Source organism: Actinoplanes sp. NPDC051405, assembly GCF_055586185.1.
Genome location: NZ_JBVJIR010000001.1, coordinates 798,351 through 902,718, shown reverse-complemented (window position 1 = coordinate 902,718; position 104,368 = coordinate 798,351). Strand labels below are relative to the sequence as shown.

96 protein-coding genes, 1 tRNA gene and 1 pseudogene are annotated in these 104,368 nt (G+C 71.5%); 71 read left to right on the top strand and 27 right to left on the bottom strand.

All coding sequences use genetic code 11. The annotated features are described in order from the left end of the window. The first annotated feature begins 486 nt into the window (after window positions 1-486). The 27 genes and pseudogenes from mraZ to ACZ6S4_RS04065 all read left to right on the top strand — a co-directional run bounded on the left by mraZ (window position 487) and on the right by ACZ6S4_RS04065 (window position 32,103). Window positions 487-918, top strand: coding sequence for a division/cell wall cluster transcriptional repressor MraZ (mraZ, locus tag ACZ6S4_RS04195; protein ID WP_212993900.1), 432 nt, complete (start codon window positions 487-489; stop codon window positions 916-918). Between the two features lie 251 nt (window positions 919-1,169). Further along, entirely contained in the window at window positions 1,170-2,228 is a 1,059-nt protein-coding gene (gene rsmH, locus ACZ6S4_RS04190; RefSeq protein WP_465473502.1) for a 16S rRNA (cytosine(1402)-N(4))-methyltransferase RsmH, read from the top strand. A gap of 8 nt (window positions 2,229-2,236) precedes the next feature. Further along, entirely contained in the window at window positions 2,237-2,848 is a 612-nt protein-coding gene (gene ftsL / locus ACZ6S4_RS04185; protein ID WP_433726672.1) for a cell division protein FtsL, read from the top strand. Between the two features lie 564 nt (window positions 2,849-3,412). Further along, window positions 3,413-5,632, top strand: a complete 2,220-nt coding sequence (locus ACZ6S4_RS04180) for a peptidoglycan D,D-transpeptidase FtsI family protein (RefSeq protein ID WP_465473501.1) — start codon at window positions 3,413-3,415, stop codon at window positions 5,630-5,632. A gap of 54 nt (window positions 5,633-5,686) precedes the next feature. Beyond that, window positions 5,687-7,201 carry a UDP-N-acetylmuramoyl-L-alanyl-D-glutamate--2,6-diaminopimelate ligase gene (locus ACZ6S4_RS04175; RefSeq protein WP_465473451.1) on the top strand — a complete coding sequence of 505 codons (1,515 nt, stop codon included), beginning with the start codon at window positions 5,687-5,689 and terminating at the stop codon, window positions 7,199-7,201. After that, window positions 7,198-8,595, top strand: coding sequence for a UDP-N-acetylmuramoyl-tripeptide--D-alanyl-D-alanine ligase (locus ACZ6S4_RS04170; RefSeq protein ID WP_465473450.1), 1,398 nt, complete (start codon window positions 7,198-7,200; stop codon window positions 8,593-8,595). Before ACZ6S4_RS04175 ends, ACZ6S4_RS04170 begins: the two co-directional genes overlap by 4 nt. Further along, window positions 8,592-9,698 (top strand): phospho-N-acetylmuramoyl-pentapeptide-transferase, encoded by a 1,107-nt coding sequence (mraY, locus tag ACZ6S4_RS04165; RefSeq protein ID WP_360548009.1) that lies wholly within the window; start codon window positions 8,592-8,594, stop codon window positions 9,696-9,698. Before ACZ6S4_RS04170 ends, mraY begins: the two co-directional genes overlap by 4 nt. A 64-nt stretch (window positions 9,699-9,762) precedes the next feature. After that, window positions 9,763-11,190 (top strand): FtsW/RodA/SpoVE family cell cycle protein, encoded by a 1,428-nt coding sequence (locus ACZ6S4_RS04160; protein WP_465473449.1) that lies wholly within the window; start codon window positions 9,763-9,765, stop codon window positions 11,188-11,190. Window positions 11,191-11,237: 47 nt separating this feature from the next. Further along, window positions 11,238-12,347, top strand: coding sequence for an undecaprenyldiphospho-muramoylpentapeptide beta-N-acetylglucosaminyltransferase (gene murG / locus ACZ6S4_RS04155; RefSeq protein ID WP_465473448.1), 1,110 nt, complete (start codon window positions 11,238-11,240; stop codon window positions 12,345-12,347). A 28-nt stretch (window positions 12,348-12,375) separates the two neighbouring features. Next, a complete protein-coding gene (gene murC, locus ACZ6S4_RS04150; protein WP_465473447.1) occupies window positions 12,376-13,794 on the top strand; it encodes a UDP-N-acetylmuramate--L-alanine ligase in 1,419 nt (472 codons plus the stop codon). Between the two features lie 17 nt (window positions 13,795-13,811). Then, window positions 13,812-14,582: a cell division protein FtsQ/DivIB gene (locus tag ACZ6S4_RS04145; protein ID WP_465473446.1), complete on the top strand. Its 771-nt coding sequence runs from the start codon at window positions 13,812-13,814 to the stop codon at window positions 14,580-14,582. A 281-nt stretch (window positions 14,583-14,863) separates the two neighbouring features. Further along, on the top strand, window positions 14,864-15,997 hold the full coding sequence (ftsZ, locus tag ACZ6S4_RS04140; protein WP_433726687.1) for a cell division protein FtsZ: 1,134 nt from the start codon (window positions 14,864-14,866) through the stop codon (window positions 15,995-15,997). Between the two features lie 4 nt (window positions 15,998-16,001). Continuing rightward, window positions 16,002-16,721 carry a YggS family pyridoxal phosphate-dependent enzyme gene (locus tag ACZ6S4_RS04135; RefSeq protein WP_465473445.1) on the top strand — a complete coding sequence of 240 codons (720 nt, stop codon included), beginning with the start codon at window positions 16,002-16,004 and terminating at the stop codon, window positions 16,719-16,721. Between the two features lie 221 nt (window positions 16,722-16,942). Then, entirely contained in the window at window positions 16,943-17,632 is a 690-nt protein-coding gene (locus ACZ6S4_RS04130) for a cell division protein SepF (protein ID WP_433726689.1), read from the top strand. Between the two features lie 23 nt (window positions 17,633-17,655). Beyond that, the gene (locus ACZ6S4_RS04125) at window positions 17,656-17,961 is read left to right on the top strand and encodes a YggT family protein (protein ID WP_203762600.1); all 306 of its coding nucleotides are present in this window, start codon (window positions 17,656-17,658) and stop codon (window positions 17,959-17,961) included. 57 nt (window positions 17,962-18,018) lie between these two features. Continuing rightward, on the top strand, window positions 18,019-18,840 hold the full coding sequence (locus ACZ6S4_RS04120; protein WP_212993913.1) for a DivIVA domain-containing protein: 822 nt from the start codon (window positions 18,019-18,021) through the stop codon (window positions 18,838-18,840). Between the two features lie 43 nt (window positions 18,841-18,883). Next, window positions 18,884-19,072 (top strand): annotated as a pseudogene (locus tag ACZ6S4_RS04115) (hypothetical protein); the annotation flags it as partial. Beyond that, the gene (locus tag ACZ6S4_RS04110) at window positions 19,073-19,672 is read left to right on the top strand and encodes a hypothetical protein (RefSeq protein WP_465473500.1); all 600 of its coding nucleotides are present in this window, start codon (window positions 19,073-19,075) and stop codon (window positions 19,670-19,672) included. It abuts the pseudogene before it with no gap. Between the two features lie 880 nt (window positions 19,673-20,552). After that, window positions 20,553-20,921 (top strand): DUF167 domain-containing protein, encoded by a 369-nt coding sequence (locus ACZ6S4_RS04105; protein WP_465473444.1) that lies wholly within the window; start codon window positions 20,553-20,555, stop codon window positions 20,919-20,921. Then, window positions 20,918-22,429, top strand: coding sequence for a potassium/proton antiporter (locus ACZ6S4_RS04100; RefSeq protein ID WP_465473443.1), 1,512 nt, complete (start codon window positions 20,918-20,920; stop codon window positions 22,427-22,429). Before ACZ6S4_RS04105 ends, ACZ6S4_RS04100 begins: the two co-directional genes overlap by 4 nt. A 406-nt stretch (window positions 22,430-22,835) precedes the next feature. After that, a complete protein-coding gene (locus tag ACZ6S4_RS04095) occupies window positions 22,836-23,258 on the top strand; it encodes a TraR/DksA family transcriptional regulator (RefSeq protein WP_360547991.1) in 423 nt (140 codons plus the stop codon). Continuing rightward, on the top strand, window positions 23,255-23,842 hold the full coding sequence (gene lspA, locus ACZ6S4_RS04090; protein ID WP_465473499.1) for a signal peptidase II: 588 nt from the start codon (window positions 23,255-23,257) through the stop codon (window positions 23,840-23,842). The genes ACZ6S4_RS04095 and lspA overlap by 4 nt, the downstream gene beginning before the upstream one ends. Next, complete coding sequence (locus ACZ6S4_RS04085) at window positions 23,839-24,765, top strand: RluA family pseudouridine synthase (protein WP_360547987.1); 927 nt, start codon at window positions 23,839-23,841, stop codon at window positions 24,763-24,765. Before lspA ends, ACZ6S4_RS04085 begins: the two co-directional genes overlap by 4 nt. Before the next feature lie 45 nt (window positions 24,766-24,810). Then, complete coding sequence (locus ACZ6S4_RS04080; protein ID WP_465473442.1) at window positions 24,811-25,818, top strand: hypothetical protein; 1,008 nt, start codon at window positions 24,811-24,813, stop codon at window positions 25,816-25,818. A 213-nt stretch (window positions 25,819-26,031) separates the two neighbouring features. After that, the gene (locus ACZ6S4_RS04075) at window positions 26,032-27,594 is read left to right on the top strand and encodes a MinD/ParA family ATP-binding protein (RefSeq protein ID WP_465473441.1); all 1,563 of its coding nucleotides are present in this window, start codon (window positions 26,032-26,034) and stop codon (window positions 27,592-27,594) included. An 83-nt stretch (window positions 27,595-27,677) separates the two neighbouring features. Then, window positions 27,678-31,214, top strand: a complete 3,537-nt coding sequence (gene dnaE / locus ACZ6S4_RS04070) for a DNA polymerase III subunit alpha (protein WP_465473440.1) — start codon at window positions 27,678-27,680, stop codon at window positions 31,212-31,214. A 58-nt stretch (window positions 31,215-31,272) separates the two neighbouring features. After that, window positions 31,273-32,103, top strand: a complete 831-nt coding sequence (locus ACZ6S4_RS04065) for a hypothetical protein (protein ID WP_465473439.1) — start codon at window positions 31,273-31,275, stop codon at window positions 32,101-32,103. Here ACZ6S4_RS04065 and ACZ6S4_RS04060 read toward each other — a convergent pair. Then, on the bottom strand, window positions 32,018-32,728 hold the full coding sequence (locus tag ACZ6S4_RS04060; protein WP_465473438.1) for an LON peptidase substrate-binding domain-containing protein: 711 nt from the start codon (window positions 32,726-32,728) through the stop codon (window positions 32,018-32,020). The two genes, ACZ6S4_RS04065 and ACZ6S4_RS04060, sit on opposite strands and share 86 nt — an antisense overlap. Before the next feature lie 148 nt (window positions 32,729-32,876). Between ACZ6S4_RS04060 and hisD the strand changes: the two genes are divergently transcribed. The 8 genes from hisD (at window position 32,877) to ACZ6S4_RS04020 (ending at window position 38,226) form a co-directional block, all read left to right on the top strand. After that, window positions 32,877-34,187 carry a histidinol dehydrogenase gene (gene hisD, locus ACZ6S4_RS04055; protein ID WP_465473437.1) on the top strand — a complete coding sequence of 437 codons (1,311 nt, stop codon included), beginning with the start codon at window positions 32,877-32,879 and terminating at the stop codon, window positions 34,185-34,187. Continuing rightward, a complete protein-coding gene (locus ACZ6S4_RS04050) occupies window positions 34,184-35,248 on the top strand; it encodes a histidinol-phosphate transaminase (protein WP_465473436.1) in 1,065 nt (354 codons plus the stop codon). Before hisD ends, ACZ6S4_RS04050 begins: the two co-directional genes overlap by 4 nt. A gap of 73 nt (window positions 35,249-35,321) precedes the next feature. Continuing rightward, the gene (hisB, locus tag ACZ6S4_RS04045) at window positions 35,322-35,933 is read left to right on the top strand and encodes an imidazoleglycerol-phosphate dehydratase HisB (RefSeq protein ID WP_465473435.1); all 612 of its coding nucleotides are present in this window, start codon (window positions 35,322-35,324) and stop codon (window positions 35,931-35,933) included. After that, window positions 35,930-36,100, top strand: coding sequence for a hypothetical protein (locus ACZ6S4_RS04040; protein WP_465473434.1), 171 nt, complete (start codon window positions 35,930-35,932; stop codon window positions 36,098-36,100). The genes hisB and ACZ6S4_RS04040 overlap by 4 nt, the downstream gene beginning before the upstream one ends. Next, window positions 36,100-36,738: an imidazole glycerol phosphate synthase subunit HisH gene (gene hisH, locus ACZ6S4_RS04035; protein ID WP_465473433.1), complete on the top strand. Its 639-nt coding sequence runs from the start codon at window positions 36,100-36,102 to the stop codon at window positions 36,736-36,738. The genes ACZ6S4_RS04040 and hisH overlap by 1 nt, the downstream gene beginning before the upstream one ends. Then, complete coding sequence (locus tag ACZ6S4_RS04030) at window positions 36,735-37,055, top strand: hypothetical protein (RefSeq protein WP_465473432.1); 321 nt, start codon at window positions 36,735-36,737, stop codon at window positions 37,053-37,055. Before hisH ends, ACZ6S4_RS04030 begins: the two co-directional genes overlap by 4 nt. 32 nt (window positions 37,056-37,087) lie before the next feature. Beyond that, window positions 37,088-37,813 (top strand): bifunctional 1-(5-phosphoribosyl)-5-((5-phosphoribosylamino)methylideneamino)imidazole-4-carboxamide isomerase/phosphoribosylanthranilate isomerase PriA, encoded by a 726-nt coding sequence (gene priA, locus ACZ6S4_RS04025; protein ID WP_212993958.1) that lies wholly within the window; start codon window positions 37,088-37,090, stop codon window positions 37,811-37,813. Then, the gene (locus ACZ6S4_RS04020; protein WP_465473431.1) at window positions 37,810-38,226 is read left to right on the top strand and encodes a Rid family hydrolase; all 417 of its coding nucleotides are present in this window, start codon (window positions 37,810-37,812) and stop codon (window positions 38,224-38,226) included. The genes priA and ACZ6S4_RS04020 overlap by 4 nt, the downstream gene beginning before the upstream one ends. 88 nt (window positions 38,227-38,314) lie before the next feature. Here ACZ6S4_RS04020 and ACZ6S4_RS04015 read toward each other — a convergent pair whose 3' ends face one another. After that, entirely contained in the window at window positions 38,315-38,776 is a 462-nt protein-coding gene (locus ACZ6S4_RS04015; RefSeq protein WP_465473430.1) for a nitroreductase family deazaflavin-dependent oxidoreductase, read from the bottom strand. A gap of 32 nt (window positions 38,777-38,808) precedes the next feature. On the opposite strand from ACZ6S4_RS04015, the gene ACZ6S4_RS04010 reads away from it, so the two are divergent. Next, a complete protein-coding gene (locus tag ACZ6S4_RS04010; protein ID WP_465473429.1) occupies window positions 38,809-39,333 on the top strand; it encodes a MarR family winged helix-turn-helix transcriptional regulator in 525 nt (174 codons plus the stop codon). Here the strand turns inward: ACZ6S4_RS04010 and ACZ6S4_RS04005 are convergent. Then, complete coding sequence (locus ACZ6S4_RS04005) at window positions 39,330-40,229, bottom strand: LysR substrate-binding domain-containing protein (RefSeq protein ID WP_465473428.1); 900 nt, start codon at window positions 40,227-40,229, stop codon at window positions 39,330-39,332. The two genes, ACZ6S4_RS04010 and ACZ6S4_RS04005, sit on opposite strands and share 4 nt — an antisense overlap. A 72-nt stretch (window positions 40,230-40,301) precedes the next feature. Here ACZ6S4_RS04005 and ACZ6S4_RS04000 point away from each other — a divergent pair, with 72 nt between their 5' ends. Further along, complete coding sequence (locus tag ACZ6S4_RS04000) at window positions 40,302-41,213, top strand: EamA family transporter (protein WP_465473427.1); 912 nt, start codon at window positions 40,302-40,304, stop codon at window positions 41,211-41,213. Then, window positions 41,210-41,986 (top strand): imidazole glycerol phosphate synthase subunit HisF, encoded by a 777-nt coding sequence (gene hisF, locus ACZ6S4_RS03995; RefSeq protein ID WP_465473426.1) that lies wholly within the window; start codon window positions 41,210-41,212, stop codon window positions 41,984-41,986. The genes ACZ6S4_RS04000 and hisF overlap by 4 nt, the downstream gene beginning before the upstream one ends. Before the next feature lie 20 nt (window positions 41,987-42,006). Here the strand turns inward: hisF and ACZ6S4_RS03990 are convergent, their stop codons facing one another. Both ACZ6S4_RS03990 and yczE read right to left on the bottom strand, forming a co-directional pair. Beyond that, a complete protein-coding gene (locus tag ACZ6S4_RS03990; RefSeq protein WP_360547949.1) occupies window positions 42,007-42,435 on the bottom strand; it encodes a hypothetical protein in 429 nt (142 codons plus the stop codon). A 187-nt stretch (window positions 42,436-42,622) separates the two neighbouring features. Beyond that, window positions 42,623-43,315 (bottom strand): membrane protein YczE, encoded by a 693-nt coding sequence (gene yczE, locus ACZ6S4_RS03985; protein WP_465473425.1) that lies wholly within the window; start codon window positions 43,313-43,315, stop codon window positions 42,623-42,625. A gap of 59 nt (window positions 43,316-43,374) precedes the next feature. Between yczE and yczR the strand changes: the two genes are divergently transcribed. Continuing rightward, window positions 43,375-44,829: a MocR-like transcription factor YczR gene (gene yczR / locus ACZ6S4_RS03980; RefSeq protein ID WP_465473424.1), complete on the top strand. Its 1,455-nt coding sequence runs from the start codon at window positions 43,375-43,377 to the stop codon at window positions 44,827-44,829. A gap of 126 nt (window positions 44,830-44,955) precedes the next feature. On the opposite strand, the gene ACZ6S4_RS03975 is transcribed toward yczR, so the two are convergent. Further along, window positions 44,956-45,804, bottom strand: a complete 849-nt coding sequence (locus ACZ6S4_RS03975; protein ID WP_465473498.1) for a sigma-70 family RNA polymerase sigma factor — start codon at window positions 45,802-45,804, stop codon at window positions 44,956-44,958. A gap of 92 nt (window positions 45,805-45,896) precedes the next feature. On the opposite strand from ACZ6S4_RS03975, the gene ACZ6S4_RS03970 reads away from it, so the two are divergent. Both ACZ6S4_RS03970 and ACZ6S4_RS03965 read left to right on the top strand, forming a co-directional pair. Next, entirely contained in the window at window positions 45,897-46,232 is a 336-nt protein-coding gene (locus tag ACZ6S4_RS03970; RefSeq protein WP_465473423.1) for a VOC family protein, read from the top strand. Beyond that, window positions 46,229-46,687 carry a pyridoxamine 5'-phosphate oxidase family protein gene (locus tag ACZ6S4_RS03965; RefSeq protein WP_465473422.1) on the top strand — a complete coding sequence of 153 codons (459 nt, stop codon included), beginning with the start codon at window positions 46,229-46,231 and terminating at the stop codon, window positions 46,685-46,687. The genes ACZ6S4_RS03970 and ACZ6S4_RS03965 overlap by 4 nt, the downstream gene beginning before the upstream one ends. 63 nt (window positions 46,688-46,750) lie before the next feature. Here ACZ6S4_RS03965 and ACZ6S4_RS03960 read toward each other — a convergent pair whose 3' ends face one another. Next, the gene (locus ACZ6S4_RS03960) at window positions 46,751-48,574 is read right to left on the bottom strand and encodes an AMP-dependent synthetase/ligase (RefSeq protein WP_465473421.1); all 1,824 of its coding nucleotides are present in this window, start codon (window positions 48,572-48,574) and stop codon (window positions 46,751-46,753) included. 263 nt (window positions 48,575-48,837) lie between these two features. On the opposite strand from ACZ6S4_RS03960, the gene ACZ6S4_RS03955 reads away from it, so the two are divergent. Then, window positions 48,838-50,046, top strand: a complete 1,209-nt coding sequence (locus tag ACZ6S4_RS03955) for a S8 family peptidase (protein WP_465473420.1) — start codon at window positions 48,838-48,840, stop codon at window positions 50,044-50,046. A 67-nt stretch (window positions 50,047-50,113) separates the two neighbouring features. Here ACZ6S4_RS03955 and ACZ6S4_RS03950 read toward each other — a convergent pair whose 3' ends face one another. From ACZ6S4_RS03950 to ACZ6S4_RS03935, 4 genes are all read right to left on the bottom strand, one after another. Beyond that, complete coding sequence (locus ACZ6S4_RS03950; RefSeq protein WP_465473419.1) at window positions 50,114-50,614, bottom strand: PepSY domain-containing protein; 501 nt, start codon at window positions 50,612-50,614, stop codon at window positions 50,114-50,116. A 94-nt stretch (window positions 50,615-50,708) separates the two neighbouring features. Beyond that, window positions 50,709-51,440, bottom strand: a complete 732-nt coding sequence (locus tag ACZ6S4_RS03945) for a class I SAM-dependent methyltransferase (RefSeq protein ID WP_465473418.1) — start codon at window positions 51,438-51,440, stop codon at window positions 50,709-50,711. A gap of 21 nt (window positions 51,441-51,461) precedes the next feature. Continuing rightward, entirely contained in the window at window positions 51,462-52,736 is a 1,275-nt protein-coding gene (locus ACZ6S4_RS03940; protein ID WP_465473417.1) for a sensor histidine kinase, read from the bottom strand. Further along, on the bottom strand, window positions 52,733-53,416 hold the full coding sequence (locus tag ACZ6S4_RS03935; protein WP_433726753.1) for a response regulator transcription factor: 684 nt from the start codon (window positions 53,414-53,416) through the stop codon (window positions 52,733-52,735). The genes ACZ6S4_RS03940 and ACZ6S4_RS03935 overlap by 4 nt, the downstream gene beginning before the upstream one ends. 101 nt (window positions 53,417-53,517) lie before the next feature. On the opposite strand from ACZ6S4_RS03935, the gene ACZ6S4_RS03930 reads away from it, so the two are divergent. Continuing rightward, the gene (locus tag ACZ6S4_RS03930) at window positions 53,518-53,997 is read left to right on the top strand and encodes a hypothetical protein (protein ID WP_465473416.1); all 480 of its coding nucleotides are present in this window, start codon (window positions 53,518-53,520) and stop codon (window positions 53,995-53,997) included. 23 nt (window positions 53,998-54,020) lie between these two features. Continuing rightward, a complete protein-coding gene (locus ACZ6S4_RS03925) occupies window positions 54,021-55,016 on the top strand; it encodes an aldo/keto reductase (RefSeq protein ID WP_465473415.1) in 996 nt (331 codons plus the stop codon). Window positions 55,017-55,020: 4 nt separating this feature from the next. Here the strand turns inward: ACZ6S4_RS03925 and ACZ6S4_RS03920 are convergent, their stop codons facing one another. Then, window positions 55,021-55,650, bottom strand: a complete 630-nt coding sequence (locus tag ACZ6S4_RS03920) for a TIGR03085 family metal-binding protein (protein WP_465473414.1) — start codon at window positions 55,648-55,650, stop codon at window positions 55,021-55,023. A 193-nt stretch (window positions 55,651-55,843) separates the two neighbouring features. Here ACZ6S4_RS03920 and ACZ6S4_RS03915 point away from each other — a divergent pair, with 193 nt between their 5' ends. Together ACZ6S4_RS03915 and ACZ6S4_RS03910 are read left to right on the top strand one after the other, a co-directional pair. Next, window positions 55,844-57,619, top strand: coding sequence for an ABC transporter ATP-binding protein (locus ACZ6S4_RS03915; RefSeq protein ID WP_465473497.1), 1,776 nt, complete (start codon window positions 55,844-55,846; stop codon window positions 57,617-57,619). Beyond that, window positions 57,616-59,403, top strand: a complete 1,788-nt coding sequence (locus ACZ6S4_RS03910; RefSeq protein WP_465473413.1) for an ABC transporter ATP-binding protein — start codon at window positions 57,616-57,618, stop codon at window positions 59,401-59,403. Before ACZ6S4_RS03915 ends, ACZ6S4_RS03910 begins: the two co-directional genes overlap by 4 nt. Window position 59,404: 1 nt before the next feature. On the opposite strand, the gene rpsD is transcribed toward ACZ6S4_RS03910, so the two are convergent. Beyond that, window positions 59,405-60,013, bottom strand: coding sequence for a 30S ribosomal protein S4 (gene rpsD / locus ACZ6S4_RS03905; protein ID WP_212993645.1), 609 nt, complete (start codon window positions 60,011-60,013; stop codon window positions 59,405-59,407). Between the two features lie 86 nt (window positions 60,014-60,099). On the opposite strand from rpsD, the gene ACZ6S4_RS03900 reads away from it, so the two are divergent. Together ACZ6S4_RS03900 and ACZ6S4_RS03895 are read left to right on the top strand one after the other, a co-directional pair. Continuing rightward, on the top strand, window positions 60,100-60,849 hold the full coding sequence (locus ACZ6S4_RS03900; protein WP_465473412.1) for a DUF2470 domain-containing protein: 750 nt from the start codon (window positions 60,100-60,102) through the stop codon (window positions 60,847-60,849). Window positions 60,850-60,940: 91 nt separating this feature from the next. Beyond that, entirely contained in the window at window positions 60,941-61,765 is an 825-nt protein-coding gene (locus tag ACZ6S4_RS03895; protein ID WP_465473411.1) for an alpha/beta fold hydrolase, read from the top strand. Between the two features lie 33 nt (window positions 61,766-61,798). On the opposite strand, the gene ACZ6S4_RS03890 is transcribed toward ACZ6S4_RS03895, so the two are convergent. From ACZ6S4_RS03890 to ACZ6S4_RS03875, 4 genes are all read right to left on the bottom strand, one after another. Next, window positions 61,799-62,407, bottom strand: coding sequence for a TetR/AcrR family transcriptional regulator (locus ACZ6S4_RS03890; protein WP_465473410.1), 609 nt, complete (start codon window positions 62,405-62,407; stop codon window positions 61,799-61,801). Window positions 62,408-62,419: 12 nt separating this feature from the next. Next, complete coding sequence (locus ACZ6S4_RS03885) at window positions 62,420-63,157, bottom strand: ABC transporter permease (protein ID WP_433726770.1); 738 nt, start codon at window positions 63,155-63,157, stop codon at window positions 62,420-62,422. A gap of 73 nt (window positions 63,158-63,230) precedes the next feature. Continuing rightward, entirely contained in the window at window positions 63,231-63,956 is a 726-nt protein-coding gene (locus ACZ6S4_RS03880) for an ABC transporter ATP-binding protein (protein ID WP_465473409.1), read from the bottom strand. 122 nt (window positions 63,957-64,078) lie between these two features. Further along, window positions 64,079-65,845 (bottom strand): hypothetical protein, encoded by a 1,767-nt coding sequence (locus ACZ6S4_RS03875; protein WP_465473408.1) that lies wholly within the window; start codon window positions 65,843-65,845, stop codon window positions 64,079-64,081. A 225-nt stretch (window positions 65,846-66,070) separates the two neighbouring features. Between ACZ6S4_RS03875 and hisI the strand changes: the two genes are divergently transcribed. From hisI to ACZ6S4_RS03860, 3 genes are read left to right on the top strand one after another with little or no spacing between them, the layout of a single operon-like run. Beyond that, the gene (hisI, locus tag ACZ6S4_RS03870; protein WP_465473407.1) at window positions 66,071-66,439 is read left to right on the top strand and encodes a phosphoribosyl-AMP cyclohydrolase; all 369 of its coding nucleotides are present in this window, start codon (window positions 66,071-66,073) and stop codon (window positions 66,437-66,439) included. Then, a complete protein-coding gene (locus tag ACZ6S4_RS03865) occupies window positions 66,436-67,977 on the top strand; it encodes an anthranilate synthase component I (protein WP_465473406.1) in 1,542 nt (513 codons plus the stop codon). Before hisI ends, ACZ6S4_RS03865 begins: the two co-directional genes overlap by 4 nt. After that, window positions 67,977-68,528, top strand: coding sequence for a Trp biosynthesis-associated membrane protein (locus ACZ6S4_RS03860; RefSeq protein ID WP_465473405.1), 552 nt, complete (start codon window positions 67,977-67,979; stop codon window positions 68,526-68,528). Before ACZ6S4_RS03865 ends, ACZ6S4_RS03860 begins: the two co-directional genes overlap by 1 nt. Here ACZ6S4_RS03860 and ACZ6S4_RS03855 read toward each other — a convergent pair. Further along, window positions 68,462-68,764, bottom strand: coding sequence for a hypothetical protein (locus tag ACZ6S4_RS03855; RefSeq protein WP_465473404.1), 303 nt, complete (start codon window positions 68,762-68,764; stop codon window positions 68,462-68,464). The two genes, ACZ6S4_RS03860 and ACZ6S4_RS03855, sit on opposite strands and share 67 nt — an antisense overlap. Window positions 68,765-69,145: 381 nt before the next feature. Here ACZ6S4_RS03855 and trpC point away from each other — a divergent pair, with 381 nt between their 5' ends. Genes trpC through ACZ6S4_RS03830 form a run of 5 tightly spaced genes read left to right on the top strand, consistent with a single transcriptional unit; the run spans window position 69,146 to window position 74,344 of the window. Next, complete coding sequence (gene trpC / locus ACZ6S4_RS03850; protein ID WP_360549008.1) at window positions 69,146-69,949, top strand: indole-3-glycerol phosphate synthase TrpC; 804 nt, start codon at window positions 69,146-69,148, stop codon at window positions 69,947-69,949. After that, window positions 69,946-71,187 (top strand): tryptophan synthase subunit beta, encoded by a 1,242-nt coding sequence (trpB, locus tag ACZ6S4_RS03845; RefSeq protein ID WP_465473403.1) that lies wholly within the window; start codon window positions 69,946-69,948, stop codon window positions 71,185-71,187. Before trpC ends, trpB begins: the two co-directional genes overlap by 4 nt. Then, window positions 71,184-71,990, top strand: a complete 807-nt coding sequence (trpA, locus tag ACZ6S4_RS03840; protein ID WP_465473402.1) for a tryptophan synthase subunit alpha — start codon at window positions 71,184-71,186, stop codon at window positions 71,988-71,990. Before trpB ends, trpA begins: the two co-directional genes overlap by 4 nt. 34 nt (window positions 71,991-72,024) lie before the next feature. Further along, a complete protein-coding gene (gene lgt, locus ACZ6S4_RS03835) occupies window positions 72,025-73,125 on the top strand; it encodes a prolipoprotein diacylglyceryl transferase (protein ID WP_465473401.1) in 1,101 nt (366 codons plus the stop codon). 28 nt (window positions 73,126-73,153) lie between these two features. Continuing rightward, entirely contained in the window at window positions 73,154-74,344 is a 1,191-nt protein-coding gene (locus ACZ6S4_RS03830) for an FAD-dependent oxidoreductase (RefSeq protein ID WP_465473400.1), read from the top strand. Between the two features lie 6 nt (window positions 74,345-74,350). On the opposite strand, the gene ACZ6S4_RS03825 is transcribed toward ACZ6S4_RS03830, so the two are convergent. Next, the gene (locus ACZ6S4_RS03825; RefSeq protein WP_465473399.1) at window positions 74,351-75,223 is read right to left on the bottom strand and encodes a GNAT family N-acetyltransferase; all 873 of its coding nucleotides are present in this window, start codon (window positions 75,221-75,223) and stop codon (window positions 74,351-74,353) included. A 285-nt stretch (window positions 75,224-75,508) separates the two neighbouring features. On the opposite strand from ACZ6S4_RS03825, the gene gltB reads away from it, so the two are divergent. Both gltB and ACZ6S4_RS03815 read left to right on the top strand, forming a co-directional pair. Beyond that, window positions 75,509-80,035, top strand: a complete 4,527-nt coding sequence (gene gltB / locus ACZ6S4_RS03820) for a glutamate synthase large subunit (protein ID WP_465473398.1) — start codon at window positions 75,509-75,511, stop codon at window positions 80,033-80,035. Further along, window positions 80,028-81,503 (top strand): glutamate synthase subunit beta, encoded by a 1,476-nt coding sequence (locus tag ACZ6S4_RS03815; protein WP_465473397.1) that lies wholly within the window; start codon window positions 80,028-80,030, stop codon window positions 81,501-81,503. Before gltB ends, ACZ6S4_RS03815 begins: the two co-directional genes overlap by 8 nt. Window positions 81,504-81,956: 453 nt before the next feature. On the opposite strand, the gene ACZ6S4_RS03810 is transcribed toward ACZ6S4_RS03815, so the two are convergent. The 3 genes from ACZ6S4_RS03810 to ACZ6S4_RS03800 are packed head-to-tail and all read right to left on the bottom strand — an operon-like array spanning window position 81,957 to window position 85,956. Next, window positions 81,957-82,376 (bottom strand): NUDIX domain-containing protein, encoded by a 420-nt coding sequence (locus tag ACZ6S4_RS03810; protein WP_465473396.1) that lies wholly within the window; start codon window positions 82,374-82,376, stop codon window positions 81,957-81,959. Continuing rightward, window positions 82,373-82,852 carry a hypothetical protein gene (locus ACZ6S4_RS03805; RefSeq protein ID WP_465473395.1) on the bottom strand — a complete coding sequence of 160 codons (480 nt, stop codon included), beginning with the start codon at window positions 82,850-82,852 and terminating at the stop codon, window positions 82,373-82,375. Before ACZ6S4_RS03805 ends, ACZ6S4_RS03810 begins: the two co-directional genes overlap by 4 nt. Continuing rightward, complete coding sequence (locus ACZ6S4_RS03800; protein ID WP_465473394.1) at window positions 82,837-85,956, bottom strand: HD domain-containing protein; 3,120 nt, start codon at window positions 85,954-85,956, stop codon at window positions 82,837-82,839. Before ACZ6S4_RS03800 ends, ACZ6S4_RS03805 begins: the two co-directional genes overlap by 16 nt. 329 nt (window positions 85,957-86,285) lie before the next feature. Here ACZ6S4_RS03800 and pyk point away from each other — a divergent pair, with 329 nt between their 5' ends. Further along, window positions 86,286-87,734, top strand: a complete 1,449-nt coding sequence (pyk, locus tag ACZ6S4_RS03795; RefSeq protein ID WP_465473393.1) for a pyruvate kinase — start codon at window positions 86,286-86,288, stop codon at window positions 87,732-87,734. After that, window positions 87,731-88,609: an acyl-CoA thioesterase gene (locus ACZ6S4_RS03790; RefSeq protein WP_360831474.1), complete on the top strand. Its 879-nt coding sequence runs from the start codon at window positions 87,731-87,733 to the stop codon at window positions 88,607-88,609. The genes pyk and ACZ6S4_RS03790 overlap by 4 nt, the downstream gene beginning before the upstream one ends. 97 nt (window positions 88,610-88,706) lie before the next feature. Here the strand turns inward: ACZ6S4_RS03790 and ACZ6S4_RS03785 are convergent, their stop codons facing one another. From ACZ6S4_RS03785 to ACZ6S4_RS03775, 3 genes are all read right to left on the bottom strand, one after another. Then, on the bottom strand, window positions 88,707-89,750 hold the full coding sequence (locus ACZ6S4_RS03785) for an HdeD family acid-resistance protein (RefSeq protein WP_465473392.1): 1,044 nt from the start codon (window positions 89,748-89,750) through the stop codon (window positions 88,707-88,709). A 142-nt stretch (window positions 89,751-89,892) separates the two neighbouring features. After that, window positions 89,893-90,657 carry a transcriptional regulator gene (locus tag ACZ6S4_RS03780; RefSeq protein WP_465473391.1) on the bottom strand — a complete coding sequence of 255 codons (765 nt, stop codon included), beginning with the start codon at window positions 90,655-90,657 and terminating at the stop codon, window positions 89,893-89,895. Between the two features lie 17 nt (window positions 90,658-90,674). Then, window positions 90,675-90,750: transfer RNA gene (locus ACZ6S4_RS03775), tRNA-Leu, on the bottom strand. A gap of 118 nt (window positions 90,751-90,868) precedes the next feature. Here ACZ6S4_RS03775 and ACZ6S4_RS03770 point away from each other — a divergent pair. From ACZ6S4_RS03770 to polA, 10 genes are all read left to right on the top strand, one after another. After that, on the top strand, window positions 90,869-91,486 hold the full coding sequence (locus ACZ6S4_RS03770) for an ANTAR domain-containing response regulator (protein WP_465473390.1): 618 nt from the start codon (window positions 90,869-90,871) through the stop codon (window positions 91,484-91,486). A 217-nt stretch (window positions 91,487-91,703) separates the two neighbouring features. Beyond that, window positions 91,704-92,867, top strand: a complete 1,164-nt coding sequence (locus ACZ6S4_RS03765) for a branched-chain amino acid ABC transporter substrate-binding protein (protein ID WP_465473389.1) — start codon at window positions 91,704-91,706, stop codon at window positions 92,865-92,867. 80 nt (window positions 92,868-92,947) lie between these two features. After that, window positions 92,948-93,898, top strand: a complete 951-nt coding sequence (locus ACZ6S4_RS03760) for a branched-chain amino acid ABC transporter permease (RefSeq protein ID WP_465473388.1) — start codon at window positions 92,948-92,950, stop codon at window positions 93,896-93,898. Then, window positions 93,895-95,058 carry a branched-chain amino acid ABC transporter permease gene (locus ACZ6S4_RS03755; RefSeq protein WP_465473387.1) on the top strand — a complete coding sequence of 388 codons (1,164 nt, stop codon included), beginning with the start codon at window positions 93,895-93,897 and terminating at the stop codon, window positions 95,056-95,058. The genes ACZ6S4_RS03760 and ACZ6S4_RS03755 overlap by 4 nt, the downstream gene beginning before the upstream one ends. Before the next feature lie 103 nt (window positions 95,059-95,161). After that, a complete protein-coding gene (locus tag ACZ6S4_RS03750; RefSeq protein ID WP_465473496.1) occupies window positions 95,162-95,926 on the top strand; it encodes an ABC transporter ATP-binding protein in 765 nt (254 codons plus the stop codon). Continuing rightward, on the top strand, window positions 95,916-96,626 hold the full coding sequence (locus tag ACZ6S4_RS03745; protein ID WP_465473386.1) for an ABC transporter ATP-binding protein: 711 nt from the start codon (window positions 95,916-95,918) through the stop codon (window positions 96,624-96,626). The genes ACZ6S4_RS03750 and ACZ6S4_RS03745 overlap by 11 nt, the downstream gene beginning before the upstream one ends. A gap of 33 nt (window positions 96,627-96,659) precedes the next feature. Beyond that, window positions 96,660-97,571: an ABC transporter substrate-binding protein gene (locus ACZ6S4_RS03740; RefSeq protein ID WP_465473495.1), complete on the top strand. Its 912-nt coding sequence runs from the start codon at window positions 96,660-96,662 to the stop codon at window positions 97,569-97,571. Between the two features lie 8 nt (window positions 97,572-97,579). After that, on the top strand, window positions 97,580-98,575 hold the full coding sequence (locus ACZ6S4_RS03735) for an amino acid ABC transporter permease (protein ID WP_465473385.1): 996 nt from the start codon (window positions 97,580-97,582) through the stop codon (window positions 98,573-98,575). Then, window positions 98,572-99,336: an amino acid ABC transporter ATP-binding protein gene (locus ACZ6S4_RS03730; protein ID WP_465473384.1), complete on the top strand. Its 765-nt coding sequence runs from the start codon at window positions 98,572-98,574 to the stop codon at window positions 99,334-99,336. The genes ACZ6S4_RS03735 and ACZ6S4_RS03730 overlap by 4 nt, the downstream gene beginning before the upstream one ends. Window positions 99,337-99,390: 54 nt before the next feature. After that, window positions 99,391-102,084 (top strand): DNA polymerase I, encoded by a 2,694-nt coding sequence (gene polA, locus ACZ6S4_RS03725; protein WP_465473383.1) that lies wholly within the window; start codon window positions 99,391-99,393, stop codon window positions 102,082-102,084. 21 nt (window positions 102,085-102,105) lie between these two features. On the opposite strand, the gene ACZ6S4_RS03720 is transcribed toward polA, so the two are convergent. Further along, entirely contained in the window at window positions 102,106-102,417 is a 312-nt protein-coding gene (locus tag ACZ6S4_RS03720; RefSeq protein ID WP_465473382.1) for a transcriptional regulator, read from the bottom strand. Continuing rightward, the gene (locus ACZ6S4_RS03715) at window positions 102,414-102,848 is read right to left on the bottom strand and encodes a hypothetical protein (RefSeq protein WP_465473381.1); all 435 of its coding nucleotides are present in this window, start codon (window positions 102,846-102,848) and stop codon (window positions 102,414-102,416) included. Before ACZ6S4_RS03715 ends, ACZ6S4_RS03720 begins: the two co-directional genes overlap by 4 nt. Before the next feature lie 887 nt (window positions 102,849-103,735). Between ACZ6S4_RS03715 and ACZ6S4_RS03710 the strand changes: the two genes are divergently transcribed. After that, complete coding sequence (locus ACZ6S4_RS03710; protein ID WP_360549002.1) at window positions 103,736-104,080, top strand: ArsR/SmtB family transcription factor; 345 nt, start codon at window positions 103,736-103,738, stop codon at window positions 104,078-104,080. Window positions 104,081-104,368 lie beyond the last annotated feature (288 nt).

Here is a 104,368-nt window from a genome sequence, read left to right as displayed (position 1 = left end):
GTCGTGCTGCGGGTCTGGGTCCCCTCCCCCCCACCCCCCCCCCCCCACCCACCCCCCCCCCCCCCCCCCCCCCCCCCCCCCCCCCCCCCCCCCCCCCCCCCCCCCCCCCCCCCCACTGTCATGTCCGCTCCACTTTCTCCTCCACTTTCCTCCCCGGTGGGGTGCCGAAGGGCAGCCGAGCCTTCCCCAACGCCCGAATTCGGGGGACTTTCGTGCCCGGGTGGGCGGCATGTCGGAAAGTGGACCATGGTGCGGCCCGCCCGGCCCTCCACTTCCACTCCACCGGCTCTGACGTGCGGATTCATCCGCGAATCGGGTTCGCGGAAGCTGTCATTCTGGTTGCGAGTGGAGGGAAGTGGAGTAGAGTGGAGCGCAGTGGCAGGGCCTGAGGAGGAGCTGAATCCGAGGGGATTTGCCGGCCCAGACGACAGGTGATCCGCACAGAGCTGGCTCTGCGGCGGCGCCCGGGGCAGGGGGGTTGGGCCGATGTTCCTCGGCACGCACACCCCGCGCCTGGACGACAAGGGCCGACTGATCCTTCCGGCGAAGTTCCGCGACGAGTTGGCGGGAGGTGTCGTGATCACCAAGGGGCAGGAGCGTTGCCTGTACGTCTTCCCGATGCCGGAGTTCCAGCGGATCGCCGACCAGCTGCGCGAACAGCCGGTCACCCACAAGGCCGCCCGGGCCTACAGCCGGGTGTTCTTCGCCAGTGCGCACGACGAGATCCCCGACAAGCAGGGCCGGGTCACCATCCCGGCGCATCTTCGGGAGTATGCGGCGCTGAACCGCGAGCTCGTGGTGATCGGCGCGAGCACGCGGGTGGAGATCTGGGACAAGCAGTCCTGGGAGCAGTACCTCTCGGCGAGCGAGGACGACTTCGCCGACATCGAAGAGGGGGTGCTGCCCGGCGGATTGTGAGGCGTGGCACCTGTGGGCCAGTGAAACGGCCCGGACGTCACTGCCGCCGTACTGCGAGATCTCCAGCCGCTCCCGCTCCTGGCGCCTCTTCCCCGGTGCCAGGCGTGTGTCCGGTCGGGCGCGCCCGATGGCAACGGGCACGAGCGGATGGGGATCTGGCGGTACGGACGGACGACCGGGTGGTGCCGGCACCGGGGATCGGTGCGGGTCGGACCGGGTGAGCGCGGAAAGAGCAGGCAATGGGGGTCAGGATGGGCGAGCTTCGCGGCACACACGTGCCGGTGCTGCTCGAGCGCTGCCTCGAGTTGCTCGCTCCGGCGCTCGCGTTGCCGGGTGCGGTGCACGTGGACTTCACCCTGGGCCTGGGCGGGCACGCCGAGGCCGTGCTGGAACGGCACCCGGACGTGGTCCTGATCGGACTCGACCGGGACACCGAGGCGCTCGCGCACTCCCGGCAGCGGCTGGCGCGGTTCGCGGACCGGACCCACTTCGTGCACGCGGTCTACGACGAGCTGCCGGCGGTGCTGGCCGACCTCGGCTACCAGCACTTCCACAGTGGCCTGTTCGACCTCGGTGTCTCGTCGCTCCAGCTGGACGAGCCGGACCGTGGGTTCGCCTACGCCCGGGACGCTCCGCTGGACATGCGGATGGACCAGTCGCGCGGGATCACCGCGGAGGAGGTCGTCAACGGCTACGAGCCCGGCGAGCTCGTCCGCATCCTGCGGGTGTACGGCGAGGAGAAGTTCGCCACCCGGGTCGTCTCGGCGATCGTCAAGGAGCGGGCGAAGGGCCGGATCGTCTCGTCGTCCCGCCTCGCGGACCTGGTCCGGGACGCCATCCCGGCCGCCGCGCGGCGAACGGGTGGAAATCCCGCGAAAAGAACGTTTCAGGCGCTACGTATTGAGGTAAATGCGGAACTCGCCGCGGTCGAGGCGGCGGTTCCCGCGGCATTGGACAGCTTGGCCCCGAAGGGGCGCCTTGTGGTGATGTCGTATCAATCGTTGGAGGACCGGATCGTCAAGCGCGCCTTCGCCGCGAGGGCGCGCAGCACCGGGCCGATCGACCTGCCGGTCGAACTGCCCGGAACGGGCCCTTCGGTGCGGCTCCTGACCCGCGGGTCGGAGCTGCCCAGCGCGGCGGAGGTGGCGGAGAACCCGCGGGCGGCTTCGGTGAAGCTGCGCGCGGTGGAACGGATCGACCAGCACGACCAGACGGCAGGGACCGCCCGCGAACGGTCCCGACTGTCTACAACGCACGGGGGACAAGGGCGGTTACGCCCGGGGGAACGCCAGGAGGGGGAGGGGCATTGAGCGAGCGCATGACCACTGCGCCGCGGTCGGGGGGCCGGACCACGGAGCAGGTTGGCAAGGGCCGGCGCACGCCGGCCGGCAAGACGACCGGTACGACCACGGGCGGAGGCGTCCGGGGGGCACGCCGCAACCCGACGGCCGGTACCAACCGGGACAGCGCTGTGCAGAACAGCGCCGTCCAGGGCGCCACCGCCCTCAAGCTCAACACCGAGCAGCAGCGTGACCCGATCACGACCCCGCGCCTGCGGGTGGCGCCGCCCGCGCCGATCAACGCTCCGCGCGCGCCGTTCATCGCGCTCGTGGTGGCGGTCGTCGTGGCCGGCGTGCTCGGCATCCTGCTGATCAACACCAAGACGGCGGAGAACTCGTTCCGGATCGACACGCTGCAGAAGCAGCAGGCCAAGCTGGACAGCCAGCAGCAGGAGCTGGAGAACGAGATCGCCGCCAACAACAGCCCGGGCAGCCTGGACGCCGCCGCCCGCCGGCTGGGCCTGGTCAAGGCCGACAACCCGGCGTACATCCGGCTGCCCGACGGCAAGGTCTTCGGGGTGCCGAAGCCGGGCAGCGGCGAGGTGGCCGTGACCGCGCAGGAAACCGCCACCTCGGCGACCGGGCGGTAACGCATGCCGCCCCGCGCCGACGGGACACCGCGCCGGGGCCAGGAGCCCCGGCGCGGCGCTTCTGCTGACCTGCCGCCGGCCGACAGCTCCGGGCGTGAGGACGACCGGGCCCGCGGTTTCGGCGGCATCGGCGACGCGCGGGCTTACACACCGCGCGGCCGGACCGTGCGCGAGGGAGACCAGCGCACCCGGTCGCCGCGTACGGGTCGCAACACCGATCCGTTCCGTCCCGCGCTGCAGGTCCTGGACGGCGGCCGGCCGGCCCGTGACCGGCGCCGCGAGGCCGAGGACGACCAGGAGCCGCCGTCGCACCCGGCCCGGGAAGAGCGGGGCCGGGAGAAGCAGGGCCGCGAGTCGCGGGCCCGCGCGAAGCAGGACCGCGAGACGCGCGACCGCGAGACGCAGGACCGTGAGACGGAAGGCCGCGGGACGCGGGACCGTGAGACGCAAGGCCGCGGGACGCGGGACCGTGAGACGCAAGGCCGCGGGACGCGGGACCGTGAGACGGAAGGCCGCGGGACGCGGGACCGTGAGACGCAAGGCCGCGGGACGCGCAGCCGCGAGTTGCCGGATCAGCGGGCGGAGAAGCTCACTCGCGAGCCGCGGGGGCGCGCCACTGAGGACCGTGCCGCCGACGCGCGGTCCGGCAGGCCTCGCGCCGCCGACGGTCGTGGTGCCCAGAGCCGGAGCACCCAGAGTCGTACGGCCCAGAGCCGTGCGGCCCAGGGCGGGGCCGCCCAGAGCAGGGCCGCTCAGAGCAGGGCCGCCCAGGACCGTTACGACGAGGACGAGTGGGACGAGGCGCCACGCCGGGGCGGCCGGGCCACTGCCGGTGCCACCCGGTCGCGTTCGACCGCCAATCCGCGGCGGGGCGCTGCTGGTGCCCGTACCGAAGCAAGTGCCCGGACCGGCCGCGAGCGCAAGGTCGCCGTCCCGCCCGGACCCCGGCGTGGGCCGGCCGGACGTCCGGCCCGGTCCTCGGCGCCGGCCCGGCCCGGCACCCGCCGGCCCGCACCGCTGATCCCCGCCGAGCCGCCGCGGCTCGCCAACGGCACCCGCCGGCTGCGGCTGGGCACCGTGCTCGCGCTCACCCTGTTCGTGGCGATCGGGGTACGGCTGGTCGTGCTGCAGGTCGGTGGTTCCACCGCGGCCGCGGAGAGCCTGCTCGAGCAGCGCCAGAAGCGCCTCACCGAGGTGGTGCTCCCGGCGCCGCGTGGCAGCATCCTGGACAGCTCCGGGGCGGTGCTCGCGCACAGCGTCGAGGCGCGGTACATCTACGCCGACCCCGAGATGATCAAGGATCCGGTGGTCGCGGCCGCCAAGCTCTCCCCGAAGCTGGGCATCCCGCCGTCCAAGCTGATCTCGCTCATGGCGAAGAAGAAGCGGCCCGGCGGCGGCCCGTCCCGCTTCGAGTACCTGGCCCGCGGGGTCGACATCGCGGTCGCCGACGAGATCGCCGCGATGAAGATCCCCGGCATCAGCTCCGACCGTGACGAACGCCGGGACATCCCGGGCGCCGACCTCGCGGCCAACCTGATCGGCTTCACCGGCGACGACCACACCGGGCTCGAGGGCCTCGAGGCCCGCTACGACGAGCTGCTGCGCGGCACCGACGGCAAGCGGGTGTTCGAGATCGGCCGCGGTGACCTGGCCAAGGAGATCCCGGGCGGCTACCACCGGCAGGACGACGCCTCGCCCGGCTCGTCGATCCAGCTGACCATCAACCGCGACCTGCAGTTCGAGGTGCAGCGGGTGCTGAGCCAGCAGGGTGAGAAGAGCAACGCGACCGTGGCCGCCGCCGTGGTGATGAACGCCAAGACCGGCGAGGTGCTGGCCCAGGCGAGCTACCCCGCCTACAACGCGGCCAAGCCCGGCGACTTCAAGCCCCGGGACCGGGAGGACGTGGCGACCAGCGTCATCGCCGACCCGGGCTCGACGCACAAGGCGTTCACCATCGGCGCGGCCCTGGAGGAGGGCGTCATCACCCGGGACTCGCTCATCACGGTGGGCCCGGGCCTCAAGCGCGGCGGCTACGACTTCGTGGACACCCACCGTCAGCCGTCCGGCACCCGGCTCACCATCCCGGGTGTGCTGGCGTACTCGTCCAACGTGGGCACGATCCGCATCGCCGACAAGCTCGGCAAGGCCAAGCTGTACGAGTATCAGCAGCGCTTCGGCCTCGGCCGGGCCACCAACGAGGGCATGCCGGGCGAGGCGACCGGCAAGCTGCTGGCCCCCGACGAGTGGAGCGGTTCGGCGTCCGGCTCGGTGCCGATCGGCATGAGCGTCGACGCCACCCTGATCCAGATGACCGCCGGGTACGGCGCCATCGCCAACGACGGCACCTACATCCAGCCGCACCTCATCAAGGCGACCATCTCCGGCAAGAACGGCTCGGTCGTCCCGGCCCCGGCGCCGGAGACCCACCGGGTGCTCAGCGCCGGCACGGCCCGGCAGCTGCGCGAGATGATGGAGTCGGTGGTCGACGCCGAGGGCGGCACGGGTGGCCTGGCCAAGGTCGACGGTTACCGGGTCGCGGGCAAGACCGGCACCGGCAAGATGCTGGTCGAGGGCCAGTACACCAAGCACAACGCCGGCTCGTTCATCGGCATGGCGCCGGCCGAGGACCCGCAGTTCGTCATCGGGGTCTTCGCCGACGTGCCCGACGGCACCGGCGGCGACGTGGCCGCTCCGGCGTTCAGCAAGATGATGTCCTCCGCGCTGCGCCACTACCGGGTGCCGCCGTCGGGTAACCCGGAGCCGACCTTCAAATTGAAGGGGTAGGCGTACCGATGGCGTTCGCAGCGGGATGCCGGCCACGGGGTAGGGTCTGACGCCGTGTCCGGCATTCCCCGTCCCCAGACAGTCCGGCCCTCTCGGCTGGCCGACCTCGCGGCGCTGATCAGCGCCGAGCTGGTCGGTCCCGATGCCGAGGTCAGCGGCGTCACGCACGCCAGCGGCGAGGTGCAGCCGGGTGACCTCTACGCCGCGTTGCCCGGTGCCCGCCGGCACGGCGCCGAGTTCTGCGGTGCCGCCGCGGAGGCCGGTGCGGTCGCCGTGCTCACCGACCCGGCCGGCCGCGACGCCGCGGTCGCCGCCGGGCTGCCGGTGCTCGTCGTGGCCGACCCCCGGGCCGTCCTCGGGGCCGCCGCGTCGCGGATCTACGGCGACCCGACCGAGCGGCTCACCGTCATCGGGCTGACCGGCACCGCCGGCAAGACCTCGACGGCGTACCTGGTCGAGTCGGGGCTGCGGGCCGCCGGGCTGACCACCGGGCTGATCGGCACCGTCGAGACCCGCCTCGGCGACCTGGTCGTGCAGAGCGTGCGCACCACCCCCGAGGCCACCGACCTGCACGCGATCCTCGCCGCCGCCCTGGAGCGCGGGGTCACCGCCGTGGTCATGGAGGTGTCCAGCCACGCGCTGGCCATGGGCCGGGTCGGCGGGGTCCGCTTCACCGTCGGCGGCTACACCAACTTCGGCCTGGACCACCTCGACTTCCACGCCGACGCCGACGACTACTTCGCGGCGAAGGCGAAGTTGTTCGACGGCCGGTGCCGCTTCGAGGTGCTCAACGCGGACGAGCCGGCCCTGCTGCCGCTGCGCAAGCCGGCCACCATCACGTACTCCGCCGCCGGGGACACCGCGGCCACCTGGTCGGCGAGCGACATCGCCGGCGACGCGTTCGGGCAGCGCTTCACCGCGCACGGGCCGGCCGGGGCGGTGCGCGCGGGTGTGGCGCTGCCGGGCCGGCACAACGTGGCCAACGCGCTGCTGGCGCTCTCCTGCCTGGTCGCGGCCGGCATCGACGCGCAGGTCGCCGCCGACGGCATCGCCGCCTGCCCGGGCGTGCCGGGCCGGCTGGAACGGGTCGACTCGCCCGGCGACGTGTTCGGCGTGGTCGACTACGCCCACAAGCCCGACGCGATCGTGGCCGCGCTGGCCGCGCTGCGGGAGCTCGCGACGGCCCGCGGCGGGCACCTGGTCTGCGTGATCGGCGCCGGTGGCGACCGGGACCGCGGCAAACGCCCGCTGATGGGTGCGGCCGCGGCCCGCGGCGCCGACCTGGTCGTCGTCACCGACGACAACCCGCGCACCGAGGACCCGGCCGGGGTCCGTGCCGCGGTCCGCCAGGGCGCCGAGCAGGCCGGTGCGGCTGCGAAGATCATCGAGGTGGCCGGCCGCCGGGCCGCGATCGACGAGGCGGTACGCCTGGCCGGTCCCGGCGACGTGGTGGCCGTCCTGGGCAAGGGACACGAGCGAGGCCAGGAGGTGAACGGCGAGGTGCTGCCGTTCGACGACCGGATCGAGCTGGCCGCGGCGCTGGCCGTACGCGCGGGCGGTGCCGCTTGATCCGGATGACCCTGGACGAGATCGTCGAGATCACCACCGGCCACCTCGTCAACGCCGATCCGGCCGCCACCGTCACCGCGGCGGTCGAGTACGACACCCGGGCGTTGCAGCCCGGTGGCCTCTTCGTCGCCTTCGCGGGTGAACGGGTGGACGGTCACGACTTCGCCGCCGCGGCCGTCGCCGCCGGTGCCGTGGGCGTGCTCGGCACCCGTGACACCGGGCAGCCGGGGATCATCGTCGACGACCCGCTGCGGGCGCTGGCCGCGCTGGCCACGGTGGCCGTACGGCGGTTGCCCGAGCTGACGATCGTCGGGCTCACCGGCTCGTCGGGCAAGACGACGACCAAGGACTACATCGGGCAGCTGCTGGCCCGTCTCGGCCCGACCGTGGCGCCCGCCGGTTCGCTCAACAACGAGCTCGGCTTCCCGTACACGGTGCTCAAGGCGGACCCGGCGACCCGGTTCCTGGTGCTGGAGATGGGCGCCCGGGGCATCGGGCACATCCGCTACCTGACCGACATGGCCCGGCCCCGGATCGGTGCGGTGCTCAACGTGGGCGCCGCGCACATCGGCGAGTTCGGTTCCGTCGAGGGCACCGCGCGGGCCAAGGGTGAGCTGGTCGAGGCGCTCGGCGAGGACGGTGTCGCGGTGCTCAACGCCGACGACCCGCTGGTCGCTGCGATGGCCTCGCGCACGGCGGCCCGGGTCGTGTTCGTGGGCGAGTCCGGGACGGCCACCGTACGGGCGGTGGATGTGACGCTGGACGAGCGCGGGCGGGCGGCGTACACGCTGGTCACTCCCGCCGGGTCGGCGCCGGTGCAGCTGGCCGTGACCGGCCGCCACCAGGTCGGCAACACCCTCGCCGCCGCGGCCGTCGCGCTGGAGGCCGGGATGGCGCCGGCCGCCGTGGCCGCCGCGCTGGGTGAGGTCGGCATCGTCTCCGGCCGCCGGATGGACGTCTTCGACACCCCGGATGGCGTGACAGTCATCGACGACTCGTACAACGCCAACCCGTCGTCGACCGCCGCGGCGCTGCGGGCTCTCGCCGCGCTCGGGGAGGGCCGGCGCACCACAGCTGTGCTCGGTTACATGGCCGAGCTCGGTCAGTTCGAGACTTCGGGACACGAGGAGGTCGGCCGGCTCGCCGCCGAGCTGGGAGTCGACAGGGTGATAGCGGTCGCGGACAATGCCGCCCCGATCCTCGACGGCGCGGCAACGGTGCCCGCCTGGAAGGGCGAGGCGGTGCTCGCGGCCGACCAGGCGGCGGCCGTCGCGGTGCTGCGGGGCGACCTGCGGCCGGGCGACGTCGTGCTGGTCAAGGGATCGCGGTACCGGACGTGGGAGGTGGCCGACGCGCTGCGCGCGGATCCGGCCACGCAGGAGGTAAGCCCGTGAGGGCAGTCATCGTCGCGGCCGCGGTCGCGTTCATCATCTCACTCTTCGGCACTCCGCTGGCCATCCGCGTGTTCACCGCGCTGAAGGCCGGCCAGCCGATCCGGGCCGTCGGCCCGGCCAGCCACCAGGGCAAGAAGGGCACCCCCACGATGGGCGGGGTGGCGTTCATCTTCGCCACCGTGCTGGCCTACGTGGCCGGGCACATCGCCCTGACCACGCTGCCGTCGGAGCAGATCGCCCAGGTCCAGCCGACGATGACGGCGCTGGTCCTGCTCGGGCTGTTCGTCTTCTGCGGCGCCGTCGGCTTCCTCGACGACTTCATCAAGGTCCGCCGGCGCAACTCCGCCGGCCTCAGCGCCAAGGGCAAGCTGCTCGGCCAGCTGCTGGTCGGTGGCGGCCTGGGCGTCGCGGCGCTGTACGTGCCCAGCACCAACGGCCAGACGGTGGCGAGCGAGCACATCTCGTTCATCCGCGACATCAGCTTCCTCGACGTCGGCAAGGTCGGCTCCGTGCTGGTCTTCGTCTTCGTCATCATGTCGATGTCCAACGGCGTCAACCTCACCGACGGCCTGGACGGGCTGGCCACCGGCGCGTCGATCCTGGTGCTGGGGGCGTACGGGCTGATCGGGTTCTGGCAGTACCGGCACTGGTGCGGTGACGACACGTACGTGGCCAACCCGGCGAACTACTGCTACGAGGTCCGCGACCCGTTGGAGGTCGCGTTGATCGCGGCCGCGGCGGCCGGGGCCTGTGTCGGCTTCCTGTGGTGGAACACGTCGCCGGCCCGGATCTTCATGGGCGACACCGGCGCGCTGGGCCTCGGCGGCCTGATCGGCGGTCTCGCGATGGCGACCCGGACGACGCTGCTGTCGATCATCATCGGTGGCCTGTTCGTCATCATCACGATGTCCGTGGTCATCCAGATCATCTCGTTCAAGACCACCGGCAAGCGGGTCTTCCGGATGTCGCCGCTGCAGCACCACTTCGAGCTGGCCGGCTGGAGCGAGGTCAACATCGTGGTCCGGTTCTGGATCGTGGCCGGCATCTGCGTGGCCATCGGTCTGGGCCTGTTCTACAGCGACTTCCTCGCGGTGATGGGATAGATCTCTCGCGACACGCCAGCTTCGCATCCCGGGGCTGGCGTGTCGCGCCACCATGATGGTCACCATGGGCGAGGACAAGGTAGACACCCGGCCCGCGGTCACCGTGTCGCCGGCGGCGACCGTGCAGCCCGCCGCGCCCGCCGCCCGGCCCCGGTCGCTCAGCCAGCAGCTGCTGCCCGCGGTGCACGGCATGCTGGCCCGGCCGCTGTCGTCGTACTACCTGCTGCTCGCCAGCTCCGGTCTGCTGCTGCTGATCGGCCTGACCATGGTCTTCTCCGCGACCAGCGTCAAGGCGTACGCCGAGGACGGCAGTGCGTTCTCCGCCATCCGCAACCAGCTGATCTTCGCCGTGCTGGGCCTGGTCGGCTTCTGGGTCTGCCAGCGGCTGCCCGCGAGCACCCTGCGCTTCCTCGGCAAGTACGTGCTCGGCGCGGCCATCGTGCTGCTGGTCCTGCTGGACCTGCTGATGGCGATGCGCTCGGTCGGCATGATCGAGGCGGATCCGCAGACCGGCATCGTCGCCCTGGGCCCGCTGAAGGCCAAGTTGCTGTGGCTCTACATCGGCCCGATCGGCATCCAGCCGTCCGAGATCGCCAAGATCGGCGTGGTGCTCTGGGGCGCCGACATCATCGCCCGCAAGGGCGCGGCGCTGGGCCACTGGCGCGAGCTGGCGATGCCGCTGTTCCCACTGGTCGGCCTGCTGTTCGTGCTGGTCGGCTACAACGACCTGGGCACCATGCTGGTGCTGCTCTCGCTGGTGATCGGGCTGCTGTGGGCCGCCGGGGTCCGGATGCGGGTCTTCGCCGCCCTCGGGGTGCTCGGCCTGTCCGGCATCGGCCTGCTGATCGCCGCGGCGTCGCGCGGGGCCGGCTCCGGCGCGGTCGGCGAGGAGAACTACCGGCTGGCCCGGATCACCGTGCTGTTCAAGCCGCTCGAGGACTGCCACTCCGACTTCTGCTACCAGATGGTGCAGGGCCGCTCGGCGATCTACGAGGGCGGCTGGTTCGGCGTCGGGCTGGGCAAGGGCGCCCTGAAGTGGAACTGGCTGCCCGCGGCCGACAACGACTTCATCTACGCCGTCGTGGCCGAGGAGCTCGGGGTGGTCGGCTGTGCCGTCATCCTGGCGCTGTTCGCGGTGCTGGCGTACACCGGCTTCCGGATCGCGCGCCGGGTCGACGACCCGTTCCGCCGGCTGGCCGCCACCGGCATCACCACCTGGCTGGTGGCCCAGGCCGTGATCAACATCGGTGGGGTGGTGGGCCTGCTGCCGATCACCGGGCTGCCGCTGCCGTTCATCTCCACCGGTGGCAGCGCCCTGGTCGTGACGCTGGCCGCGATCGGCATCCTTGCCTCCTTCGCCCGCGCCGAGCCGGACGCCGCCCGGGCCCTGCACGCCCGTCCGCCCGCCCGATGGGTACGGCTACTCTGGGCCCCGCTGCCGCCGCTCCCCCCGCCGCGGCGGCCGGCCAAGCCGCGCCCGCCCGCCCGGTGATCGGGCATCCGGGCACCAGATCCGGCGGGGGAGAACTGGAGACCGTGATGGGTCTGCTGCGGTCTGTCGTGCTCGCCGGGGGAGGCACCGGCGGTCACATCTACCCGCTGCTCGCCTTCGCCGACGCCCTGCGCCGCCACTTCCCCGAGGTGCGGATCACGACGCTGGGCAGCCCGAAGGGCATGGAGAACGAGCTGATCCCGCCGGCCGGCTACGACCTGCGGGTCATCCCGGCGTTCCAGCTGCCCCGCGCGCTCAACCTGAACCTGCTGCGCACCCCGGACCGGATGTACAAGTCGGCGCACGCGGCCGGTCAGATCCTCGACGAGGTGCAGGCGGACGTGGTGGTCGGCTTCGGCGGTTACGTGTCGGTGCCGGCGTACCTGGCGGCCTGGCGGCGCGAACTGCCCATCGTCATCCACGAGGTGAACGTGCCGCCGGGGGTGGCCAACCGGATGGGCATGAAGTTCACCAAGAACATCGCGGTGGGCTTCCCGACCCAGCCGCAGCAGGCCGAGTCGCTGCGCGACGCCCGGGTCGTCGGCGTGCCGCTGCGCACGTCCATCACCCGGATGGACCGGCACGCGCTGCGCCCGCAGGCCCTGGCCCACTTCGGGCTGCGCCCCGACCTGCCGGTGCTGTTCGTCTCCGGTGGCTCGTCCGGCGCCCGCACGATCAACCTGGCGGTGGCCGGCGCGGCCAAGAAGCTGGCCCACGCGGGCATCCAGGTGCTGCACGTGCAGGGCGGGCGCAACGACCCGTTCGAGATCCCCAGCGATCTGCCGGTGCCGTACGTGGTGGTGCCGTACCTGTCCGACATGAACCTGGGCTACGCCGCCGCCGACCTGATGCTGTGCCGGGGCGGCGCGATCACCGTCGCCGAGACCACCGCGATCGGCATGCCGGCGATCTACGTGCCGTACCCGTTCAGCAACCAGGAGCAGAAGCGCAACGCCCTGCCCGTGGTCGAGGCCGGCGGCGGTCTGCTGGTGGACAACGCCGAGCTGACCCCGGAGTGGGTCGAGCGTACGGTCATCCCGCTCGCCCGGGACCCGCGGCGCCTCGCCACAATGGGTGCCGCGGCGGGCGGCTACGGCCGCCGCGACGGCGACGAGGCCCTGCTCGACTTCGTGTGCGAGGCAGTGGCCCGCCGATGAGCCGTTCTACAACTAGGGGAGTGGTCCTGTGAACACGGCGGAACTGACGCCGGCCGGCGAGTTGACCGCCGAGCAGCTGGGCACCGTCCACCTCATCGGCATCGGTGGCGTGGGTATGGGCGGCCTGGCCCGGCTGCTGCTGACCCGGGGTGTCCCGGTCTCCGGCAGCGAGCTGCGGGAGTGGCCGGCCCTGGCCGCGCTGCGCGCGCTCGGCGGCACGGTGCACATGGCGCACGAGGCGTCCAACCTCGACGGTGTCGACACGGTCGTCTACTCGACGGCGATCCCGCAGGACCACGTCGAGATCGTCGAGGCGCGCCGGCGCGGGCTGCGGGTGCTGCACCGGTCCGAGGCGCTGGCCGCTGCCATGACCGGGCGCCGCACGATCGCGGTGGCCGGCACCCACGGCAAGACCACCACCACGTCGATCATGACGGTGATCCTGCAGCACGCCGGCGAGGACCCGTCGTTCGTGATCGGCGGCGAGATCTCCGCGGCCGGCTCCAACGGCCACCACGGCTCCGGCAGCTACTTCGTGGCCGAGGCCGACGAGAGCGACAAGTCGTTCCTGATCTACCGGCCGCACGTCGCCATCATCACCAACATCGAGGGCGACCACCTCAACAACTGGGGTGACCTGGCCGGGCTCAAGGCGGGCTTCCTGGAGTTCGCCGAGCTGACCGACGCGGACGGCTTCGTGGTCACCTGCGCCGACGACGAGGGCGTGCAGGAGCTGATCGGCGCGCTGCGGGCCGCCGGCCGCACGGTCTACACGTACGGCGAGTCGGAGGGCGCCGACCTGCGGATCACTGACGTGGTCTCCTCCGTGCAGGGCGTGCGTTACCAGGCCACGCTGGACGGCAAGCCGCTCGGCGAGATCACGCTGGCGCTGCCCGGCCGGCACATGGGCCTCAACGGCGCCGCGGCGGTGCTGACCGCGATGCGGCTGGGCATCCCGCTGCAGAAGATCACCGAGGCGCTCAGCTCCTTCCCCGGGGTGCGGCGGCGTTTCGAGCGCAAGGGCACGGTCGCCGGGGTGCGCGTCTACGACGAGTACGCGTACCACCCGACCTCGGTCAAGGCGGCTCTGCGGACGCTGCGCGAGGTGGCCGGGGACGGGCGGCTCGTGGTGGTGTTCCAGCCGTACCGGGTCTACCGCACCCGTGACCTGCAGACCGAGCTGGCCGAGGGGCTGGCCCTGGCCGACGAGGTGATCGTCATGGAGGTCTTCGGGCCCGGCGAGCAGCGCGGTCCCGGTGAGGGCGGCGTCGCGCTGACCGCGGCCGTCGACCTGCCGGCGGAGCACAAGGTCTTCGTGCCGTCGTGGGAGGACGTGCCCGCCGAGGTGCTGCGGCGCAGCCGGCCCGGCGACGTCGTGGTCACCATGGGCGCGCCGCCGATCTCGATGATGGGTGACGAGTTGCTGGCCGCCCTGGCCGAGGCCTGACCGGACCGGGAGAACGCATGAGCGACGGCGGGGGCGGGCGCAGCTGGCGGTTGGTGCGGGCGGACACGGATGCCGTGCCGACCTCGGTCCGGCGGTTCATGGCCCGCGCCCGGCGGCGCAAGCTGCGCGCGGCGCTGCCCTGGGCGGTCACGGCGGGCGTGCTGCTGGTCGTGGGGGCGGTCGCCTGGATCGTGTACGGCACGTCGGTGCTGGGCGTGCGCCAGGTCGAAGTGGTCGGCACCGATTCGCTCACGCCGCTGCAGGTCAAGGAGGCTGCCGCCGTACGGATGAAGCAGCCCCTGGCCGGCGTCGACCTGGACCGGATCCGGGGCCGGGTGGAGGGATTGCCCGCGGTTGACCGCGCCGTGGTCTCCCGCAGCTGGCCCGGGACCGTCGTGATCGAGGTCGTGGAGCGCACGCCCGTCGCCGCCGTGGCGGCGGGCAAGAATTTCACCCTGATCGACGGTGAGGGCGTCGCCTACCGCACGGTCTCGCGGCGCCCGCCCGGCCTGCCGCTGGCGCAGCTCACCGCGCCCGGCCCGGACGACATCAACACCCGGTCGGCGCTCACCGTGCTGTCGTCGCTGACCGCCGAGCTGCGCGAGCAGGTCGTCTCGATCTCCGTCCTGGCCCCCGCGCAGGTACGGCTGGGGTTGCGCAAGGACCGCGAGGTCTTCTGGGGTGACGAGACGCAGAGCGAGCGGAAGGCTCAGGTGGCGACCGTGCTGCTCGAGCGCAAGGGCGACACGATCGACGTGAGCGCCCCGGACGTGGTGACCATCCGCTAACCGGACAAAGATGGCCGAACGGCGCATTCCGTCCAAGGTTACGGCTGAGTCGGATACTCGCCACGTAAGCGGACGCCGACACGCCGCGTCGGTCCTTGGTTGTCGCCTGTCCGCCGCTTACGTTGCCCCGAGAGGTTCGAGTAGTTGACATAACACTAAGCCTCTAGTAGAGGGTGAGGGTTTCCTCGCCCTCCCTTGTACGGCGCGGGTATCGATGGCGGTTCTTGGCCGGACCGCTGGGGCCCTCGACACCCACAACCCTGAAGGGAAGGCTGAGCCCGATGACACCTCCGCACAACTACCTTGCGGTCATCAAGGTCGTCGGCATCGGCGGCGGCGGCGTCAACGCCGTGAACCGCATGATCGAGGTTGGGCTCAAGGGAGTCGAATTCATCGCGATCAACACCGATGCGCAGGCGCTGCTGATGAGCGACGCCGACGTCAAGCTCGACGTGGGCCGCGAACTCACCCGCGGCCTCGGCGCCGGCGCGCAGCCGGACGTCGGCAAGAACGCCGCCGAGGACCACCGCGACGAGATCGAGGAAGTCCTCAAGGGCGCCGACATGGTCTTCGTGACCTGCGGCGAGGGCGGCGGCACGGGCACCGGGGGCGCGCCCGTGGTCGCCAACATCGCCCGCAAGCTGGGCGCCCTGACCATCGGCGTGGTGACCCGGCCGTTCTCGTTCGAGGGCAAGCGCCGCCAGGTGCAGGCCGAGGCGGGCATCGACGAGCTGCGCAACCAGTGCGACACCCTCATCGTGATCCCGAACGACCGGCTGCTCGCCCTGGGCGACCGCGGCATCAGCATGATGGACGCCTTCCGCCAGGCCGACCAGGTGCTGCTCTCCGGCGTGCAGGGCATCACCGACCTGATCACCACCCCGGGCCTGATCAACCTCGACTTCGCCGACGTGAAGAGCGTGATGAGCGGCGCAGGCAGCGCGCTCATGGGCATCGGCAGCGCGCGCGGCGACAACCGCGCCGTCGAGGCGGCCGAGAAGGCCATCTCCAGCCCGCTGCTGGAGCAGAGCATGGACGGTGCGCGCGGCGTGCTGCTCTCCATCGCCGGCGGTTCCGACCTCGGCCTGTTCGAGATCAACGACGCGGCCCAGCTGGTCACGGACGCGGCCCACCCGGACGCCAACATCATCTTCGGTGCGGTCATCGACGACGCGCTGGGCGACGAGGTCCGGGTCACGGTCATCGCCGCGGGCTTCGACGGGGGCACGCCCTCGTACAAGCCGGCTGAGACCGGCCGCAAGGTGGTCCAGCAGGCGTCGGCACCGCCCGCGGTCGCGCCGTCCTCGCCGGTGCCGGTGACGCCGCCGGCGCCGCCCGCCGCGACCACCCCGCCGCCGCGCCGGGTGCTCTTCGACGACGTGGACGTGCCGGACTTCCTGAAGAACGGCTCCTGAGGGTTTGCCGACGGAGGCGCGCCGCGACGAGCTGGCGGCCTCGCTGGACGAGGTACGCCGGCGGATCGGGCGTGCCTGCACGGCGGCCGGCCGCGACCCCGGGTCGGTGACCCTGGTCGCGGTGACCAAGACGTACCCGGCGAGCGACGTCGAGTTGCTCGCCGGGCTCGGCGTCACCGACGTCGGGGAGAACAAAGATCAGGAAGCGGCGGCCAAGGCGGCGGCCGTGACGGCCGCACTGCGCTGGCATTTCGTCGGTCAGCTGCAGCGCAACAAAGCCAAGTCGGTGGTCACCTACGCCGACGTCGTGGAATCGGTGGACTCGACGCGCCTGGCCGGGGCGCTGGCCACGGCCGCGGCCCGGCTCCGCGAACGCCCGCTGGACGTGCTGGTGCAGGTCAGCATCGACGGGGATCCCGCCCGCGGCGGGGCCGTGGCGGACGGCAGCGATCCCGATCGCGACCTGTGGCGGGTGGCGGCGGCGGTCGAGGCGGCCGAGGGTCTGCGGCTGGGCGGCGTGATGGCGGTGGCGCCGCGCGGCTGGGAGCCGTCCCGGGCCTTCGAGGAACTGGCCGGCCTGGCGGCCCGGCTGCGGTCGGAACATCCGGACGCGACAGACATCTCGGCCGGCATGAGCGGCGACCTCGAGCAGGCGGTCCGGCACGGCGCGACACACGTACGGATCGGCACTTCTTTGCTCGGGATGCGAAACACGCTGCGGTAGCCTTGCGGCGGGCAGCAAACTACATACGTGTTGTTTACGCGCGACGTGCCTCGGCCGACGCGCCCGGACGACGCAGCGTCGCAGCGGGCCGCGGTCATGTTTACCGAACGCGGGATCCGTGCAAGGGGGGACGCGGCACGCCGAGGGGGCGCGGGCCGCACAGCGGACGGAGGTGGGGGCATGGACGAGCGGTTCGGCGCCGAGCAGGGGCTGGTGATGTCATGAGCGCTTTGCGAAAGGCCGGCGTGTGGCTCGGCCTCGTGGAAGAGGACGACCAGTACGACGACCGCTACCGCGACGGAGGCGGCTACCGCGAGCGTGAGCGCGACCGGGACCGCGACTCCGGTTACCGCTACGCCGACGAGTTCGCCGACGAAGAGGACGACGTCGAGGAGGCACCCGCGCTGCCGCGGGCCCGCCAGGAGCGCAGCGGCCGCCTGGAGCGCGCCGCCGCCCGCCTCGACCTCGACCGGGACGACCACGACCGGCCGGAACGGCAGGAGCGCGCCAGCGTGCGCTCGATCACCCGGCCGCCGGCGCCGGTCGCCGAGCCGACGGGCTACTCCACCCGCGACAACCTCGCGCTCGCCCCGCAGACCCAGGTGCACCAGCGGGTCGTCGAGGAAGACCAGCGCTACCAGATCACCACGCTGCACCCGACCACGTACCGCGAGGCGCGCACCATCGGCGAGCACTTCCGCGACGGCGTACCGGTCATCATCAATCTCACCGAGATGGATGAAGGGGACGCCCGCCGGCTGGTCGACTTCGCCGCCGGGCTGGCTTTCGGTCTGCGCGGTACGATCGAGCGCGTGACCAACCGGGTTTTCCTGCTCTCACCGGCCAACGTCCAGGTCACGGCAGAGGACAAGGCCAAGATCGCTGAGGGCGGTTTCTTCAACCAGAGTTGACCCTAACGAGGGACCCGCCTGACGTGCTGTCGATCGTGTTTCAGATCATCTATCTGCTGCTCTATGTGTTTTTCCTGACCCTGCTCGCCCGGTTCGTCCTGGGTGCGGTGCTGCAGTACGGGCGTCGGTGGCAGCCGGGCCGAGGGGCGTCGGCGGCATTGGAATCGGTGTGGAGCGTCACTGATCCACCCCTCAAGGCGTTGAGGCGTGTGATCCCACCGCTTCGAATTGGTACCGTGAGTTTGGACCTGGCGTCCCTGGTCCTGCTGGTTATCCTGTTCGTGCTTTTGAACTTCGTGTTAGCGCGTCTGATCATCGCGTTCGCGTGACAGCGTCCGCCTGATCGACTGCGCCCCACGCGGCCGCAACTGACCCGAGGAGTTTCGATGCCGCTGACCCCGGCGGACGTGCACAACGTCGCCTTCAAGAAACCCCCTATCGGCAAGCGGGGGTACGACGAGGAGGAGGTCGACGCCTTCCTGGACGAGGTCGAGCGCGAACTCGCCCGTCTGATCGAGGAGAACAACGAGCTGCGCGCCCAGGTGGAGCGCGGCGGTCGGGGTGGCGCACCAGCCGGCCCGAGCGCCGACCCGCGGATGGCGGCGGAGCTCAACGAGATGAAGGCCCAGCTCGACCGGGTGCAGCGCGACAAGTCTGCCGCTGAGCAGGCTGCCCGGCAGATGCAGGCCGAGCTGGAGCAGGTCCGGGCCCAGGGCCCGGTCGGCGCCGGTGCCGGAGCCCCCACGGGCGCCGACGGCGAGCAGCAGGCGCTGCGCGTGCTGATGATGGCCCAGCGTACGGCCGACGACCACGTGTCCGACGCCCGCCGCGAGGCCGACAAGCTTCTCTCCGACGCCCGGTCCAAGGCGGAGGAGGTCACCCGCGAGGCCCGCGCCAAGGCGGACGCCCTGGAGCGCGACGCGCGCCAGCGGCACCAGGAGGCCATGGGCGGCCTGGACGCCAAGCGGTCGGCGCTGCAGAAGCACATCGAGGAGCTCAAGCAGTTCGAGCGGGAGTACCGCACGCGGCTGAAGGCGTACCTCGAGAGCCAGCTGCGCGACCTCGACGGTCGTGGCCAGGGCCTCGAAGCCGAGATGACCCGCGCCGACGCCAACCGTTCGGTCGGCGGCTCCGGTGGCCTCGCGGCCGCGGGCCTCGCCGGCTCGTACGGCGGCAGCCGCGCCAACTCCATCGAGACCGGCCGCTGAGCCCTCGGCTTGCGGAACGGTTGCACAGCGGCGGGGATGAGCCATGATCGTTGTTAGTCTGCTGCTCATCCTCGTCGCCGTCACGCTGCTCGTGCTCGGCCTCGTGGGCGGGTCGAGTTCCCTGCTGATCAGCTCCATCGTCGCCAGCCTGCTGGCCGCGGTGGCCCTGGTCATCGGCGCCCGCCAGGCCTCGGCCGCCCGGCGCGCGGCGGCAGCCCCGGCCGGCGATGCCGTGCGTGCGGCCCGCCGCTCGGAGCCGGACCCCGCCTTCGTGCCCGACGCTCCCTTTGCGGCCGACGCCTCCTTTGCGGCCGACGCTGCCTATGCGGCCGGCCGGCAGGACGCGGAGGAACACCTGCCGGGGCCGGACGCGACCCAGCGGGTGCAACCGGATGCCGACCTCTACGACTACGACGACGCTGCGGCCGGCCGGCCTTCCTCGGGTCAGACGGCCGGCCCGGCGCCGACGGAACCAGCACCGGACCCGACCGATTACGAGCATGCTGCAACTTTGATCGGCGGCGCTCGTGCGGGCGACGCTCGCGCGGACGACCAGTCTCCGGGCGAATTCGACGAGCCCGACCCGGACGATCCGGACGACGAGCCCCTGCCCCAGTCGGTCCGCCCGGCGGACGCGGTGCGGGTGGCCGGCCTGGACGCTGAGGTTCTGGTGGTCGACGGCCGGCCCCGGTACCACCTGGCGGACTGTTCGCACCTGGTGGGGCGGTTGACTGAGGGGCTGCCTGTTGCTGAGGCGGTTGAGCTCGGGTTCAGCCCTTGTGGGCTCTGCCGGCCGGTTGATCGGCTGGTCGCTGCGGCTGCCCGCCGCTGACCCTCCCTTTCGCCGCGGCTGGGTGGCATCAAAGTCGTCTGGCCCCGCTGCCCGCCGTTACTGTTCCTCTGCGTTGGCGGACTGCGTCGGGTGCTCGCCGGTCTGGTGGCGCGTGACCGGACACCTGCGCTCCGCGCCGCTCGCTGCCGAGCGAGCCCCCTCTACCCTCCCAGGTTGTGCTCCAGCCAGGCCCGCGCTGCGGGTGGGCCTGCGCCTGCGCTGAGCCGCGTCTGCGCCTGCGCCGAGCTGGTCGCGGCACCGGCGAGGAGTTTGCGACTTGGGGCGGCTCTGCTTCGGGACCTTGGTAAAAATTGGCCGCTACAGGGGCCAATTTTCACCAAGATCTACTGCCGCAGCAGGTCCCTGCCGCGGAAGGCCGAGTTCAGCCCGCCGAGGTCGGGGGGCCGCGCTGCCGCAGGCCCTGACCGCCGAGGCTAGATCCCCGAGGGGCGCGTCCAGCCCATCAAGGTCGGACCTCTGCGCGCTGGAGTTGGGCCCTTGCCCGCCGAGGACGAGTGAGCCCGCGGAGGGTCGGACACTGCGTGCCGGGGGCTGCGTCCGTGCCCGTTGAGTACGAGTTCAGCCCGCCGACGTTGGACACCACCCGTCGAGGCTGCGTCCCGCCCCGCCCCGGCAGGATCCCCACCCGTTGACGCCAGGTCCCGCCTGTGAGGGTGGGCTCTTGTCCGCTGAGACCGGTTCCCCTGGCGTCGGGTCTCCTTGCGCGGGGTCCGGGCGGCGTGGAACACGCCATCGGGTCCCGACTTGCTCGTTGTCGGCGGTTCGACATCGAGGAACGCCGATTGCTGGCGGGGAGGGGCGAGGCCGGGCTGGCGGAACGTCTGATTTGGTGGGGTGTCGATGATCGGCACAATGGGGCATGGCCAAGCGGCGCGTCCCCTCACCCGATCCGGCCACCCCTCGACCCGGCGCGACCACGCCGCAAGCCGGTCAGAGCGGCGGTGACGAGCGGCGGTCCGTCGTGGTACGGGTGCGCCCCGGCGCTGGGCGTACCCGGGTCGGTGGGCGTTATGAAGGGCCGCACGGGCCCGCGCTGATCGTCGCCGTCGGGGCGCCGGCGGTTGATGGGAAGGCCACCGATGCCGTTCGGCGGGCGCTTGCCGCTGCGCTCGGGGTCAACGCCCGGGATGTCGTGCTCAAGGTCGGCGCCACCAGCCGGGACAAAGTCTTTACCGTGGCCGCGGACGTCGGGGAGCGGTTCGCCGCCCTGCGTGACGGCAGCGCATGACCGGCGGGCTCGACCTTGCGTTGCTTGTCGGCGCTGCCGTGCTGCTTGTCGCCGTCGGTGCTGTTCGGCTCTCCACCCGGCTCGGACTGCCCAGTCTGCTGGTCTACCTGCTGATCGGTGTGGTCATCGGGGAGGCCGGGTTCGGCATCCGGTTCGATGATGCCGAGCTCACCCGTACCCTCGGTTTCTGCGCCCTGATCATGATCATCGCCGAGGGTGGGCTGACCGCCCGCTGGAGCACGTTGCGGCCGGTTCTGGGGTTGTCGGCCACCCTGGCCACCCTCGGGGTGGCCGTGAGTATCGCGGTGGTCGGCGTCGTCGTGCATTTTGTGCTCGACGTGGACTGGCGTCTCGCGCTGCTCTACGGCGCGGTGCTCTCGTCCACCGACGCGGCCGCGGTCTTCGCCACCCTGCGGGTGTTGCGGCTGCCACCGCGGCTGGTCGCCACGCTCGAGGCCGAGTCCGGCATGAACGACGCCCCGGTGGTCCTGCTGGTCGTCCTGCTGTCGGCCACTGCCGGGATGACTCACCCCTGGTGGTACGAGCTCCTCATCGTCATCTACGAGCTCGCGGCCGGCGCCGCGATCGGGCTGGCCGTGGGGGCGACCGGGCGCTGGTTGCTGCGCAATGCCGCGCTGCCGTCGGCGGGTCTCTATCCGATCGCGGCGGTCGCGCTCACCTTCCTGGCGTACGCGGCCGGCGCCGTCGCCCACGCCTCCGGTTTCCTCGCCGTCTACGTGGCCGGGGTGATTCTCGGCAATGCCCGGTTGCCGCACCGCCAGGCCATTCTCGGGTTCGCCGACGCGCTGGCCTGGGTCGCCCAGATCGGCCTGTTCGTGCTGCTCGGGCTGCTCGCCTCGCCGGCCCGGCTGGGTGCGGCGCTGGTGCCCGCACTGGTTGTCGGGTTCGCGCTCGTGCTGCTGGCCCGGCCGCTGTCGGTCTGGATCTCGGCGCTGGTCAGCCGCAGTTTCCGGGAGCTGGGCCGGTCCGGGCGGACCTTCCTGTCCTGGGCCGGGTTGCGCGGGGCGGTGCCGATCGTGCTGGCCACCATCCCGCTGTCCAGTGCGACGCCCGGCGCCGAGACGCTCTTCGACGTGGTGTTCGTGCTGGTGATCATCTTCACGCTGGTGCAGGCCGGCACGCTGGCGCCGGTCGCCCGGCTGCTGCGCATCACCGCGCCCACCGAGGCCATCGAGATCCAGGTCGAGACCGCGCCGCTGGAGCAGATGCATGCCGACCTGTTGCAGCTCGACGTGGCGCCGGGTTCGCGGCTGGCCGGGGTGCACATCGACGAGTTGCGGCTGCCGGTCGGTGCGGTGGTGACGCTGGTGGTGCGGGAGGGGGCGGGCTTCGTCCCGGGGCCGGACACCCGGCTGCGGACCGGCGACGGCCTGCTGATCGTCACCACGGCGGCGGCGCGGGACCTGGCCGAGCGCCGGCTGCGGGCGGTGAGCCGGCGGGGGCGGCTGGCCCGCTGGTTCGGTGAGGACGGCCGCGACCGATCTTGAGCGCGGGGTTGTGGCCGGTTTCGGGTGGTGTCGGCGTTTGGTCTTGTCTGGCGATTCGGCTGCGCCGATTCGGGCGTTGTGGGCGGCGAATCCAGCGGAAGCGGCAGTGCGTACGAGGTGGGTGTGCTCGTCGGGTATCCGACGAGGGTGTTCGGGGCATTCGTCCCGGTTACCTGGTCACCGGGCCGGTGCGCCGTGTTGTCGCTGCTCTTCACGTTCCGTATCCTTGCCACCCTCCGGAGTGCGCGGCGATCCATGGCCGCGCCGTTTGTGCACGTGGGGGCGGTGCACGGGTCGCGTGGGGGCGCGGCCGGGGCACCGATACGGGACGGGTGGCCGACCACGTCCCGATGACCGCTGGAAGACCGCCGATTCGCCGCGTGCAGCGCGGCTCAGGGGAGCGACGATGGCCAAGGCAACCGACACCAGGTCCGCGTCGACCGCGAAGGCCGCGCCCGCCAAGGCGCGCAGCGCGGCGGAGACCGAGAAGATCCGCGTCGCGCTCGTGGAGCGCCGCGACGAGCTGCAGGCCGAGTACGACCAGACGCTCAGCGAGATCACCGAGCTGCAGCGGGACCGGCTCACCGACTCCGCCGGCGACGACGAGGGTGACCGGGGCACCAAGACCGGGGAGCGTGAGCAGGAGATCACTCTGGCCAACAATCTCCTCGACCGGATCACACAGGTGGAACGCGCCATCGACCGGCTCGGGACGGGCAACTACGGTTGGTGCGAGCGATGCGGCAACGCCATCCCCGTCGAGCGGCTGGCGGCGTTCCCGGTCGCGACCCTCTGTGTGTCCTGTAAGCAGTTGGAGGAACGACGCTGAACGCCGACGAGGCTGCGGGTGGCACCACGGCGACCGCGTCCGGGCCCGGGGTTGCCTCGGGTTTCGCGCGCCGCGCCGTGGCGGTGCTCGCCATCACCGCCCTGCTCGCCGTCGTGCTCGACCAGGTCGTCAAGGAGCTCTCCACCAAGGGGCTGACCGAGGGCGAGCCGGTCCGGATCCTGGGCGGACTGGTCTATCTGTCGCTGCTGCGCAACAGCGGGGCCGCGTTCAGTCTCGGCAGTGGTTACACCTGGGTGTTTCCGCTGGTCACGATCGTGGTGATCGGCTGGATCACCGTCATGGTGCGCAAGCTGCGCTCGGTGCCGTGGGCGATCGCCCTCGGGCTGGTGCTCGGCGGCGCGCTGGGCAACCTGGGCGACCGGCTGTTCCGGGCGCCCGGGCCGTTCCAGGGTCACGTCGTCGACATGATCAGCCTGTTCGGGCCGTACGGGGAACATTTCGCGGTCTTCAACATCGCCGACAGCTGCCTGTCCGTCGGCGTCGTCCTCGCCGTGCTGCTGGAGCTCACCGGGCGCCAGCGTGACGGCAGCAGGGCCACCTCCAGGAAAGCCGAGACCGCATGACCTCCCGTTCCCTGCCCGTACCGGACGGTCTGGACGGCATGCGTCTCGACCAGGCCGTGTCGCGCATCTTCGGCCTGTCCCGCACCGCCGCCGCGACCCTGGTCGAGTCCGGTGACGCGCTCGTCGACGGCATCCCGCGGCCGAAGTCCGACAAGGTCTCGGCCGGTTCGTGGCTCGAGGTCACGCTGCCGCCGCCGGTGACCGCGCCGACGCTGGAAGCCACCCCGGTGCACGGCATGAAGATCATCTACAGCGACGACGACATCGTCGTGGTGGACAAGCCGGTCGGGGTCGCCGCGCACCCGAGCCCGGGCTGGACCGGCCCGACGGTCATCGGCGGGCTCGCCGCGATGGGCCAGAACGTCGCGACCAGCGGCGCGGCCGAGCGCCAGGGCGTCGTGCACCGCCTCGACGTCGGCACCACCGGGCTCATGGTGGTGGCCAAGAGCGAGCTGGCCTACAGCGCGCTGAAGCGGGCCTTCAAGGAGCGCGAGGTCGACAAGCGCTACCACGCGGTCGTGCAGGGCCATCTGGACCCGCTGCGCGGCACGATCGACGCGCCGATCGACCGGCACCCCACCGCCGACTACCGGTACGCGGTGATGAACGGCGGCAAGCCCAGCGTCACCCACTACGACACGCTCGAGGCGTTCCGCTCGGCCAGCCTGGTCGACGTCAAGCTGGAGACCGGCCGGACCCACCAGATCCGCGTGCACTTCTCCGCGATGCGGCACCCGTGCGTCGGCGACGTCACGTACGGCGCCGATCCGACCCTGTCCGCGCGGCTCAAGCTGGGCCGGCAGTGGCTGCACGCCCGCGAGCTCGGCTTCCTCCACCCCCGTACGCAGGACGAGGTCCGTTTCGTCAGCGACTACCCTGACGACCTGGGGTACGCGCTGGACGTGCTCCGCGACGCGAGCTGACGACCGCCGTCTGAGGGGGCGACCTCGATGAGGACAGGGGACAGGGTGCTTCCGCCGCTGACCCGCGGCCTGTCCCGCATCAGCACGGCCCCGTTGCGGATCCTCAGCGGGCTGGCCGTGGCCTCGGTGACCGCGCTGCTCATCGCGGTGGTCTGGGCGGCCGACCACGGGCCCGAGGCGGTCGATCCCAGCGGTGACGTGGTGCGGGTCGGGGTGGTCGAGGGCCAGTCGGTCTCCGGCTATCTGCGCTCCAGCCGCGGTGAGCTGGCCGCGCTGCTGCCCTCGTCGGGTTCGCCGGTGGCGGGGGAGACGTGGGCGCTGGTCAGCCTGCGGGCCTACCTCCCGCCGGACAAGCTGCAGGCGACCCTCGCCGGGGTCCCGGTGGCGGAGGTCTACGCCAGGGCACCTCTGCCGGGGGTACGCACGCCGGTGGTCAAGATGCCCGTCTACCGCATGCCGCAGGACGTGGTGACCGGCATGCTCAACGCCGCTCTCGCCCGTGACCAGGAGCAGGCCGACTATCACAAGCTGGGCGAAGAGCTCGAGGGCGACGGCGTCGACCAGATCAAGCTGCGCCGGGCGTACGACAACGCCGCACAGATCGCCGCCTCCGAGGCCGCCGCGTACCGCGCCCATTGCGCCTGTGTCTTCGCCGCCGTGGTGCGGGCCGCGCCCGCGGTGCTGGAGGACCTGGCCGGCCGCGCCGAGGTGCGGGTGGTGGATCCGGCCCCCGAGGTGCGCAGCCTGGACCGTACGGAGTTCCGCCCGGTCCGGCCGGAGCAGACCACCACGGTCCCCGACGATCCGGAGTCGGGTGCGCCCACCGTGCCTTCGCGGTCGCGCAGTGTTGCCCCCGCCCGCCCCGCGCCACTACCCTCATCGACCGGGGCTGCTGTGACATCGGCCTCACCCGACGGCCCCGTCCTGGGGTCCGGTCCGTCTGCCCCGGCAGTTCAGGAGAGCGCTGCCGTTGCCTCCGCGTCACCCGTGGGACCGGGTCCCGGCCAGCCGCCGACCGCCTCAGGAGCATCTCGCGACGCTTCTGGGCGTTGACATCCTGAACGACCGAGTCCTGTGGTGCGTACGGGTAGGTGCACGTGCACGTGGTTTCTGCCACTGGGTGATCAAGACCGCCGGGCATTTGCGGGTTCCGGGTGTGGCCTGAATAGGGTTGGCGTCCGTAGCCTGTCGGAGAACGGGCGGGCCCGTCAGGGCATCGGACAGGCGTCGTTAGGGCACATCGAGTAGTCGCTGGGAGGACGAGCCGTGGATGGGACCGAGACCGGCTGGGGCCGGCCTGCGGAACCAGCCCCGCGTTGGCGGGCGCTGCTCGACCGTGCCCGGCACGGGTCACGAACGGCCGACGAGGCCGAGACGGACCGTGAGGAAGCGGAGGCCGAGGCCCGCCGTCCGGCGGGCGGTCAACCGCTGCCCGGACGTCCCGGCCGGCCGTTCAACCCGCTCGATCCCCGGCAGAGCGATCCCCGGTCGAGCGACCCGGCCCGTGGTGCCTTCGACCAGCGGCCGGCGGAGCGCCGCCCGGTCAACCCGCTGGATCCGCGCCGTCCCGGCCGGGCCAGCCTGGGCGAGCGGCTGGGCCAGTCCGAGCCGCTGGCGCCGCCGCCCGACCCGCGCCCGATGGATCCCCGTTCCCTCGATCCCCGGCTGGCTGAGCCGCGCCCCGACGCGCGGCCGATGAACCCGCTCGCCGAGGCCCGCCGCCAGTCGCGGATCGGTGAAGGCTTCCAGTCGCGGTCCGCGCCGGAGGAGCCGCACAGCTTCTTCAACCCGGCAACCCGGTCCGTACCGTCGTCGATCGGACGGGTCGCGCCCGAGCTGGCGCCCCCGCCGCCGAGCCGGGGTGCCGCCTCGGTCGGGTCGGCGTCGGTCATGCCGCCGCCGGTGGCCCCCGCGCCGCCTCCGCCGGCCCTGCAGCCGCCGCCCGCCCTGCCCCCGACCACCGCGCCCATGCCGACCTCGCCCGCGCCGGCCCGCATCGAGTGGCGGCAGGCCCGGCCCGAGCAGGAGGACCGCGCGGTCTCGGTGCTGCGCCGCAAGCTCGGCAAGCCGCGGGTGCTGGCGTTCGCCAATCCCAAGGGCGGCGTGCACAAGACGACCGCCACCGTGCTCGCCGCGGCCACCATCGGCAGCGTGCGGGGACGAGGCGTGCTGGCCTGGGACGACAACGAGCTGCGGGGCACACTGGGCCTGCGGGCCGGCAGCGCCCGGCACGCCCGTACCATCCGGCACCTGGTCAGCGAGCTGCTCGAGATCGAGAACATGCACGGCGAGCAGATGATGTCGCACCTGGACGACTTCCTGCGGCACGCCTCCGACGGCTCGTACGACGTGCTGGCCGGCGAGGAGAACCCCCGTTTCGCCCAGCGGCTCGACCAGAGCACCGTGCGCCGGGTGATGGACCTGCTGCGCCGCACCCACGACGTGATCTGCGTGGACACCGGCAACAACGTCGAGAGCGTCAACTGGCAGACCGTGATGCGCAGCGCCGACCAGCTGGTCATCACCACGGTGCCGCGCGAGGACGCCGCGTTCACCGCGGACTGGATGCTGGACGTGCTCAACGAGACCGGCATGGAGGATCTGGTCGCCAACGCGGTGACGTTGATCTCCTGTCCGTCGCCCGGCAAGCTGCCGCTGCTCGACGATCTCGCCAAGCATTTCGCCACCCGGACGAGGGCCGTCGCGGTGGTCCCGTACGACCCTGCGCTCGAGGTCGGGTCATCGATCGAGTACAGCGTGCTGCAGCCGGAGACCCGGCAGGCGTGGCTGCGCGCCGCGGCTGTGATGATCGAGCCATTCGCCGAATAGATCGGGTGTCAGCGGTGCCTTGCGGCGCCCGGCCGGACTAGGCTCTGGCGAGTCCGGAAACGCCGCGGCAAAGGGGGCCCTGGGTGTCTGACTCGTTCGTGCATCTCCACGTGCACACCGAGTATTCGATGCTCGACGGCGCCGCCCGGGTCAAGGATCTGCTCGCCGAGGCCAACCGCCTGGGCATGCCGGCCGCGGCGATCACCGACCACGGCAACATGCACGGGGCGTACGACTTCTACAAGCAGGCCACGGCAGCCGGGGTTACCCCGGTGATCGGCGTCGAGGCGTACGTCGCACCGGAGTCGCGGCTGACCAAGAGCCGGATCAAGTGGGGCCGCCCGGAGCAGAAGGGCGACGACGTCGCCGGCAACGGCGCCTACACCCACATGACCATGTGGGCGCGCAACGCCGTCGGCCTGAAGAACCTCTTCCGGCTCAACTCGCGGGCCTCCATCGAGGGCCAGCTCGGCAAGTACCCGCGGATGGACTTCGACATCATCGCGGAGCACGCCGAGGGCATCATGGGCACCACCGGCTGCCCGTCCGGCGCCGTGCAGACCCGGCTGCGGCTGGGCCAGTTCGACGAGGCGCTGAAGTCCGCGGCGATGTACCAGGAGGCTCTCGGCCGGGAGAACTACTTCCTCGAGATCATGGACCACGGCCTGTCGATCGAGAAGCGGGTCCGCGACGGCCTGCTGGAGATCGGCCGCAAGCTCAACATCCCGCCGCTGGTCACCAACGACTCGCACTACACGCACGAGGCCCAGGCCGAGGCGCACGACGTGCTGCTGTGCGTGCAGACCGGCAGCAACGTCGCCGACCCCAACCGGTTCCGCTTCGACGGCGCCGGCTACTTCGTCAAGTCGGCCGACCAGATGCGCGCGGTCGACTCGTCCGACGCCTGGCTCGAGGGCTGCCGCAACACCCTGCTGGTGGCCGAGCGGGTGGACACCGACGGCATGTTCTCCTTCAAGAACCTGATGCCCCGCTTCCCGGTCCCGGACGGGCACACCGAGGAGTCCTGGTTCCGCCACGAGGCGTTCGAGGGGCTCAAGCGCCGCTTTCCCGGCGGCATCCCGGAGACGCACCTCAAGCAGGCGGAGTACGAGCTCGGGATCATCATCCAGATGGGCTTCCCGTCGTACTTCCTCGTGGTCGCCGACTTCATCCAGTGGTCCAAGCGCAACGGCATCGCGGTCGGTCCGGGCCGTGGCTCGGCCGCCGGCTCGCTGATCGCGTACGCGATGGGCATCACCGACCTGGACCCGCTGCCGCACGGGCTGATCTTCGAGCGCTTCCTCAACCCGGAGCGCGTGTCCATGCCCGATGTCGACATCGACTTCGACGAGCGCCGGCGCGGCGAGGTCATCCGGTACGTGACCGAGCGCTGGGGCGAGGACAAGGTCGCCCAGATCGCCACCTTCGGCACGATCAAGGCCAAGGCCGCGATCAAGGACTCGGCCCGGGTGCTGGGTTACCCGTACGCGGTGGGCGACCGGATCACCAAGGCCATGCCGCCCGCCGTGATGGGCAAGGACATCCCGCTCTCCGGCATCTTCGACAAGGACCACAAGCGCTACAGCGAGGCCGGCGAGATCCGCGCGCTGTACGACACCGATCCGGACGTCAAGAAGGTCATCGACACCGCCCGGGGTATCGAGGGCCTGATCCGGCAGACCGGTGTGCACGCGGCCGGCGTGATCATGAGCGCCGAGCCGATCATCGACCACATCCCGCTGATGCGGCGCCCGGCCGACGGCGCGATCATCACGCAGTTCGACTACCCGACCTGCGAGACGCTGGGCCTGCTCAAGATGGACTTCCTGGGCCTGCGCAACCTGACGATCATCGACGACGCGGTCAAGAACATCGAGCTCAACCACGGCAAGAAGATCGACCTGCTGGCGCTGCCGCTGGACGACAAGCCGACGTACGACCTGCTGGCCCGCGGCGACACGCTGGGGGTGTTCCAGCTCGACGGTGGCCCGATGCGCTCGCTGCTGCGGCTGATGAAGCCGGACAACTTCGAGGACATCTCCGCGGTGCTGGCGCTCTACCGGCCCGGCCCGATGGGTGCCGACTCGCACACCAACTACGCGCTGCGCAAGAACAAGCTGCAGGAGATCACCCCGATCCACCCCGAGCTGGAGGAGCCGCTCGAGGAGATCCTCGGCCCGACGTACGGCCTGATCGTCTACCAGGAGCAGGTGCAGCGCGCCGCGCAGAAGCTGGCCGGATATTCGCTGGGCCAGGCCGACCTGCTGCGCCGGGCCATGGGTAAGAAGAAGCGCGAGGTCCTCGACAAGGAGTACGTCTCCTTCCGCGACGGCATGAAGCAGCGCAACTACTCCGACGCCGCGATCAAGGCCCTCTGGGACGTCCTGGTCCCGTTCGCCGACTACGCCTTCAACAAGGCCCACACCGCCGGGTACGGCCTGGTGTCCTACTGGACCGGCTACCTCAAGGCCAACTACCCGGCCGAGTACATGGCCGGCCTGCTCACCAGCGTCGGTGACGACAAGGACAAGATGGCGATGTACCTGGCCGACTGCCGGCGCATGGGCATCCAGGTGCTGCCGCCGGACGTCAACCAGTCCGCCGGCCCGTTCACCCCGGTCGGCAAGAACATCCGCTTCGGCCTGGCCGCGGTCCGCAACGTCGGCCACAACGTCGTCGACGCGATCGTGCGCTGCCGCAAGGAGAAGGGCGACTACGGGGACTTCTACGAGTTCCTGTCCAAGGTGGACGCCGTCGCCTGCAACAAGAAGACGGTGGAATCGCTGATCAAGGCCGGTGCCTTCGACTCGATGGGGCACACCCGCAAGGGCCTGCTCGCGGTGCACGCCGAGGCGATCGACGCGTACGCGGACGTCAAGAAGAACGAGGCGGCCGGCCAGTTCGACCTGTTCGCCTCGTTCGGCGAGGACTCCGGCGCGGGCAGCGCGGCGACCGTCGCGATGCCCACGATCGGCGACAGCGAGTGGGACAAGCGCGACAAGCTGGCCTTCGAGCGCGAGATGCTCGGCCTCTACGTCTCCGACCACCCCCTCGCCGGCCTCGAGCAGCTGCTGCACAACTCGGCCGACACGACCATCGCCGCCCTCAACGAGGAGGGCTCGGTGCCAGACGGGCAGGTCGTCACGCTCGCCGGCATCCTCACCGGCGTGCAGCGCCGGATCACCAAGCAGGGCCGGGCCTGGGCGTCAGCCACGCTGGAGGACCTGGCCGGCGGCGTCGAGGCGTTGTTCTTCCCGAACACGTACGAGGTGATCGGCCAGTACATCGCCGAGGACGCCATCGTCATCGTCAAGGGCCGGGTGGACCGCCGCGACGACACCCCGCGGATCATGGCGATGGACATGTCGATGCCCGACGTCACCCACAACCCGGACAGCAAGCCGATCACCCTGACCATGCCGATCACCCGGTGCACCCCGCCGCTGGTCGACGAGCTCAAGGAGATCCTGGTCAGCCACCCGGGCGACGCCGAGGTGCACGTCCACCTGCAGAACGGCAGCCGCACCACGATCTTCCGGCTGGGCGCGGTGCGGGTGGCCCCGACGCCGGCGCTGCGGGCCGACCTGAAGATGATCCTCGGTCCGTCGGCGGTCCTCTGATGCCCGCTGCCGCGGTGCTCGGCACCGGGCGCACAGGCGGACCTGGCAGGATCGTGGGGTGAACCCCAGCCAGGAGCCGGGCCCCCAGCGCTACGAACAGGCCCCGAACTACGAGCAGGGCCATCCGTACGAGCAGGGCCAGCCGTACGACACTCCGGCCTACCCGTACGGCGAGCCCGTCGACGCCATGGGCTGGGTGCCGGTGCGGCCGAAGCGGCGGCCGTTACGCCGTACCGTGCTTGTCGCGGTCTTGGTCACAGCCGCGATGGCCGTCGCCGGCGCCCCGCTCGGCCTGCTCTGGTCCTGGCTCGCGCCGACCATCCCGGTGATCAACGCCGGGCAGAACGGCATCGTGGTCAACGACCCGTCGCCGGAGGAGTACATCGCGGCGGACGCCTGGTTCACCCTGATCGGCTTCACCTACGGGCTGCTCGCCGCCGTGCTGATCTGGCTGGTCCTGCGCCGCGACCGGGGCCCCGGCCTGCTGCTCGGGGTGGCCCTGGGCGGGCTGGCCAGCACGCTGGTGATGTGGCAGGCCGGCCGGCTGGTCGGGCTGGCCGCCTGGAACGACTGGCAGGACAGCTCCACCGCCGGGCAGACCTACGACCGGCCGCCGGATCTGCACGCGCACGGCGCGCTGCTGGTGGCCGCCTTCGCCGCGGTGATCGTGACCACGCTGCTGGCCGGCTGGTCCAACGACCCGGACCTGGAGCTCCCCGGGGCCAAGCCGGGCTACGGCCACGACCTGCCGGGCGGGCCCGGTTCGGGCGGCTTCAGTGCCGGCGGGCCCGGTTCGGGCGGCTTCAGTTCGGGCTCACCGGCCGGGCCAGATCCGACAGCGGCACCGGCACCGCCCGCACCTTGGCCAGCAGACCCGCCTCGCGGTTGAGCAGCCGCAGCTCGGTGCGCAGCCGGGTGGCGGTGTCGACCGCGCCCAGCAGCTCCTGGCGCTCCTCGGTGGTGAGCTGCGCGGTCGCCGCCACCAGGTGGGAGAGCACCGTGGGGTCCTCGGGGACCTGGTCGAGCACCTCGGAGTCGGGCCGCAGCAGGTCCAGGTAGGTGCGGAAGGCGGTCAGCACCCGCGGCGCGAGCAGCGCCGACACCGGGTCGCCGCTCTCCTCGTCGGGCAGCCACTCCACCTCGGCGGTCAGGTACGGATGGGTGTCCGCCGCGATCGCGACCACCCGGAAGCGCCGGCGGCCGACGGTGACGATGTCGAAACGGCCGTCGGGCAGCTCGGTGACCTGGCGCAGCTCCGCCGTGCAGCCGACGCCGTAGAGCTGCTCGGGGGTGATCGCCGCCTCGTCGGCCGGGCGCTCGGCGTCACCATCGGGGGTGGCGACCTCCCAGCCGTACCGGAGGGTCACCACACCGAACTCGTGCGGTTCGTCGTCCGTCGTGGCGACGAGATCGCGCACGAGCGTTCTGTACCGCTCCTCGAAGATGTGCAAGGGCAGGACCAGGCCGGGAAAGAGCACCGTGCCCAGCGGGAAGACCGGGATAATCGCGCCCACGGAGCGAGCGTATCGGCCCGGTAGCTGTCCGCGCGCGCCCCGTCCCGGTGATCTTCGTTTCGCCTCGGCGCAAAAGTGGCAAAGGCCTCCTTCCCAGTGCCTGGAATGCCGCCCGGGGGCCGGCTGCGGGGCCGCCTAGACTTGACCCGTGCTGAATCGGATCGACCTGCGCGGCTCCCGTCGGGATCCCCGCGGTCTGCTGCCCCGTGCCCAGCTCGACGTGTCCGCTGCCGTCGAGAAGATCCGCCCCGTCGTGACGGCGGTCCGCGAGCATGGGTTCTCGGCGATCCGGGAGGCCACGGAAAGATTCGACGGCGTCGTGCTGGAGCGGCTGCGGGTCCCGGTGGCCGCGATCACCGCCGCCGCCGAGGAGCTCGACCCCGATGTCCGGGCCGCTCTGCTGGTGGCCATCGAGCGCGCCCGCAAGGTGCACGGCGACCAGCGGCGCACCGACGTGACCACCCAGGTGGTGCCCGGCGGCACCGTCACCGAGCGGCACGTCCCGGTGTCCCGCGTGGGCCTCTACGTCCCCGGCGGCCTGGCCGTCTATCCGTCCACCGTGGTGATGAACGTGGTGCCCGCCCAGGTCGCCGGCGTCGAGTCGTTGGTGGTGGCCAGCCCGCCGCAGCCGGAGAACGGCGGCCTGCCCGACGCCCGGGTGCTCGCCGCGTGCGCGCTGCTCGGCGTCGAGGAGGTGTACGCCGTCGGCGGCGCCCAGGCGATCGCGATGCTCGGCTACGGCTCGGACGGCGTCGACGAGACGGACCGCTGCGAGCCGGTCGACGTGATCACCGGCCCGGGAAACATCTGGGTCACCGCGGCCAAGCGCCTGCTGCAGGGCACGGTCGGCATCGACGCCGAGGCCGGCCCGACCGAGATCGCGATCCTCGCCGACGACACGGCCTCGCCCGCGCACGTCGCGGCCGACCTGATCAGCCAGGCCGAGCACGACCCGGTCGCGGCCAGCGTGCTGGTCACCGACTCGCCGGAGCTGGCCGAGGCGGTCGAGGCACAGCTGGCCGTGCAGGTGCCGGCGACCAAGCACGAGGCCCGGGTGCGCGAGGCGCTCGGCGGCCGCCAGTCCGGCATCGTGCTGGTCGACGACCTGGAGCAGGGCCTGCGGGTGGTGGACGCGTACGCGGCCGAGCACCTGGAGATCCAGACCCGCGACGCCCGCACGTGGGCGATGCGGGTGCGCAACGCCGGGGCCATCTTCGTCGGCGCCTACTCGCCGGTCTCGCTCGGTGACTACGCCGCCGGTTCCAACCACGTGCTGCCGACCGCCGGTTGCGCGCGGCACTCCTCCGGCCTGTCCGTGCAGTCGTTCCTGCGTGGCATCCACGTGGTCGAATACGACGAGGCGGCGCTGCGGGACGTCGCCCCGCACGTGGTGGCCCTGGCCAACGCCGAGGACCTGCCGGCCCACGGGCAGGCCGTGACCGCGAGGTTCCCCTCGTGACCACGATCGACGACCTGCCCATCCGGGACGACCTGCGGGGCAAGTCGCCGTACGGGGCGCCGCAGCTCGACGTCGCCGTGCGGTTGAACACCAACGAGAACTCGTACCCGGTGCCCGACGCCGTGGTGGAGGCGATCGGCAAGGCCGTGCAGGCCGAGCTGCGTGACCTCAACCGCTACCCGGACCGGGATGCGGTCGCGTTGCGGGCCGACCTCGCCGACTACCTCGGGCACGGGCTGACCACGGCGCACGTGTGGGCGGCCAACGGCTCCAACGAGGTCCAGCAGCAGCTGCTGCAGGCGTTCGCCGGTCCGGGCCGCACCGCGCTCGGCTTCGGCCCGTCGTACTCGATGCACCCGCTGCTGGCCGCCGGCACCGGCACCCGCTGGATCGGCGCGCTGCGCGACCCCGACTTCGGGCTCACCCCGGAGTCGGCGGTCGAGCAGATCGACCGGCACGCGCCGGACCTGGTGTTCCTCTGCTCACCCAACAACCCGACCGGCACGGCCCTGGACCCGTCGGTGGTCGAGGCGGTGCTGGCCGCGGCGCCGGGCATGGTCGTCGTCGACGAGGCGTACGCGGAGTTCGCCCGTCCCGGCACGCCCAGCGCGCTCGCGGCGCTGCCCGGCCACCCGCGCCTGGTCGTCACCCGCACGATGAGCAAGGCGTTCGGCTTCGCCGGCGGGCGCCTCGGTTATCTGGCCGCCGACCCGGCCGTGGTCGACGCCGTCCAGCTCGTCCGCCTGCCGTACCACCTGTCGTCGCTGACCCAGGCGGCCGCGCGGGCCGCCCTCGCGCACCGCGCCGCCCTGCTCGTCACCGTCGACGCGATCAAGGAGCAGCGCGACCGGATCGTCGCCACCCTGCGGGAGCGGGGGATCCGGGTCGCCGACAGCGACGCGAACTTCGTGCTCTTCGAGGTCGGCGGCGATCAGCACGTGGCCTGGCAGCGCCTGCTGGACCGCGGTGTGCTGGTCCGCGACGTCGGCCTGGCCGGCTGGCTGCGGGTCACCGCGGGCACAGCATCCGAAACCGACGCCTTCCTGGGAGCACTGTCGTGACCGAGCGCAGCGAGGGCACCAGTCAGCTCAGGGTCCTGAGTCACGGCGTCGACGAACGAAGTGAGGAAACGCTGTGAGTCGCACCGCGCGCATCGAGCGCGTCACCAATGAGACCAAGGTGCTCGTCGAGATCGACCTCGACGGCACCGGCAAGGGCGACCTGGCCACCGGCGTGGGGTTCTACGACCACATGCTCAACCAGCTGGCCAAGCACGGCGGCTTCGACCTGACCGTGCGCACCGAGGGCGACCTGGAGATCGACGCGCACCACACGATGGAGGACACAGCGATCGCGCTGGGCGACGCCTTCGCGCGGGCGCTCGGCGACAAGGCCGGCATCCGGCGGTACGGCTCGGCGACCATCCCGATGGACGAGGTGCTGGTCCGCGCGGCCGTCGACCTGTCCGGCCGGCCGTACGTGGTGCACGAGGAGCCGGAGCTGGCGCCGTACATCGGGCCGGTCTATCCGACCAGCATGACCCGGCACATCTTCGAGTCGTTCGGCCACGCCGCCAAGGTGACGCTGCACGTCAGCGTGTTGCGCGCGGCCCGGGACGGTGGCAAGGCGGACGCCCACCACGTGGTGGAGACGCAGTTCAAGGCGTTCTCGCGGGCGCTGCGCGAGGCCGTCGAGATCGACCCGCGCAACGCCGGCGCGCTGCCGTCGACGAAGGGCGTGCTGTGAGCAGCGTCGTCCCGATCCTGCTGCTCGGGCTGGGCGGCATGCTCGTCGGCGGGGTGATCTCGCTGTCCCGGCAGGGTGCCACCAAGTTCAGCATCGGCCTGGTCGCCGCGCTGGCGGTGCTGGCGCTGGCCGGTGGCGTCCTCTGGCTGATCCCGGGAGACAGCTGATGAGCAACGTGGTGATCCTGGACTACGGCTCCGGGAATCTGCGGTCCGCCGAGCGGGCTGTCGCGCGTACCGGTGCCGACGTGACGGTGACCGACGACCTGGCCGCCGCGGCCGACGCGGACGGCCTGGTCGTGCCGGGCGTGGGCGCCTACGCGGCGTGCATGGCCGGCATCGAGAAGCTCGGCGCGGGCCCGGTCATCGCCGGGCGCGTCGCCGCCGGCCGGCCGGTACTGGGCATCTGCGTCGGCATGCAGATCCTGTTCGAGTCCGGCGTCGAGCACGGCGTCGAGACCCGGGGCCTGGGGCTGCTGCCGGGCGCGGTGACCCGGCTGGCCGCCCGGCGCATCCCGCACATGGGGTGGAACACGGTGTCCGTGCCGGACGGGTCGGTGCTGCTCGACGGGCTGTCCGCGACGACACGGTTCTACTTCGTCCACTCGTACGCGGCGTCGGACCTGAGTGCGCTGCAGGCCGTCGGTGCCCGGGTGACGACGGCCGCGCACGATCAGCCGTTCGCCGCCGTCGTGGAGCACGGACCGCTGTCGGCGGCGCAGTTCCACCCGGAGAAGTCCTCCGACGCCGGGTACGCGCTGCTCAGCAACTGGGTGTCGGGTCTGCCCTCCGCCGCCGTACGGTGAGCAAGGAGCGCGCCCGGCGGCGGGCCGAGCGGCTCGCCGTGCTGGAGAAGGAGAAGGCCGGCCGGGCCCGCCGGTCCACCCGGCGGCAACGCCGCCGCGCCCTGGTGCGGTCGCTCAAGCCCAAGCGCCGCCCCCGCTCCGGCACGCTGTACAAACGCAGTCGCGCCCAGCGCACCGGCATCGCGATCATCCCGTTGATCGCGGCGCTGGCCGTCTGGTTCCTGGTGCCGGACCTCGCGCTGCGCCTGGTGCTCATCGCCATGCTCGTCCTGGTGCTGCCGGCCCTGGTGGTCGTGGTGCTGGGCCGCCGTTTCTGACCGTTCCCGCTGTCCTTGATCGGAGTTCCGCTGTGACCCTCACCCTGCTGCCCGCTGTCGACGTCGCCGACGGTCAGGCGGTCCGCCTCGTCCAGGGCGCCGCGGGCTCGGAGACGAGCTACGGCGACCCGCTCGAGGCGGCGCTGGCCTGGCAGAACGACGGCGCGGAGTGGGTGCACCTGGTCGACCTCGACGCCGCGTTCGGCCGGGGCTCGAACGCCGCGCAGCTGGCCGACGTGGTCAGCCGGCTCGACGTGAAGGTGGAGCTCTCCGGCGGCATCCGCGACGACGCGTCGCTGCGGGCGGCCCTGGCCACCGGCGCGGCCCGGGTCAACATCGGCACGGCCGCGCTGGAGGACCCGGAGTGGTGCGACCGGATCTGCGCCGAGTACGGCGACCGGGTGGCGATCGGGCTCGACGTGCGCGGCCGTACCCTCGCGGCCCGCGGCTGGACCCGCGAGGGCGGCGACCTCTTCGAGATCCTGGAGCGCCTGGACAAGGCGGGCGCGGCCCGGTACGTGGTCACGGACATCACCAAGGACGGCACCATGCGCGGCCCGAACCTGGACCTGCTGCGCGAGGTGTGCGCCCGGACCGACAAGCCGGTGATCGCCAGCGGCGGCGTGTCCACCCTGGACGACCTGCGCGCCCTGGCCACGCTGGAGCCGATCGGAGTCGAGGGCGTGATCGCGGGCAAGGCGCTCTACGCGGGCGCGTTCACGGTGCGCGAGGCGATCGAGGCGCTGGCCTCGGCATGATCACCCGTTTCGGCTCGGGCGGTCCGTGGGAGGAGCGCTACGGCTACTCCCGCGTCGTGCGAGCCGGCAACCTGCTGGTCACCGCCGGCTGCACGGCCACGGTGGACGGGGTCGTGACGGGGATCGGCGACCCGCGGGCGCAGGCGCTGACCGCGTTCGGGATCGCGCTGGACGCGCTGGCCGGGGCCGGTGCGGGGATCGAGAACGTGATCCGCACCCGGATGTACGTGACCGACGCGGCCTACTCGGACGCGGTGGCGGGGGCGCACGGGTCGCTGTTCGCCGCGGTACGGCCGGTGGCGACGCTGGTCGTGGTCGCGGGATTGCTCGATCCCCAGCACCTGGTGGAGGTCGAGGTCGAGGCGTACCTGAGCCGGCCCGCGGCGGAAAACCCGGGCAAGTTCGTCACCTGAGCCGGCCCGCGGCGGAAAACCCGGGCAAGTTCGTCACCTGAGCCGGCCCGCGGCGGAAAACCCGGGCAAGTTCGTCACCTGAGCCGGGTCATTCGATCCGGAAGACGGCGACCCGGTCGGCGATCGCCTCGAACTGGTCGGGGTCGGCCTTGTCGACCAGCCCGAGCCGCACGTAGAAGGTCACCCCGGCCGGCACCTCGCGGGGGAACGCCCGCAGCACCGCACGGGCCTGCGCCGGGTCGGTGACCTCGGTCAGTGTCACCGGCGTGCGGCGGCGTCCCGTGGCCAGCTCACCGCGGCCGGCGGCCCGGATGTTGCGGGCCCAGTCGCTCTGCGGCAGCGCCGAGACCACATAGCGCCGGCCGTCGACGGTCAAGGGGGAAACCGGGGTGGGCCGCGGCTCACCGCTGCGCCGCCCCGGCACGATGAGCACCCGGACCGTGCCCAGCGGCAGGCCGAGCCGGGACATCAGCCGGACGACCCGGTTGGCGAACGGGAGCCAGGAGGGCAGGCTGCCGGTGGACTGGGCCATGGCTATCCCTTCGATCATCGAATCTTCCGGTCGACGGTAGACTCCTTCGAGTGTCGAAGCAACTGAGCGGGGAGAAACAACTGAGCGGGGAGAAACAACTGAGCGGGGAGAAGCAACTGGGCGCGGACCGGCGCGACGAGGCGGCCCGGGCCGCGGCGGCCTTCGGGGCCGCGGCCGACGTGGTCGACGAGGCGGCGGCTGCCACCTTCGGAGTGAACCGCACCGACCTACGCATCCTCGGCTTGGTCCACACCGCCGGCGTTATGTCCGCGACGGCGCTGGCCGGCGCAGCCAAGCTGAGCCCGGCCGCCACCACCACGGCGATCCAGCGGCTGGCCGCGGCGGGCCACCTGACCCGTACGGTGGACGAGAACGACCGGCGGCGGGCCGTGGTGGCGCTGACCCCGCACGCCGAGGAGCTGATCAACCGGGTCTACGGTCCGGTCGAGCGGGCCGGGCGTCGGGTGCTGGCCGCGTACTCCCCGGAAGAGCTCGCCCTGATCACCGGCTTCCTGCGCCGCGGCATCGACATGCAGCTCGCCGAGGCCGACCGGATCCGCACGATGACCGCCTAGGGGGTGGTCTCGTGGCGGTGCCAGGCCTGGCGCAGGACCGCGACAGCGGCCGGCACCGCGGGCCGGGCCGCCGAGGCCTCCCGCCAGGCCACCACCACCCGCCGGGTCGGCACCGGCCGCACCGGCACCACCCGCACCCCGGCCGGCAGCGGCGGCCGGGCCAGCCGCGGGATGACCGCGATCCCGAGCCCCGCCGCGATCAAGGTCAGCTGCGTCTCGAACTCACCCACGTGGAAGTCCGGCCGCACCCCCGGCACCACCCGCACCAGCCACTCGTGACAGATGTCCCCGGCCTTCGCCGCGATCCACCGCTCGTCGCGCAGCTGCGCCAGCCGCACCTCGCGGCCCGAGGCGAACCGGTGGCCGTCCGGCACGACCAGATCGGCCACGTCCCGCCCGAGCTCCACATGCGTGACCCCCGGCGGATAGCGCAGCGCCACCTCCGGCCAGTCGTCCAGCAGCGCGAGGTCCACGTGCCCGCGCCGGAGCATGTCGAGACCCTCGTGCGGATTGACCTCCACCAGGCCCGTCGTCAGCTGCGGGTGCTCGGTGGCCAGCCGGTGCAACGCGTACGGCAGCAGCGCCCGGCACGCCGTCGCGAAGGCCGCCACCTCCAGCCGGCCGATGACCGTGTCCCGATGCGCCGCCAGCGCCGCCTCGGCCTCGTCGACGCCGGCCAGGACCCGTTCGGCGTGCCCGGCGAGCACCCGCCCGGCCTCGGTCAGCCGCAGCCGGCGGCCGTCCTTCTCCACCAGGGTGGCCCCGGTCTCGCGTTCCAGTTTGGCGAGCTGCTGCGACACGGCCGACGGCGTGCAGTGCAGCGCCTCCCCGGCCGCCAGCACCGTCCCGTAGCTGGCCACGGCGTGCAGAGCGCGGAGCCGACCCAGATCGATCATGTAGTCACGCTACATCGTCGCTGTAGCATTATTCGCTGGTGCTTCAGCATCACCGGCGGCGACGCTGACACGGTGAAACCGCGTGACATCGCCCTCGCTGTGGTCGTGGCCGCCGCCTGGGGCGTCAACTTCGTCGTGATCGACATCGGCCTGGACCACTTCCCGCCCCTGCTGTTCTCGGCGCTGAGGTTCCTGCTGGCCGCGTTTCCCGCGGTCCTGTTCGCCGGGCGCCCGCCCACCCGCTGGCGGTGGGTGATCGCGGTCGCCCTCACGCTCGGGGTGGTGAAGTTCTCCCTGCTCTTCGCCGGGATGGCCGCCGGCATGCCGGCCGGCCTCAGCTCCCTGGTCCTGCAGAGCCAGGCGGTGTTCACGACGGTCTTCGCGGTGCTGCTGCTGCGCGAACGCCCCGGCCTGCGGCGCGTCGCCGGGCTGGCGGTGGCGGCACTCGGCATCGGCGTCGTCGCGGTCCGGCTCGGCGCGGACGGACTGCCGGCCGGAGCATTCGGCCTGGTCCTGGGCGCGGCCGTGGCCTGGGGCCTGTCCAATGTGGCCACTCGGCAGGCGGCGCCGACCGACACGCTGCGCTTCATGATCTGGGTCAGCGCGGTGGCGACAATCCCGCTGGCGGTGCTCTCGCTGATCGTCGAGGGCCCGGCCACGGACCTGGCCGCGCTCCGCGCGATCAACGTCCCCGCGGTCGGCGCTCTGCTGTACGTCGCGCTGATCTCGACCCTGGCCGGCTTCGGCGCCTGGGGCGCCCTGATCAGACGGTACGGCGCATCGGCCGTCGCCCCGTTCTCGATGCTGGTGCCGATCTTCGGCATCGCCTCGGCGGCCCTGCTGCTGGACGAGACCGTGCACATGACGGACGTGGCCGGCGGGGTGCTCGTGATCGGCGGCGTCCTGATCGGGGTACTGGGCCCGGCCCGGCCTGTGGATACTCCCGAACCGGCGGGCCGGGCGCTCGATAGGGTTGGGGCATGACGGTGGCGGTGCGGGTGATTCCCTGTCTCGACGTGGACGCGGGACGGGTGGTCAAAGGAGTCAACTTCGTCGACCTGCGCGACGCGGGCGACCCGGTGGAGCTGGCCGCGGCCTACGACGCCGCCGGCGCCGACGAGCTGACCTTCCTGGACGTGACGGCATCGTCCGACGACCGCGGCACCATGCTCGACGTGGTCCGCCGCACGGCGGAATCGGTCTTCATCCCGCTGACGGTCGGCGGCGGCGTCCGCTCGGTCGACAACGTCGACACGCTGCTGCGCGCGGGAGCCGACAAGGTCGGTGTCAACACGGCGGCGATCCACCGGCCGGAGCTGATCGCGGAGATCGCGGACCGCTTCGGCAATCAGGTGCTCGTGCTGTCCCTCGACGTGCGCCGGCTGCCGTCGGGGCCGACGCCGCAGCACCCCAGCGGCTGGGAAGTGACGACGCACGGCGGTCGCAAGAGCGCCGGGCTCGACGCGGTGGAGTGGGCGCGTCGGGCGGCTGAGCTGGGCGCGGGGGAGATCCTGCTCAACTCGATGGACGCGGACGGGACGAAGGCGGGATTCGACCTGGAGTTGATCGCGGCGGTGCGGGCGGTGGTCGACATTCCGGTGATCGCCAGTGGTGGGGCGGGAGCTGTGGGGCACTTCCCGCCGGCGGTGGCGGCGGGGGCGGATGCGGTGCTGGCGGCCAGTGTTTTCCACTTCGGAGAGCTGACGATCGGTGAGGTCAAGGAGAGTTTGCGGGCGGCGGGCAATCCGGTCCGCTGAGCCACGGCTTGTCGCGCGACTCAGCGGCCGTCGGCCAGGCGCAGCGAGTATTCGCGGACGGCCGCGTTGTAGGTGCGCTCGTCGAGCTTCCAGTCGGACTCGCCCGGCGTGGCCGCCCGGTTCAGCTGCGTCTGCAGCGTCACGACCGCCGACGACAGACCGCTGAACGGCCGCGTGCGCCACAGCTGCTCGCCCGCCGGTGCGACCTCGACCAGGTCGTCGTCCACCGTGAGCAGGCCGGCCCCGGCCAGGCGGCGCACGGAATCCTCCAGCTCGGACCGGCTGGGCACGCTGTGGTGCAGGAAGTCGGCCGCGGCCAGCACGTCAGCCAGGCTCGCGCCGGTCACCGGGAGCGCCGCGTGCAGTGCCCGGTCGCGCTCCAGGCGCTCGGCGATGACCGCGGACACGAAGATCCAAGCGTCGTTCCAATGCCAGTCGCCAGCCCCCATGTCGCCATGATGCCGTGCGCTCGCCGAACCGGAAAGCGATTGTGTCGCGATGATCACCAAGCTGTGCCCGCCCGCCCGGACATATCGCCCGCTTCGCCGACCCCGCGAGTGGCGCGACGAAAACAGCGCCACCGCGAGGGCCGTGCCGGCCGCTGCGGCCGATGTGTTGACCCGCCGAGGATCGGGGTCAGGCCACCACGGCCGGCGCGACCTGCGGCGGACCCGACTGCGCCGGCTCGGTCGCCACGGCCGGATCGTCGGCCGCCGCCGGCACGGCGAAGACCGGCATGAACAACTGCACCAGCGGCCCGATGCCCAGCGCGTACGCCACCGTCCCGAACCCGATCGTGCCGCCCAGCAGCACACCCACGCCCAGGACCAGCACCTCGATGCTCGTCCGGACCACCCGGATGGACAGCCGCGGCCACCGGTTGACGATCCCGGTCATCAGCCCGTCCCGCGGCCCCGGCCCGAACCGGGCACCGATGTACATCGCCGTCGCGACGCCGTTCAGCGCGATCCCCACCACCAGGTACGTGATCCGCATCGCCACCGATCCGCCCGGGGCCAGCACCGCCAGGGCGCCGTCGGCCGCGAAGCCGATCACCACCAGGTTGGCGATCGTGCCGAAGCCGGGGCGCTGCCGCAGCGGGATCCACAGAAGCAGGACCGGGATGCCGGTCAGCAGCACCACCCAGCCGAAGCTGACCCCGGTGGCCTTCGACACACCCTGGTGGAAAACGTCCCACGGGTTCAGCCCCAGATCGCTTTCCACCATGAAAGCCATGCTTATGCCGTACAGGACCAGGCCCGCGAAGAGCTGGGTCACGCGGCGGGGCAGGCGGGCGCCGGCGGGAACGAGGTTGCTCAGACGACTCATAAGTGCCACTCTGAAGGCCAATTAGCGGCGATCAAAGAGCCAATTTGCCGGAGGTGGCCATGACGACATCGGTTCGCGGGGGCCAATTGGCTCGGCTGCTCGGTCAGTGGCACTCGTTGCCGGGGCGCCATCGCAGTCCGGACTATGCCGCGCTGGCCGGGGCGATCCGGGGATTGCTCACCGACAGCCGGTTGCCGCTGGGCGTGCGCCTGCCCGCCGAACGTGAGCTCGCCGAGGCGCTGGGCATCAGCCGGACGACGGTCACCGCCGCGTACCGCTCGCTCCGCGAGACCGGCCATCTGACCAGCCGGCGCGGCGCCGGCAGCTGGACCACCCTGCCGAACGGCCATCGCGTCGCGTCCTCGGGCCTGTGGACCCCGGACGACGACATGGACATGATCGACCTCGGCGTGGCCGCCTCGGCCGCGCCCGTCGAGCTCGTGCCCGCCGCGCGGGCCGCCGCCGACGACCTGCCGCGTTTCCTCGGCAGCGCCGGCTACCACCCGACCGGCCTGATGGAGCTGCGCGAGGCGGTCGCGGCCGGCTACACCGCCCGCGGCGTGCCGACCAGCGCCGAGCAGATCCTGATCACCAGCGGTACGCAGCACGCCCTCGACCTGGTGCTGCGCCTGTCCGTCCCGGCCGGTGCGACGGTGCTGGTCGAGTCGCCGACGTACCCGAACGCCCTGGCCGCGCTCTCCGCCCGCCGCGCCCGGATCAACACCCACGGCCTCGACGCGGCCGCCGGCTGGGACGGCGAGATGCTGCTCGGCGCGCTGCGCCAGACCCGGCCCCGGCTGGCGTACGTGATCCCGGAGTTCCAGAACCCGACCGGCCACCTGATGCCCGCAGAACTCCGCGAACGCCTCGTCGCCGCGGCCCACGCCACCGGCACCGAGCTGGTCGTCGATGAGTCCTTCGTGGACCTGCCGCTGGACGGGACCGCGGTCCCGCCGCCGGTCGCCGTCTTCGACCGGCACTCGCGGGTCGTCTCGATCGGCGGCATGAGCAAGGCCTACTGGGGTGGCCTGCGGATCGGCTGGGTCCGCGCGTCCGCGCCGCTGGTGCAACGCCTCGCGGCCCTGCGCGTCGGCGTCGACATGGCCAGCCCGGTCCTCGAACAACTGGTCGCGTGCCACCTGCTGAGGGATGCGGAGAGCATCGTCGCCGCCCGCCGCGCGGAGCTCTCGTCCCGGCGGGATGCGCTGGTCGCGGCGCTGGGCGAGCACCTGCCGGAGTGGCGCTTCACCGTGCCGGCCGGCGGAGTGATGCTGTGGGCGGAGCTGGACGGGCCGATCTCCAGCGCGCTGGCCCGGGCGGCCGAGGACGTCGGCGTACGGCTCGCGCCCGGACCCCGCTTCGGCCTGGACGGCACCCTCGAACGCTTCATCCGGCTGCCGTTCGCCCTGCCGGCCGACGACCTGCGGGAAGCGGTCCGCCGGATCGCCTCGGTCCGCCACGACCTGGACCGCGCCGCCCGGCCGGCCTGGCGCACACCCGCCGTCATCGCCTGACCAGCCGGGAACGCCGGCCTGCCGGGAACGCCGGCCTGCCGGGAACGCCGGCCTGCCGGGAACGCCGGCCTGCCGGAAATGCCGGCCCGCCGGAAATGCCGGCCCGCCGGATGGCCGAACGCCGCGTCAGCCGCCGAGGATGCTCACCTCGATGCCGCCCAGATCCGCCGGGTCGGCGATCTGCTCGATCCCGGTGATCCGCCCATCGACGACGACGAAGGCAAACGCCACCCGCACCGTCCCGCCCGGCGCCCAGACCAGCCCGGCTTCCCCGTCCAGCAGCGCCGTTTCCGCATGCTGCGCCCGCCCCGAGAACGTCTCGGCCACCGCCGAAGCCCCACGGAGCAGCGAGCTGGCCCCGTACCGGACCGCCGCCGCGTCCGCGCGGAGCTCCACCTCCGGGTCCAGCAGGGCGAGCAGCGCGGCGAAGTCGCCGCCGCGGGAGGCGGCCAGAAAAGCCTCGACCACGGTACGGCTACGAGCCCGATCCTCCTCCGCCGGCCGCCCCTGCACCTTGCGCCGGGCCCGGCTGGCCAGTTGCCGGGCGGCCGCCGGTGAGCACCCCGCGATCTCGGCGATCTGCGGGAACGGCACCGCGAACATGTCATGCAGCACGAACGCCAGCCGTTCCCCGGGCGCGAGAGTGTCCAGCACGACCAGCAGCGCCGGGCCCATCGCGTCCGCCAGCAGCGCCTCGCTCTCCGGGTGGGCCTGCTCGGCCGCCGGCGCCTCCGGGACTTCCGTGCTGTCCTCGCGGCGGGCGGCCCGCGAGCGCAGCATGTCCAGGCACACCCGGGAGACCACGGTGGTGAGCCAGCCGGTCAGGTTGCCGACCTCGGACGTGTCGCTGCGGCTGAGCCGCAGCCAGGCCTCCTGCACGGCGTCGTCGGCCTCGGCGGCCGAGCCGAGCATCCGCTGCGCCACCGCCCGCAGATGGGGCCGGTCGGCTTCGAAACGCTGCGCCAGCTGGTCCATGTCGCTCACCTGTCACACCTCCGCGTCGGCATCCGTCATCACCATGACGGGCCGTGGTGGTCCGTTGTGACGCTCACGGAAGGACCATTGTCATGACGACGTCCGGCCTCGGCACCATTGTCATCCCGGTCAGCGACCTCACCGCGGCGAAGGCGGTCTACGGCGCCCTGCTCGGCGTGGCCCCGGATGTGGACCAGCCCTACTATGTCGGCTACACCGCGGGTGGTCAGCACATCGGCCTCGACCCGAACGGCCGCACCGGCCCGGTGATGTACTGGCACGTGACAGACATCAGGACGGCCCTGCAGGGCCTGCTGGCGGCGGGGGCCGAGCAAGTGCGGGAGGTCAAGGACGTGGGCGACGGCAAGCTGATCGCGACCGTACGCGACAAGGACGGCACCGTCCTGGGCCTCCTCCAGCCGGCATGACGCACCCGGAGCCGCGCCCGCGGGCGAGCCGCAGAGCAGACGTCCTGGCCAAACTGACCGCTCCGGTCGCCGACGCCTGGGTCGCGACCGGTGCCGCGGACGGGCCGTATCTGGTGCCGCTCACCCTCGCCTGGCTGCGCGAGCGGATCGTCCTGGCCACCGACGGCAAGTCCCGCACGGCGACGAACATCGCGGCGACCGGCACGGCCCGGCTGGCCCTGGGCGCGACCCGGGACGTCGTCATGATCGACGCGGTGCTGGAGGAGACCTTCCCGGTGGCGCAGGCGCCGTCCTGGGTGGCGGACGGCTACGCGGACGGCACCGACTGGGATCCGCGCACGGCCGGCGGCACCTACCTGTACCTGATCCTGCGCCCGGACCGCATCCAGGCCTGGCGCGAGGAGAACGAACTCGAGGACCGCACCCTGATGCGCGACGGTGCCTGGCTGAGCTGATCCGCAGAAGGCGCGAGCGCCGCGATCTCTGATCGCGGCGCTCGGTCTCGTTCAGGCTCCGGGCTACATCTGGACGAGCGTCCCGGCGTACATCTTGTCGATCTGCTCGGCGAAGTTGGTCTCCACGCTGCGCCGCTTGATCTTCATCGACGGGGTGATCTCGCCCTGCTCGATGCTCAGGTCGCGGGGCAGGATGGCGAACTTCTTGATGGTCTCCCACCGGTTGAGCTTGCCGTTGAGCTCCTCGATGTAGCCCGCGATCAGCGCTTCCGTCTCGGCCGCGGTCACGATCTCGCGGTAGCTCTTGCCGGCCAGCGGGCCACCCGCCGCCCAGCCCGCGATCGCTTCCTCGTCCAGCGAGATCAGCATCGTCACGTAGTTGCGGGCCTGGCCCACGACGACCGCCTGCGACGTGTACGGGCAGACCGCCTTGAACATGCCCTCGATCGCCGACGGGGCGATGTACTTGCCGCCGGAGGTCTTGACCAGGTCCTTCTTGCGGTCGGTGATCTTGAGGTAGCCGTCGCTGTCCAGCTCGCCGATGTCGCCGGTGCGGAAGAAGCCGTCCTCGGTGAACGACTCCTCGGTCTCCTGCGGCAGGTTGTGGTAGCCGCGCATGACCGGGGCGCCGCGCAGCAGGATCTCGCCGTCGCTGTCGATGCGGCATTCCAGGTCGCCCAGCGGCTGGCCGACCGTACCGATCTTGAGCTTGCCCAGCCGGTTGACGAAGTTCGCCGCGCTGGACTCGGTCAGGCCGTAGCCCTCCATGATGGGCAGGTTCGCCGCCGCGAAGAACTCCGCGATGTCGCGGCTCAGCGGGGCCGAGCCGGAGACCAGCACCCGCAGCCGGCCACCGAGGCGCTGCTGCAGCTTGCTGAAGACCAGCTTCTCGGCGACCGCGTACTTGGCCTTCAGCACCCCGCCGACCGGCTTGCCGGCCTGCTCCAGGGCGACCTTCTGCTTGCCCACGCCGACCGCCCAGCCGAAGATCTTGGCCTTGGCGCCGCCGGCACCCAGCGCGGTCGTCACCGTCTTGTTGTAGACCTTCTCGAAGATCCGCGGCGCCGCGCACATCAGCGTCGGCTGCACCACGGCGAGCATGTCGACCAGCTTCTCGACCCGCCCGTCGACGTACGTCGGCACGCCCACGTGCAGGATGCCGCAGAGCAGCGTCTTGCCGAACGAGTGAGACAGTGGCAGCCACAGATACTGCAGGTCGGTCGACTCGAACAGGCCCAGGTCGGCCTGCGCCACGCCCTCCCAGGTCCAGCCGCGGTGCAGCAGCTGCACGCCCTTGGGCCGGCCGGTCGTGCCGGAGGTGTAGATCAGGGTGGCCACGTTGTCGGGGCCGACGCCCTCGACGATCCGGTCCACCAGGTCGGGCTGCTCGGCGAGCGCCGCCCGGCCGCGCTCCTCCAGCTCGGCCAGGGTGAGCTGCGGCGGCGTGGCGTTCGCGTCGGCCAGGCCGTCGATCAGCACCACGTGGGTGACCGAGGTGTCCGCGCCGGCCAGCTTCAGGGCCTGCTGCGGGTTCTCCGCCACCAGCACCTTGGAGCCGGAGTCGGCCACGATGTAGGCCGCGTCCTCGGGCTCGGTGGTGGGGTAGACCGTGGTGGTCGCCGCGCCGGCGCAGTTGATGCCGAGGTCGACCAGGACCCATTCGAGGCGGGTGCCGGACAGGATCGAGACCCGGTCCTCCAGGCCCACGCCGAGCCCGGCCAGGCCGGCGGCGATCGCCGTGGCCCGTTCGCCGACCTGGGACCAGGTCAGCCAGCTGATCGCGGTGTCGTTCGCCGTCGGTACGGCGAACGCCTGACCGTTCGGGGTCGCCCGCACACGTTGCAGGAACATGTCCGGGATTGACCGGTAGGGAACCTCGAGAGCCATCGGGCGCCGCCTCTTTGCGTCTATGGGGGATTACGTGACAGCCGTGTTACCGCAGAGTATTGCCCGGGCGTCGCGAGGGCCAGAGTGCGGTGGGTGGACCTGCACAGTGATCCTAACCGGGTCGCTCCCCGAGGTCGTTCACGAATGGCGGTATGGCCTATTCGATATAGAGGAAGGTCGACGTCCTGCCCCTAACCTCAGCTCAACGGACCGGTGGGCCACAAGCCCAGGACACGGGTCTGCAGGCGCGAGAGAGGAAAAGCATGGCGATTCGACGCCCCCGAAGCGGCCGGTTCCTGGCCGTGAGTGTGCTCGTCGTGGCAACGACGACCGTCGCGACGGTGACCCCGGCGACGGCAGCCCCCGCCACCGGGCAGATCCGGCTCGCCGGCACCGCCGACGCGGTGGCCGGCAGCTACATCGTGGTTCTCAAGGACAGTGCGGTCGCGAAGACCAACCGCGTGGCGGCCGTCGACGACAAGTCGTCGAGCCTGGCCCGCGGCTACGGCGCGGAGGTCCGCCGCACGTTCGGCGCGGCGCTCAACGGATTCGAGGCCGGGATGAGCGAGGCCGCGGCGAAGCGGCTCGCCGCCGACCCGAGCGTCGCCTACGTGGAGCAGAACCAGCGGGTCTCGCTGCTCGCCACGCAGACCGGCGCCACCTGGGGCATCGACCGCATCGACCAGCGGGCCCGGCCGCTGAGCACCACGTACACGTACACCACCACGGCGAGCAACGTGACGGCGTACATCATCGACACCGGCATCAAGTACACGCACAACGACTTCGGGGGCCGGGCCCGGGTGGGCTACGACGCCGTCGGTTCCGGCGGGGTCGACTGCAACGGCCACGGCACGCACGTCGCCGGTACGGTCGGCGGCACCACGTACGGCGTCGCGAAGGCCGTCAAGCTCGTCGGCGTCCGGGTGCTCAACTGCTCCGGCAGCGGCACCAACGCCGGGGTCATCGCCGGCGTCAACTGGGTCACCCAGAACGCCGTCAAGCCGGCCGTGGCCAACATGAGCCTCGGCGGCGGCGCCAGCACCGCGCTCGACAACGCGGTGGCCAACTCGATCAGCTCGGGTGTCACGTACGCCCTGGCGGCCGGCAACTCGACCGCGAACGCCTGCAACTCCTCGCCGGCGCGGGTCGCCTCGGCCATCACCGTCGGCGCCACCACGAGCACCGACGCCCGCGCCTCGTACTCGAACTACGGCACCTGCCTGGACATCTTCGCGCCGGGCTCGGCCATCACCTCGGCCTGGTACAGCAGCAACAGCGCGACCAACTCGATCAGCGGCACGTCGATGGCCTCCCCGCACGTGGCGGGGGCCGCGGCCCTGGTGCTGGCGGGCAGCCCGTCGCTGACCCCGGCCCAGGTGCGCGACACCCTGGTCAACAAGGCCACCACCGGCGTGGTGACCAGCCCGGGCACCGGCTCGCCGAACCGCCTGCTCTACGTCGGCAGCTGAACCCCGCGCAACGCCACGGAGCCCCGGACCGCCAGGTCCGGGGCTCCGCTCTTGCCGCGGTACGGCGTCAGTCGTCCGAGCCGTCGTCGTCCGAGCTGTCGTCCGAGCCGTCGTCGTCCGAGCTGTCGTCCGAGTCGTCGTCGGAGCCGGAGTTGTCGGTCTCGCGCTCGTGCCGCAGCACCTCGCCGGTGGCGCGGTCCACATCGATGTCGTGCTCGACCGGGCCGGCCTGGACCTCGATGTCCCAGACCGCGCGGCCGTGCTCGGTCTCCCGCTCGCTGTCGGTGACCTGGCCGCCCCCGGCCGCCTTGACCGCGATTGCCTTGGCGGCGTCCAGACTGACGGCATCGGGGGCGGCGGGCGCCGAGGAAGCCGACGAGGACGGGTCCGCCGGGGACGGAACCGAGGACGAAGGCGCGGGAGTGGTGGTGGAGGCCGACGGCGCCGGCGCGGCAACGATCGCCGTGCCCGCCGTGTCGTCACTGCCCGCCGCCATCGCCGTGCCGCCGAGCGCGAGCGCGGCCACCGCGCCGGCGGCGAGGGCGGAAGCGGTACGAAGCCTGATCATGAAAACCTCCGGTGTCGTGAACGGAACACCGACAGGTTCGCGCCCGGCGCGCTATGGCCGCGCTGTGCGATCCCTAAGACCGGGTTAAGCCCGTTCAGAGCCGGTAGACCGAGACGTGATCGGTGCTCGTCGCGTCGAACGGGCGGCGGTGCCAGTCGGCGTAGCGGGCCTCGAGGTGCAGGCCGGCCTGGGCGGCGAGCCGGTCGATCTGCTCCGGCCACAGGTAGCGCATCCCGAACGGCTGCAGGCGTACGCCGCTCGGGGTGAAGCTCACGTTCTGGCGGACGTACGTCTGCGCGGCCCGGTCGTAGCGGTGCAGCCGCAGCGAGGCCTCGTCCTCGGTCACCGCGCGGACCTGCGGGTGCTGCTCGTCGCGTTCGAAGTCGGCCGGGTTCGGCACGAACGCCTCGATGACGAACGCGCCGCCGGGGGCCAGCACCCGGGCGACGTTGCGGAAGCAGGCCGCCTGCCGCTCGGCGTCCACCAGGTTGAACAGGGTGTTGAAGACCAGGTAGGCCAGCGGGAACCGGCCCCGTACGGCGACGTCGGCCATGTCGCCGATCACCACCGGCAGGTCGGCGCCGCCGGGCTTGGCGCGCAGCTTGGCCACCATCTCGGGTGAGCCCTCCACCCCCTCGACGCGCAGGCCGCGGGCCGCCAGCGGCAGGGCCACCCGGCCGGTGCCGATGGCGAGCTCCAGCACCGGGCCGCCGTCGGCGATCCCGGCGAGGAAGTCCACGGCCGGGGCCGGGTCGGGGTTGCTCGTCGCGTCGTACGCGGCGGCCCACTGGCGCCCGAACAGGCCTGGGTCATCGAACATCGACATGCCCGTCAGGACAACAGAGGATCAATCGGGCGGCAAGCGCTTTACCGAAGCCAGTTGCAGCCGGACCCGCGCGCCGCCGCCCGGGGCGGACCCCACCTGCAGCGTGCCGCCACCGGCTTCGGCGGCCCGGCGGGCGATGTCCAGCCCCAGGCCGGTCGAGCCGCTGCCCGACGAACCCCGGCGCAGCGCCTCGGCCGGGAAGCCCGGGCCGGAGTCGTCGACGGTCAGCACCGCCCCGCCGCCCGGGCGTTCGGCCAGCGACACGACCAGGGCGGTGCCGTCCGGGGTGTGCGCGAAGACGTTTCCGAGCAGAGCGTCCAGCGCCGCCGCCAGGTCGTCGGCCGGCAGTGCCACCGGAAGGGGCGCCGACGGGAGCTCACGCCGTACCTCTCGATCGGTGTCCTCGGCCAGCACCGTCCAGAAGGCGACCCGGTCCGCGACCACCGCGGTGGCGTCGGCCGCGGCCGCGCGGTCGCCGCCGCGCCGGCGGGCCTGCTGGATCACCGCCGTGACCGCCCGCTCGATGCTGTCGGCGGCCGCCGAGACCCGGGCGGCCTCCTCCTCGTCGCGCAGCGACTCCGCCTCCAGCCGCAGCGCCGTCAGCGGCGTGCGCAGCCGGTGCGACAGGTCGGCGACCTGCTCGCGTTCCTCGCGCAGCAGGTCCTGGATGCGCCCGGCGAGATGGTTCAGCGCGACGGCCACCTCGCGCACCTCGCGCGGGCCGGACGGGCTCGCCCGCGCGGTCAGCTCGGCCCGGGCCAGCCGGTGCGAGACCGCGGACAGGTCGGCGATCGGCGCCACGATGCTGCGGGCCAGCCGGTCGGCCACCACCAGCCCGAGCAGCACCAGGGCCAGGCCGAGCCCGGCCAGCACCAGCCAGGACCGGGCCACCCCGCCGGTGAGTTCCCCGGCCGGGACCACGGTCCGCAAGACGTACGTCGCGTCGCCGCTGAGCACCGGCACCACGATCTCCCGGCCGGCGTCGGTGTCCACGGTGAAGGACCGGCCGTTGGCCTGGGCCAGCCGCACGGCCGGGGTGCGGTCGGCGGCCGCGCCCAGCACCGGGCCGTCCGGCGGGAAGACGCTGACCGGCAGCGGCAGCCCCTGCACGGTCAGGGCCAGCGACCCGGGATCGCTGGTGCCGATCTGCGGCACGATCGTCTGCAGTACGTCGTTGGCCCGGCTGATCGCCCGGTCCTCGGTCACCTGCCGGATCAGCAGTGCGAGCGGCACCAGGAACGCGAGGAGCACCAGGCAGGTGGTGGCCGCGACCAGCAGGGTCAGCCGCCGTCTCATGCCGGACCGCTCAGCCGGACTCCCACCCCGCGGACCGTGTGCAGGTAGCGCGGCTCCTGGGCGGTCTCACCGAGCTTGCGGCGCAGCCACGACAGGTGCACGTCGACCGTCTTGTCGGCGCCGCCGTACGGGACCTGCCACACCTCGCTGAGCAGTTCCCGCTTGCTCACCACCTGCCCGGCCCGGGTCGCCAGGTGGTGCAGCAGGTCGAACTCGCGTGGCGTCAGGTCCAGGTCGGCACCGTCCAGGGTGGCCGTGCGCGCGCCCGCGTCGATGCGCAGGCCGCCGACGGCCAGCGCCACCGGTTCGGCGCCGGTCACCCCGCCGCGGCGCAGCACCGCGCGCACCCGGGCGTCGAGCTGCGCCGCGGTGAACGGTTTGACGATGTAATCGTCGGCGCCCGCGTCCAGCACCCGGACGATCTCCTCCTCGTCGTCGCGGGCGGTCGCCACGATGACCGGCATCGCGCTGACCGCGCGCAGCATCCGCAGCAGCTCGCGGCCGTCCAGATCGGGCAGCCCGAGGTCGAGCACGACCAGGTCGGGCCGCTCGGCCAGGGCGGTGCGCAGGCCGTCCATCGCGGTGTGCGAGGCGGCCACGGCATGGCCGCGCTCGCGCAGGGCGCGCAGCAGAGTGGTACGGATCGCCGAGTCGTCCTCGATCAGCAGGAGGTGGGCCACGCTGCACGGTAACCCGGCCCACCGGGCGCGACGACGCTCTTAACCGTCCCTTAGCGTCCCTGCGGGCCCGGCTTAGGGTGGCGCCCGGCATAGTCGGCCGGGTGAATCGTCGAATGCTGTTCGTGACCGCCGGCTGGCTCGGCGCGGCGGTGCTCGCCGTCCTGGTCGGTCTCGCGGCGGTCAGTGTCATCGGGAACGGGCTGACCACGCCGGAGACCCGCCCGCTGAGCGCGGCCGAGGTGGCGGACGAACTGGCCCGCCAGGTCGCCGTGTCGCCGTCGGCCGCGCAGGGGTCCGGCAGCCGCCCGCCGGTCACGCCGCCGGCGTCGTCCGCCCCGCCCACCCGGACGTTCCCGACCCGGGCGGGCACGGTCGTCGGTCGCTGTGTCGGCTCCCGTCCCGAGGTGGTGAGCATGTCGCCGCGCCAGGGCTACGAGCTGCACGAACAGGACCGCGGCCTGCAGGACGACGACGCCGAGGGCGAGTTCCGCGCCCAGGGCGGCGGCGGCGGCGGCAAGGACCGGGTGAAGTTCGAGATCGTCTGCCGCGCGGGCATCCCGGCCCTGGTCGCCGACGATTGAGCAAGTGTGCTGGAGTGGTCCTCATGCACACCATCGAGCTGGGCGACGGCCTGACCGTGAGCGCCCTCGGCTACGGGGCGATGGGCCTCGCCGACGTGTACGGCCCGGCGCAGGAGGACGAGTCGCTCGCCACCCTGCACCACGCCGTGGACGTCGGCGTCACCTTTCTGGACACCGCGGACGTGTACGGCGCCGGCAGCAACGAGCGCCTGCTGGCCCGGCTGCTGGCCGACCGCCGTGACGAGGTGACGCTGGCCACCAAGTTCGGCATCACCGCCGTGGACGGCGACCTCAGCACGATGGCCACCCGGGGCGACGCCGCGTACGTGCGGCAGGCCTGCGACGCCAGCCTGGCCCGGCTGGGCATCGACGTCATCGACCTCTACTACCTGCACCGCCGGGACGTACGGGTGCCGGTCGAGGAGACCGTCGCGGCGATGGCCGAGCTGGTCCGGGCCGGCAAGGTACGCCACCTGGGCCTGTCCGAGGTGACCGCGACCGAGCTGCGGCAGGCGTACGCGGTGCACCCGATCGCCGCCGTGCAGAGCGAGTGGTCGCTGTGGAGCCGTGACGTGGAGCGGGCCGTGGTGCCGGCCGCCGCTGAGCTCGGGGTGGGCTTCGTGCCGTACTCCCCGCTGGGCCGGGGTTTCCTCACCGGCACTCTCGACCGGGCGGCGATCGCGGGGGACTGGCGGGCCGGGCTGTCCCGCTTCTCCGGCTCCGCGTTCGACCGCAATCAGGCCGTGGTGGAGGGCGTGCGCGGGGTGGCCGCCGAGGTGGGCGCGACCCCGGCCCAGGTAGCGCTGGCCTGGCTGCGGATCCGGGGTGAGCAGCTGGGACTGCCGGTCGTGCCGATCCCGGGCACCCGGCGCGCCGCCCGGGTCGACGAGAACGTCGCGAGTCTCGAGGTGCGGCTGGATCCGGCCCGGCTCGCGCTGCTCGACGAGCTGGCCGGTGCGGTGGTCGGCCCGCGGTCGGACCACAGCGACCCCAACTGGGTCTCCGCCACCCGGGAGTAGCCGGTCAGAGGCCGATCGCGGCGGTCGTCAGCTTCGCCACCGCGTCGGACTCGCCGGTGACCTGCACCTCGGCCACCCGCTGCCGGCCGGAGACGAACAGCGCCAGCTCGCCGGGCTCGCCGGTGACGGTGGCCCGGGGCTCGCCGGCCCCGATCCGCAGTGTGCCGAAACCGGGCGCCTCGACCCGCACCCCGAAGCCGACCTTGCGCAGGGCCAGCCGGGCGGTGAGCTTGGTGGCGTTCCAGATCGCCTGCTGCTCGCCGTGCTCCAGGCTGCGGCGGGTGAAGCCGGGCGTGGCCCGCCGGACGTCCTCGTGGTGGATGAAGAACTCGACGGTGTTGCTCAGCGAGTCGAGCAGCGGATTGCTGACCGGGCTCCACCAGGGTGGGGTGCGCACCTCCTGGATGATCTCCGGGTACGGCTGGGCGGCCTTGGCCAGCCGTACGTGCTCGCCGTGCCCGGCCAGCGGCGGGATCAGCATGCCGATCATGGCGTCCGGCCGCCGCTCGCGGACCACCAGGTGCGCGGCGAGGTCCCGGGTGGTCCAGCCCGCGCACACCGTGGCCAGGTCCGGGCCCACCTGGTGCAGCAGGTCGGCGAGCTGCCGGCGCTCTGCGCGCGCGTAGTCGGTCATGACCCGATCGTAGGCGGGTAGCAGTCAGGGCGCGCGGTGGCGAGGGCCGGGCTGCGCGATGGTGTGCTTGTTGACACAATGTAAACCTGTGGCGTTTCGCGGGCGGTTCGGCAGGATGGACCGGTAAGGCCGGAACAGCCGGCACGGACTTACCTCAGGGCGAGGATCTTTGACCAAGAGGGCCAGTCGTGACGTGCTGGGCAGAGGCCTGCGCGTGCTCGGCCGGGCGATCCGGACCGAACCCCGGCTCTTCATCATCGGCACCATCGGCAGCAGCCTGTTCGGCCTGCTGGTCATCGCGAACTCGTACGTGGTGGGCGGGGTGATCGGCAACGTCGTCGTGCCCGCGTTCGCCGAGCACCGGGCCGGCACCGGCGAGCTCGCCCTGATCGCCGCCGCCTTCATCGGCATCGCGCTGCTGCGGGTGGCCAGCATCTTCGGCCGCCGGCTGGGCGCGGGCTACATGCAGTTCCGGCTCCAGGCCCGCTACCGCCGCGCGGTGACCCGGCGCTATCTGGCCCTGCCGCCCGCCTGGCACCAGCGGCACGCCACCGGCACGCTGCTGTCGAACGCCAACTCCGACGTCGAGGCCGCCTTCGTGCCGATCGCGCCGCTGCCGTTCGCGGTCGGCACGATCGTGATGATCGCCGCCGCGCTGGTCTCGCTGTTCCTCACCGACTGGGTCCTGGCCATGGTCGGCGTCTGCCTCTTCCCGGCGCTGTTCGGCCTCAACCTGGTCTACTCGCGCCGGATGTCGCCCCGGCAGATCCGGGCCCAGCAGCTGCGCGGCAAGGTCAGCGCGGTCGCCCACGAGAGCTTCGACGGCGCGCTGGTGGTCAAGACCATGGGCCGCGAGGCCGACGAGTCCCGGCGTTTCGCCGTGCACGCGAGCGAGCTGCGCGACGCGCTGATCTCGGTCGGCCGGCTGCGGGGCCTGTTCGACCCGGTGATGGACAGCCTGCCCAGCGTCGGCACGCTGGCCGTGCTGATGCTCGGCGCGTGGCGGCTGCAGTCCGGCGCGATCAGCGTGGCCGAGCTGGTCAGCGTCTCGTTCCTGTTCACGGTGCTGGCCTTCCCGGTCCGGGCGATCGGCTGGGTGGTCGCCGAGCTGCCGCGCAGCGTCGCCGGCTGGGAACGGGTCCAGGCGGTGCTCGGCGCCGACGGCGACCTGGCGTACGGCTCGGCCGCCCCGGCCCGCACCGGGCCCGCGGAGATCACCTTCGATCATGTGCACTTCTCGTACGGCGACGGCGCCGAGGTGCTGCACGACGTCTCCTTCACCGTCCCGGCCGGCCGGACCGTGGCCCTGGTCGGCGCGACCGGCTCGGGCAAGTCGACCATCGCCTCGCTGGCCGTCCGGCTGGTCGACCCCGACAAGGGCACGGTCTGCGTCGACGGCACCCCGCTGCCTGAGCTGAGCGTGCCGGCCCTGGCCTCGGCGGCGGCGCTCGTGCCGCAGGTGCCATTCGTCTTCGACGACACCGTGCGCGGCAACGTGACCCTGGACCGCGAGGGCCTCGACGACGAGGTGGCCTGGTCGGCGCTGCGCCAGGCCCAGGCCGAGGGCTTCGTCGCCCACCTCCCGGAGGGCCTGGACACCGCGGTCGGCGAGCGCGGCACGTCGCTGTCGGGCGGCCAGCGCCAGCGGCTGACCCTGGCCCGCGCGCTGGCCGGGCAGCCCCGGCTGCTGGTGCTCGACGACGCCACCAGCGCGGTCGACCCGCGGGTCGAGGCGGCCATCCTGGCCTCGCTGCGCGGGCACGACTCCGGCGCCTCGATCCTGGTCGTGGCCTACCGGCGGGCCACGATCGCACTCGCCGACCTGGTCGTCTACCTGGAGGACGGCCAGGTGGCCGCCACCGGCACGCACACCGAGCTGATGGCCACCGAGCCCGGCTACCTCAACCTGGTCACCGCGTACGAGCAGGCCGAGGCCGCTCGCGAAGAGGACAGCAAGGTCATCGCGTGAGTACCGCTGTACTGGAGAAGCCCGCGGCTGAAGAGGGCGCCCTGGCCACGTTCCGCCGCGGCGTCGCGCTCTCGCCCGAGCTGCGCCCCGGCCTGATCGGCACGCTCGCGCTCGCGCTGGTCTCGATGGCCGGCCGGGTCGCCGTGCCGATCGCCATCCAGCAGGGCATCGACCGCGGCATCCGCGCGCCCGGTGGGCCCGACCTGGGCATCGTCGCGCTGATCGTCGGCCTGACCCTGGCCGTTCTGGTCGTCTCGACGGCCTGCGGCTATGCGATGACCCGTCGGCTGTTCACGGTCAGCGAGACCGCGCTGGGCGCGCTGCGCTCACGCACGTTCCGGCACATCCACGACCTGTCGATGCTGCACCAGCAGTCCGAGCGGCGCGGTTCACTGGTCTCGCGGGTCACCGGCGACGTCGACCAGATCACCCAGTTCCTGCAGACCGGCGGCGTGATGCTGCTGCTCACCTCGGGGCAGCTGGTGGTCACCACGATCGTCATGTTCGTCTACTCGTGGCAGCTCACCCTGGTGGTGTTCGCCGCGTTCCTGCCGGCCGTGATCGTCATCCGGTTGTTCCAGAAGCGGCTGGCCGGCGTCTACCGGATCGTGCGTGAGCGCACCGGCGTCATGCTCGGCGCGGTCGCCGAGAGTGTGGTCGGCGCGACGGTCATCCGCGCGTACGGGGTGGCCGGGCGCACCGGCCGGCGGCTGGACACCTCGATCGACAACCTGCGGGTGGCGCAGCAGAAGGCGTTGCGGACCAGCGTGATCAGCTTCTCCACCGGGGAGGTCGCGGCCGGTGTGGCGCTGGCCGCCGTGGTGGTCGTGGGGCTGCTGCTCGGCGTCGACGGCGGCCTGAGCGTGGGCAAGCTGACCGCGTTCCTGTTCCTGGTCACCCTGTTCATCCAGCCGGTGCAGATCGCCACCGAGGTGCTCAATGAGGCGCAGAACGCGGTGGCCGGCTGGCGCCGCGTGCTAGACGTGCTCGACATCGAGCCCGACGTGGCCGACCCGGACGCCGCGGGTGTGGAGCTGCCGCCCGGCCCGCTGTCGGTCCGCTTCGCCGACGTGTCGTACCGCTATCCCGGCGGCCCCGTCGTGCTCGACGACGTGGATCTGGAGATCGCGCCGAAGACCCGGGTCGCGGTGGTCGGCGAGACCGGCAGCGGCAAGACCACCTTCGCCAAGCTGCTCACCCGGCTGATGGACCCGGCCGGCGGCCAGGTGCTGCTGTCCGGCACGCCGCTGACCTCGGTGCGTTTCACGTCGCTGCGCAAGCGGGTGGTGATGGTGCCGCAGGACGGCTTCCTGTTCGACGCGACGGTGGCGGAGAACATCCGCTTCGCGGCGCCCGAGCTGACCGACGAGGATCTCGAGCGGGCCTTCACCGAGCTGGGCCTGGCGGACTGGCTGGCCGGGCTGCCGCTCGGCCTGCAGACCGCGGTGGGCGAGCGGGGCGAGGCGCTCAGCGTGGGGGAGCGGCAGCTGGTGGCTCTGGTACGCGCCTACGTGGCCGATCCGGACCTGCTGGTGCTGGACGAGGCGACCAGCGCGGTCGACCCGGCCACCGAGGTGCGCCTGCAGCGGGCCCTCGACACCGTGACCCGGGGCCGCACCACCGTGGCGATCGCTCACCGGCTGTCCACCGCGCAGTCCGCCGACGAGGTGATCGTGGTGGACGCGGGCCGCGTCGTGCAACGCGGCCCGCACGCCACCTTGATCCAGGACGAGGACTCGATCTACGCCAAGCTCTTCGCCTCGTGGCTGGAGCAGACCCGCTGACTCAGCGCGCGTAGAACTCGACGACCAGCTGCTCGTCGCAGACCACCGGGACCTCGGCGCGCAGCGGCTTGCGGATCACCGTGGTGCGCAGCTCCTCGACCACCGTGGACAGATACGGCGCGGTCGGGCCGTCCAGGTGCGCCCCGGTGGCCGCGATCTGGAACGGCGGCTTCTGCCGGCTGGTCTCCCGCACCTCGACGACCTGTCCGGGCTTGAGCCGGTACGACGGGCGGTCGACCTTCTTGCCGTCGACCAGGAAGTGGCCGTGCGCGACGAGCTGACGGGCCTGGTAGATGGTGCGGGCCAGGCCGGCGCGCTGCACGGTGGCGTCCAGCCGGCTCTCCAGCAGGGCGACCATGTTCTCGCCGGTCTTGCCTTCCTTGCGGTGCGCGTCCTCGTAGGCCCGGCGCATCTGCGCCTCGCTGATGTTGTACTGGTGCCGCAGGCGCTGCTTCTCGAGCAGCCGGACCTGGTAGTCCGACGCCTTGCGCCGCCCCCGGCCGTGCACGCCCGGCGGGAACGGCCGCTTCTCGAAGTACTTCACGCACTTGCGGGTCAGCGGAATGCCGAGTGCCCGCGAGAGCCGGGCCTTGGGACGGGAGTTGTTCACGGGCGATCTCACTTCGCATCAGGGGTGTTGTACGGTTAGGCTCACCTTACTAAGGCAATCCTAACCGGTGCTCGGAGGTACCTGACATGCAGCCCACGCCCGCCGAGGTCGCCCGTACCCTGGCCGCCGGTCACCTGCCCGCCGTCGCGCACATCGCCTGCCGGCAGGGCCCGTACCCGGTCCGGCACGTGACCGACAGCCAGGGCCGGGTGCTGCTGCTGGCCCCGCGCAACGGCGCGCTCACCACGGCGCTGCGTCCGGGCGAGGGCAACGACGACACCGCGCTCGTGCTCGACATCAGCGACGTGCCGCCGGTCGCCGGCGCCCCCTCGCTCGGCCGGGTCTGGGTGGCCGGCTGGGCCGTGGCGCTCACCGGCGAGCAGGCCCGCGAGGCCGCCCTGGACTACGCCGACTCCGACCCGGCACCCGACCTGCTCGACGTGGGCGATTCCCAGGTCCTGCACCGGATGGAGGTCGCCGAGGTGCGCTACGAACGCAACGGCGTGCTGGTCGACGTCGACCCCGACGACTACGCCCTGGCCGGCCCGGACCCGCTGCGCACCATCGAGTTCGACCTGATCGCCGACCTCGCCGACCACCACGTCGAGGAGATGGCCGGCTACGTCCGTCGCCAGCTCGGCCCGGCGGCCCGCCCCGGCGACGAGCCCAAGGTCGTGCGCCTGGACCGGTACGGCTTCATGGTCCGCCTGGGCGACCGGCTCGCCCGGCTGGCCTTCCCGCGCCCGGTCACCGACCGCCACGACCTGGCCCACCTGCTGCACCCGGTGCTCTGCCACCGCTGCACCCGGGACAGTGAGGCCGAAACAATCCGCTGATCGGATGTTCACCCGGAAGTGGTCCCGGCGGTAGACCTGAAGGACCAGGATGGTCGTCGGCGCAACCGCCGCCCGGACCGATGGAGGCATCATGGGAACGATCACCACATCCGACGGTACGGAGATCTTCTACAAGGACTGGGGTTCGGGCCAGCCGATCGTCTTCAGCCACGGCTGGCCGTTGTCGGCCGACGACTGGGACGCCCAGCTGCTGTTCTTCGTCCAGCACGGCTACCGGGTCATCGCCCACGACCGGCGCGGGCACGGGCGTTCCACGCAGACCAGCGACGGCCACGACATGGACCACTACGCCGACGATCTGGCTGCCCTGACCGCCCACCTCGACCTGCACGACGCCGTACACGTCGGACACTCCACCGGCGGCGGCGAGGTCGTGCACTACATCGCCCGCCACGGCGAGTCCCGGGTGGCCAAGGCCGTCCTGATCAGCGCGGTCCCGCCGCTGATGGTGCAGACCGAGGCCAACCCCGGCGGCCTGCCCAAGAGCGTCTTCGACGACCTCCAGGCACAGCTGGCCGCCGGCCGGTCCGACTTCTACCGGGCCCTGCCGTCCGGCCCGTTCTACGGCTTCAACCGGCCCGGCGTGGAGCCCTCCGAGGCGATCATCCAGAACTGGTGGCGGCAGGGGATGATGGGCGGCGCCAAGGCGCACTACGACGGCATCGTCGCCTTCTCGCAGACCGACTTCACCGAGGACCTCAAGAAGATCACGGTGCCGGTCCTGGTCATGCACGGCGACGACGACCAGATCGTGCCGTACGCCGACTCGGCGCCGCTGTCCGCGAAGCTCGTGCAGAACGGGACGCTGAAGACCTATCCCGGCTTCCCGCACGGGATGCCGACCACGCAGGCCGAGACGATCAACGCCGACCTGCTGGCCTTCCTGCGGTCCTGACCTGACCTCCGGCCATCGCCCCGGCGGCGCGGGTCAGGCGTCGAAGACGCCCGGCAGGTCGCCGGTCAGGTAACGCTGCACGGTCGGGCCGATCGCGGCCACCAGCCGTTCGGCCGGGGCGGAGGCCACCGGCTCGACCTTGAGCAGGTAGCGGATCATCGCGAGACCGCCAATCTGGGTGGCGACCAGCGCCGCCCGGGTCGGCGCCTCCTTCTCGTCGATGTCCAGCTCGGCGACCGCGCGGCGCAGCACCTGGGTGACCACGAACTCGCGCATCAGCCGGGCGGTCCACTCGTTGCTCATCGCCGAGCGCATCAGGGCCACCGCGGCCACGCCGGCGGGGGAGTCCCAGATCCGGAGCACCAGGGCGACGAGCCGCTCGCCGGCCTGCTCCCGGGGCCCGGCCATCGCCTCCGGGATCAGCTCGGCCGGGTCGATCGGTGAGTTCATCGACGCCAGGAAGAGCTTCTCCTTGGTGCCGAAGTAGTGGTGGACCAGGGCCGGGTCGACCCCGGCGGCGGCGGCGATGGCCCGTACCGAGGCCTTGTCGAAGCCCGATTCGGCGAAGACGGTGCGGGCGGATTCCAGGATGGACTGTTTGGTGTCCTGGTTGCCCGGACGCCGCCCGCTACGCCGTACCAAAAGAACTCCTTGTCAGGGGGTGCGGCGCCGCAGCGTCGCGGCGGCCAGAACCAGCGCGACGACCACCGCACCGATCACGACCGTCAGGTCGCGCCACATCGTCGTGGTGGCGTCGGGATGGGCGCCGACCTGGGTCAACGCCTCGATCGCGTACGACAGCGGCAGCACGTCCGAGGTCGCCTGCAGCCAGCCGGCCATCTGCCCGCGCGGCACGAACAGCCCGCACAGCAGGATCTGCGGCACGACGACCACCGGTAGGAACTGTACGGCCTGGAACTCGGTGCGCGCGAAGGCGCTGCAGAACAGCCCGAGCGCCACCCCGAGCACCGCGTTGACCACGGCGATCAGCACGACCAGCCCGGCGGTGCCGACCGTGTCCAGCCCCAGCGCCCAGTACGCCACCGCCACCGCGACCCCGGCCTGCACCGCCGCGGCCAGCCCGAACGCGAGCCCGTAGCCGAAGAGCAGATCGAGCTTGCCCAGCGGGGTGGTGAGCAGCCGTTCCAGGGTGCCGGTGGTGCGTTCGCGGAGCATCGCGATGCTGGTCACCAGGAACATGATCACGAACGGGAAGATCCCGAGCATGACCAGGGCGATCCGGTCGAAGGTGCCGCCCGCGCCGTCGTACATGAAATAGAGCAGGACCAGCAGGACCGCCGGCACGACGACCAGCAGGGCCACCGTGCGCCGGTCGTGCCGCAGCTGGCGCAGGATGCGCGCAGCCGTGGAGAAAGTGATCCGCAAGCTCATGCCATCGCCTCCGCCGGCGCTCCGGCGATGACATTCGTCCAGCGCAGAGTTGATGATTCGCTCGCAAGCTCGCTCATGCCGCCGCCACCTGCTCGCTGTCGCGGATGAGGCGCAGGAACGCCTCTTCCAGGTCGTCGGTGCCGGCCGCGGCGCGGATCGCGGCGGGGGAGTCGTCGCCGATCAGCCGGCCCTCGCGGATCAGCAGCAGCCGGTCGCAGCGCCCGGCCTCGTCCATCACGTGGCTCGAGACCAGCAGGGTCGTACCCGCCGCGGCCAGCGCGTGGAACTTCGCCCACAGGTCGGCCCGCAGCACCGGGTCCTGCCCGACGGTGGGCTCGTCGAGCACCAGCAGCCGGGGCGCGCCGATCATCGCGCAGCCCAGCGAGGCCCGGCTGCGCTGGCCGCCGGACAGGTTGCCGACCAGCTGACCGGCCGCGCCGGCCAGGCCGACGTCGGCGATCGCCCGGTCCGCGTCGGCCGCGCCGAGGCCGTACAGGGAGGCGAAGTAGCGGGCGTTCTCCCGGACCGAGAGGTCGGCGTAGACGCTGGGCGCCTGGGTGACATAACCCACCGTACGCCGCAGAGCCGGCGCTCCCGCCGGCTCGCCGAGCACCGTGACCGTGCCCGACTTCACCACCTGGACGCCGACGATCGCCCGGATGAGCGTCGTCTTGCCACTGCCGCTGGGGCCGAGCAGCCCCGTGACGCTGCCGGCCGCGACCGCGCAGCTGACCTCGTGCAAAACGCGGCGCTTGCCGCGCTCGACCACGAGGTCCTCGACCTCGATGGCGCTGGTCATCATGCCTCCCCAGTTAATTCATCGACCGATGAGTTCAACGCTAGATGAATTCCGCGGGCAGGGCAATGACAAAAGCCGCGACCCCCGTCGGGGATCGCGGCTTTCAGTTGTGCGGTGCCGGCCTACAGGGCCAGGATGCGGTCCAGGAACTCGCGGTAACCGCGCATCGCCATCCGCATGCTCTCGGTGTCCGGCGTCGAACCGGCGCGCAGCGGGTCCAGCTCGTCGCGTTCGGCCAGCATCGACTCGGTGAGCTCGTGCACGGCCTCGGTGAGCAGGTCGTGCGCCCGGGTCAGGGCGGCCACCGGGTCGTCGACGAACTGCGCCTTGACCTCGTGCCACTCGGAGCGGAACTGCTCGCTGGCCGACTCCTCCCAGAAGGTGATCGAGACGTCGTTGACGTCGCCCGGGCGCAGCGGGGTCTCGCCGGCCGCCTTCGCGGCGCGCCGGCCGGCCGCGGCCTCCTGCACGTCGTCCAGGTTGGCCGACCGCCGGGGAGCGGGCGCGACCTGCTCGTCGGTGGCCTCGTCGTCGCGGCTGCGCCGGCCGCCGGATCCGCTGACCGGGACGCTGGCGCTGCCGGAGGCACCCGCCCGCGGGCCGGCGGTGGCCCAGCCGGTGGGCTCGAGCCGGGTCGGCGCCGACGGGTCGATCGCCGGGGCGTGCGGCGCCGGGGCCTGTGCCGTCGGGGCCTGTGAAGTCGGGGTGTGCGACGCCGAAGTGTGCGGCGCCGGGGCCGGCGCGGCGGCCGGCGGCGTGCTCACCGGACGCCCCGGCATCGGCACCGGCACCTGGGCGGAGCCGGCCGCCGACGGCGTGGCGCCGGCCGGCCGGCCGGCGGGCTGCGGTGAGCTTCCCTGCTGCGGGCCCGGCTGCTGCGGGGGGACGGGCGCGGACGGGGTCACGCTCGGCGCGGTCTGCTGGCCGGGACCGGTCACCGAGGCCGAACCGGAGGCCTGCGGCGCGAACGGCGAAGGCGCGAACGGGGGACCGGCCGGACCGGCATCGTCGGCCGGCGCGAACGGCGAGCGCGCACCGGGCTGACTGTCTCCGCCGGTGGGCGCGAACGGCGACCGCGTACCGGGCTGACTGTCACCGCCAGTGGGCGCTAACGGCGACCGCGGGCCGGGCGGGGCGTCGTCCCCGGCTCCGCCGAACACGGGCCGGTCGTCGCCGGGACCGCCGAAGGCCGACCGGTCGTCGCCGGTACCGCCGAAGACCGACCGGTCGTCGCCGGGGCCGCCGAACGTGGATCGCTCCTCGCCGGCGTTGCCGAAGGCCGGCCGCTCCTCGGCAGGGCCGCCGAAGACGGGCCGCTCCTCGGCGGGCATGAACGCGGACCGCATCGCCTCGTCACCGGGAGGCGCGAACGGGGACGGGTCGTCGCCGGTCGGGGCGAACGGCGAGCGCGGGCCGCCGCTCACCGGGGCCTGGCCGTTGGCGATCGGGATGCCGCCGTGCCGGGGACCGGCGTCGCCGTTGCGGTGCCCGTTGGTCTCCACCGGCGGGAAGCCGCCCTGGTTGGTCCACCGGGCGCCGTTGGTGCCGAGCAGCGCGTCCGCCGGGCGCCGCGAGCCGAGCGCCACCATCTGGGTGTCGCTGGTCAGCGCCGGGTGCGGCCGCGCGGCGAACGGGGCCGGCTGCTCGTCGGGCTCCGGCTGGTCATCGTGCGGCTGGGACTGCTGATCGCTCACCTGCGGGTGCTCCCCGTTCGGGCCGGCGGCGCCGGCTTGCTGGTCGGACGTGTGCGCCGCGGCGCCGGTGGCGTCCGGCCGGACGCCCGGGTCCTCTTCGGACTCGCGGGGCGCCGGCGTGGACATCCCGTGCACCGGCCAGAAACGGGCCAGGCCGCGTGACTGCCGGTTCTCGGGCTCGGACGTCGGCTCCATCGGTTCAAGACTCCCGTTCCAGTGGCGGCGCCATCCGCGGGGCGGGCCGGTCGGACGGCGGGCGCTGCGCCTTCTCAGGTGCGGCGCACGACGACGGTACCGTCCCCGGCCTCCCGGTCACACCCCCAGTGCGGGTCCGTGACCGGATCGTGGGCTACCGGTACGGCCCCGTGGACGCTGGTACCCGATACGAGAGAATGTGACACTGTGCCCGCGACTGACCTTGTGAACGGACCTGTCTCCGCGCTGGACCCGGCGATCGCCGCCCGCCTGCGCCGCACCCCCGACGGCCTGGTGGCCGCGATCGTCCAGGAGGCCGGCACCGGCGACGTGCTGATGCTGGCCTGGATGGACGACGAGGCGCTGCACCGCACGCTGACCACGGGCCGGGCCACCTACTGGTCCCGCAGCCGCGGTGAGTACTGGGTCAAGGGCGCCACCTCGGGCCACCACCAGTACGTCCGTTCGGTGGCGCTGGACTGCGACGGTGACGCACTGCTGGTCACGGTCGATCAGGTCGGCGCGGCCTGTCACACCGGCACCCACACCTGTTTCTCCGACGACCTGCACGCCGTGCCGGGGGAGAGCTCATGACCAGCGGTTCGGTGACACCGGACGAGGACGCCTTCGTCGCGCAGGCGGCCCGGCGCCGGGTGGTGCCCGTCGTGCGGCGGCTGCTGGCCGACGGTGAGACCCCGATCGGCGTCTACCGCAAGCTGGCCGGCGGCCCCGGCACCTTCCTGCTGGAGTCCGCGGAGCAGGGCGCGGGCTCGGCCGCCTGGTCGCGATACTCGTTCATCGGCGTGCGCAGTGCCGCCACCCTGGTGGAACGCGACGGCCAGGCTGCCTGGCTCGGCAACCCGCCGGCCGGCGTACCGGTCGGCGGAGATCCGGTGGTCGCGCTGCGGGAGACCGTCGCGGCCCTGGCCGCACCCGAGGAGCCCGGTACGGGCGACGACCTGCCCCCGCTGACCGGCGGCATGGTCGGTTACCTCAGCTACGACCTGGTCCGCCGGTTCGAGCGGCTGCCGTCCACCACCACCGACGACGTGCCTCTGCCCGAGCTGGGCATGATGCTCGCCACCGACCTGGTGGTGCTCGACCACTACGACGGCTCGGCCATCCTGGTGGCGAACGCGGTGCTCGACGCCGGCGCCGACGCGCGCGCCGCTCGTGCGGCGTACCACCAGGCGGTCGGCCGGCTCGACGCGATGACCACCGCGCTGTCCCGGCCCACCCCGCCGATGATCTCCACCGTCGAGCGGCGCCCGGCCGGTGACGTGGTCAGCCGCACCGCCCCGGGCGACTACCAGAAGGCGGTCGAGACGGCCAAGGAGGCCATCCGGGCCGGCGAGTGCTTCCAGATCGTCGTCGCGCAGCGCTTCGAGCGGGCCACCGACGCCGACCCACTGGACGTCTACCGGGTGCTGCGCGCGACGAACCCGAGCCCGTACATGTACCTGCTGCGCTTCGACGACTTCGACATCGTCGGCTCGTCGCCCGAGGCGCACCTCAAGGTCAGCGCCGAGCAGGGCGGGGTGCGCCGGGCGCTGCTGCACCCGATCGCCGGCACCCGCTGGCGCGGCGGCACCCCCGAGCAGGACAACGCGCTCGCGGCGGAGCTGCTGGCCGACCCCAAGGAACGCTCCGAGCACGTCATGCTGGTCGACCTGGGCCGCAACGACCTGGGCCGGGTGTGCCGGGCGGGCACGGTCGAGGTGCCGGACTTCGCCCGCATCGAGCGCTACAGCCACGTCATGCACATCGTCTCGACCGTCGTCGGTGAGCTGCGCGCCGACCGCAGCGCCTTCGACGCCCTGGCCGCCACGTTCCCGGCGGGCACCCTGTCCGGTGCCCCCAAGGTCCGGGCCATGGAGATCATCGAGAGCCTCGAGCCGACCCGGCGCGGCCTGTACGGCGGCACGGTCGGCTACTTCGGCTTCGCCGGTGACATGGACATGGCGATCGCGATCCGTACGGCGCTGATGCACGGCGGGACGGCGTACGTGGGGGCCGGCGCCGGCATCGTGGCGGACTCCGACCCGGCGGCCGAGGAGCAGGAGACCCGCAACAAGGCCGCGGCCGTGCTGGCGGCGATCGCGGCCGCCGAGACGCTGCGCGCGGCCCGCTGATGACTCCCGGCCGCCGGCTGGCGTACGCGGTCCTGCTGTGCGCCGCGGGCGCCGGGCTGGCCGTCTACGGCGTGACCCGCACCTGGTCGGAGATCGTCACCGCGCGGCCGGGCCTGTCGTCCCTGCGCGACGCCCGGACGGGCGCCGACCTGGAGCCCTGGGTGATCGGTCTGGCGCTGGTGGCGCTGGCCGGAGCGGGCGCGCTGCTCGCCACGCGCGGTCTGCTGCGCCGGTCACTGGGCGGGCTGCTGGCGCTGGTCGGCGCGGGTGTCGCGGCCGGGGCCGTCGCCGGCCGGGCCGGCCTGGACGTCGGCGCGGCCGGGACCGGCGCCACCGTCTGGCCGGTGGCCTGCGTGCTGGGCGGGCTGCTGATCGTGCTGGGCGGCCTCTGGGCGGCCCGCTCCGGTCACGAGTGGCCGGCCATGGGCGCCCGCTACGAACGCCGCGGTGCCGCGGACGCGCCGGTCGTCGACGCGGACGTGGATCAGCGGGTGGACACCAGGGCGGCCTGGGACGCGCTCGACCGCGGCGACGACCCGACCGCGCGCTGACGGTCGCGCCGGGGGCCCCGGTGCGCGTTCGCGGCCAGGGCCGCGACCATCGCGTCCATGTCGGCGCGGGCCTGGGCCCGGGCGCGGTCGGCGCAGATCGCCGCCCACGCGTTGCCCTGGGCGGTCCGGACGTTCTGGTCGCCCACCACGCGGCGCTCAATTTCGGCCGCGAGCTCGGCGGCCGCCGCGACGACGGCCCGGGAGACGGCGACGAAACCAACCTCTGCAGTAGCCATGGTCAACCTCACGAGACTCGTGCCGGGGGGCGGCGTTGCTGACGCCGCCGACCAGTCTGCCGGAGTCCGATGATGCCGGAGTCGTATTTCCGATCGGTGACACCACCGTCACCGCCAGGGGGGATCAACCGATCATCCAGGGGGTCGCAGGTAGTCGCCTGATGCCGGCGAGGAGGATGTGACGGATGAAACAGCGCGCCACCCGGGTGCGCATTATGCCGCAGCCCATCTCGTGAGGCGCGCCATACCCCGGGGGGCTGGACATGTCGGCGGCCACCTAGCATCGGGCCGAGGACACCCGGAGAGGGGAGTCATTAGGTGACATCCGATCAGGCGGCGGGCAGTGGCGGACCCGCGGAGCGTGGTGCGGGACCGCAGAACGTGCTCGAGGAGATCCTGGCCGGGGTCCGCGAGGACGTCGCGGCCCGCCAGCAGCAGCTCTCGCTGGAGCAGGTGCGTGACCTCGCCGCGGCGGCACCGCCGGCGATCGACGCGTACGCGGCCCTGCGCAAGCCCGGCGTGGCGGTGATCGCGGAGGTCAAGCGGTCGTCGCCGTCCAAGGGCGCGCTGGCCGACATCCCGGACCCGGCCGAGCTGGCCGGCGAATACGCGGCCGGCGGCGCGCGCTGCATCAGCGTGCTCACCGAGGGCCGCTGGTTCGGCGGCTCGCTCGAAGACCTGGCCGCGGTGCGGGCCGCGGTCGGCGTGCCGGTGCTGCGCAAGGACTTCGTCGTGTCGAGCTACCAGGTGCACGAGGCCCGGGCCCACGGCGCCGACCTCGTCCTGCTCATCGTGGCCGCGCTGGAGCAGAACGTGCTCACCGGCCTGCTCGAGCGCATCGAGTCGCTGGGCATGACGGCGCTGGTCGAGGTGCACAACGAGGAGGAGGCCGACCGGGCCCTGGACGCCGGAGCCCAGGTCATCGGGGTCAACGCCCGCGACCTGCGGACCCTCGAGGTGGACCGGTCCGTCTTCGAGCGGATCGCGCCCGGCCTGCCCAACAACGTGGTCAAGATCGCCGAGTCCGGCGTGCGCGGCCCCCACGACCTGATCCGGTACGCGTCGGCCGGCGCGGACGCGGTGCTGGTCGGCGAGGGTTTGGTGACCAAGAAGAGCCCCCGCGACGCGGTCGCCGAGCTGGTCAACGCGGGCAACCACCCGGCGACGCCCCGGCCGGTGCGATGAGTGCCCCGGCCCTGCCGGACCTCGCCGGGCACTTCGGCCGCTACGGCGGCCGGTTCGTGCCCGAGGCGCTGGTCCGGGCGCTCGACGAGCTCGACGCGGCGTACCGGGCGGCCAAGGTCGACCCGGTCTTCCAGGCGCGGTTCACCGGCCTGCTGCGCGACTACGCGGGCACGCCCTCGCTGCTCTACCGGGCCGAGCGGTTCTCCGCCGCGATCGGCGCGGAGGTGCTGCTCAAGCGCGAGGACCTGAACCACACCGGCGCCCACAAGGTGCGCAACGTGCTGGGCCAGGCCCTGCTGGCCAAGCAGATGGGCAAGCCGCGGGTCATCGCCGAGACCGGGGCCGGCCAGCACGGCGTCGCCAGCGCCACCGCGGCCGCGCTGCTCGACCTCGAGTGCGTCGTCTACATGGGCGAGACCGACACCGAACGCCAGGCCCTGAACGTGGCCCGGATGCGCATGCTCGGCGCCACCGTCGTGCCGGTGACCAACGGATCCCGCACCCTCAAGGACGCGCTCAACGAGGCCCTGCGCGACTGGGTCTCCAGCGTCGACACGACCCACTACCTGCTGGGCACGGCGGCCGGTCCGCACCCGTTCCCGGAGATCGTGCGCGACTTCGTCGGCGGCATCGGCATCGAGGCCCGCGCCCAGTGCCTGGACAAGCTGGGCCGGCTGCCCGACGCGGTCGCGGCCTGCGTGGGCGGCGGCTCCAACGCGATCGGCATCTTCCACGCCTTCGTCCCCGACACCGACGTGCGCCTGTACGGCTTCGAGGCCGGCGGCGACGGGGTGCAGACCGGCCGGCACGCCGCGTCGATCACCGGCGGCTCGGCCGGGGTGCTGCACGGCGCCCGCACGTACGTGCTGCAGGACGAGGACGGCCAGACGGTCGAGTCGCACTCGATCTCGGCCGGCCTGGACTACCCCGGCGTCGGTCCGGAGCACGCCTGGCTGCACGACACCGGCCGCGCCCGCTACGAGCCGGTCACCGACGCCGAGGCGATGGCGGCGTTCCAGCTGCTCTGCCGCACCGAGGGCATCATCCCGGCCATCGAGAGCGCGCACGCGCTGGCCGGTGCGCAGCGGATCGTGCCGGCGCTGACCGAGGAGCTCGGCCGCACCCCGACGATCGTGATCAACCTGTCCGGGCGCGGGGACAAGGACGTGCACACCGCGGGCGCCTACTTCGGCATCCTCGACCAGGTCGAGACGATCGTCCCGGGGGAGAACTCGTGAGCATCGCCGACACCTTCGGCAAGGCCCGGGCCGAGGGGCGCGCGGTGCTGGTGGGCTGCATGCCGGCCGGCTTCCCGAGCGTCGACGAGAGCATCGCCTCGATGGTCGCCATGGCCGAGTCCGGCTGCGACGTCATCGAGGTCGAGCTGCCGTACAGCGACCCGGTCATGGACGGGCCGGTGATCCAGAAGGCCAGCGACATCGCGCTGGCCGGCGGCGTGCGCACCCGCGACACGCTGCGGATCATCGAGGCGGTCGCGAACGCCGGGGCCACCGTCGTGCTGATGACGTACTGGAACCCGGTCGAGCGCTACGGCGTGGACGCGTTCGCCCGCGACCTCGCCGCGGCCGGCGCCACCGGCATGATCACCCCGGACCTGATCCCGGACGAGGCCGCAGAGTGGATCGCCGCCGCCGACCGGTACGCGATCGACCGCACGTTCCTGGTCTCGCCCTCGTCGACCGACGAGCGCCTCGCCATGACCGTCGCCCAGTGCCGCGGCTTCGTCTACGCGACCGCGCTGATGGGCGTCACCGGCGCGCGCACCGCGGTCTCGTCGCAGGCACCCGAGCTCGTCGCCCGGATCCGCGCGGCCGACCCGGAGATGCCCGTCGGCGTCGGCCTGGGCGTCGGCACGGGTGCGCAGGCGGCCGAGGTGGCCGCTTTCGCCGACGGCGTGATCGTCGGCAGCGCGCTGATCCGGTGCGTGCTCGACGCCCCCGACCGGGGCACCGGCCTGGACCGGCTGCGCGCGCTCAGCGCGGAGCTGGCGGAAGGCGTACGGGTCAGCAAGGCCTCTTGATGATTCTGTCAGCGCCGGGCGGTAGGGTGCGCGCGTGAACCTCGCCGCTATCCCCAGCCCCACGACGTCGGTCTGGCACGTGCTCGGCCTGCCGATCCGGGCGTACGCACTCTGCATCGTCGCGGGCATCGTGGTCGCCGTCCTGGTCATGGAGTGGCGGCTGCGCCGTCGCGGCGTCGCGCCGTGGGCGTCGCTCGACATGGCCGTGTGGGCGGTGCCGTTCGGCATCATCGGCGCGCGGATCTACCACGTCATCACGTCACCGGGCGACTACTTCGGCGCCGGCGGCGACCCGATCCGGATCTTCCAGATCTGGGAGGGCGGCCTCGGCATCTGGGGTGCGGTCGCCGGTGGCGCGCTCGGCGCCTGGTTCGCCGCCCGCCAGCTCGGCCTGCCGCTGAGCGTCTTCGCCGACGCGCTGGCCCCGGCGCTGCCGCTGGCCCAGGGGATCGGCCGGCTCGGCAACTGGTTCAACAACGAGCTGTACGGCAGCGTCACGACCCTGCCGTGGGGCCTGCGGGTGCACGACATGGACCGGGCCAACCCGGGCCACGCCACCGTCATCGACGGCAAGGCCGTGACCCTGCCCGACCTCTACCACCCCGCCTTCCTGTACGAACTCCTCTGGGACTTCGGCGTGGCCGGCCTGGTCTTCTGGCTGGACCGCCGCTTCAAGTTCGGCCGCGGCCGGGCGTTCGCGATCTACGTGATGGCGTACTGCGCGGGCCGCTTCTGGATCGAGATGCTGCGCGTCGACGAGGCCAACCACATCTTCGGCATCCGGCTCAATGTGGTCACGTCCGTCGTGGTGTTCCTCGGCGCGCTGATCTACTTCCTGATGGTCAAGGGCCCCCGCGAGTACGTGGTGCCGATCGACGCCCCCGACTCGGCCCCGGAGCCCGGCGCCGACAGCGACGTCTCCCAGGTCGACGTGGGCGGGGCGCCGGCCACGACCAAGCCGCCGTCGGCGTACCAGGTGGTCAGCGAGGAGCGCTTCCACGCGTACGAACGCACGGGCGTCCTGCCGCCCGCCACCGATTCACCGGCCGAGCCCGACCCCACTGAGGCCGGCCCCACCGAGCCCGCGGAGCCCGACAGCAAGTCGTCGGCCTCCGCATCCGCCGACGAACACTGACGGCCAGGCCCCGGCGGAAGGCGGCGGCGTGCGCACGGCCGTGGTGGTGGGAGCGGGCATAGCCGGACTGGCCGCCGCCGGAGCACTGGCCCGCGACGGCTGGCACGTCACCCTGCTGGAGTCCGGCGAACGGATCGCGGCATCCCCGACGGCACTGGTGCTGTGGCCGAACGGCCGGCGCGCCCTGCAAGCCCTCGACCCCGACGGCGGCTGGTCAGCGATCGCATCGCCACTGCCCGACGGTGGCGTCCGCCGCCCGGACGGCCAGTGGCTCGCCGCACCACGCGCCCGCCCCGGCGCAGGCCCGGCCCCGGCGGTCGTCCACCTCGAGGACCTCTACGACGCCCTGGTGGCGGGCCTCGGCGACCGGGTCGACATCCGCACCGGCATCGACATCACCGGCGTACGCACCGGCGGTGCCCAGCGCCCCTCGGTGACCGACGGCCGGAGCCGCTTCGAAGCGGACCTGCTGGTCGCCGCTGACGGCATCGACAGCCGGGTCCGCCGCGCTTTGGCCCCCGAGGCAGCCGCCGTGGGCTCCGGCTTCGCGGCGTGGCAAGCGGTCATCCCCGGCTACCGCGTACCGGACCTGCCGGCCGACCAGGCAGCCGGCGGCGAAACCCTCGGCGCCGGCTACCGCTTCGTCTCGATGCCCCTGGGCGGCCGCGCAGCCGGCCGGGGTGGCGTTTATTGGGTGGCCACCGCGGCCGGGGCGCCGCGCCCGGAGTCACCCGCGACCCAGCTGGAGCTGCTGCGGCGCTGGTTCGCCGGCTGGCACGCACCGGTCGGAGCGCTGCTGGCGGCGACCCGCCCCGAAGACCTGGTGCCGCAGGAGGTCCGCGAGCTGCGGCCACTGCCACGCGCCTACGGCTTCCGTGCCGGACCGGGTGGCGTGGTGTTGCTCGGCGATGCCGCTCACGCCATGCCGCATCACTTGGGGCAGGGTGCTTGTCTGGCCTTCGAGGACGCGGCCACTCTGCGGGCCCTGGTCGCGGAAACGCAGCCTGGTCCGGCTTTGTGCGCGGCGGTGGAGGAGTACGACCGGGCGCGACGGCCTCGCACGACCAGCGTGGTCCGCCAGAGTCGGCGGATGTCGGCGGTCGTGCAGGCCCGTGGGCGGCTGGCGCTACGGGCGCGCAATGCAGCGCTGGGGTCGTTGCGGCCTCGGATCCTGGGCCACGCCCACGGTCTCACGGCCGACTGGCAGCCCCCGGAGTAACCGCGCCTACAGAGCGGCAGTAGCAGCCGGCTCAGCGATACAAGCCGTACCGATGCGCCGGAACCCGACCTTCGAATACAACCGCGCCACGTCGTCGTCCCCCGCGGACAGGAACACCAGCTCGCTGCCCTCCATCAAGGTGCGCCGCGCCAGGCTCGCCGTCAGCTGTGACGCGTACCCCCGGCGCCGGGCCGACGGCAGCGTTGCCACTCCGGCGACCTCGGCCACGACACCCACTCGCTGAATCGACCCGCAAGCCAGGATTCCCTCGGTCGGGGACTCGACCACAGCGCTGAGGAAACGCCCGGATGAGTGCCGGCGTACCAGCTCCGCCACCGCCTCCTCGTTCAGCGGCGGCACCGCGTCGCGTTGGGCCGGGCCGGCGACTTCCACCACCAGTGACCCCGTCTGCACAGTCGTCGCGTTGGCCGGCGCGCCGAAGCCCAGCCTGCCCACCGCGCGGCTGGTGCTGATGTCCGCCGGGAAGGTCGGTGCCGCCGGGTCGAGGAAGCGGATCGTGGCGCCGGGCAGCGGCAGGTCCGGCACCAGCGCCGCGCTCTCCAGCACCATCAGGGGCGCGAGCAGCACGTCGAGGCCGGCCGAGCGGGCCACGGCCAGCAGGTCCGGGGTTGTCTCGTGCACCCATTCGAAAGCCTCGGGCACGCCGAGGTCTCGTTGCCGCTGCCGCACGGCGGTAACATCGGCGGCGGACGGTGTGCCGGCGCCGCCCAGGCGGGGGCGGGCGTAGTAGGGCCAGCCCTTGCCGTTGTTGACGAAGAGCACGAAACCACCGATCTCCTCCGCGACGGCGGCGTCGCGGGGTACGGCATCGTAGAAGCGTTCCAGCCGGGTGAAGACGTCGGTATCCTCTAGCGCCACCGCGCGAGACTACCCGTTGAGCCGCCGGCGCCTCTCGCCCGGCAGTGACATACCGCCCTCCGGACCGTCGCCGAGGACATTTCGGTGGGGCAAAAGTGTGATCCATCCGCACCTGGCGGAGATCGGTGACGACTAACGTAGACTCTAGAGACTTTTGCAGGGCCGACGTCGTCCCGACCTTGAACGGAAACACCAGTGACGATCGGAGGCCCGGTGGCTCTTCCGCACCCCCAGGGGCTACATCTTCCCGCGGCGGAAAACCGAAGCGACGCCCAGAGCCGCGGCTTGTACGACCCGGCTCAGGAGCATGACGCGTGCGGTGTGGCCTTCGTGGCCGACCTGTACGGCCGGCGCTCCCACGACGTGGTCGCCAAGGGCCTCTCGGCGCTGATCCGCCTCGACCACCGGGGCGCCCGCGGCGCCGAGTACAACACCGGCGACGGCGCCGGCATCATGATCCAGGTCCCGGACGCGTTCCTGCGCGACGTGGTGGATTTTGAGCTCCCGCCGGCCGGCTCGTACGCGACCGGTCTGGTCTTCCTGCCCAACGACCCGGAGGCGGCCGCCCGTTCCGTCGCCGTCTTCGAGAAGTACGCCCTCGTCGAGGGGGGCGACATCCTCGGCTGGCGTGACGTGCCCGTGGAGCCGTCCGGGCTCGGTGAGACCGCCGAGGCCGCCCGCCCGCGGATCCGTCAGGTCTTCCTCGCCGCGCACCGGCTCACCGGCGGCAAGTCCGGCCCGGCCGGCGAGCCGCTGTCCGGCCTCGAGCTGGACCGGGTCGCGTTCTGCATCCGCAAGCAGGCCGAGCGGGAGAGTTCGCAGCGCGGCGTCGCGGCCTACTTCCCGTCGCTGTCGGCGCGCACCATCACCTACAAGGGCATGCTGACGCCCGACCAGCTGCCCGCGTTCTTCCCGGATCTGACCGACGAGCGCGTGGACAGCGCCATCGCGCTGGTGCACTCGAGGTTCTCCACCAACACGTTCCCGTCGTGGCCGCTCGCCCACCCGTACAGGTTCATCGCGCACAACGGTGAGATCAACACCATCCGCGGCAACCGGAACTGGATGGCCGCCCGCGAGGCGCTGCTCGCCTCGCCGACCGTGCCCGGCAACATCAAGCGGCTGTTCCCGATCTGCACGCCCGAGGCGTCGGACTCGGCGAACTTCGACGCCGTGCTGGAGCTGCTGCACCTGTCCGGGCGCAGCCTGCCGCACGCCGTGCTGATGATGATCCCGGAGGCCTGGGAGAACGACCCGGCCATGGATCCGGCGCGGCGCGCCTTCTACCGCTTCCACGCCAGCCTGATGGAGCCGTGGGACGGCCCGGCCAGCGTGGCGTTCACCGACGGCAGCATCATCGGCGCCGTGCTCGACCGCAACGGCCTGCGCCCCGGCCGCTGGTGGCACACCAGCGACGGGCTGGTCGTGCTGGGCAGCGAGGCCGGCGTGCTCGACCTCGACCCGGCCACGGTGGTCGCCAAAGGCCGGCTGCAGCCGGGCCGGATGTTCCTGGTCGACACCGAGGCCGGCCGGATCGTGCACGACGACGAGATCAAGGCCGAACTGGCCGCCGCCGAGCCCTACGACGAGTGGCTGCACGCCGGGCTGATCGACCTGCGCGACCTGCCCGCCCGCGAGCACGTCATCTACACCCACGACTCGGTCATGCGCCGCCAGCAGGTCTTCGGCTACTCCGAGGAGGAGCTGAAGATCCTGGTCGCGCCGATGGCCCGGACCGGGGCCGAGCCGCTGGGGTCGATGGGCACCGACACGCCGATCTCGCCGCTGTCGACCCGCCCACGGCTGCTGTTCGACTACTTCCACCAGCTGTTCGCCCAGGTCACCAACCCACCGCTGGACGCCATCCGCGAGGAGCTGGTGACCAGCCTGGCCACGACCATCGGGCCGGAGGGCAACCTGCTCGACCCGGGCCCGGCCAGCTGCCGGCAGATCGTGTTGCCGTACCCGGTCATCGACAACGACGACCTGGCCAAGCTGCTCTCCATCGACGAGGACGGCGACCTGCCCGGTTTCAAGGCGGTCCGGGTCTCGGGGCTCTACCCGCTGCGTGACGGCGCGGCCGGCATCAAGGCGCGCCTGACCCAGATCTGCCGGCACGTGTCCGAGGCGATCGAGGACGGCGTGCGCATCCTGGTGCTGTCCGACCGCGACTCCAACGCCGACCTGGCGCCGATCCCGTCGCTGCTGCTCACCGCCGCGGTGCACCAGCACCTGGTGCGGGAGCAGACCCGCACGCAGGTGGCGCTCGTCGTGGAGAGCGGCGACTGCCGGGAGGTGCACCACGCGGCCGTGCTGATCGGGTACGGCGCCGCGGCGGTCAACCCGTACCTGGCGTTCGAGAGCGTCGACGACCTCATCGCCACCGGCCCGCTCGCCGGGATGGACTCGAAGAAGGCGGTCGGCAACTACGTCAAGGCGCTCGGCAAGGGCGTCCTGAAGATCATGTCCAAGATGGGCATCTCCACTGTGTCCTCGTACTGCGGCGCGCAGGTGTTCGAGGCTGTCGGCCTGGACAACAAGCTGCTGCAGCGCTACTTCGCCGGCACGTCGGGGCGGATCGGCGGCTCCGGCCTGGCCGAGATCCACGCGGAGGTCGCGGCCCGGCACGCGAAGGCGTACCCGAAGAACCCGGCCGAGCGCAGCCACCGCCGCCTCGAGGTCGGCGGCGAGTACCAGTGGCGCCGCGAGGGCGAGGTCCACCTGTTCAACCCGGAGACCGTCTTCCTGCTGCAGCACGCCACCCGCAGCAAGCAGTACGACGTCTTCAAGCAGTACACGGCCAAGGTCGACGGTCTGGCCGAGGCGGCCGGTTCGCTGCGCGGGTTGTTCCGCTTCAAGGACCGTCAGGCGATCCCGCTGGAGGAGGTCGAGCCGGCCAGCGAGATCGTCAAGCGGTTCGCCACCGGCGCGATGAGCTACGGCTCCATCTCGGCGGAGTCGCACGAGACCCTCGCGATCGCGATGAACCGCCTCGGCGGCAAGTCCAACACCGGTGAGGGCGGCGAGGACGTCGAGCGCCTGTACGACCCCGAGCGCCGCTCGTCGGTCAAGCAGATCGCCTCCGGCCGGTTCGGCGTGACCAGTGAATACCTGGTCAACGCCGACGACCTGCAGATCAAGATGGCGCAGGGCGCGAAGCCCGGCGAGGGTGGCCAGCTGCCCGGTAACAAGGTGTGGCCGTGGATCGCCAAGACCCGGCACGCCACCCCGGGCGTCGGGCTGATCTCGCCGCCGCCGCACCACGACATCTACTCCATCGAGGACCTGGCCCAGCTCGTCCACGACCTCAAGAACGTCAACCCCGCTTCGCGCGTACACGTGAAGCTGGTCTCCGAGATCGGGGTCGGCACCGTCGCCGCGGGCGTGGCCAAGCTCAAGGCCGACGTGATCCTGATCTCCGGCCACGACGGCGGCACCGGCGCGTCCCCGCTCAACTCGCTCAAGCACGCCGGCTCCCCGTGGGAGCTCGGCCTGGCCGAGGCCCAGCAGACGCTGCTGCTCAACAAGCTGCGCGACCGGGTCACCGTGCAGGTCGACGGTCAGCTCAAGACCGGCCGCGACGTGATCATCGCGGCGCTGCTCGGCGCGGAGGAGTTCGGTTTCGCGACCGCGCCGCTGATCGTCTCCGGCTGCATCATGATGCGGGTCTGCCACCTGGACACCTGCCCGGTCGGCATCGCCACGCAGAACCCGGTGCTGCGCGAGCGGTTCACCGGCAAGCCCGAGTTCGTGGAGAACTTCTTCCTGTTCCTGGCCGAGGAGGTCCGCGGCTACCTGGCCGAGCTGGGCTTCCGCACCATCGACGAGGCCATCGGGCACGCCGAGATCCTCGACGTGGCCCCGGCCGTGTCGCACTGGAAGGCCAAGGGCCTGGACCTGGCCCCGGTGCTGTTCGTGCCGGAGCTGCCCGAGGGCGCCGCCCGCCGCGGCGTCGTCGCCCAGGACCACGGGCTGGAGAAGGCGCTCGACAACGAGCTCATCGCGCTGGCCGCCCCGGCCCTGGCCGAGGGCACCGAGGTCCGCGCCGAGGTGGCCGTGCGCAACGACCATCGCAGCGTCGGCGCGATGCTCGGCGGCGAGGTCACCCGCCGCTACGGCGGTAACGGCCTGCCCGACGACACGATCCACTTCACCCTGCGCGGCACCGGCGGGCAGTCGTTCGGCGCGTTCCTGCCGCGCGGGGTCACCCTGCGGCTGATCGGCGACACCAACGACTACGTCGCCAAGGGCCTCTCCGGCGGCCGGGTGATCGTGCGCCCGGCCGAGACCGCGCCGTTCGTCGCGGAGGAGAACATCATTGCCGGCAACACCATCCTGTACGGCGCCACCGGCGGTGAGGTGTTCCTGCGGGGACGCGCGGGTGAGCGCTTCGCGGTCCGCAACTCCGGCGCCGCGGCGGTCGTCGAGGGCGTCGGTGACCACGGCTGCGAGTACATGACCGGCGGCACCGTGGTGGTGCTCGGCACGGTCGGGCGCAACTTCGCTGCGGGCATGAGCGGCGGCACCGCGTTCGTGCACCGCCTCGATCCCGGCCGGGTCAACCCGGAGCTGGTCGACCTGACCCCGCTCAACGCCGAGGAACAGGAACAGCTGCACACCCTGGTGCGTAAGCACTTCGCCGAGACGGGCTCCGCCGTGGCGCAGCGCCTGCTCGCCGACTGGCCGGCCGCGGTGAGCGAGTTCACCGCGGTGGTGCCGCGCGACTACAAGCGCGTGATGGAACTGATCAAGACCGCCGAAGCCGCCGGTCGGAACATCGACGAGGCGGTTATGGGGGTTACCCGTGCCTGATCCCAACGGTTTCCTGCGCTACGAACGGCAGCTGCCCAAGCGCCGCCCGGTGCCGGTACGCATCCGCGACTGGCGCGAGGTGTACCCGCCCGCCGGCGAGGAGCTCATCCGCGACCAGGCCACCCGGTGCATGGACTGCGGTATCCCGTTCTGTCACGAGGGCTGCCCGCTGGGCAACCGCATCCCGGACTGGAACGACCTGGTCCGCACCAACGCCTGGGACGCGGCGGCGGAGAGCCTGCACGCGACGAACAACTTCCCGGAGTTCACCGGCCGGCTCTGCCCGGCGCCGTGCGAGGCCGCCTGCGTGCTGGGCATCGCCGACGACCCGGTGACGATCAAGCAGGTCGAGGTGGAGATCGCCAACCACGCGTTCGCCACCGGCCTGCGCCCGCAGCCGGCTCCGGCGCAGTCCGGGCGCAGCGTGGCCGTCGTCGGTTCCGGCCCGGCCGGGCTCGCCGCCGCCCAGCAGCTGGCCCGGGCCGGTCACGCCGTCACGGTCTACGAGCGCGACGACAAGATCGGCGGCCTGCTCCGGTACGGCATCCCCGACTTCAAGCTGGAGAAGAACCGCATCGACGAGCGGCTGGCGCAGATGGCCGCCGAGGGCGTGGTCTTCGAAACCGGTGTCAACGTGGGCGTCGACATCACCGCCGACGACCTGCGGGAACGCTTCGACGCGGTGCTGCTGACCTGCGGCGCCCTGGCCGGCCGGGACGCCTCCGACACCCCGGGACGCCACCTCGGCGGCGTGCACCTGGCCATGGAGCACCTCGTCCCGGCCAACCGGGTGGTGGCCGGCCAGCAGGAGAGCACACCGATCGACGCCGCGGGCAAGCACGTGGTGATCATCGGCGGTGGCGACACCGGCGCCGACTGCCTCGGCGTCGCCCACCGGCAGGGCGCGGCGGGCGTGATCCAGCTCGACCAGTACCCGCTGCCGCCGGAGACCCGGCTCGGCGAACTGCACCCGTGGCCGACCTGGCCGGTCATCCTGCGCAACTACCCGGCCCACGAGGAGGGCGGCGAACGCATCTTCGGCGTCGCGGTCCAGGAGTTCGTCGACGACGGTACGGGCAACGTGACGTCGGTACGGGTCGCGGACGTGGTCGTGGAACGGGTCAACGGGCGCCGTACCGTCACGGTCCAGGAGGGCTCCGAGCGCGACCTGCCCGCCCAGCTGGTGCTGCTGGCGATCGGCTTCGAGGGCACCGAGCAGCAGCCGCTGCTGGAGCAGTTCGGGGTGACCCGCAACGCCCGCGGCGCGGTCGACGCCGGCGACGACTGGCAGACCGGCGTGCCGGGCGTGTTCGTCGCGGGTGACATGCACCGCGGCGCCTCGCTGATCGTCTGGGCCATCGCCGAGGGCCGGGCGGCCGCCGCCGCCATCCACACCTACCTGGGCGGCTTCGGCGAACTGCCGGCACCGGTACGCCCGTCGTCGCAGCCACTGGCCGCGGTGCGCTGATCCACGAGTCGGTCACGGGGCGGTGCGTCCGCCCCGTGACCCACTACGCTCCCCGTGCCGGGCCGGCAGCGCGTTGCGTTGCTCGGCGTCGCGTCGACGGACCCCGCCCCGTGCCGGGCCGGCGACGCGTGCCGATCACTGCTCAGTTCTCTCCGTGCTCACGCCACGCAGACCGTTCGTCGCTGAGTCGCCGGCTGCCGTTCCCAGTCCGACGGGGCCGCGTCACGCGGGAGCCGTTCCCGGTCCGACCGGGCCGCGTCACGCAGGAGCCGTTCTCGGGCCGCCTCGCTCTCGCGTGCCTGTTCCCGCTCGGCACGTTCCAGCACCCGCCGCCGTCGCGACGCTGACCAGCTGAATCTTTCCGCCTGCTCTTGGAACGCCATCGTCACACCCCCATGACCACTGCGGCTGCATCACTTGCTGCCATCAACACGTCACGATGTGTTCGATGGTTCAAAATGACGCCCGAATTGTTTCGAGGCTTGCCGCGGAGAGCGGGGCGGGCAGGTGGTCCGGCGCGAACCAGCCGATTTCGGTGCACTTGCCGGGTTCCCGAATCGTCGGCTCACCGCCGCGCCACCTAGCGCGGAAGGACACCGAGACCCAGTGCTGCCGTTCGGTCGGCAACAGGTGATCGGCGACGCCGAGCAGACCCGTGACCTCGACGGTCATGCCGTACTCCTCAAGGAACTCCCGGCGCACAGCGGCCACAAGGGTCTCGCCGAACTGCACGGTCCCGCCGGGAAACTCCCAGCGGCCCTTCTCATTGCGCGCCAGCGGTCCCCGCCGGGCCAGGAAGACCCGGCCGTCATCGTCGATGACCATGGCGCCGACCCCCACGCCGACGAAATCCGTGCCGGGCTCGCCGCTCATGACAGAGCGGGCAGAACGACGGCGAGGGCGCCGAGCCACATGAAGATCAGCGAGCCGACGATGAACGCGACGATCCAGGTCTCATACCACCGCCAGAAGTTCTTGGGATCGGGCGGGCGCCGAAAACCGGGGCGGACGGCGGTCTCGGTGAGCTCGCACTCCTCGCGCCGGTAGTCGAGCCAGTTGAGAACTCCGACGACGATGAGCAGGACAGTGAAGCCGGCGATGACGGTGACCAGGAGGAGGATCGCAACGATGCCGATGGCGGCGATCTCAGGGCGGATATTCCAGTCCTCGTAACGCACGAAGAGCGTGAGCGCGGCACCGACCAGGACCGTCGCGAGGGTCTGATAGATGGCGAGGAAACGGTAGACGTTCTCGTTGACGGCGTGGAGTTGCTGGAGGATGTATTTGTAGCGCTCGACCTCGAAAGCCTGCGCCGGATCCACCGGAGGAAGCGTCATCGCGACCACCACCAGCCGTTCTCGTCGACCCGCACGTATGCCTCCTCAGGTGGTGCCGGAATGTCGGTTCGGGCCCTGGCGACTCGGTCCAGCGCCTCGTTGAGGCTGCCAGCACTGGTTGTCCAGGGAGCTTCACGCAGGACCCGGTTGAACGGCGCGGCGAAGTCACGCGACAGCCTTTCGGCGTGCATGACGATCCACTCGGTCAGCGGATGTGTCGCACTGAGAAAAGACCCTGCTCGGGCAAGACCGGAGTCGGCACGGTACGGCACGGCAAAGAGTGGCGGCAGCAGGTCGGAGGTGACCTCCGGTGCTGGCGACGTGCGTCGAGGCACTGCGTACAGGCCCGTGACGCTGTCCTGGGGGCGGTACTCCAGGTCGAGGAAGAGATGCATCAGGGCAGTGCGCAGGTGTCGGTAGAAATCGAAGCCGCTGGAGCGACTTCCTGGGCGCCATGGCCGGGTGATGGCGGGTGCCAGGAAAACGTCCTCGCCTGCGGCAGTGCGCGCCAACACATCATTGACGCTGAGGTCTTCGTCACCGGACCGGAGGACCTTTTCGGCACGCCAGGCCGCGCCGACGAGAAGCCTGTCGGTCCGCAGCGTGGCCACCGCATAAGCCTCCGCGGGTGCGGTGTCGAGCAAGTTCTGCTTGACGACCCGATCGAGCGCCTCGGCCGGCGCATCGACTCGCTGGGCAGCCAGTCGGACAGCCAGCTGCAGCGCGGAGTGCACGGGGAACGGGATCGCCACAATCGACGTGCGAGAGATCGTCAGGTCGGGACGTAACCGGCCGGCGAGCGATGCGGCTCCGCGAAGGATGATGCCGCTGAGTGACCTGTTGAGACTAAGTGGGGGTAATCCGATACCGCCGTGTGCCCACCAGGTGCGGCTGGCCAATTCTTGCACGCGTTCGTCGAGCGAAGCGATGCCGAGCTCCGCGCTGCTGATCGAGTACGGGTTTGCGATGATCTTTTCTGACCCCAGGGCGCGCATTATGCCCCGTAGTGTGCTCGGCGACCGGAGCACGTGGCCAACATCGTCCACTCCGGTCGGGTCGGCCGTGCGCTCGTCGTCGTCGACATGGGCGGGAATTGCGTCCAGGGCGGCATCGACCTGAGCCCTGTCAAGATGTCGCCGGACTCGGATCTCCACGGTTTCGTGACGGCGCCGACGTGGGCTGAAGAGATCTGGGCGAACGGCGAATTCCGTTCTGGTGATCGCCCGGGAAAAGAGGCCGCTGACAACGGAGGCGCTGTCGGGCAGCCCGGCGAGCAGGTCTTTGCTGTGGGCAAGATCGGGATCTGCCGGCGGCAAGGCGACCAGCGCCATGAGCTGGCCACGCACCTCGGTCAGGTGCGTGGTGGAGTTCAAATCCAGCGGTAGCGCCGCGACCCGGAAGCCGGCGAGGTAGGGAAGCTGGGATCTGCGTGATCTTCTGTGGGTGGTGCTGAAGGCGGTCACGACAGGTTGGTCGAGCCACGGCTCGTCCAGATAGGTCGCTCCTCGTACGCCCGCGGGGCTGTTGTTCACAGTCACCGGCACGCTCGGCGCGAAGAGATACTCCTCGGCTTTCGCCGTCAGATCGGCCAGCCCGATGCCTGTGCGGTGGGGATCGATCCGTACCGCGACGCTCGTGCCCGTCCTGCGGCGGAAGCCACGCTCACCGCGGTTGTCGGCCGGCATGTCGTCGTCGCCCTGACCGTTGCTGCGCAGGACGAAATAGTCCCGGTCGCGCTGCAACGACAGCCGCAGTGCCTCGCCCGACTCAACGTAACGGCCGCCGCGCAGCAGCCGCCGCGTCGAGACTTCCAACCGGTCACCGACCATGAAACATGACAGCACCCCGATGCCGAACCGGCTGATCGGCGAAAATCCGGTCCCTTCGCCGCCGCGTAGGAGCTCGGCCTTGAACTCCGCCGAGTTGTAGTACGAACGCCCGACCCGCAGGAAATACTCGCGGATCAGCTGCTCGTCCATTCCCATGCCGCTATCGTCCACCCGCACCCACAGGAACCCCTCGCTGTCCTCCCAGCAGCTCACCGCCACGCCGTCCGGATTGCCGGGAATTTCTCCGTGCACCCGGCGGCGCGTCTCGACCGTGTCGATCGCATTCTGTAACAGTTCCCGCAGGAACGCGTACGGGTCCTCGTACAGCTGCTCGCCGGTGAACATCTCCAGAACGGCAGAGCGGTCGAGTTCGAAGCGGAACTCCCCGTACCGGTAGCCCAGGCTCTCGATCTGGCTCGTGTTGATCTCGCCGGGCAGTGGCAGGTCCCGCCACCGAGGGCACTGGTCCCGGACGGCCCGGCACCGTTGCAGTTCCGCCTGCACCTCGGCCACCGACATCCGGATGCCGTGCTCCACCCCGGGATTCGCCGGATTCGCCGCGTACACCAGCGCGTAATTCTGGGGCCACTCCCCGGCCGGGCCCTGGGGGAACTTGAAGCCGGCGCTGACCAGATGCTGCTGCCAATGCCTGTCGGACTCGGCTGCGGCAGCCGCACCCCGGTCCGCCAGACCCAGATACTCGTGGATCGCTCGTGGAGTCCTGGTTCGGTCGAAGTCCATGATGTCGGCTAGCCGCAGAGCCATCGCGCAGAAGCGGACGTCGGCCTCCCCGAGGAACTCCCCGAAGTCGGGTTGCAGCAGATCCAGGGTGGGTTCGTTGTGGCTGCGGCACAGCCGGTGCAGCACAGTGGCGATCGACATCCCGTCCCAGGTGAGCACCGGCCGGTCGATGCGGTCGAGGTGGACCTTGACCCGGTCCGCGTGGCGCAACCGGCAGTACTTCTCCAGCACCGCGGCGGGCGGCTGCCCGTCGTGGCGTTGCATGGCGAGGAACGCCTCGGCGTCGCGGCTCAGGAAGGCTTCGAACTCCTCCTCGTCGGGGATCGCGGCGAGATCGTCCGCGGAATAGACCATGCCGATGTCGTGGAAGTACGCAGACAAGATAAGCAGCGCGGCCTCGAGCGGGACCATTCTGTCGATCCGCGGGCCGGCCAACTTACCCATCAGAGTGACCACGTTCCGGGCGTGCTGTTCGTCGTGCATCGTGTACGTGGGGAAGGTGTCCCGGACGACTTTGAGCAGTCCTGCCGCGTGGTCGGTCAACATCCTTACGTTCGCGACGTTGCGCGGGTCCGATTCTCTGCTCAGGACATCGCCCAGTGAGCCCCAAACCGACACTTATGTCCTCCTCGCCCCACCGACGTCGACACGGTAGTGAACCGCAGCAATGCGGACTGTAATGCGGCCGCTGGGCGGAAGCGACCGGCTTGTAAGTCACGGCTGCTGAAACGGAGGCTGGGTCGGCATCTCCGCGCTGGGGCCGCAGACGCACCGATAAGCTGTGGCTGATTTGCGGTCGTTGACGCCCGCTACCTGAACTTCACCCCGCAGATGGGGGTCGGCCAGCGGGCCGATCCGAAAGAGAGACTAGCCTGATGGCTGTGACACGCCGCGCAAAGATCGTCTGCACCATGGGTCCTGCCACCGCCTCCCCCGAGCGCATGCTCGGACTGGTCGAGGCCGGTATGGACGTGGCCCGGCTGAATTTCAGCCACGGCAGCCACGAGGACCACCGCCAGATCTACGACATGGTCCGCACCGCCGCCCGGGAGACCGGCCGCGCCGTCGCCGTCCTGGCCGACCTCCAGGGCCCCAAGATCCGGCTGGGCAAGTTCGCCAACGGGCCGCACATCTGGGCCAACGGTGACACCGTCACCATCACCAGCGACGACATCCTGGGCACCCCCGACCGGGTCAGCTGCACCTACTCGAAGCTGCCCCAGGAGGTCAAGGTCGGTGACCGGCTGCTGATCGACGACGGCAAGGTCGCCGTCGAGGTCTCCGCGGTCGAGGGCAACGACATCCGCTGCCTGGTCACCGAGGGCGGCCCGGTCAGCAACAACAAGGGCGTCTCGCTGCCCAACGTCGCCGTCAGCGTCCCCGCGATGAGCGACAAGGACGAGGAGGACCTGCGCTTCGCGCTCAGCCTCGGCGTCGACCTGGTCGCCCTGTCGTTCGTGCGCTCGCCCGACGACATCAAGCTCGTGCACCAGATCATGGCGGAGGAGGGCACCACCCTGCCGGTCATCGCCAAGGTCGAGAAGCCCGAGGCGGTCACCCACCTCGAGGCCATCGTGCTGGCCTTCGACGGCGTCATGGTGGCCCGCGGTGACCTCGGGGTCGAGCTGCCCCTGGACCAGGTGCCCCTGGTGCAGAAGCGGGCCGTCCAGCTCTGCCGGGAGAACGCCAAGCCGGTCATCGTGGCCACCCAGATGCTCGACTCGATGATCGAGAATTCCCGCCCGACCCGTGCCGAGGCCTCCGACGTCGCCAACGCGGTCCTCGACGGCGCCGACGCGGTGATGCTCTCCGGCGAGACCTCGGTCGGCAAGTATCCGGTCCTCACCGTCAGCACCATGGCCAAGATCGTCACCACCACGGAGAGCGGCGACTTCGGCGTCCCGGTCCTGCAGCACGACCCGCGCACCCACAGCGGCGCGCTGACCGTGGCCGCCAGCCGGATCGCCCGCAACATCGGCGCCAAGGCCCTGGTCGCGTTCTCCCAGACCGGCGACACCGTCCGCCGCCTCTCCCGGCTGCACTGCGAGCTGCCGCTGCTGGCCTTCACCCCGGTCGCCGAGGTCCGCGACCAGCTGGCCCTGTCCTGGGGCGTCGAGACGTTCCTGACCGACTTCGTCGAGCACACCGACGACATGTTCCGTCAGGTCGACCACGCCATGCTCGGCCTCGGCCTGGCCAAGCCCGGCGAGTACGTCGTCGTCGTGGCCGGCAGCCCGCCGAACGCGCCCGGGTCCACCAACACCCTGCGCGTGCACCAGCTCGGCTCGCTCGTCGACCCGGCCACGGTGACCGAGCAGAAGTGAGCACCCCGCTGACGGGACAGGCCGCCGTCGATCAGCTCCTCGAGGTCCTCGACCTCAAGCAGATCGACGCGGCCACGTTCCGGGGCGAGAGCCCCCAGGTCGGCGCCCAGCGGGTCTTCGGCGGCCAGGTCGCGGGCCAGGCCCTGGTCGCGGCGGGCCGCACGGTCGACCCGGAACGCCGCGTGCACTCTCTGCACGGCTACTTCGTGCGCCCGGGCGACCCGACGGTCCCGATCGACTTCGCCGTCGAGAAGATCCGCGACGGCCGGTCCTTCTCGGTCCGCCGCTCCACGGCCCAGCAGCACGGTCGCACGATCTTCTTCATGTCGGCGTCGTTCCAGGTCACCGAGCAGGGCCTCGACCACCACACACCGCCACCGCAGGGCGTGCCGGGCCCGGACGAGACCCGCACGATGCTCGACTGGCTGGCCCGCTACCCGGACCGCGCGGCCGCGTTCAAGGCGGCCCCGCAGGCGATCGACGTCCGCTACGTGGGCACCCCCGGCTGGGTCCCACCGGGCGACCGCGACGCCGCCGACGAGCAACGCGTCTGGATGCGCATCAACGGCAAACTGCCGGACGACCCACTGATCCACGCCTGCGCCCTGACGTACGCCTCCGACCTGTCTCTGCTGGACTCGGTCCTGTCGATGCACGGCGAGGTATGGGGCCCGGGCGGCGTGATCGGTGCCAGCCTGGACCACGCCCTGTGGCTGCACCGGCCGTTCCGCGCGGACGAATGGTTCCTGTACGACTGCACGAGCCCGTCGGCGAGCGGCAGCAGAGGACTGGCCAGCGGCCGGATGTTCACCGAGGACGGCCGGCACATCGCCAGCGCGGTCCAGGAGGGGTTGCTCCGCCGCGTCGGAGCCTGAGGCTGCCCGGAACAAGAAAGGGCCCCGCCGGGGCGGGACCCCGGCCCGGCGACTGGCCGTTCAGCGGGTCCCGCCACCAGCGGGGCAGGGGAAACTTTCAGTCCACCAGCCGGCCACGGCCGACGCTCGACGAGTCGTCCATCCCCGCCTCGCCCGCCGCCGGCGATGCCTCATCGGACCCGTGCGCCACCCGTTGCCCCGCCGACGCCTCGGCGGGCAACTCCGCACCCTCGGCCGTGTCGGGAACTTCGACGTGCTCGTCGGCCGCCGCCTGAGCCGCCGCCCCCGGCACCGCCGCGCCGGTCACCCCGGCCAGCGCCAGCATCGCGTCGAGGTCGGCGGTCGTCCGCAACACCTCGTCGTGGAAGCTACCGGCCGGCCCGTCCTGCGGCAGCTGCGCCTGGGCGCGTACCGGTGGGGAAGCCGACGCGGAAAGATCGGACAGCGCCGAAGCCGAGGCCGAAGGCCTGGTCGCGGCCCGGTGCCGCGGGCCCGACGCCCGCTGCGACCCGGACTCGAAATCGGTCAGGCCGGCCGAATACCCGGCAACTCCGACCGCCCGCTGCGGCGTCAGCTCCAGCAGCCGCCCCGCCCGCGCGGCGACCGAGGCCTCCCGCAGCCGCAACGAGGCGACAAGGTCGGCGATCCCGCGGCTCAGCGCGGCCCCGCCGAGCACCAGCACGACCAGCTCCGGCGTCCGCACGTACGAGCTCGCCGAGAAGAACCCCAGCGCGGCCTCGACCACGCCGACCACCATGAGCAGGCCCCAGATCCGGTCGCTCTCGCGCGTCAGCATCGAGATCGCGATGTCGGCAGCACCCCGGACCATGAGATACCAGCCGATCAGCGCGGCCGGCGTGGTCCACGTCGTGTCCCCGTCCCGCAGCATGATCACGCCGGTGGCGGCGAACAGCACGGCCATGCCGGCGTTCAACCACCACGTCCGCGTCCCGGCCAGCGCGCGCACCGCCTCGGTCACCGCCGCGAACAGGATGACCGGCCCGGCCACGTGCACCAGGTCGGCGGGCTCCAGCCGCAGCACACTCCAGGCGATCGCCAGCCACGCCACACCCGCGAACAGAAGGAACCCCCACATCCCGTCGCGGACGACGGTCAGGGGCGACGAGCCGGACCACAACATGGAGCCTCCTGGCAGTGCTGGTACTGCCATGACAACACCAGCGAGACCGGCAAACCGGTCTTTCCCGGAATTCCCCCGGGGCGGTTCGCTGCCTGCTTCGGCGCTCACTCTGTGGGGGTACGGGCATCCGAAGCCCTCGGCGTCAGTACTTCGCTCCCACATGTCGGTCGAGTTGCGCCACGTCGTCGCGCCGGGCGACGGAGAGCATGTTGCGCCGGCCCATCCGCCAGCGCACGCCCAGCTCATCCAATGCGTGCCGGCAGAGCCCCATGATGTCGGCCGACTCGTTGACGAAAAAATAGCGTGGATAAACGTACGTACGTCCGCCCCGGACTATTCGATTGTCCGTCCGGCAGCCGTCGGAATGGAACAGCCCGCGCAGGAACCGGCCGGGAAAATCGTCGACGATCCGCTGTTGCCAGGGCATGAGCCGAATGGCGCGTTCGTGTTTCTTGCCGGGGCCGTGCTGGGGCAGCAGACACGGCCAGTGCATCCAGGACGAGCGCACGTCGTCGCGGCCCTCGCGGTGCTGGTGCCCGACCACGCGGGCACCGCAGGCGAGCATGGCCCGGCCCACTTCCTCGATCAGGCCCGGATAGCGCAGGTCGCACGCCACCTTCAGCAACGGCACCCGGCCGGTCGTCAGCAGGTGGCCGTCGCCGAGGTAGCTGCCCAGCAGATAGGCGTAATCCGCCGGGCGGTCGATCGGGCGTGCGGGCCGGGTGCAGAAGGGACACCGCCGGTCCGGTGCAGAATTGATCTTGGATCGAGAACTGTAAAGCCAGCAGGCCACCGTGTTGCGCGACAATCCCAGCGTCCGGTAGATCTCCGTGAACGGTACGCCCGCGGATTTCAGGGAGATTGCGCGCTCGCGAAGGTGTGGTGGATGCACTATTGGATCGTCCACCAGGGGTACGACAGTATTGGTGTCCTCGGTGGGATTCGAACCCACACTGTGTGGTGTTTGAGACCACTCTCTCTGCCGTTGGAGTACGAGGACAGGAAGATCACGTTGGTCACGCCAAGCTGAGCAGAAGACAGCCTACCCACTACGCTGAGGGCGGTGGCACCCAGATACCCGGGTGTCGCGACTTCACCAGCGTTGGGGGTAGGGGTTCGTGGCCGACACGCAGGCGGGTGCCGAGCGCAGGCGGGTTCTGATCGCCGAGGACGAGGCGCTCATCCGGCTGGACCTGGCCGAGATGCTCGTGGAGGAGGGCTACGACGTCGTCGGTGAGGCCGGCGACGGCGAGACCGCCGTACGGCTGGCCGAGGATCTGACGCCGGACCTCGTCATCCTGGACATCAAGATGCCGATCATGGATGGCCTGGCGGCCGCGGAGCGGATCGCCGGCGGGCGCATCGCGCCGGTCGTCATCCTGACCGCTTTCAGTCAGCGGGACCTGGTCGAGCGCGCCCGGGCCGCCGGCGCGATGGCGTACCTGGTGAAGCCGTTCCAGAAGTCCGACCTGGTGCCGGCGATCGAGATCGCCCTCTCCCGGTATTCGGAGATCTCCGCGCTGGAGTCGGAGGTCGCGGGGCTGACCGACCGGCTGGAGACCCGCAAGTCGGTCGAGCGGGCCAAGGGCGAGCTGATGACGAAGTACTCGATGACCGAGCCGCAGGCGTTCAAGTGGATCCAGCGCACCGCGATGGATCATCGGATGACGATGCGTGAGGTCGCCGACCGGATTCTCGCCGAGGGTGAGGAGTCGACCGGTACGCCGACCCCATGACCGGTGACCTCTGAGAACTGCCTGTTTGTTACACCTTCTCCGGTGGGGGATCACCGGACGTAACGGTTCGGTGAATGCCCGTGCGAACACTTACTACGGTGCCGGATCGTGGGATAGCGTCCCGCCCCATGACGGGCGCAGTTGTGTCGTGCCGGTGCGCAAGTGCCAATCGACCGGCGGTGGCTCGGTGGGTTCGGTATGGAGGAGGGTTCCAACCTTGAGGCAGGTTCTCGTACGTGCCATCGGCGGGTTGGCCGTTATCGGCCTCATCGCCGGTGCTGCTGCTTGCAACAGCGACAGCGGCAGTGATGACACGGCCAGCGGCAACTGCGGCTACAAGCTCGCGTACTTTGGCGCCCTGACGGGGTCTTCGGCGAACCTCGGTGTGAACATCGAGCAGGGCTTCGAGCTCGCGATCAACCAGTTCAACGAGAAGAAGGGCTCCGACTGCATCACGGTCGCGAAGTTCGACTCTCAGGGCGAGCCGGGCGTCGCGCCCGGTGTGGCCCGTAACCTGGTCGCGGACAAGAAGATCCTGGGCATCGTCGGCCCGCCGTTCTCGGGCGAGTCCGAGGCCGCGGTGCCGATCTTCGAGGCCGCCGGCATCCCGTCGGTCACCCCGTCCGCGACGCGCGTGTCGCTGACGGCTAACGGCTGGAAGACGTTCCACCGCGCGGTCGCCAACGACGACGCGCAGGGTCCGGCCGCGGCCAACTACATCAAGGACGTCATGAAGGCCCAGAAGGTCTTCGTGGCGAACGACCAGTCCGCGTACGGTGCGGGCCTGTCGGAGGTCGTGGAGAAGACCCTCGGCGCCGCGGTGGTCGCCAAGGACAAGACCGAGGCCGACGGCAAGCAGACCGACTTCTCGGCGCTGGTCCAGAAGGTCGTCTCCTCGCAGGCGACCGTGCTGTTCTACGGCGGCTACTACCAGAACGCCGGCCTGATCCGTAAGGCGCTCACCTCGGCGGGCTGGAAGGGCACGCTGGTCGGTGGCGACGGCATGAAGGACGTCGGCCTGGCCAAGGCGGCCGGTAACGCTGCCGCGGTCGGCACCATCGTGACCTGCCCGTGCTCCCCGCCGGAGAAGGCGGGCGGCACGTTCGTCACGGACTACAAGGCCAAGTGGAACGTCGACGCCGGTACCTACAGCGACGTGGCCTACGACGCCGCGAACATGCTGCTGCAGGGCATCGACGCGGGCAACACCACGACGGAGAAGCTGAACACGTACCTGTCGACGGCTGAGTACAAGGGCATCGCCAACACGTACAAGTTCACCGACAAGGGCGAGCTCGACCCGAACTACATCAAGGTGTGGACGTTCAAGTTCGACGCGACGGGCAACCAGCTCGCGGACCAAGAGGTTCCGACCGCCTGATCGACTGAGTAACTTTTCGTAGGGCCGGTGCGGCCGGATGATCTCCGGCCGCACCGACCTTCTCGTTTCAGGAGCCCCTTGTGAACTTCTCCGGTCTGATTCAGGACTTCGGGCCGCTCACGATCACGGGCCTGGCCCAGGGTGCGATCATCGCTCTCTTCGCTCTGGGCTACACCCTGGTCTACGGCGTACTCCGCCTGATCAACTTCGCGCACTCCGAGGTCTTCCTGATCGGTTCGTACGCCTGCCTCATCGTCTGGGGCTTCTTCGGACTCGACCAGAACTCGGCTACCCCCAACGTCATGAGCGTCATCGGCCTGTTGTTGCTGGGCCTGGTGGTGGCGATCATCTTCTCCGGCCTCACCGCACTGGGTGTGGAGCTGGTGGCCTACCGGCCGCTGCGTAAGCGCAACGCGCCGCCGCTCGCGTTCCTCATCACCGCGATCGGCGCGTCGCTGTTCATCTCCGAGACCGTCGGCGTCATGACCCAGCGCAACATCAAGGGTGTGCCGCCGCTGATCCAACCTCGTGACGTCTTCGTGATCGGCAACATGCATGTGACGAATCTGCAGATTCTGATCATCGTGCTGGCGCTCGTGATGATGTTCCTGCTGGACCGCTTCATCAACCGTTCGCGGCTGGGCCGGGGTATCCGCGCGGTGGCGCAGAACCCGGACAGCGCGGCGCTGATGGGCGTGAACAAGAGCCGCGTGATCTCCCTGGTCTTCCTGCTGGGTGGCCTGATGGCGGGTATCGCGGCGGTGATGTACGACCTGAAGATCGGCGTCACGCGGTTCGACGCCGGCTTCCTGCTGGGCATCGAGGCGTTCACCGCGGCGGTGCTCGGCGGTATCGGCAACCTGCGCGGCGCGCTGCTCGGCGGCCTGCTGCTGGGTCTGCTGCAGAACTACGCGGCCTCGCTGTTCGGCACCGAGTGGCTGCACGCCGCGTCGTTCGTGCTGCTGGTGTTGATCCTGCTGGTCCGTCCCACGGGCCTGCTGGGCGAGTCTCTCGGGAGGGCACGGGCATGACAACCGAGGCGACAAGTTCCTCCGCGCCGCAGGCGCCGCTCTCCGAGCAGGAGAAGAAGAACGCCCGCGAGGACCGCGGCGGCGTGCGCGGCTGGTACGGCCGGCAGCCCAAGGTGGTCCGGATCGTACTGGGCGTGGTCTTCGCCGCGCTGGCGTTCCTGCTGCCGTACGTGGGCGAGATCCCGCTGCTCGGCCCGCAGATCGTCACGCAGGGCATCGACTGGCCGAGTGCGTTGTTCAACATGTCCTACTACGTGCTGCTGGCCCTGGGCCTGAACGTGGTGGTCGGTTTCGCCGGCCTGCTCGACCTGGGTTACGTCGGCTTCTTCGCCGTCGGCGCCTACACCGTCGCGCTGCTGGCCTCGCCGGACAGCGTGCTGCGGACCGAGTGGGGCTGGCTGGCCGCGGTGCCGATCGGCCTCGCGGTGGCGATGCTGTCCGGGCTGGTGCTGGGTTATCCGACCCTGCGGCTGCGCGGTGACTATCTGGCGATCGTGACGCTGGGCTTCGCGGAGATCATCCGGATCGTGGCCACGAGCACCGAGACGCTGCGTGGTGACCGGGGCTTCTCGGACATCCCGCACCCGCCGGGTGAGTTCTCCGACGGTAAGCCGATCTTCGGCGTGGCCGACGCGGTGCCGTACTACTGGCTGGGCCTCGCGGTGATCATTGTGGTCATCTTCGCGGTCCGCAACCTGGACAACAGCCGGGTCGGCCGTTCGTGGCTGGCGATCCGCGAGGATCAGGAAGCCGCCGAGATCATGGGCGTGCGGACGATCAAGTACAAGCTGTGGGCGTTCGCGATCGGCGCCTTCATCGGTGGCCTGGGCGGCGTGATGTTCGCCGGTCAGCAGGGCTTCATGAACTCGCAGACGTTCGTGCTGCAGTTCTCGATCCTGGTGCTCGCCGGTGTGGTCATGGGTGGTTCCGGCAACATCGCCGGGGCGATCCTGGGTGGCGCGCTGATCTCGTACATCCCGGACCGGCTGCGTGGCATCGAGGACCCGATCTGGCACACCGACCTGTTCGGTTTCCGGTTCGCCATCTTCGGTGCGGTGATCATCGCGATCATGATCTTCCGCCCGCAGGGCCTGATCCCGAGCCGGCGCCGCGCGATGGAGCTCAAGGACCGCGAGAAGGAGGTGGCTCCCATTGAGTGAGCCGCATATCGAGACGCCGCAGGAGGCCGACGCGGCCAATGCGGGTCCCGTCGACAAGGCCGGGCCCAAGGACAACGCCCCGGCGAAACCGGTCGGTGACGTCCTGCTCGAGGTGGACAACGTCACGCTGCGCTTCGGCGGCGTGGTGGCCCTCAACGAGGTCAGCTTCAGCCTGCGCAAGGGTGAGATCTTCGGTCTGATCGGCCCAAACGGGGCCGGCAAGACCACCTGCTTCAACGCCATGACCGGCGTCTACCGTCCGACCAGCGGCGGGATCCGGTTCCAGGGTCAGTCGATCGTCGGCAAGAAGAAGCACGAGATCACCCGCGGCGGGATCGCCCGCACGTTCCAGAACGTGCGGCTGTTCCCCGAGATGACCGCGCTGGAGAACGTGATGGTGGGCGCGGACGCCCACCACAAGACCAGCGTGATCGCCGCGTTGTTCCGGCTGCCCCGGCACCACCGCGAGGAGCGTACGGGCCGCGACCGGTCGTACCAGTTGCTCCGGTTCGTCGGCATCGAGCACCGCGCCGGTGACGTCGCGCGCAACCTGTCGTACGGCGAGCAGCGGCGCCTGGAGATCGCCCGGGCCCTGGCCACGAACCCGACGCTGCTGTGCCTGGACGAGCCGGCCGCCGGCTTCAACCCGGCGGAGAAGGCCGAGCTGCTCGCGCTGATCCGCAAGATCCGCGACAGCGGCGTGACGGTGCTGCTCATCGAGCACGATATGCGCCTGGTCATGGGTGTGACCGACCGGATCGTGGTGCTGGAGTTCGGCAAGAAGATCGCTGAGGGCACGCCCGCCGAGGTGCGGGACAACCCGGCTGTGATCGCGGCGTACCTGGGAGTGCCGACCGATGCTGCTTGAGCTGAAAGACGTCACGCTGATGTACGGGCGCATCCAGGCCCTGCACGGCATCAGCCTGAGCGTCGGCGAGGGCGAGATCGTCGCCCTGATCGGCGCGAACGGCGCCGGGAAGTCGACGACCATGCGGGCGATCTCCGGGCTGCGCCCGGTCGCCCAGGGGTCGATCCACTTCAACGGCGAGGACATCACCAAGCTCCGCGCGGACCTGCGGGTCGTGCGGGGTGTCTCCCAGTCGCCCGAGGGCCGGGGCATCTTCCCCGGCATGTCGGTGCTGGAGAACCTGGAGATGGGTGCCTACACGCGGCGCAACCGCGCCGAGATCAGCGAGGATCTGGACCGGGTGTTCACCCTGTTCCCGCGGCTCAAGGAGCGCGAGAAGCAGGTCGGTGGCACGATGTCCGGTGGTGAGCAGCAGATGCTGGCGGTCGGCCGGGCGCTGATGAGCCGGCCGAGGCTGCTGCTGCTCGACGAGCCGTCGATGGGCCTGGCGCCCATGCTCATCCAGCAGATCTTCGACATCGTCGTGGAGATCAACCAGCAGGGCACGACCGTGCTCCTGGTTGAGCAGAACGCCCAGCAGGCGCTGTCCCGGGCACACCGGGCGTACGTGCTGGAGACCGGCGAGATCGTCAAGTCCGGTACCGGCGCCGAGCTGCTGACCGACCCCTCGGTCAAGGACGCCTACCTCGGCGTCGCTTGAGCCCACCCGAACACCATTGAGGAGTTGACGACGATGTTCCGCACCACCCCCATGCGGCGCGCGTTCGTGGGCCTGACCGCCGCGTTCGCGATGACCTTTTCTCTGACCGCCTGCGGCGAGGAGACGGCCGACCCGGGCACCGGGTCGGGCGCTCCGGTGCCGTCGGCTTCCGCCGACACCTCGCTGGCCGACAAGGTCCCGGCCGACATCAAGGCGGCCGGCAAGCTCATCATCGGTACGGACTCCACGTACGCGCCGAACGAGTACCTGGACGCCGACGGCAAGACGGTCATCGGCTTCGACGTGGATCTGTTCAACGCGGTGGCGCAGAAGCTGGGCCTGACCACCGAGTGGCAGTCGTCCAAGTTCGACGCGATCATCCCGGGCGTGACCTCCGGCAAGTACACCGTCGGGGTGTCCTCGTTCACCGTCAACGCCGAGCGGATGAAGGAGGCCACCATGGTGTCCTACTTCAACGCCGGCACGCAGTGGGCGGCCAAGGCCGGGGCGACGATCAACCCGGACGACGCCTGCGGCAAGAAGGTCGCCGTGCAGGTCGGCACCGTGCAGCTCGACGACGTCACCGCGCGGTCGAAGAAGTGCACCGACGCCGGCAAGCCGAAGATCACGATCGACCAGTACCAGTCCCAGGCCGACGCGACCAACGCGGTCGTCTCGGGCAAGGACGAGGCCATGCTGGCCGACTCGCCGATCGGCGCGTACGCGGTGAAGCAGACCAACGGCCAGCTGGCCCTGGTCGGCGACATCTACGACTCGGCGCCGTACGGCTACGTCCTGCCCAAGGCGCAGGCGGAGTTCGGCGCCGCGATCGAGGCCGCGCTGGAGGCGCTGATCGCCGACGGCACGTACAAGACGATCCTCACCAAGTGGGGCGTCGAGGCCGGCGGCATCACCGACCCGGCCGTCAACCCGCAGGTCTCCTGACCCGCGCAATGACGACGGAGACACAGTCCGGACGGGCACGACCCGAGGCCATCAAGGCCGTGCCCGTCCGGCACCCCGGGCGCTGGGTGGCGATCGCGGTCCTGGCCGTGCTCGCCGCCATGTTCCTCCACCTGATCTTCACCAACGACCGGTTCAACTGGCACTTCATCTTCGTCAGCATGGGCGAGGGCAAGCGCGGGGCTATGTTCACCGGTCCGGTGCTGGAGGGTCTGCGCGGCACGCTGCTGCTGACCGTGCTGGCGATGGTGATCGGTGTGGGGCTGGGCATCGTGGTGGCGGTCATGCGGCTGTCGACGAACCCGATCCTGTCCAACGTCGCTTTCGTCTACACCTGGGTGTTCCGGGCGCTGCCCCGGCTGGTGCTGGCGATCCTCTTCGGCAACCTGGGCATCCTGTGGGAACGGATCGGCTTCGGTCTGCCGTTCGACGCGCAGATCGGCAACCTGTTCGGCATCCATGACCTGAACGCGCAGTTCTACAGCATCAAGGCCACCGACCTGCTCTCCGGTTTCCTGGCCGGCGTGCTGGCGCTGGGGCTGTCCGAGGCCGCGTACATGGCCGAGATCGTCCGGGCCGGCATCCAGTCCGTGGACGAGGGCCAGTCCGAGGCGGCGTCGGCGCTGGGTCTGTCGCGCGGCCAGGTGCTGCGCCGCATCGTGCTGCCCCAGGCGATGCGGGTGATCGTCCCGCCGACCGGCAACGAGACGATCGCGATGGTCAAGGACACGTCGCTGGTGGCTTTCGTACCGGTGTCGTTCGAGCTGTTCTTCCAGTTGCAGGCGATCAGCTCGCGCACGTTCATCGTGCTGCCCGTCCTGATCGCCGCCTGTCTCTGGTATCTGATCATCTGCAGTGTGCTGATGGTCGTGCAGTTCTTCGTGGAGCGGCATTTCAGCCGCGGTTACGGCACCGCCGGCAAGGCCCGGATGCGGCTCAGCGGCCTGTCGGCCGAGCAGGGCGGCGTGGGAGGGGCGGCAGCATGACCGACGAAATGGTGCGCGCCGAGAACGTGCACAAGTCCTTCGGCTCTCTGGAGGTGCTCAAGGGCATCGACCTCGTGGTGAAGCCGGGGGAGGTGAGCTGCGTGCTTGGCCCCTCGGGCTCGGGCAAGTCGACGTTCCTGCGCTGCATCAACCACCTGGAGAAGATCAACGCCGGCCGGATCTTCGTCGACGGCGACCTGATCGGTTACCGCGAGCGCGGCGGCAAGCTGCACGAGCTCAAGGAGAAAGAGGTCGCCGCGCAGCGCCGGGCCATCGGCATGGTGTTCCAGCGGTTCAACCTCTTCCCGCACATGACGGTGCTGCAGAACGTCATGGAGGCGCCCTGCCGGGTCAAGCGGGAGAACAAGAACGAGGTCCGCGACCGCGCGGTGGCGCTGCTCGACCGGGTCGGCCTGGGCGAGAAGAAGGACAGTTATCCCAGTCAGCTCTCCGGCGGCCAGCAGCAGCGCGTGGCGATCGCCCGGGCGCTGGCCATGCGGCCCAAGCTGATGCTCTTCGACGAGCCCACCAGCGCGCTGGACCCCGAGCTGGTCGGCGAGGTCCTGGACGTGATGAAGGACCTGGCCCGCGACGGCATGACCATGATCGTGGTGACCCATGAGATCGGCTTCGCCCGCGAGGTCGGCGACTCGCTGATCTTCATGGACGGCGGCGTCGTGGTCGAGCAGGGACCTCCGCGCGAGGTCATCGGCAATCCGCAGCAGGAACGAACCAAGGCATTCCTGAGCAAGGTGCTGTGAAGCAGGCGGGGCGGTCCCGGTTCTTGTCGTACGGCGAGACTAGAGTTCTGCGACGTGAGTAACGACGCCCAGACCCCCCGCTTGCTGCTGCTCGATGGGCATTCGCTGGCCTATCGCGCCTTCTTCGCGCTGCCGGTGGAGAATTTCTCGACGCAGACGGGCCAGCCGACCAACGCCGTGTTCGGCTTCACGTCGATGCTGATCAACATGCTGCGGGACGAGAAGCCCACGCACATCGTGGTCGCCTTCGACGTCTCCCGGGTGTCGTTCCGCACCGAGAAGTACGCCGACTACAAGGCCGGCCGGGCCGAGACCCCGCAGCCGTTCCAGGGCCAGGTCAGCCTGGTCAAGGAGATCCTCGAGGCGCTGCGCATCCCGGTCGTGGAGAAACCCGGCTACGAGGCCGACGACGTCATCGGCACGCTGGCCTGCCAGGCCCGCGACGCCGGCATGGATGTCGTCATCTCCACCGGTGACCGCGACGCCTTCCAGCTGGCCGGCGAGCACGTCACGATCCTCTACCCGGTCCGCGGTGTGTCCGAGGTCTGGCGGATGACCCCCGAGGCCATCGAGACCAAGTACGGCGTCCCCCCGGGCCGCTACCGCGACAAGGCCGCCCTGGTCGGCGAGGCCAGCGACAACCTGCCCGGCGTGCCCGGCGTCGGCGACAAGACCGCGGCCAAGTGGATCAATCAGTACGGCGGGCTGGACGGCATCATCGCGCACGTCGACGAGATCAAGGGCAAGGCGGGGGAGAACCTGCGCGCCCACCTGGCCGACGTCATGCGCAACTACGAGCTCAACGGCCTCGTCTGCGACCTGGAGCTGCCGCTGCGCCCCGAGGACGTCAAGTGGCAGGGCTGGGACCGCGAGGCCGTGCACCAGGTCTTCGACGCGCTGGAGTTCCGGGTGCTGCGCGAGCGGCTCTACTCGTATCTCGACGCCGTCGAGCCCGAGGCGGAGTCCGGCTTCGACCTCTCCGGCACTGTCCTGGCCGCCGGTCACGTCGAGGGCTGGCTGAGCGAGCACGCCCGCGAGGCGCCCGTCGGCGTCGCGGTCACCGGCCGCTTCGGCCGCGGCACCGGCGAGCTGACCGGCGTCGCGATCGCCACCGGCGACGGCCCGGCTGCCTGGTTCGACCCCACGACTCTCGGCGAGAGCGACGAGCAGGCGGTCGCCGCCTGGCTGGCCGACCCCGACCGCCCCAAGGTCATCCACGAGGCCAAGCCGGCGATGCTGGCCTTCCGCGCGCACGGCTGGGCCCTGGCCGGCGTCCGCGTCGACACCGCGCTGGCGGCCTATCTGGCCAAGCCCGACCAGCGCGCCTACGACCTGACCGACCTGGCGCTGCGCTATCTCAAGCGCGAGCTGCGCGTCGACGCCCCGGAGACCGGTCAGCTGACCCTGGACGGCCTCGGCGACGACGAGGGCACCGCCGAGCAGAACGTCATGCTCCGCGCCCGCGCCACCCTCGACCTGGCCGACACGATCACCGAGGAGCTGTCCCGCGACGACGGCGCCTCCCAGCGCCTGCTGGCCGAGGTGGAGCAGCCGCTGGCGATCGTGCTGGGCGAGATGGAGCACGTCGGCATCGCCGCCGACACGGAATACCTCTCCGAGCTGGAAGCGCACTTCGCCGCGGAGGTGAAGGCGGCCCAGCAGGCGGCGCACGAGGTGGTCGGCCGCGAGTTCAACCTGGGCTCACCCAAGCAGCTGCAGGAGATCCTGTTCACCGAGCGCGGCCTGCCCAAGACCAAGAAGATCAAGTCCGGCTACACCACGGACGCGGACGCCCTGCAGAGCCTGTTCGCCCAGACCGGCGACCCGGTCCTGGAGCACCTGCTGCGCCACCGCGACGTGGCCAAGCTGAAGTCGACAGTGGACGGCCTGCTCAAGTCGGTCTCCGACGACGGCCGCATCCACACGACGTTCAACCAGACGGTCGCGGCGACCGGCCGGCTGTCCTCGACCGACCCCAACCTGCAGAACATCCCGATCCGCACCCAGGAAGGCCGCCGCATCCGCCGCGCGTTCGTGGTCGGCGAGGGCTTCGAGTCGCTGATGACGGCCGACTACAGCCAGATCGAGATGCGCATCATGGCGCACCTGTCCAAGGACGAGGCCCTGATCGCGGCCTTCAACTCGGGCGCTGACTTCCACGCGGCCACGGCCTCGTCGGTCTTCCATGTCCCGGTCGAGGAGGTCGTCCCCGACCAGCGCCGCAAGATCAAGGCGATGAACTACGGCCTCGCGTACGGCCTGAGCGCCTTCGGCCTGTCCAACCAGCTCACCATCTCGACCGACGAAGCCCGCACCCTGATGGAGGAATACTTCCAGCGCTTCGGCGGCGTCCGCGACTACCTCCAGACGGTGGTCCGCCGAGCGGTCCAGGACGGCTACACCGCCACCATCCTCGGCCGCCGCCGCTACCTGCCCGACCTGAGCAGCGACAACCGCCAGCGCCGCGACATGGCCGAACGCATGGCCCTGAACGCCCCGATCCAGGGCTCGGCGGCCGACATCATCAAGGTCGCCATGCTCCGCGTCGACGGCGCTCTGCGCACCGCCGGCCTGCGGTCCCGCATGCTCCTCCAGGTCCACGACGAGTTGGTGTTCGACGTGGCGCCGGGGGAGCGCGAGGCGCTGGAGGCCCTGGTGCGTCAGGAGATGGGCGGGGCTTACCCGCTGTCCGTGCCGCTGGAGGTCTCGGTCGGTGTCGGCCAGGACTGGAACGGCGCCGACCACTAGAGGCCTGCCTCGGGCGGACGCTCAACGGTGCGCGTCGTCCGGCGGCACCGTCGTCGCGGCGACGATCTTCTGCAGTGCGGCGACGTGCCCCCGGTACGCCCTGGTGCCCTGACGGGTCAGCGACAACCACACCCGGCGCGAGTCGCTGCCGAGGCGTTCCTGCTTGACGTACCCGGCGTCGACGAGCGCAGCGACCTGCTTGCTCAGGGCCGACGGGCTCAGATCGAGGTTGTCCTTGATCACCGACAGCTCCAGCGTGGTGCCCGCGGCGAGCATCGCGCAGATCCGCAGCCGATGCGTCGGGTGGATGACCGGGTCGAGCTCGTCGGTCACCGGGGCCGTCCCGTCGACGCGCGGTGCGCCACGCCACCGGCGAGGTAGATGACGGCGGCGGCGACCGCGAGCACAACGACCGGCCAGGCCGGCTCGACGACGTCGGCGATGGCCACCGCGGCGACCACGCACAGGGTCGAGGCGGCAACCGCGGCGAGGAAGGCACGCCGGGCGGGCAGGGCCCACGGCGTTCCCATCCGGTACCCGGCCACGACATTGACGCCGACGATGGTCAAGGCAACGGCGAGCAGTGCGGCGGTGCGGTGCTGGGGGAGCAGGGAGGTCAACGCCATGCCGGCCACCAGGAGGGCATTGACCGGGTAGAGCCAGGTCGGCCAGGGCGTGTCCCGCACGGCCCGCTGTGCGCGCTCGACGCTCGCCAGCGCCTCCCGTGCTTCAGCCGGGCTGGGCCTCCGCTCGATGTTTTCCATGCTGGAAAATATATTCGCTAGTTTCCGGAGTGGCAACTATTGAGCACTTGGAAACAAAGTCGCTGATCTGCGGAGATCATCGACTACTGCGGGCCCGGGCCGATGACTTGCTCGCTGCAGGCCCGGGCCGATGACTTGCTCGCTGCCGGCGGGGGCCGCGTCGACGAGCTCGCTGATCTCACCACCCGCGGCGCGCGCCCTCGCCGCCGAGATCACATTCGTTCCGCCCCTGCGACCGTCGGCGTTCGACGTCCGCGTCGACGGGGCGGCAAACCATGGCCTGAGCTGATTCACTGATCCGCGCTGCTCTGCTTCAGGTCGAGCTGCCCGCGCCGGTCCTGAGCGTCCGCGTTGCCGAACCGGGCGACCGTGCCGGTTCGCCGGTCCGCACCACCTCCCGACCATGGTCCTCGGGCGGCGTGGCTGCCCCTCTGCCGGGCACATTCCGCCGCGGCTACCGTTGCGCGTGCTCGGTTCCCGTCGCCTGCGTCCCAGGTGTCGGCCAACGAATCCGGGATTCTTGGTCGGCGCTGTCCGTCCAGCCCTCCGCATCGCCGACAGCGGGGCCAGGTGGCGGTTAGTGACGTAGGCCACGCCCGCTGAGGCCGAGGGTTGAGGGGGCGCGGTTGCCCCTTCGGGCGGTTTCTTCGGAGCGAGAGGTCAGCTTCGATGCCTTCATCGGTGCCAGCTGCACTGTCCACCTCGGATTCCGTAGGTGGGCGAACCCCGCGGCTCCAGCGCCGCTACCCCAGCCGAATCGTTGCTGTGTCATGCATTCTGGCTTTGCGCTACGGAACCCTGGCGGTGTGGAGTCGTGGAGTGGATCTTCAAATCCGAGATTTGCTTCGGTTTGCAAGGGTGAGCCCATGCCGAGTTCTTCGACCGAGATGACATCGTCGTCCAGTGCCTGGGCGCCCGTGGTCCGGCGGCCGCTCGACGCCGATCAGGCCCACGCTTTCGCGCCGATGTTCAAGGCGCTCGGCGACCCGGTGCGGTTGCGGCTGCTGTCGATGATCGCGTCCGCCGGCGGGGGCGAGGTCTGCGTCTGCGACCTCACCGGCTCCTTCCAGCTGACCGGCCCCACCATCTCGCACCACCTCAAGGTCCTGCGCGAAGCCGGCCTGGTCGACAGCGACCGCCGCGGCACGTGGGTCTACTACCGCCTCGTGCCGGCGGCGCTCGCCCTGCTGGCCGGCCTGCTGGACGTCAGCTCCGTCACGGCCGGCATCTGACCTCCGGCACGGCGCCGGCCCGAGGCGACTGCGGCTCCGGCTGCGGTTCCGGCTCCGGCTCCGGCTCCGCTCTACCAGCTCCGGCCACGGCCGGATGACCCTCCGGGCTCCGGCTCCGGCTCCGGGGTCCGGCTCCGGCTCCGGCTCCGGGCTCCGGCTCCGGCTCCGGCTCCGGGCTCCGGCTCCGGTTCCGGCTCCGCAAGCGTGCGATGGCTCCGCAAGCGTGCGATGGCTCCGCAAGCGTGCGATGGCTCCGCAAGCGTGCGATGGCTCCGCAAGCGTGCGATA

Bases quoted from the DNA above. Each gene is read 5' to 3' on its own strand.
- ACZ6S4_RS03755 (WP_465473387.1), top strand. From the start codon at position 93,895: ATGACAACCGAGGCGACAAGTTCCTCCGCGCCGCAGGCGCCGCTCTCC.
- ACZ6S4_RS04105 (WP_465473444.1), top strand. From the start codon at position 20,553: ATGGCCAAGCGGCGCGTCCCCTCACCCGATCCGGCCACCCCTCGACCC.
- ACZ6S4_RS03955 (WP_465473420.1), top strand. From the start codon at position 48,838: ATGGCGATTCGACGCCCCCGAAGCGGCCGGTTCCTGGCCGTGAGTGTG.
- trpB (WP_465473403.1), top strand. From the start codon at position 69,946: ATGAGTGCCCCGGCCCTGCCGGACCTCGCCGGGCACTTCGGCCGCTAC.
- yczR (WP_465473424.1), top strand. From the start codon at position 43,375: ATGACGACATCGGTTCGCGGGGGCCAATTGGCTCGGCTGCTCGGTCAG.
- ACZ6S4_RS03885 (WP_433726770.1), bottom strand. From the start codon at position 63,157: ATGAGCTTGCGGATCACTTTCTCCACGGCTGCGCGCATCCTGCGCCAG.
- ACZ6S4_RS04130 (WP_433726689.1), top strand. From the start codon at position 16,943: ATGAGCGCTTTGCGAAAGGCCGGCGTGTGGCTCGGCCTCGTGGAAGAG.
- ACZ6S4_RS03855 (WP_465473404.1), bottom strand. From the start codon at position 68,764: ATGGCTACTGCAGAGGTTGGTTTCGTCGCCGTCTCCCGGGCCGTCGTC.
- ACZ6S4_RS03810 (WP_465473396.1), bottom strand. From the start codon at position 82,376: ATGAGCGGCGAGCCCGGCACGGATTTCGTCGGCGTGGGGGTCGGCGCC.
- ACZ6S4_RS03875 (WP_465473408.1), bottom strand. From the start codon at position 65,845: ATGGAGCCGACGTCCGAGCCCGAGAACCGGCAGTCACGCGGCCTGGCC.
- ACZ6S4_RS03895 (WP_465473411.1), top strand. From the start codon at position 60,941: ATGGGAACGATCACCACATCCGACGGTACGGAGATCTTCTACAAGGAC.
- yczE (WP_465473425.1), bottom strand. From the start codon at position 43,315: ATGAGTCGTCTGAGCAACCTCGTTCCCGCCGGCGCCCGCCTGCCCCGC.
- ACZ6S4_RS03710 (WP_360549002.1), top strand. From the start codon at position 103,736: ATGACATCGTCGTCCAGTGCCTGGGCGCCCGTGGTCCGGCGGCCGCTC.
- ACZ6S4_RS03990 (WP_360547949.1), bottom strand. From the start codon at position 42,435: ATGGGGGCTGGCGACTGGCATTGGAACGACGCTTGGATCTTCGTGTCC.
- hisH (WP_465473433.1), top strand. From the start codon at position 36,100: ATGAGCAACGTGGTGATCCTGGACTACGGCTCCGGGAATCTGCGGTCC.
- ACZ6S4_RS04005 (WP_465473428.1), bottom strand. From the start codon at position 40,229: ATGATCGATCTGGGTCGGCTCCGCGCTCTGCACGCCGTGGCCAGCTAC.
- ACZ6S4_RS03740 (WP_465473495.1), top strand. From the start codon at position 96,660: ATGTTCCGCACCACCCCCATGCGGCGCGCGTTCGTGGGCCTGACCGCC.
- ACZ6S4_RS03880 (WP_465473409.1), bottom strand. From the start codon at position 63,956: ATGACCAGCGCCATCGAGGTCGAGGACCTCGTGGTCGAGCGCGGCAAG.
- ACZ6S4_RS03900 (WP_465473412.1), top strand. From the start codon at position 60,100: ATGCAGCCCACGCCCGCCGAGGTCGCCCGTACCCTGGCCGCCGGTCAC.
- ACZ6S4_RS03745 (WP_465473386.1), top strand. From the start codon at position 95,916: ATGCTGCTTGAGCTGAAAGACGTCACGCTGATGTACGGGCGCATCCAG.
- ACZ6S4_RS03970 (WP_465473423.1), top strand. From the start codon at position 45,897: ATGACGACGTCCGGCCTCGGCACCATTGTCATCCCGGTCAGCGACCTC.
- ACZ6S4_RS04145 (WP_465473446.1), top strand. From the start codon at position 13,812: ATGAGCGACGGCGGGGGCGGGCGCAGCTGGCGGTTGGTGCGGGCGGAC.
- murG (WP_465473448.1), top strand. From the start codon at position 11,238: ATGGGTCTGCTGCGGTCTGTCGTGCTCGCCGGGGGAGGCACCGGCGGT.
- ACZ6S4_RS03715 (WP_465473381.1), bottom strand. From the start codon at position 102,848: ATGGAAAACATCGAGCGGAGGCCCAGCCCGGCTGAAGCACGGGAGGCG.
- ACZ6S4_RS03945 (WP_465473418.1), bottom strand. From the start codon at position 51,440: ATGTCGATGTTCGATGACCCAGGCCTGTTCGGGCGCCAGTGGGCCGCC.
- ACZ6S4_RS03950 (WP_465473419.1), bottom strand. From the start codon at position 50,614: ATGATCAGGCTTCGTACCGCTTCCGCCCTCGCCGCCGGCGCGGTGGCC.
- ACZ6S4_RS03865 (WP_465473406.1), top strand. From the start codon at position 66,436: ATGACCAGCGGTTCGGTGACACCGGACGAGGACGCCTTCGTCGCGCAG.
- ACZ6S4_RS03920 (WP_465473414.1), bottom strand. From the start codon at position 55,650: ATGACCGACTACGCGCGCGCAGAGCGCCGGCAGCTCGCCGACCTGCTG.
- ACZ6S4_RS03940 (WP_465473417.1), bottom strand. From the start codon at position 52,736: ATGAGACGGCGGCTGACCCTGCTGGTCGCGGCCACCACCTGCCTGGTG.
- ACZ6S4_RS04015 (WP_465473430.1), bottom strand. From the start codon at position 38,776: ATGATCGAAGGGATAGCCATGGCCCAGTCCACCGGCAGCCTGCCCTCC.
- pyk (WP_465473393.1), top strand. From the start codon at position 86,286: ATGGCTGTGACACGCCGCGCAAAGATCGTCTGCACCATGGGTCCTGCC.
- ACZ6S4_RS03800 (WP_465473394.1), bottom strand. From the start codon at position 85,956: ATGTTGACCGACCACGCGGCAGGACTGCTCAAAGTCGTCCGGGACACC.
- ACZ6S4_RS04085 (WP_360547987.1), top strand. From the start codon at position 23,839: ATGACCTCCCGTTCCCTGCCCGTACCGGACGGTCTGGACGGCATGCGT.
- ACZ6S4_RS03965 (WP_465473422.1), top strand. From the start codon at position 46,229: ATGACGCACCCGGAGCCGCGCCCGCGGGCGAGCCGCAGAGCAGACGTC.
- ACZ6S4_RS03925 (WP_465473415.1), top strand. From the start codon at position 54,021: ATGCACACCATCGAGCTGGGCGACGGCCTGACCGTGAGCGCCCTCGGC.
- ACZ6S4_RS04020 (WP_465473431.1), top strand. From the start codon at position 37,810: ATGATCACCCGTTTCGGCTCGGGCGGTCCGTGGGAGGAGCGCTACGGC.
- ACZ6S4_RS04095 (WP_360547991.1), top strand. From the start codon at position 22,836: ATGGCCAAGGCAACCGACACCAGGTCCGCGTCGACCGCGAAGGCCGCG.
- ACZ6S4_RS03785 (WP_465473392.1), bottom strand. From the start codon at position 89,750: ATGTTGTGGTCCGGCTCGTCGCCCCTGACCGTCGTCCGCGACGGGATG.
- ACZ6S4_RS03860 (WP_465473405.1), top strand. From the start codon at position 67,977: ATGACTCCCGGCCGCCGGCTGGCGTACGCGGTCCTGCTGTGCGCCGCG.
- ACZ6S4_RS04160 (WP_465473449.1), top strand. From the start codon at position 9,763: ATGGGCGAGGACAAGGTAGACACCCGGCCCGCGGTCACCGTGTCGCCG.
- ACZ6S4_RS03960 (WP_465473421.1), bottom strand. From the start codon at position 48,574: ATGGCTCTCGAGGTTCCCTACCGGTCAATCCCGGACATGTTCCTGCAA.
- rsmH (WP_465473502.1), top strand. From the start codon at position 1,170: ATGGGCGAGCTTCGCGGCACACACGTGCCGGTGCTGCTCGAGCGCTGC.
- ftsL (WP_433726672.1), top strand. From the start codon at position 2,237: ATGACCACTGCGCCGCGGTCGGGGGGCCGGACCACGGAGCAGGTTGGC.
- hisF (WP_465473426.1), top strand. From the start codon at position 41,210: ATGACGGTGGCGGTGCGGGTGATTCCCTGTCTCGACGTGGACGCGGGA.
- ACZ6S4_RS03975 (WP_465473498.1), bottom strand. From the start codon at position 45,804: ATGGACCAGCTGGCGCAGCGTTTCGAAGCCGACCGGCCCCATCTGCGG.
- ACZ6S4_RS03735 (WP_465473385.1), top strand. From the start codon at position 97,580: ATGACGACGGAGACACAGTCCGGACGGGCACGACCCGAGGCCATCAAG.
- ACZ6S4_RS04100 (WP_465473443.1), top strand. From the start codon at position 20,918: ATGACCGGCGGGCTCGACCTTGCGTTGCTTGTCGGCGCTGCCGTGCTG.
- ACZ6S4_RS04120 (WP_212993913.1), top strand. From the start codon at position 18,019: ATGCCGCTGACCCCGGCGGACGTGCACAACGTCGCCTTCAAGAAACCC.
- ftsZ (WP_433726687.1), top strand. From the start codon at position 14,864: ATGACACCTCCGCACAACTACCTTGCGGTCATCAAGGTCGTCGGCATC.
- ACZ6S4_RS03730 (WP_465473384.1), top strand. From the start codon at position 98,572: ATGACCGACGAAATGGTGCGCGCCGAGAACGTGCACAAGTCCTTCGGC.
- mraZ (WP_212993900.1), top strand. From the start codon at position 487: ATGTTCCTCGGCACGCACACCCCGCGCCTGGACGACAAGGGCCGACTG.